Origin of the sequence: Spongiactinospora rosea, assembly GCF_003315795.1 — a bacterium.
Taxonomy (GTDB): domain Bacteria; phylum Actinomycetota; class Actinomycetes; order Streptosporangiales; family Streptosporangiaceae; genus Spongiactinospora; species Spongiactinospora rosea.
Genome location: NZ_QMEY01000005.1, coordinates 343,077 through 428,317 on the forward strand (window position 1 = coordinate 343,077; position 85,241 = coordinate 428,317).

Sequence of the window (85,241 nt, forward strand, 5' to 3'; positions counted from 1 at the left end):
GACTGTTAGTATAACAATGATTGACGCACTGTAGTATTGAGCGTGTCGGGGCGCGACCGTCAGACGTGGTGTTCTCACATATCCGGAGGCGACGCATGCGAATCGCGGCAGACGCGTCGCAAGGAGGCTGGCTCGCGCCCGGCTACTGCCCTCCGTCGATGGGCGTCGAGGTCGACGTCGTTTCGGGCTTCTATTCGCAGTCCTCCGGCACGATGGCCGGTCTCGCCTTCACCGCGCTGGTCCTGCTGCTCGGCGCACGCGATTCCGGCGGGGACAAGAGATATTCCGCGCCTCATGCCCTGATGGCGCTGTTCGTCACGTTGTTCTGCCTGCTCGCCACCATGGTGACCTACTCGGTGCTGGCCGGTAACAAGGACGTCGACGGCCGTACCGCCGCCTCGGAGATGGTGGCGGGCCTCGGCCTCAGCCTTGCCGTCCAGATGCTCTTCTTCTCCCTGCTCCTGCTTCTGGAGATGCGGCCGGAACACGCCGCCGTCGCCCGCGTGGCGCGCTGGGTCACGGTCGTCGTGATCCCGATGGTCGGCCTGCTCTTCCTGATGTTCGGGGCCCAGGGCACAGAGTACCTGCGCACCACGCGCATCCCCGGTGTGACGGTCGGCGCCTGTGAGGGCTCGGTGGCGGTACCGCTGACGAGCGTCGCCCTCTTCTTCGCGATGGGCATCGTCCTGATCGGCGCACGCGCCAAGGGGATCCACCTGCGCTGGGCCCGCGAGCGCCGCTCCTGGCCCTCCATCGTGGCCCTCGGCTGGAGCGTGCTGTCCTTCGTCCTGTTCACCGCCATCACGCTCCAGCCGACCGGCTATCTGATGCCCCGCCTGATGGTGCTGGGCTTCATGTCCTTCGCGGCGATCGTGCTGGCCACGATGGGAGTCCTCATCCAGGCGGGCGGCCCGGTCTCTCGCCCGCTCGTCGCCAACGACGACCCCCCACCCCTCCCCGGACCGGACAAGGCACCGGACAAGGGACCGGGCAAGCCCGTCGCGGACACCCAGGAGAAGCACCCCGTTCTGAAGGACCACCACCTCGTGGCCCGGAAGACGCGGCATACCAAAGGGCATCAAGAGCGCGGCACGACCGCGGGCGGCGAGAGCTGACAGCCCCCGCGCGCCGGGGCGGTCGCGGCGGCATGATGGAGGCAAGCGCAATGCTCCTCGTCCGTCAGCGCCGCTCCACCGATCGCGACGACTGACCGCAGGCACGAGTCCCCGGCGACCGCCGGCGCCTCGGCTTCACGTTCTCTGTCTGCCGGTTCTCTCTCCTGGGCCAGGTGCCCCGGAGCGGAGGGACGTACGTCGTGAATCCCAAATTACGCGGCTCCGCCGCCGTCATCCTGCTCGTCACCGGCATCGGAGGGATCGCGGTCGCGTTGGCCCTCCGCCTCGTCGACCAGGCCAGCGGCATCGCCGACACCGTGGGCGTGCTCATCACCGCGCTGGCGTTCCTGTACAGCCGCCGCCCCGATCCCGTCTCACCCGAAACCCTGATCCAGCACCTGCGGGCCGAAACGCTCGGCGCGCTGCGCCACGACGCCCAGGAACGCGGCCTGCTGCGCCCCGAACTCCTGCCCGTCCGGCTGCGCAGCCGCAACGGCGACGACGCCTGGCCCGAACCCCGCGCCGCCGTATGGTCGGCCACCGACTTCCAGGACCACGCCGCCGGCCTCGTCACCGCGACGGACGGGCACCGCCGGCTGATCGTGCTCGGCCCGGCCGGGGCGGGCAAGTCCACGACCGCCGTGATGATGGCGCTGGGCCTGCTGGCCAGGGGCTACCTGCCCATCCTGCTTAAGGCCACCACCTGGGACCCGTACCACACCGCCTTCGCCGACTGGGTCGCGAAGGAGGTCGTCCTCGGCCGCGGGGTACGGTACGAGCACGACCGTGGCCTGTGCCAGGCGCTCAGCGACCACGAGCGCACCGTCTTCCTCATCGACGGCTTCGACGCGTCCACCGCGCACACCCGGCGGGCATTGGAACGGCTGGAAAAGGAGGCCCCGCACGACCGCCACCTGGTGCTGTTCGCCAGGGGTGACCGGATCGCCGCCCCGCCCCACTACACCGTGCACACCCTCATGCCGCCGAAGCCCAAGGCGGTGTACAAGTACCTGCGGCAGCTCGCGGGACGGCTCGAAACCGAGGACCGCTGGCGGCCGGTGCTGGATCGGGTCAGGCGCGGGGCGCCCGACGAGGTCACCGGCCTGCTGTCCAACCCGCTGTTCCTGAGCCTGGCCCGTCGGGCGTGCGCGGACGCGGGCGACGCGGACGGCGATCTCGACCCCGGGCGTCTGGTGGCGCTCGTGATGGGGAAGGGCCGCGCGGCGGCCGAGAAGCGCCTGCTGAACGAGTTCGTGTCCACCGTCATGCGCGGCCGGTTCGGCACGGCCCGGGCACGGCGATGGCTGGGCAACCTGGCCGCCATGCTGCGCCGCCGGGTGGGCGGGCGGGTGGCCTGGTGGCAGGTGTACACCGAGGTCCCGGCCGCCGTCCCGGCGGTCGCCGCCGGCCTGGTGCTGCTGCCCGCCTACCAGCTCGCGCTCGTCATGCCGCTCGGACTGACCCGCGGGCTCGCCATCGGCCTGGCCGCGGGGGTGGTGCTGGGGCTGCTCAGAGGGGTGCGCCCGTCCTGGCGGGCCATCGCGCTCGCGGGGATCACGGCGTCGGCGGGCGTGCTGGGGATCGGCCTGGCGGGCCTGCCCGCACTGATCCCCGCCGATGAGCCGGTGCTCCCGTACGTCATCGGCGACACGGTCGAACTGGGCACGGCCTTTGTGCTGACCCTGGCCTGCCGCCCCCTGCTGATCCGCAGAAGCCCGCTTCCCGTCCTCACCCGCCTGCTCGTGCCTGGGCGGGTGGTCGCGGCCTTCGCGGTGGCCCTGGTCGCCTGCGGTTCGGCGTCGGCGTGCCTGGTCGCCGAGTGGTCCGGCGCGAGGTTCCCGCTGGTCGGCGGGTTCGTGGCCATCGTCGTGTCCATGGGCACCGGGACCGGCATCGCCACCCTGGCCGCGCGCGTCATGGCCGGCGACCTGGCCGCGCCCCCGATGCCCGCCCGGATCGTCCCCCGGCTCACCACCGCGCTCGGCTCACCGCTGCCGTACCTGCTGCGGGCCTTCCCGCCGACCGTGCTGATCGGCGTCATGGCCGGGCTGACCGGCATGGTCCGGATCAGCCTGGACTACGGCATGCAGATCGTGATCGTCTTCGGGCTGGTGCTGGGCGTACCGGTCGCGCTGGTGATCGGAGTGCTCAACTGGCTCGCCCAGCCGCTGGAGGACCCCTCGGCCGCGACCGCCACGACGATCCGGCGCAACGACGGACTGGCGGCGATCAGCTGCGTCGTGGCCATCGCCCTGGCGGCCACCGCCGGCATCCTCATCCTCCAAGGTCCCGGCCAGGCCCTCATCGCGGAGGTCCAGAACGCCCCCGGCTTTCACGTACAGCCGTGGCAGGGCGTACTGTTCGGGCTCACGCTGGGCGTCGTACTCGCGTCCCTGCGGACCGCCTCTCCCGCGGTCCTGGTGGGGCACGTGTGGCTCGCGGCCCGCTCGGCGTTCCCGTGGCGGATGCAGCGCTTCCTGGACACGCTTCACGAACGCGGACTGCTGCGCAACACGGGCCCGTACTACGAGTTCAGCCACACCCTGCTGGCCGAAGTGCTCGACGATGACACCTCTCGCACACCCTCGACCGTCACACCTCGCCCGGCCGATCCCCGTGGGTGATCTCGCGAGGTGAATCTTCCACCAACCGGCCTATGGCATCGGCGACCTCGATCGACCGGAAGAGCTCCCATGGATCAGTCGGAAACCGGTGAACTCGCGTGTTGCCGCCTTCCGTCCAGCGTCCCGCTCTGCTCAGGAAGACCTGACGCGGCTCCAGGCGTGCATCGGGAGCCGTGGCCGACAGGGTGTAGCTGAACCATGCCCGTTGTTTCTCCGTGAGGGTGTCCAGAATATCGACCGGCAGTTCACCGGCCACCCGTTCCATGGCCGACCTCAGGAACCCGCCGGCCACGAAAAGCGCGTCATCCGGCGCCAGTTCGCCGACCGGAGGGACAGGTGAACCGCGGCCTTCCGGGTCCATGCCCTGGCAGAGGTCGGCAAGGAGGTCCTGTGCCACGCGGGGAGAGGTCCACTCCGGATCGAGCAGAACAAGCGGAACGTCCTCCGGCAGATACTCGGCGGCGAGCGACCAGGCCAGTGCCGCGCCGGAGCAGTATCCGAGAATGGCGTCCGGCTTTCCCTCGTGGCTCTTGAGCCATTTCCGCCAATAAGCCGACTGCTCATTCATCTCATGGACTCGTGATGACATGCCGGGAAACCGGAGCGGGTCGATCTTCACCACCTCCTCGGCCGGTCGGCCGAGGAGAAGTGAGCCGAAGGACCGTTTGGGGGTCTCGTCCCGGAATTCGATCGCCACCACAAATCGCCGCAAGGCAGACACCTCACCGAAAGTTGGATTTCACAGAGACCCCACCTTTTCCCGCTCGCGCAGATCTTTGACGCGGCTCACGTAGTCCGTGAGGACCGGGTGTTCGAAAAGGACCTCCAGCCCCACGTTCACCCCGAGGTCCTTGCGCACCTGCCCCGTGACGCGGGCGGCGAGCAGCGAATGGCCGCCGACCGCGAAGAAGTCATCATCCGGCCGGGGGGATCGTCCGAGCAGTCCGCCCCAGATCTCCGCTATGGCGCTGAAGACGCCTCCGTCCTCCTGAGGCGTGAGATCGAGCACCGCTTCGCCGGCGGTGTCCGGCAGGGAATGGGCGAGTGATGCGCGGTCGACCTTCCCGTTCACCGTCAAGGGCATCGACTCCAGGCGGCGGATGATCGCGGGGACCATGTACCGCGGCAGCATGCCCAGTAAATGCGCACGGATCGCGCTCTCGCCTGCGTCTCCGCAGAAGAAGGCCAGCAGCCTGCCGCCGTCATCGCCGGCCTGGTGGACGACGGCGGCCTGACTCACGTCGCCGCCTGCCAGAATGGCCAGCTCTATCTCCGTGAGCTCGATTCGGAAGCCACGAAGGCTGACCTGGCCGTCCCTCCGGCCGACGAATTCCAGCTCGCCGTCCGGCGCCCATCTGCAGATGTCGCCGGAACGGTACCATCGCCTCCCCGCCTGGTCGGTGATGAATTTCTCCGCGGTGAGGCGGCTGTCATTCCAGTATCCGGTGGCGAGTATCGACCCGCCGATCAGAAGTTCGCCGTCGATCCCAGGCTCTGCGACGTCATCCCCGGAGGCATCGGCCAGACGCACTTCGGCATCCCGGACAGGGCGTCCAATGGGCGGCAGCGCGGCATTGCCCGAGTTTCGCAAATCGCCGGTGGCCGTGGTGACCACGGTGGCCTCCGTTGGGCCGTAGTGATTGTGCACCGCGGCCGGGAAATCCCTGGGCGGGTACACCCGCAGCCGATCTCCATCTGCTCGGCGAGCGGGGTGCTCAGGAAGCACACGTCGATCTTTTGGACCGTCAGGAACTCGATGATCTGGACTATGCCGCCGGCCACCGGAGCCGGGGGGAGCACCAGGGTGGCCCCGGACGCGAGCGTGCTCCAGCACTCCCACGCGGAGGCGTCGAATCCGAGCCCGGCGAATGCCGCGACACGCGTACCCGGGCCCGTGAGGTACGTCTCGCGGTGCCAGTTCACCAGATCGGCCAGGCTGCCGTGGCCGACCGCGACACCCTTGGGCGTTCCGGTGGAGCCGGAGGTGTAGATCACGTACGCGGTCGCGTCCTCGGCGGCCCAGCCGGATGGCCGCGCGCCGGCGTCCAGTCGCCGCCGCAGGCGAGGTGAGACCTCCACGGACTGAGGACGCGCGTCCGCGAGAATCGACCGCAGGCGCCCATCGGGCAGTGCCGGATCCAGCGGCAGATAGGCGCACCCGCTGCGCCAGACGGCCAGTTGCTCGATGACGCAGGCCGTTCCGCGCTCGAAGAGCGTGGCGACCAGTCCCCCCGGGCGGTGGTTCGGGCCTGCTGAGATGCGGGCGGCCGCCTTGGCCGACTCGGCCCACAACTCACCGTAGGTGATCGATTCGGTGCCGCATTCCATCGCCACCGCGGGCGATGTCAGCCGCCGAGGTGCGCGCCGCCGTTGACGTGCACGACCTGGCCCGTGATGTGACCGGCGCCGGCGGATGCGAGGAACGCGATCGTGGCGGCGACGTCCTCCCCCCGACCGGCGCGGCCGGTGGCGGTCTGGGCGACCAGCGCGGTACGGCGCTGCTCGGGCAGCCCGTCGCCGAAGAACTCGGTCTCCTCGACCAGCCCCGGGGCCACGACGTTGGCGGTGATGCCGCGCCCGCCGAGCCGGAACGCCAGTTCGGCGTTCCAGGCGAGCCCCCCGGCCTTGGCCGCGCCGTAGCCCGCCGCGCCCTTGGCCGCGGCGATCGAGCCGAGGGTGACAACGCGGCCCCCGTCCGCCAACCGTGGCGTGAGCGCCGCCGTCACCAGCACCGCGCTCACCAGATTGGCCTCCAGGTTGGCCAGCCACGCGGCCCGCAGCCCGGCCAGGTCGCGGGGCTCGGGCCTGCTGAGGTCGGTGTTGCCGCCCGCGTTGTTGACCAGCACCTCCACCCGCTGCGGCAGCTCGGGCAGCGCGGCCTCGATCTCGGCGGGAACCGTCGCGTCGAACGGCACGGCCCGCACCCCGCGCCCCAGCTCGGCCACCGCCCGGTCCAGGACGTCCTTGCGGCGGCCGGTGATCACCACCTCCAGGCCGTCGGCCGCCAGCGCCGCCGCCGTGGCCCTTCCGATCCCCGTGCCGCCACCCGTCACCACGGCCGTACGCGTCATCCTCGAACCCCTTGTTTAGACCTAAACTTCTATTCGTAGAATAGGAAACGTGATCCAGCACCGCAAACCCGACGCCGTAGACGAGATCCAACTGGCCTGGCACCGGGAGCGCCCCGGCACCCCTGTCGCCTCGATCGGGATCGTCACCCGCATGTGGCGGGCCGCCAAACTGTTCGGCGACGAACGCCGACGCACACTGGCCCGGCTCGGCATCGACGGCGCCACCCTCGACCTGCTGTCCACGTTGCGGCGCAGCGGCCCCCCGTACACCATGACCCCGGCAGAACTACGCGCCTCGTGCCTGGTCACGGCGGGCGCCATCAGCCAGCGCGTCACCCGCGCAGAAAAGGCGGACCTTGTGCGCACCACACGCGGCCCGCGCGGGCGCACCCAAATGGTCACCCTGTCCGATGCCGGGCACCGGCTCGTCGAGGACACCGTCGATGCGCTGCTGGCCCATGAGGACGCGCTCATCGCCCATCTCGACGAGGACCAACGCGAACACCTCACCGTCCTGCTCCGCGACCTGCTGGACGGCCTGATCGAACGCCTCGACGCCGACGAACGCCCTGGTCAAGTCGGCGACGATGCCCCCGGACCGTGACCGCCGAGTCGGTACCGGCCGAGTTGATCGGCCTTGATGAGCAGTGCGGCCGTCCGGGGATCCAGTGCCGGGGGCGTGGTGGTCATTTTCTCTCCCTGGGTGATGAGAAGGCCGTCAGGCGGGGGGCGCCGCGGGGTGCCGGGGGAGCAGCAGCGGGGTCGCCAGCAGGAGTACGCCGGCCAGGCCGATCGCGATGTGCGGGCCGAACACGCCGCCCAGTACGCCCCAAACGGCGGTCAGGAGCGCGGTCGAGGCCCTGGTCGTCACCGCCCAGGCGGACAGCGTGCGGGCGACCCGGCCGGACGCGGTGCGCTCAAGGCGGTAGGTGGCGTGGACGGGGTTGAAGACCCCGCAGCAGAAGATGAGCCCGAGTTCGACGCCCATCACCAGCAGCAGCCCTCCGGTGCCCGGCCTCAGGAAGACAAGGCCGATGGGCCAGAGCGCGCGCAGCGTCCCGGCCGTGACCAGGACCCGGTGCGGCCCGAACCGGGTGACGAGCGGCCGGGCCAGCCGCGACCCGAGCAGCCCGCCGATCGCGGGTGCGGCGAAGGCGAGGCCGTACTGCCATGCGGCGAACCCGAGCTTGCCGAGCATCAGGACGGCCAGCAGCGCGTCGGTGGCCATCACCAGGCCGTTGAACATGACGGTGTTGAAGAACAGCGGGCGCAGCGCCGGATCGGCGAGGATGTACCGCCACCCGTCGAGCAGGTCCCCGGCCCGCATACGCGCGGCCTGCCGCCGTTCGGGCCGCGGTTCCTGGCCGCCCACCATGCGGATGCCCAGGGCCGAGAGCAGGTAGCTGACCGCATCGGCCACCACCGTCGCCACCGGACCGAACACCGCGATCGCGGCACCGCCCAGCGGCGGTCCGATGATGGTGGTCGTCCAGGTCGTGGACTCCAAGCGGGCGTTGGCGACGAGCAGGTCCGCGGCTGGCAGCAGCGTCTTCAGGTACGCGCCGGAGGCGGCGCGGAAGGTGATGTCGGCCGCCGCGACGACGAGCGACACCAGCAGGAGCTGGGCGAAGGACAGCACGCCGAACGCGAACGCGGCCGGGATCGTCAGCAGCGCCGCGGACCGCACGAGGTCCATTCCGACCAGTACCGGCCGCTTGCGGCGGAACTCCACCCACGGGCCCAGCGGCACCGCCGCGTCCGGCCACGACCCCGCCGAGACCTGGGTGCCGGGCTGGGCGATCCCGCACTGAGGTGAGCGTGAAGTGCGCGGTGTAGGTGAGGATGATGCGGCGGTTCTGCGGCCAAGCCGAGGGACCTGGGCTCGGAGAGTGAATGCGACTGGGGCGGGGCGGCGGGTACGGCGTCCTGGGTGGATCCGGCGGAGGAACTGTGATCTTTTGTCCCGGTGCACCCCGTTCAGCCTTCAGCCCGTCTTCGGCTTCCGGTGACGCGTGTGCGGTTCATCGTGCGGGTCCGATGACGTCGTCGCCGAAGACGGCGGCGAGGGCCTTGCCGATCAGGTGGGGAAGATCGGTCCGCCCGTCGTCCTCGGCCCAGCGCACCATCGCCGTGTGCAGGGCGGCCAGGCAGGCGCCGGCCGCCGCCTGAGCCTGGAAGGCCGTGTCGGGGTCGGGGGTCTCGTCCTCCAGGGCGCCGATGATGGCCTGCTGGAGGGCGTACTGGTTGTCCAGGTGCCTGGCCCGCAGCGCCGGTGTGGAGATCATGAGCTGGAGGCGGGCGAGCAGGAACCGCCGGTCCGCCGCCCGGTCGTCGCCGGTCAGGGTGGCGGCCGCGTCGACGAGCGCGCCGCCGATGCGGCGGACCAGGGGCCGGCCGGCGGGTGACGCGGCGATCCGCTCGGCGATGAGTTCGCCGTGTTGGTCGGCCAGTACGAGGTCTTCCTTGGTGGGGAAGTGCCGGTAGACGGTCATGGGCGACACACCGGCCGCCTCGGCGACGTCGTTCATGGTCGTGGCGTCGTATCCGCGCTCGCCGAACAGCCGTATCGCGTGCGCCTGGATCGTGCGCTGCGTCTGGGCTCGTCGTCGCGCTCGCAGGGTTGAGGGCTGCTCAGGCATGTGATAGACACTACCATCGTGATAGCGACTACCAGTTCGGTAGCTTCTAACAGCCGGGAGTGGTGGGCAGATGAATGATCTGATCGGCAGGACGGCCCTGGTGACGGGGGCCTCTCGCGGCATCGGCCGGGCGATCGCGACCCGGCTTGCGGCCAGGGGAGCGATGGTGATCGTGCACTTCGGCACGGATGAGGACGGCGCGACGGCGACGGTCGGCGACATCGAACGCGGCGGCGGGACCGCCCTCGCCCTCCGGGCGGAGCTGGGTGTGGAGGGCGACGTCGAGAAGCTTTTCGCGGGAGTAGAGACGGGCCTGGCCGGACGGCCCCTCGACATCGTCGTGAACAACGCGGCCGCTCAGCCCGCCGGCCCGCTCGGCACCACGACCCGCGCCGAGTTCGACCACCTCTTCGCGGTGAACGTGCGGGCGCCGTACTTCATCATCCAGCGCGCGCTGCCCCTGCTGCGCGACGGTGGCCGGATCATCACGATCTCGTCCGTCGCGACCCGTATGGCCAACCCCGCCCAGACGTCCTTCGCGATGACCAAGGGCGCGATCGAGACGATGAGCCGGACCCTGGCCAACGAAGTCGGCGTCCGGGGGATCACGGTGAACGCGGTCGCCCCCGGCGCCACCCGGACGCCCGACAACGCGGCCGTTTTCGAGGCACCTGGCCTGGCCGGGTTCATCGCCGCCTCAACGGCGCTCGACCGCCTCGGCGGCGCCGACGACGTCGCCGACGTGGTCGCGTTCCTCGCCTCCGACGCCGCCCGCTGGATCACCGGCCAGGTCATCGACGCCAGCGGCGGCCTGTTCCTCGGGCCGCGCACCTGACGCCGTGGATCACTAGCCGGTCCCGGGTCCCAGCGACGGGCGGCCGAGGAGGGGCGGTGTGCCGGTCCGCCGTACCCCCTGCCAGGCTGCTGGGATCATGCGAGGCGACGGCCGGGGTACGGGGGCAGCGGGTGGACTGGATCACTGAAGGCGTTCGGGCGGTGAGCGACCTCCCTTTCCCACTGGTCGGGCTGGTGGCCGGAGTCATGGCGTTCGCCGAGTCGGGGCTGGGGGTCGGCTCGGTCGTCCCCGGGGAGACCGCCGTACTGCTGCTCGGAGTCGCCGCCACCACCCCCGTGCGGTTCGCCGCCATGCTGCTGATCGTGGCGCTGGGGGTCACCACCGGCGATCACGTCGGCTACGGGCTCGGCCGCCGGTACGCCGATCGCATGCGCGACACCCGGGTGGTGCGACGGCTCGGCGTACGCCACTGGGATCGCGCGACCGCCGCGTTGCACCGCCACGGCGCGGCCGCGGTGTTCGTTACCCGGCTGATCCCGATCGTCCGCACCCTCACACCCGTGGCGGCCGGGGCCGCGCACGTGCCCTACGGCCGGTTCCTCCCGGCCTCCCTGACAGGCTCGCTGTTGTGGTCGGCGGTGTACGTCGGCCTGGGCGCGTTCGCCGGAGCGTCGGCTTCCCACCTGGAGGAAGTCCTCGGACGCTTCTCGTGGCTGCTTCTCGCGGCCCTGGTGCCGTTCGCCGCGGCGGTGACCTTGCTGCGGCGTCGCCTCCGGGCGTCGGCAGGTCACGGAGATGACGAGTCTCGCTGAGGCCACATCGACCTATGGAGACGAGCCGGCCATTGCCACCCGGCCTGCCGCAGACAACAGGGCCGCTTCCTGCCACGGCGACCGCACCCATCAATGGCGGGGAACTGTTCTCCGATGGGCCTGCCATCGTCCTGCTCTACAGCGGGATGCCAGATCTGCCGATGTGGGGTCCTCGATGTCGCGGGCGACTTCGCCCCACATGACGCCCTTGTCACCCTCACGGCGCGGGCAGGCTCAGGGCAGTGGGAGCCGCCGACCGCCGGGCGGAGATCGGCGCGCCGGTGCTGGTGCTGGACGGCGCCGGCATTTCGTCCAATGCCGAACTCGTCGCGGGTAGCGGCCCTGGTATGCGCCATGTCCGGATCCCGTCGGCTGAGCACGCCATGCTGATCACCGTGATCCGACGTGAACCCGTACGGGTGGAGAGGGCATCTCTGAGCCGCCCGCTCATGGGCTGATCTCCGCTACCTTCCAGCGGTTCCGGCCACTGGCTCGGCCGGTAGGGTGTCGCGCCGTCTCGGCAGCGCGGCCGCCAGCAGGGCGACGGCGACGAGTACCACGGCGATGGCGGCGAAGGCCTGCCCGTAGGCGGTCGCCGGTTCCTGCGCCTGGGCCGGGCCGGTGGGGTCGTCGCCTCGCTGTGCCGTGAGCGCGACCAGGGCGGCCAGGCCGAGCGCGCCGCCGATCTGCTTGGCGGTGTTCATCAGCCCGGAGGCCGCCCCCGCCTCGGCCGGGGCGACGCCCGAGGTGACGGTGACGGTGAGCGGGGTGTTCAGGAGGCCACCGCCGAGCGAGATCAGCACCGCTGGGCCGAGAATGGCCGTCAGGTAGTCCTGGCCTGGGGCGATGTGGCTCTGCCACCAGAACCCGGCCGCGCCGACCAGCGCCCCGGCGGCGATGAGCACGCGATCGTCGGTACGGCGCATCAGCCACGGGGTCAGGCGCAGGCCCACCAGCAGGGTCAGCAAGGTGTGCGGCAGGAACGCCAGCCCGGTCAGCAGCGGCCCGTAGCCCAGGACGTCCTGCAGGGACAGGGTAAGGAAGTACCACATCGGGTTCAGGCACGCCCCGGCCAGCAGCATCGCCACATTTCCCAGCCAGATCGGCCGCGGCCGCAGCAATGCGGGCGGAACCAGTGGTGCCCGCGCCACCCGCACCTCGACCAGCGCGAACACCCCCAGCAGGAGCACCCCGGCGAGCGCGACGACGGGCGTCCCGGACAGGCCGTACGCCAGCGCGGCCAGCCCGGCTGTGGCCGCCACCGCGCCGAGCACGTCCAGCCGCCGCCCGCCGCGCGGGTCGGGACCGGGAGCCAGCCGGCGGGTCGCGGTCAGGCAGGCCAGCCCGATCGGCACGTTGATCAGCAGGATCCAACGCCAGGACAGATACTCCGTCAACGCCCCGCCGACCAGGTTGCCGGCCGTACCGCCCGCCAGGCTCACCGCCGTCCAGACCGCGATCGCGTGGGTACGCCGCGGCCCCTCGGGAAAGACGGACGTCAAGATCGTGAGTGTGGCCGGGGCCAGCACCGCCGCCCCGACCCCCTGACCTGCCCGGGCAGCGATCAGCCAGCCCGGCGCGTCCGCCAGCCCGCCGGCCAGGCTCGCGGCGGTGAACACCACCAGGCCCGCGGTGAAGACGCGCCGGTGCCCGTACAGATCGGCCAGCCGCCCGCCCAGCAGCAACAGCCCGCCGAAACTCAGCGCGTAGGCGTTGCCGACCCACGCCAGATGCCGGGCGTCGAAGCCGAGCGCGTCCTGGATGGACGGCAGCGCGACATTCACCACCGACACGTCCAGCACCACCATGAACTGCGCGGCGCACAGCAGCGCCAGCACGACCGGCACCGACCCCACCCTCCTATCACGATGCGATCACATCGTCTTACTGCGGGCTCAGCATATACTCCGATGTGAGCACATTGAAAAGATGGGTGAGCTCGTGAGGCCGGGAACGCACCACGCGCACCGGGTCGAAGTCGACGAGTGGCAAGCACCGGAAGGCCGACCGGTACAGGGGCCTCAGGCCGCACAAGCGGCGGAAGTCAACAATGCGGTAGATCCCGATGATCCATGAGGCGAGGATGGCCGAATGGACACCGACGATCTGATGGCCCGTGCCGACCGGTTCGCCGAGGCGGAGCGATATGAGGAGGCCGCCGAGCTCTACGCACTGGCCGCGGGCGAGGCCGGCGCGGGGGTGAAGCACGCCTCGATGCTGTTCTTCCTGGAGGATTACCCGGTGGCCGAGCGGATCCTGCGTGAGGCTGTGGACAGCCGGGATCCGGATGCCTTCCCCTGGTTCGCCGATGTCCTGATTGCTACCGGCCGTCCGGCGGAGGCGGCTCACGTCATGGGGCAGGCGGCGGAGCTGGGGTTGCCGGGGGCCATGCTGCGGACGGGGGCGATCTGGGCTGATCTGGTGGGCGACCGCGCAGCCGCGGAGCAGTGGTACCGCAGGGCCTTCGATCAGGGGTTGCCGGGGGCCAGGAACGACTACGGGGCCTTCCTGTCCGAAGACGAGTCGCGCTGGGCTGAGGCCGAGCGGATGCTCCTTGAGGCGGTCGAGGAGGGCGACGACCTCGCCTTGGGCAATCTCGGCGGCCTGGAATTGGACCGGGGAGACCTGGAAGCGGCGATCGGCTGGCTGGAGCGCGGCGTGGCGGCCCGAGCTGAAGGGTCCACGGCGCTGTTGAAGCTCGCCGAGGCTCAGGAGCGGCTCGGCCGTGACGAGGAGGCGCGGCGGAACTACGAACGCGCGGTGGCGGAGGGCATTCCCGATGCCAACGTGAAGAGGGCCCTCTTCCTGAGCGACGACGGCGCGCCCGCTGAGGAGGTCGAGGCCGGTTTCCGCCGCGCCGTCGAACTCGACGACGACGGGGCGCTGTACTACTACGCCGAGTTCCTGGCCGGTCAGGACCGGGAGGATGAGGCGCTGGCCTGTTACCACCGGGCCGCCGAGGCCGGATCGGACGCCGCCTACGAGGAGCTCGGCGAGATCTACCTGCGGCGGGGCGACATCGCCGCAGCCGAGGACAACTTCCGCAACAGCATCGATGCGGGCTGGGTCGGCGCCGTGCTCGGCTACGCCCGCCTGCTCCGGCAGGAGGGGCGCGACGCCGAGGTGGCCGCGCTGGTGCCGGTGGCCGTGGGACTGGGCGCCACCCCTGAGGAACTGCGTGAGCTGGCCGGCGAGGATTGAGCATTCCGTCGAGCGTCGGGGCCGATGTGGATTCGGTGAGCCCGTGAATGGCCACCAGTGGGCGAGGGGCGTGTCCGCTGATGCGTTTGTCGCGTGTGATCCCCGCGAGACGCGACAAATGAAGGGTGCTTTCGGGCGGAGCTTCCCGCAAGGCTGAGGGCATGGACGTGGGTATGGGCGAGGGTACGACGGCCCTGGCAGGGGCGAGGATCATCGATGGGACCGGGCGGGATCCGGTCGATGGGCTCGTGGTCGTGGTGAAGGACGGCCTGATCCAGGAGGTCACCCGGCGTCCGCCGCGGGAGGCGGTTGTCGTCGATCTCGATGGGCGCACGCTGATCCCGGGGCTCATCGACGCGCATGTGCATCTCGGGCTGTCGAGCGACATGCAGGGGCTCGTCACGGGTCAGGTGTCGGCGGCGGAGATCGCGGCCTCGATCTTCAGGTGTGCCGAGCAGGCGTTGATGGAGGGCTTCACGACGGTGCGCGACGCCGGTGGCATCGACGCGGGGGTGGTCAGGGTGATCACGTCCGGGCTGATGCCCGGTCCTCGCCTCCTGGTCAGCGGGCCGATTCTGTCGCAGACGGGCGGAGGCGGGCACTATGCCCCCGGGTGGGAGCCGGTGTGCGTGTGGGAGTCCCGGGATCTGCCGGGGCTGCTGGGGATGTCCCTGCTCGCCGATGGTGCCGACCGGGTGCGCGGGGCGGCCAGGGAGGCGTTCAGGCGCGGGGCGGACTTCCTCAAGCTCATGGTCACCGGCGCGGTGCTGGCCCATGAGGACGAGCTTGAGCACACGCAGTTCACGGTCGAGGAGATCGCGGCCGCCGTCCAGGAGGCGCGGGCGCGCGGCACGTACGTCACCGTGCACGCGCACAACAACGCGGGCATCCGCAACGCGCTGGCGGCGGGCGCGACGTGTGTCGAGCACGGCAGCCGGCTGGACGAGGGCACGGCGGCCGCGATGGCGGAGCACGGTGCGCGGCTGGTGCCGACCCTGGCGGTGGTCCACCAGCTCATCGATTCCGCGCAGGATGTGGGGCTTCCCCACACGGTGGGCGTCCGGGCGGCGTCCGTCCTGGATGGCATGCGCGACGCGATCAAGATCGCGCGGAGCGCCGGGGTGCTCGTGGGCTCCGGCTCCGACCTGATCGGCCCCGACCAGTCGCGCAGGGCGCGGGAACTGCTCTACCGGTCCGAACTTCTCGGCCCGATGGCCGCACTGGTCGCGGCCACCAGAGACAATGCCGAAATCCTCGGCCTGGCCGACCGGGTGGGGACCATCGAGGCGGGCAAGATCGCCGATCTCGTCGTGCTCGACCGCGATCCGCTCGACGACCCACGGGCCTTCGCGGACGACGTGGCGATGGTCGTACAGAGCGGCAGGACGGTCCTGGCTAGAGTATGAAGGTGCCATCGGAGCTTCAACGGCTGGTCGACGGTGTCGCCCAGCGGACGGGGCGGTCGATCGCCATCGACGATCCACGGCTGCGCCTGCTGGCCTACAGCGCCCACCAGGGAGAAGTGGATCCCGCGAGGCAGCAGTCGATCCTGCGTCGCGAGGTCTCAGGCGAGCTGGTCGCCTGGGTGCGCGACCACGTGCCGAAGGACTCCGACGAGCCCTTCCACCTGCCGCTGCACCCGGACCTCGGCCTCACCATCGACCGGCTGTGCGTCCCGATCAGGCATCGCACGGTCCTGCTCGGGTTCTTGTGGGTGCTGCTCACCGAGCCGGCCGACGACCGCCTGGTGGCCATCGCCCGCGAGGTCGCCCAGGACGTCGGCGTCCTGCTGCTCAGGGAGAGCTTCCTTGAGGAGATCGCGCACAGCCGCGAGCGCGAGCTGGTCAGGGACCTGCTCGACCAGGACGCCTCCGTACGCGACTTCGCGGCCGAACAGCTCGCCCGCGACGAGCTGTTCGTCGCGGGCGACACCTGCGTCCTCGTGACGGCGGGCCGCATGGACCAGGTGCCGCCGGACAGCTGGCGGGTCGGGCTTGAGCTCGCGCTGCAGCGCGCCCGGCGGGAGTTCCCCGCCCGGCACTGCCTGCATCTGGTGCGCCCCGACCACGCGGTGCTGATCGTGGCGCCCGCCGGCACCTGGTGGCACCGCAGGCCGCTGACCGAGATCGGCGATTCGCTGCGCGCGCACTGCCGGCGCGAGCTGATCGCCGACGAGCCGCTGTGGGTGGGGATCGCGCCGCGCGGCTCCTCGCTCCGCGAGGTGCATGGCCTCTACGAGCAGGCCCTGCGCGCGGTCGAGGTGGCCAGGCTGGTACGCACGCTCGGCCACACGGTGCTCGCGGACGGCCTGGGCGTGTACGGCCTGCTCGCCGAGATCCCCCAGGAGCGCCTGCAGGTCGTCGGGCTGCACCCGGGGCTGCAGGCGCTCCTCGACCAGGACGACCCGCAGAGCAGGACCCTCGTGGAGAGCGTCGAGGTGTTCCTGGAGAACGCGGGCGACATCAAGGCCACGGCCGAGTCCCTTTCGGTCCACCGCACGTCGCTCTACAACCGCCTGCACCGTTTCGAGCAGCTGGCGGGCGTCAACCTGCGCAGCGGCGATGACCGGCTGGTGATCCATCTCGCGCTCAAGCTGGCCAGGCTGACCGGTCGGCGCTGACTTCCCGCAGCCAGGACCGTTCGCCGGTCGGCACCGAGTCGACCAGCCGCCGGGTGTAGGCATGCTCGGGCTCGTCGAGGACGCGGTCGGCCGGGCCGCACTCGACGATCCTGCCCTGGTACAGCACCGCGACGTGGTCGGCCACCTGGCGTACGACGGCCAGGTCGTGGCTGATGAACAGCAGGCTCTGCCCGTCCGCCCGCAGCTTGCGCAGCTCCTTCAGGATCTGTGCCTGCACCGAGACGTCCAGCGCGGCCACCGGCTCGTCGCAGGCCAGCAGGCGCGGCCGTACGGCCAGGGCACGGGCGATGGCGACCCGCTGGCGTTCGCCTCCGGACAGTTGGTGCGGGCGTCGTCCGGCGTACTCCGGCGGCAGCCCCACCCGCTCAAGCAGCCCGCCCACGCTCCCGCCGTCGCTGCGGCGCAGCGCCTCGGCCAGCGCGAACCCCACCGTGTGCCGGGGGTTGAGCGAGGAGTACGGGTCCTGGAAGACGCACTGCACCAGCCGGTGGGCCGCGTGGGCCGCGCGCGGGAAGACCTCCGTTCCCGCCACCACGATCTCGCCCCGGTCCGGGCGTTCGAGGCCGAGCAGGCACCTGATGAGCGTGGTCTTGCCCGAGCCCGATTCGCCCACCACCGCGAGACTCGTCCCGGCCGGGATGGTGAGGGCGACGTCCGTCAGCGCCGGTACGCCTGCGTACGCCTTGGCCAGCCCTCTCACCTCCAGCGCGGGCGGCACGCCGGCCGTCGCCGTCGCCGCCGGGGGCGGCCCAGGCTCCGGCTCACGGGGACTCAGGTCGAGGTGGCGGCGGCAGGCGGTCAGGTGACCGGGCGCGCGCGGGGTGAGGGGCGGCCGCCCCTGCACGCACGCCGGCTCCCGCCAGGCGCACCGCGCGGCGAACCCGCACGTGCCCTTGACGTCGTTTGCCCGTGGGACCGCGCCGTCGATGGCGAAGAGGGTCCTCGCCCGGCGGTCGAGCGGCGGTTCGGCGGCCAGCAGTCCCGCCGTGTACGGGTGGGCGGTCTCCGCGCGCAGGTCCTCCGGCCGTCCCGACTCCAGGATCGAGCCCGCGTACATCACCAGCACCCGTTCGCACAGGGAGAAGGCGACCCGCAGGTCATGGGTGATCAGGAGCAGGCCCATCCCGCGCGCCTGCTGGGTGCGCTGGATGAGGTCGAGCACTTCGCGCTGGGTCGTCGAGTCGAGCGCCGTGGTCGGCTCGTCGGCGATCAGCAGATCGGGGTCGGCGGCCAGCGCGGCGGCCAGTCCCACGCGCTGGCGCATGCCGCCCGACAGCTCGAACGGGTAGCGGCCGGCGACCCGTGGGTCGTCGATGCCGACCTCGGCGAGCCGCCGGGCGATCTCCGGGCGGCCGATGCCGCGGTGACCGTGGGCGCGGCGGGTCTCGTCCAGGTGGGTCCGGACGCGGGTGAAGGGGTTGAGCATGGTGAACGGGTCTTGGAGGAGGAGGGAGACGCCGCTGCCGCGCACGGCCCGCATCCCGCGCCCCGGCAGGGTCATCAGGTCCAGGCCCGCGTAGTGGACCTCGCCGCGGGCCGTGACTCCCGGCGGCAGCAGCCCGGCCACGGCCTTGGCGACCATCGACTTGCCGCTGCCGGACTCGCCGACCAGCGCCAGGCTCTCCCCGCGCCCGACCGTGAGGGAGACACCGTCGACGATCACGCCATCGCCCGCGCCCACATGGAGATCGCGTACGTCGAGCAGCGGGTCGTTCATGACGTCCTCCGGTCGAGCAGCCAGTCGCCGAGGATCGTGACACTGGCGGCGACCAGCACTAGGAGCAGGGCGGGCACCACGCTCGCCCAGGGGTTGACGTCCAAGAGGGTCCTGTTCTCCGAGATCATGCGTCCCCAATCGGGTGAACCGGCGGGCGAGCCGAGGCCGAGGAAGGAGAGCGCGGACAGTGAGACCAGCGAGTAGCCGAAGGTGAGCAGGCCGTTGGCCACCACGGTGGGCGAGATGTTGGGCAGCACGTGGACGACGGCGATCCTTACCCGGCTCAGGCCCAGAACGCGGGCCGCCTCCAGGTAGGGCTGGTGGCGCTGGGCCAGTACGGCGGCGCGCACGATGCGGACGTCGCCGGGGACCGCCAGCACGATCAGGGTCATCACCGCGACCGGGTAGCCACCGCCGAGCACGCCGACGACCACGATCGCGATCAGTCCCGACGGCAGCGAGTACGCGAAGTCGACGAACCTCATGACCAGGTTGTCGGCCCATCCGCCGAGGAAGCCGCAGACCAGCCCGAACACCGTGCCCAGCAGCGTGGCGGCAATGGCGGCCACGACGGGCCCGGCGATGGCCTCGCGCCCGCCCGCCAGGATCCGGGAGAAGACGTCGCGGCCGAGTTCGTCGGTGCCCAGCAGGTGAGCGCCGCCGGGTCCCAGGGCCGACCGCATCAGGTCGCCGTTCTCCACGCTGAGCGGCGCGAACCAGCGCCCCGCTATCGCGACCGCGACGAAGGCGGCCGTGCAGAGGGCCGCCGCCACGACCGACGCCTTCATGCCCCCGCGCGGGGCCACGACCGACGCGCTCATGCCGCCGCCCGGCGGCGCAGGCGGGGGTCGAGCGCCAGGTAGGACACGTCGACGAACAGGTTGACCAGCAAGGTCAGGCCGGCGGCGGCCAGCGCGATGCCCTGCACCATGGGGATGTCCTTGGCGGCGACCGCCTCCACGATCAGCGCTCCGGCCCCCGGCAGCGAGAAGGTCACCTCGATCAGCACCGCGCCCGTGATGGAGTAGCCGAGGACCAGCCCCGCAGAGGTGGCCACCGGCAGCGCGACGCCGCGCAGGGCGTAACGTATCCAGACCACGCGGCCGGGCAGCCCGCGCGCGCGGGCGAAGGTCAGGTGGTCGCGGCCGACCACGTCGAGTCCCGCCGCCCGGGTCTGCCGGGTGATCAGCGCGATCTGTGACAGGGCCAGCGCGATGGCCGGCAGGGTCAGATGGTGGATCTGCTGCATGAATCCCGATCCGGTGCCGAACACGGGGAACCAGGCCAGCCGCACCCCGAAGACGTAAAGGAGCAGCGTGCCGACGGCGAAGCTGGGCGCGCTGACGGCCAGGACGGCGCCGGTGCTCACCGCCCGGTCGGCGGCCCGGCCGCGGCGGGCCGCGGCCACCAGGCCGAGCGGAACGCCGATCACCAGGATGAGCAGCGTCGCGTAGACCGCCAGCCCGACGGTGATCGGCAGCCGCTCGGCGATCCTGGCGAGCACCGGCTCACCGGTCTGCAGCGACTCGCCGAAGTCTCCCCTGATGACGCCTCCCAGCCATTTCGTGTACTGCACGAGGAAGGGGTCGTCGAGGTGGTAGCGGTCCCTGATGGCCGCGATCAGCTCGGGGGTCGCCGGCCGGGTGCCGAGCAGCGCCCGTTCCGCGGACCCCGGAGCGAGTGACAGCAGCGCGTAGACCGCCAGCGAGATGGCGCCGAGCAGCCCGACGGAGACGGGGACGCGCCAGGCGAGCAGGCGTACGGCGGCGCGCATTCAGTCCGCCGCCCGCAGCCGCGTGGCCCACTGCTGGGAGAAGTTCAGCCAGACGCTGGTCCCGTCGGGGAGCGCCAGCCTGTTGTTCAGCGCGAGGCCCAGGTCGGGGTGGAACAGCGGCGCGTAGGGCATCTCGTCCGCCAGCGTGGTCAGGATCTTCTGCAGTCCCTCCACCCGTTCCCCCGGCTTCGCGGTGGACTGCGCGGCGAGGAGCCGTTCCAGCTCGGGAGTGGTGAAGCGCGCGGTGTTGAAGGCTCCGCCGCCCAGCACCAGGGAGGGGATGGCGGCCGGGTCCGGGTAGTCGGGGGTGTAGGGGATGATCTGCAGGCCGAGCTTCTCCTTGCCGTAGAGGCGGCCGATGTACTCCTGGAAGGGCACCTGCCGGGGGGTCAGCTCGACGCCGAGCGGCTTGAGGTTCTGCGCCGTGTTCTGGAGCACGTCGCCGAGCCACTTCATGCTCGCGGGGTAGGGCACGCTCACCGCGAACCCTTTGGGGTGCTTCGAGGCGGCCAGTTCGGCGGCGGCCTTGGTGGCGTCGAAGGGCAGGCCGGGGAGCCCGTCGTACAGGCTGCGCACCTGGTCGGCCCCGGCCTGCTCCGGCGCCAGCCCCGACCAGATGTCCGGCGCGGTGATGCTCGCGGCGACCCGGGCGTGCCCGTCGAACAGCGCCCGCGCCAGGTTGCCGCGGTCGACGGACATCGCGATGGCCCGCCGTACGCGAGCGTCGTCGAAGGGCGGCGAGGTCACGTCGAAGGACAGGTAGACCGACTGCGGCGAGGGGCCCCAGGTCACGGTCGCCGACCGCAGGCCGCGCCAGCGGCGCGACAGCGAGGGGTCGGAGAGGAACGTGCCATCGATGTCGCCGGACTGGACCGCCAGCCGCAGCGTCTCCGGGTCGCTGACGACCTTGAACTCCAGCCTGGCGACCTGAGGCTTGGCGCCCCACCAGCGGTCGTTGCGGACCAGCGTCGCGCCGGTGGCGGGGGAGAAGGACTCCACCTTGTAGGGGCCGCTGCCCATGGTGCCGACCTGGGCCGTGCCGAATCCCTTGGGGTTGGCACCGACGAAGGAACGTTGCAGGACCTGGCCGGCGAGGGCGGGCACATAGCGGAAGAAGGGGTCGGGACGGCTCAGCTTGACCGTGACGGTGTCGGCTGAGGTGGCCTTGACGCTTCGCACCGCGCCGAAGTAGGCCCCGAACTCGCTCGCGACGGCGTCGTCGGTGTGCCGTTCCAGGGAGAAGGCGGCGTCCTGGGCGGTCACCGGTTTGCCGTCCCAGAAGACGGCGTCGGTCCGCAGCTTGTAGACGTAGGTCAGCCGATCGGGCTGGGACCAGGAGAGCGCCAGGCCGGGCACGAGCCTGCCCGCGCCGTCGAGGTAGAGCAGTGAGTCGTAGACCTGCTGGTAGATGAGGGCCGACTTGCCGTCGTAGGCGCGGGCGGGGTCGAGCGCGCGCGGGCCGCTGTCCAGGCCCCAGGTCACCTTGGCGACCTCTGCGGGTCCGGTACGGCGATCGGGCCGCTCCGCGCCGCAGGCGGTGAGGGCGAGCAGGAGTGCGAGGACCGCCCCTGATCGTTTGAACATTTTCTCCTCCGGATGGGCTCAGCCCATGATCTTGGCGGCCCCGAACCCGCCGTCCACTAGCGCGCCCCGGCTGAACCGGTCGGGCGCGAACTGCGCCAGGCCGGGATCGGCCGGCGCCCCGGTCAGCAGGTCCGCGACGTGCCGTCCGAGGGCGGGCGCCCACTTGAAGCCGTGTCCGGCGGTCCCCGCGACCACCGCGACGTTCTCGGTCACGTAACCGATCAACGGTTGCCAGTCGGGCGCGACGTCGTACAGGCCGGTGTAGCCGCCGGCGGCGGCCGAGTCGATGAGCTGCGGCATCCGCGCGACGGCGGCCTCGGTGACGCGGAGCGCTTCGGCGGGTGCCAGTTCCTCGTCGAAGTCGTCCGGATCCGCCTCGTCCTCCGGCCACAGCGTGCCCAGCAGGAAGCCGGTCCGCTGGTCGGGCTTGGCGTAGACGCCGTCGGGCATCGATGCCCAGACGTACGGCACCGGGGCGGCCTCGCCCCAGCCGTAGGTCGCGATGATGTGACGCTCGGCGCGCAGCGGGAGCCGGACGCCGATGCCGGCGAGTAACGGACCGGTCCACGGGCCGGCGGCCACCAGCAGCCGGTCCGCCTTGATCGGGTCGCCGGCGTCCGTGCGCAGCAGCACGCCGGTCCCGTCGGTCTCGACGGCCATCACGCGCGTGCCCTGGCGCACCTCCGCGCCGAGCCGCTGGGCCCTGGCCAGCATGCCCAGCGTGGTCCCGGCGGGGTCGGCGTACCCGGCGTCGCGCTCCCACACGCCCCACCCGAGGCCGTCCAGGGCGAAGTGCGCGAACTCGGCGGCCAGCCGCTCGCGGCCGAGCACCTCAGTGCTCGTGCCGATGGCGTTGAGCCTGGCGGCCGTATCATGGACCCGGTCGCCGTCCTCCTCGCCGTGCAGGAACAGCGCGCCCGTGGTGCGGAAACCGGCCCGGCCGCCGTGCGTCCAGTCGGTGAAGTGCTGGAACAGCTCGATGGACTCGCGGGTCGTCCGGGCGAGGAAGTCGTTGACGTAGTAGCCGCGCACGACGGCACTCGACCGGCCCGTGGGGCCGCCCGCGGGCGTGCCCCTCTCCAGCACCACGACGCGGGCGCCGCGTTCGGCCAGGTGGATCGCGGCCGACGCGCCGTGCACTCCAGCCCCGATGATGGCCACGTCTTGCTTCATCTCCGCAACGCTAGAGAGCGCCCGGCGGCCTGTCACACGACGAATGTCGCCTTGTTCGCCGGGTGTGTTCGTCGTTTGTCGGGCGCGTCGGCGGGCGGGCGCTTCCTAGCCTGGCTCGCATGACCATGACGATCCTGGTCCCGGTTAAGGACGTACCCGCCGAGCTCCGGCTGAGGGGCGGCACCCTGACTCGCGAGGGACTGTCGCATCGGCTCGACACCGTGAACGAGGTGGCCCTGGAATGGGCGCTGCGCCTGACGGACGCCCGCGTGTGCGTGGCGACGATGGGCCCCGCCTCCGCGGTCAGCGCGCTGCGCCAGGCGCTGGCGCTGGGCGCGGGCGAGGCTTTTCTGATCAGCGACGACGCACTCGCGGGCGCCGACGTGCGGACCACGGCCCGCGCCCTGGCCGCGCTGGCCCGAGTGATCGGCGCCGACGTTGTGGCCTGCGGCTACGAGAGCGCCGACGGTTCGTCGGGCGCGGTGCCGGGGGCGCTGGCCGCCTGCCTCGGCCGGCCGCTGGTGAGCGGGGCGGCCGAGGCGGAGTTCGGCGAGGGCGTGTTGACGGCGCTGCGCGACACCGGATCGGGGTCCGAGCGGGTCACCGTACGCCCGCCCGCGGTCCTGTCCTTCGTCGACGGCGCACTCGAACCGCGCCGCCCCAGGCTCCGGGACGTCCTCGCGGCCAGGTCCGCCTCGCCTCGCGTGTTCAGCGCGGCCGACCTGGGGCTCGACGTGCCCGCGCCGGCCGTCGCCGACGCGGGGGTGCACGCGCGGCCCCTCGAACGCGGCGAGACCCGCGTGCTCGGGCTCGACGAGGCGGTGCCGGAGCTGCTGACCCTCCTGGCCGGGACGGACCGCCGCGATGGCTGACCTCGTCGCGGTCGTGGCGTGGGACGCGGCCACGGCCCGTGCGCTGCTCGACGTCGCGCCGGAGGGCCCGCCCCGGATGGCCGTCCTGCTCGGGGACACCGGCCCGGCGGGCGACCTCCTCGCGGATCGGGTCGTCCTCGCCCCGGAGGTCACCGGAACGGATCCCGCGTCCGTGGGGCCGCCCCTGGCGTCCCTGATCCCGGACGCGGCCGTGGTACTGCTCGACTGCACACGACCGGGCAGGGACCTGGGCGGATGGCTGTCGGTCACGCTCGACGCGCCGCTGGTCTCGGGGATCGAGGCGATGCGCGCCGAACCCGGCGGGCTGGCCTGCGACCGCCGGGTGCTCGACGGCGGCCACGTCCTGACCCAGCGCGTCCGTCCCGGGGGCCGTGTGATCGTCCTGGCCAGGGTGGCGGCACGCCCGCAGGTCGCGGAGGCGGGTAAGCTGCGCTCCGCACCCGTCGTGGAGGTCAGCGCGGAACGTTCCACGCCCTCCGCGCTGACGGCGACCGCGCTGCCCACGCCGCCGGGCATGGTGCCCCTGGCCGGTGCCCGCACGATCGTCAGCGTCGGCCGCGGCGTCGGCGGCGCCGCCGAGATCGACCGCTACCGGAGGCTGGCGGAGCGGACCGGGGCCGCGCTCGGCGCCTCGCGGGCCGCCGTGGACAGCGGCTGGGTGGCCTTCGGCCACCAGGTCGGGCAGACGGGCGCGAGCGTGGCCCCCGACCTCTACCTCGCCTTCGGCATCTCCGGCGCCGTCCAGCACCTGGCCGGCATGCGCGCCAGCCGCCGGGTGGTCGCGGTCAACACCGACCCGGAGGCGCCGATCTGCCGCATGGCCCATCTCGTCGTGGTCGCGGACGCGAACGCGGTCGCCGACGAACTGCTGAGGAGGCTCGATGGCTCCCCTGAATGACCCGTACTGGCTCCCGGACGGGGATTCCTTCTGCTATCTCGAAGGCTCCCGCCTGGTCCGGGTCCTCCCGGCCACGGGGGAGATCACCCGCGAGGAGTTCGCCGACGGCGACCACGGGCTTCGGCTGGACCCGCAGTCCGGCCGCCTGGCCGACGCGTCCGAGCAGGTCATCACCGCGCGGACGCTCGGTCTCGGCGCGCTGGCCGGAGACCCGCCGGTCACCGAGATCCTGAGCCCCGACCGCCGTCTCGCGCTGGGCGTGTCGGGCCATGACCTGTGCCTGCGCCACACCCACGACGACCGCGTCGAACCGCTGACCGGCACCGGCACGGCGGACCTGCCCTGGGTGAGCGGCGGCGCCGCCTGGTCGCCCGACGGCACGCTGATCGCGGTCGTGCGGCTGGACCTGAGGGGCGTACGCCGGATGCCGGTCGTGCACTGGCTCGGCCCGTGGGAAGAGATCGACTGGGTGCCCTACACCAGGACGGGCGGGCCGCTCCCGCAGATGCTCCCGCACGTCATCCATACCGGGGACGGCACCGCCCGCCCGGTGGACGTCGGCCCCGAACCGGACCAGTACGTCGCCTTCCTCGGCTTCCACGGCGGACGGCTGCGCCTGGTGACGATCAACCGGGCGCGCAACCGGCTCAGGTACTACGCCGCCGATCCGGACGGCCGCAGCGACCTGCTGCTGGAGGAACGCGTCGGCTCCTTCCTGCCGTCCGCCTTCGGCCTGGCGGCCGACGCCGTCGTACCGCTGCCCTCCGGGCGCTTCATCCTGCGGTCGGAGCGCTCGGGGCTCGCCGGTCTGTACCTCTACTCCGCCGACGGCGGCACCTGCACGCCGCTGACCGGGAAGCTCGGCCTGCCCGTCGCCGGGATCGACCTCGACTACGAGCCGATGACCCCCGAGACCCCCGCGCAGGGCGTGGTCGCCGTCGACGAGGCGGCGGACACGCTGTACTTCAAGGCCGCCGCCGACGACCGCAGGCCGTACGACACCCACCTCTACCGGGTCGGGCTCGACGGCGGCGGGCTGCGGCGGCTGACCGGCGGCGACGGCGTGCACGACATCACCTTCAGCCCGTCGCGCCGGTTCTACATCGACGTGCACTCCTCGACCGGGCAGCCGCCTGTGGCCCGCCTGCACACCGCCGAAGGCGCCCTGGTCGCGGTCCTGCGCGAGGACCCGCCCGATCCGGGGTGGCGGCCACCGGAGGAGTTCACCGCCACCGCGGCCGACGGACGTACCACGCTGCACGGCCTCGTCTACCTGCCATCGGACTTCGATCCCGCCGCGTCGTACCCGGTGGTGGACCTGCTGTACGGCGGGCCGCAGGAGACCTGGGTGCCGCGCCGCTGGGCGCAGACCAGGACGCCGCTGGTCCACGAACTGACCGGGCTCGGATTCGTCTGCGTGGTCGTGGACGCCCGGGGCACGCCCGGCCGCGGCAAGGAGTTCCACGACGTCGTGCACCGGCGCTTCGGCCGGCACGAGATCCCCGACCATGTGGCGGCCATCGGGCAGGCCGCGGCCACCCGCCCCTACATGGACCTGGACCGGGTCGGGGTCTTCGGGCACTCGTGGGGCGGCTACATGACCATCCGGGCGATGCTCACCGCCCCGGACTTCTACCACGCGGGGGTCGCCGGCATGCCCGTGGCCGACCTCGACGACCACCTGGCCATGGCGATCGAGCCGTACATGTCCCTGCCCAAGGACAACTCCGAGGGCTACCGGGCCGCCTCCAACCTCGGGCTCGTCGGCGACCTGCGCGGACGGCTGTGCGTGATCGCGGGCACCAGCGACGTGAACGCGCCCTTCTCCGCCACGGTCAAGCTCATCGACGCGCTCGTCCGCGCCGGAAAGCGGTACGACCTGGTGCTCATGCCAGAGGTGGACCACCACCCGCGCGGCGCCGCCCGCGCCTACTACGAGCGGGCCGTGACGACCTTCCTGCACGAACAGCTCAACTCCGAGAGGCGAAAAGCATGATCCTTCGCAGCCTCGTGGCACTCGGCTCCCTTGCCGGCATGCTGACCCCCGCGGCCGGCGCCGCCCCCACCGAGGGAATCTGGCGGACCGACGGCTACAGCATGGTGGTGTCGGCCGGCGACGGGAGGCTCCGGCTGTACGAGACGACCGCGACCGGCTGCGTCGCCGGTGACGTGGGCAAGGAGCAGGCCGAACGCGGCGTCTACACCCTGTCCGACGGCACCGTGCTGACCCTGCGCCCGGGCGCCCACGCCCGCCGGGCCAGGATGCTGGCAAGCGGCTCCTCCGGCGAGCGGGGGCTCATCCGCATCGGCGGCCTGCCGGCCGCCTGCGCGAAATCGCCGCCGTCCGACCCCGTGTCGGCCTTCGACATGTTCTGGCGGACCTTCGCGGAGAACTACCCGTTCTTCGCGAGCAAGGGCGTCGACTGGGCCGAGGTACGCGACCGCCACCGGCCCAAGGTCGGCCAGGACACCACACCCGACCAGCTCTTCACGATCTTCCGGGACATGATCGAGCCGCTGGGAGACGCGCACACCGCCGTCATCGCGGGGGAGCGGTTCTTCGCCGGGCTCCGGCCCGGGACCAGGGACACGACGGCCGCGTTCGGGCGGAAGGTCAAGGCCCACATCGACCGGCGCGACCTGGGCGGGCGCGGGCGCGACCACGCCTCCGGCCACCTGCGGTACGCGGACCTGCCCGGCGGCATCGGCTACCTGCGGGTCTCCTCGTTCTACGGGTACGCGACCGGCGACGACTTCGACTTCCTCGCGGACTCGGCGGTGCTGGCCAAGGCGCTGGACGGCATCTTCACCCCGGCCCGGATCCGCGCGCTGCGCGGCCTGATCGTGGACGTGCGGTTCAACCCGGGCGGCTTCGACATGCTCGGCCTGCAACTCGCGGCCCGGCTGACCGCCAAGCCGTACCTCGCCTACCACAAGCGGGCCCGCAACGACCCGGACGACCCGGCGAAGTTCACCCCGCCGCAGCGGATCACCGTGAAACCCGCCGCCACCGGATACACCGGCCCCGTCGCCCTCCTCACCGCCGACACGACGGTCAGCGCGGGGGAGACCTTCACCCAGGCGATGATGGAGCGGCCGGGCAGGACGGTACGGATCGGGCAGCCCACGCAGGGCGTCTTCTCCGACATCATGCAGCGCACACTGCCGAACGGGATGCAGCTCTGGGTGCCCAACGAGGAGTTCCTCACCAAGGCGGGCACGACCTACGACGGAGCCGGGGTGCCGCCCCACATCCGCACGCCGGTCTTCACCGAGGAGGAGTTCGCCGCCGACCGTGACTCGGCCTTCGACCGCGCGCTGCGCGTGCTGCGAGGCGGGCGATGAACCTCGGGAGCCTGCTGAGGAGCAGGGCCGAGACGGCCGGTGACCGTCCATTCCTGTGCTTCGGCGACAGGACGGTCACCGTCGGCGAGGTGGAGGAGCTGACGAACCGGCTGGCCAACGTACTGCGGGACCGTGGTGTACGGCGGGGCGACCGAGTCGCGGTCATGCTGCCGAACGGCATCGAGTTCCCCGTCGCCTGGCTGGCCATCGCCAAGCTCGGTGCCATCATGGTGCCGATCAACACCGGCAGTCGCAGCGCGGACCTGTCCCACCTGATCGGCGACTCCGAACCCGTGCTGGCCCTGGCCGGGACGCCGGAGTCCGCCGCCGCGCTGCTGGCCGCGGGCGCCGGGCAGGCCGGCCTGCTGGGCGCGGCGGCCCCCTGCGACCTGCCGCACGTCTTCGACGCCGACGCGGCGATCGCCGCCGCCCCGGCCGCCTTTGAGCTGCCCGGCATCGGACCGGACGACCTGGTGAACCTGCAGTACACCTCGGGCACGACCGGCTTTCCGAAGGGCTGCATGCTGACCCATGGGTACTGGCTGAGGATCGCCGAACTCACGATGAGGCACCTGGGCGTCGGCGAGGACGACGTCGACCTCACCGCCCAGCCCTTCTCCTACATGGACCCCCAGTGGAACACGATCCTCTGCCTGATGGCCGGGATCCCCCTGGTGATCATGCCGCGCTTCTCCGCCTCCGCCTTCTGGCCGACGGTGCGCGAGCACGGCGTCACCTTCTTCTACCTGCTCGGCACCATGCCCACCTACCTGCTGAAACAGCCTCCCTCTCCGCTGGACTTCTACCACAGGGTCCGGGTCGTGCTCTGCTCGGGCATCGTCCCCGAGTTGCACGCCGCCTTCGAGGCGCGGTGGGGAGTGCCGTGGCGTGAGGCGTACGGCATGACCGAGACCGGCGTGGACCTGTGGGTCCCGCTGGACGACGCCGAGAGCGTCGGCAGCGGCGTCATCGGCGTGCCCGTGGAGGGAAAGCAGGTCAGGCTGGTCGACGGGGAACTGGCCGTCAGGGGCGTCCCGATGATGACCGGCTACTGGAACGACCCGGAGGCGACGGCCAGGACCATCAGGGACGGCTGGCTGCACACCGGAGACCTGGCCGCCCGCGACGACCGGGGCTTCTATCGCCTCGTCGGCCGCCGCAAGGACATGATCAGGCGCAGCGGCGAGAACATCGCGGCCGCGGAGGTCGAGGCCGTGCTCGTCCGGCATCCCGCCGTGCGGGCCGCGGCGGTCGTCGCGGTGCCCGACGCGGTACGCGGCGAGGAGGTCAAGGCATTCGTCCAGGCCGGCCAGGACACCGACCCGGCGGAACTGGCGGGGTTCGTACGCGAGCGGCTGGCGGCCTTCAAGGTCCCCCGCTACGTCGAATTCGTCGAGGAGTTCCCGCTGACGCCCTCGGCGCGCGTCGCCAAGCATCTGCTGCGCACCCGCCCGGAGAACGAACACGACTTGAATCAGGAGCAGAGGTGAACGACCTGCGGCTCACCCGCGAAGGTGTCGCGATGGTGATCGGCCTGGACCGGCCGGAGACGCTCAACGCCCTGCGCCGGCGCACTTTGGCCGGCCTGCGCGAGGCCCTGGAGGAGGCCGAGCACGACGACCGTGTGCGCGTGGTCGTCCTGACGGGCACGGGCCGGGCCTTCTCCTCCGGCGTCGACCTGACAGAAGCCGAAGCGCACCTGACGACGGCGGGCGCGGAGGAGATCGCGGCCTGGATCGGTGAGTTCCAGGACCTCACCCGGCAGGCGGCCGGCCACTCCAAGATCATCATCGCCGCCGTCAACGGCCTGGCGGTCGGAGCGGGCGCCGAGCTCGCCATCGCCTGCGACCTGCGGCTCGCCGCCGGTACCGCCGCCTTCGCCTTCCCCGAGGCGCGCCGCGGGCTCTACCCGACCAACGGGGTGCTCTACCACCTGCCCCGGCTGGTCGGGCAGGGCCTGGCCGCCGACCTGCTCCTGACGGGCAGGAAACTCGGTGCGGCCGACGCCCTCGCCGCCGGGCTGGTCAGCCGCGTCGTCGAGGCGGAAGACCTGCTCCCCACCACGCTGGCGTTCGCCGAGACGATCGGATCCGCCGCCCGCACGCCCATCGCGCTGATCAAGCGGCATCTGCGCGGAAGCTGGGATCTCGACCTCGAACAGGTCCTCGCGCTGGAGACCGAGGGCCTGCTGGAATGCCTGCGCGCCACGGATCTCCTGCCCAGGCTGACGATCGGGAGCGACCGATGAGATGGTACTGCCGTCCCGCCGCCCGCTCATGGACCTGCGCGCCCGCGCCGGACGAGGTGGCGGCCTTCCATGCGAGCCTGCCCGGGTACGCGCCCACGCCGCTGGTCGAACTCCCGTCCCTGGCCGGCGAGCTGGGCGTCGGCCGGGTGTTCGTCAAGGACGAGTCCTTCCGCCTGGGGCTTCCGGCGTTCAAGATCCTTGGGGTGAGCTGGGCCCTGCACCGGGCCGAACCCGCGTCCGGGGTCAGGCTCGTCGCCGCCACCGACGGCAACCACGGCCGCGCGCTGGCCCGGGCCGCCCGGCTGCGCGGCCACGCCGCCACCATCTACACCCCTGACGGGGTCCATCCCGCCGCCGTCGCCGCCATCAGCGGCGAAGGCGCGACGGTAACCGCCGTCCGCGGCACCTACGACCAGGCCGTACTCCAGGCGGCGCGCGACGCCACCCGGCCCGCCACGCTCCTGGTGCAGGACACCGCCTGGCCCGGCTACGAGCGGATCCCGGCCTGGATCGTCGAGGGCTACTCGACGATGTTCGCCGAGATCGACCGGCAGCTCGAACTGGTGCACGCTGCTCCGCCCGCACTGGTCGCCGTCCCGGTCGGCGTGGGCTCGCTCGCCCAGGCCGCGGTCACCCACTACCGCAGCCGCCCCGACGGCCCCGCCCCGGCCCTGCTCTCTGTGGAGCCCGTCGCCGCGGCCTGCCTGCTGGAAAGCCTCACCCGGCGCCGGCAGATCACCCTGGTGACGGGCCGGACGTCCATGGCCGGACTCAACTGCGGCACCCCATCCGCCCTGGCCTGGCCGTACCTGCGCGGTGGACTCGACGCCGCGATCACCGTGACGGACGCGGCCGCCGCCGTCGCGGCGGGAAAGCTGGCCGCGCTCGGCGTCTCCTCCGGGCCGTGCGGCGCCGCCGCCCTCGCCGGAGCCCGCGCGGCCCTGACCGAACACCGGGACGCCCTGCCCGTCGGCCCGGACTCCACCCTCGTCCTCATCAGCACCGAGGGCAGGGCCGCCAATCCCGCATAGCCGGCGGCGGCTGTCCATGGGCGTACGGCTCAGAAGATGATCTCCCAGCCGGGACCGGTGCCACAGCCCCACACCAGGAGGGAGGTGCCGGTCCACACGGCCGTCGCGCCACCGCAACGGCGGAGGGTGTCCCGGTCCACCTGCACCTTCCGGGAGGCGACCAGGTAGCGGGCGAGGCCGAAGGAGGTCACCGCGAGCGGCCCGGCGGGAGTCCAGAAGAGCGAGTCGCCACCGGCCGGCCCGGCGCGGCCGGGACGAACGGGGCCGGACATGCCGTCGGCGTCCAGGACATCGGGGTCCGCCTCCACCCGGTCGTCCTCGAGAACGGGCTCGGCCCCGGGCGGGTCGTCACGGCCCGCCCGGGGGTCCGGATCGACCCGGTAGAGCCTGCCACCGTCCTCCCGCTCGATGAGCACCCACACCATGGAGCCGTCGAAGGCCGCGCCCAGGCCGACGGGCCGCCGGCACGGCACGTAGTACAGCTCATCGAGTTCGGCCGTCGCCGGTGTCAGGACGCCGAACGCGAAGCCGGGAGTGGTGCCCGGGGCCTGGACGGCGGTGACGACGATGATCCGCTCGCCCGCGACGACCAGGTCACGGACGGGCTCGCCACCGTCCAGCACGACGGTCCGCCAGCGGTCCCGGGCGGTGTCGTAGACCAGGATGACGTTCCCCCGGGCGACCACCATATGGCCGGGGAGGCCCACCGCCCGGATCTCCTGCGGCATGGACGGCACGGGTGCCTTGGAGATCGTGCGCCAGGTACCGGTCACCGGGTCGTAGCGGGCGCCGTCGGCGAGCGGTGCGGCGTTTCCCTGCGCCGGTTCGGGCGTGCCGCCCCAGACGATCATCTCCTTTCCCGTCCAGACGGCGGCATGGTGGCTGCGGGGCCGGATGGGCGCGGGCGGCAGGGGAGTCCAGGTCATGCGGGCGGGGTCGTAGACGGCGCCGTCACCCAGCGCCCGCCGGCCGTCGTCCCCGCCCCAGACGATCAGCTTGCCGCCCGTCCAGACGGCCGTGTGATGGCCGCGCGCCACCAGCCCGGCCTCCGGCAGCGGCCTGACCCCACGCGGACGGAACCCCTCGGGCCCGGTCAAGACCCCGGCCGCGGCGAGGAGTACGGCGCACACGATGACGAGCCGGCTCCAACGGCACAGCATGCGCGCAGAAGCTACCAGGGCACGGGCCACGCGACCACGGCCACGGCGGCTTCGGGCGCAGCCGAACCGCGGGCCCGGAATCGGCGCGCGCCGTCACTTCGCGCGGATCTTCAGCACGGCCCCGTCCTTGTTGACGGCAACGGCTCGGATGGTCACCTCGGCGCCGTTCCCGTCTGCGAAGGTCCCGCGTCCGCCGGCGGCCATGCTGATCTCCCCCACGGCACCGTCGGCGTCGTGGTTGCGCACCGTGGCCTTGTCCTCCGTCAGCGACACACGCAGCGTCCATCCGCGGACCACGAGACGCGTCTGCTTCTTCACCAGGATCTCGCAGGTCCCGTCCTTGCAGGCACCGACGTTCGTGCCGTCCGCGGCCCTCGGCAGCGGTTTGGGCGGAGCGCACCCGGGTGCGAGGCGGTAGGCGGCCGACAGCTCCGGCTCGGCGGCGGTCACCGCGGCCAGGCCGGGCCGGGGTGTCTCCAGGGACGCGATCAGCCTGCCGACGCGCTCGGCCCGGTCGGCCGAGCCGTCCATGGGGTCGGCGAGCTCGCCGGGATCGTTCAGCCCGGTCACCCCGAGGTGGACCCTCTCGATCTCCTTGGCCAGGTCGTCGTGCAGCCGGTCCGCGGGGGCGATGCCCAACGGCCGCACCTCGCCGACCTTTTTCGCGACCTCATCGAGGGACGACGACATTTCCGACAGGTAACCCATGGCCGTGAAGTCGGGTCCGATCAGCGCGTCCTCGGGTGGATCCGCGATGTCCGCGACTTCGTGGGCGCTGTTCTTCTTCATCGTCGCGAGGAGCTTCGTGACCTGACACATGCGATCGGCCCACTTCACCGACGCCTGCCTCGGTACGGCGGGCTTCGGCGCGGCGGATGTCGAGGTGCCAGGCGTGGCCCTCGCTGAACCGCCGCCGCCCGCCGCCCCCGAGGAACACCCACCGGCGACCAGCGCGAACCCGGCCGCCAGCACGACGACGCGCCCCATCCTCATCTTCACCGGCACCGCCCCTTCTGCCCACCGCTTCGGCCCAGCCACCCGACATCATCCGGCCGAACCTCCAGGACCCCTCCCGGCGAGCCCGGCCGGCTACCGGCAGCACGGCGATCGACCGCCGGCATGCCAGGCACAGACCCAGCATCCGCCGATCCGGGGGAGGAGGGAACGGCTTCGCTGGGACGATCAGTGGGTGATCGACGATGAGATCCGGTTCGACTGCCGGCGACATGACGACAGCGGCATGCTCATGATCGTTCCCCACATCGGCGGAGTACCGCTCACCGAGCTGATCGACAGGTTCGAGATCACGGCCGGGATGCGGCCCGCAGGCGACGCCTACGGCGGCCTGATCCCGCGCTCCTTCCGGTTCGGCCCGATGCCGGACCACTTCCTCGGACGGTCCGCCGACGCGACGGGGCCGAAGAAACCCGTCCTCGGCTGTAAATGCGGTGATTGGGGGTGCTGGCCGCTCATGGCCCGCATCACCGCGACGGCCGACCTCGTGACCTGGGACTCCTTCGAGCAACCCCACCGCAGGACCCGCGACTATACGGCTTTCGGCCCGTTCCGGTTCGACCGTCACCGATACGATGACGCCCTGCGCGCACTGAACCTCTTTTAACCGGTCGCTTGGACCAGGTCAGGGGCGCCTCCACCGGACTCGGCCCCGGGCACGGTAGCCCGGCAGGACGCCTGGTCATGCGGGCACGGAACCCCACTTACCACCCCTGACCAAGGAACTTGAGGTTGAAAAAGGTTCACTGAACGAGGCGATCAGCCTCAACGCTGGGGAGCGCCCGTAGGAAACCCGCCGGCGTGTCGGCCGCCTGGGCACCGCGGCTGATCGCGCCGTGGTCCAGTGCTCACTTACGGTCGTGGAAGACCCCGTGCTCTGAGGGACCGAGGCGTGGGCGAGCGCCGCTGGAGACCTGCGGCCCGATGATGCCGTCGTACACATTGACCGGCGGTCACGCGTGTCGGCATCGTAGACGCGGGGAAGTAGTCGCCGTGCGGGTCGCCGGAGCACGGCGCCGGTGGCGAACGACCGCACGCCCGAGGGTGCCGGCCGGCCGACTAGTGCGGTGTCCGGCATGGCGAACGCGTCGGCCCGGCCATCGCGGGTGTGGAGGCCGCGGCCATGGGTCCGCGGCCGACCAGCAGCCGCACCTGCCGTCCGGCGGAGACCAGAGCGGCGTAGTCGGTCGGCATGCCGCCGCGCTCACCGGACGTTCTACTCGCCCGCTCGGCTTCGCCCGGTGTTTCGCATGCGTCGTGTCCGCCCACCGCTCCAGCACCGGTCTCCCCCACGCGGAGGGGGCGGGCAATACCTCAGAAGGAGATGTGCATTTATACCGTGGAACGATGCATATCGGCGCCCCGGCCGTTAGCGTTCCGTTATGAGCGACATGGGATCGAACAGCAGGATGCCCCGATGAGGGCCGTACCGCGGACCCTCGCCGGAGTGGCCGCGCTGGCAGCGGTGGCGACCGCGGGGGTCATCTACTACCACGGCCGCGATCCCGGCCCCGAACCCACCGCTCAGTCGGAGCGCACCAGCTCGATCTACAACCTGGCCGGCGACCGCGTCGCCGTGGAGACCGACGGTCAGGTGCGCATCTCGGTGGTCACCCGGGGGGCCACCCGTCAGGTCAACGTCGCGCGGACGCTCCAATGGACGGGGCAGCGGCACCACGAGGAGTCGTGGAAGGACGACAGACTACGGGTCTCCTTCGACTGTGACCAGGACTGCTCGGCCGCCTACGTCGTGGAGGTGCCGGACGGGACCCAGGTGACGGTGAACGGCACTCCTGCCTAGTACCGGCTCTGTGCTGGATGAACTCACCCGCTGGGTCGCCGCTGACCTGCGTGATCACGTGGTCGAACAACCCAGGGACCCAGGCGAGACCGGGCTCGTCAAGCCCCAAAGGCCACTCGCTAAAACCCCTCATGAAGAAGATCTGTGCCATGGCCGCCGCAGGCCCCGGGGCGCCCACAGACGTCCCGGGGCCCGGCCGAACCCGCCTCGATCACGTCATGACGAAAGAACGACGGTCCGCCGCGCGCTCCCGATGCTCACTTCGGCGCTCGGCCGATGGAGGGGCAGAGGGTCTTCCACAACATGGCGTTGGTGGCCTGGAGTTCCCTGCCGGTGCGCGGAGTGTAGGAGATCGACGCCTGGCGCCGGCCGTTCGCCAGGTGGAAGGACATCGTCTGGTACCCGTAGGCCGTGCCGGTGTGCCCGATGGCGAGGCCGCAGGGGGTGGGCATCAATCCAAGGCCCATGCCGTACTCCTTGCCGGTGGTCATCAGGCGCACGAGGGCGGGCCGGACCAGACGGCCGGTCGCCAGGGCGTGGAAGAAGCGGTTGAGGTCGGCGTCGGTGGAGATCAGATTTCCTGAACCGGCGGCGACGGTCATGTTGTAGGCACTGATGTCAACCGGTTCGCCGTCCGAACCGTTCAGGTACCCGTGCAGGTATCGGCCCTTGATGGCCGGGCGGCTCCCGGGCACCTCGGTGTCCTTCAGGCCGAGCGGGCGGACGATGCGCCGGTGGATCTCCGTACCGAAGTCGCGGCCGGTCACCCGATTGATGATCATGCCGAGCAGGACGTAGTTGGTGTTGGAGTAGACCTGCTGCGCACCCGGCTCGAACGGTCGCGGGTGGCGTCGTGCCAGGGCGATGAGTTCCGCTGGCCGCCAGGTGCGGTGGCGGTTGGCCAGCGCGCCGCCGGGCGGCTCGCCCTCCGGCAGGTACTCAGGGACACCGGCGGTGTGCGTGAGCAGTTGGCGAACGGTGATCTTGTCCGCCCGCTCCACCTTGTCCTCGCCCACGCCCAGCAGGTCGCCCACGGTGTCGTCGAGCCGGAGCCTGCGCTCCGCCACCAACTGCAGCACGACCGTCGCCACGAACGACTTGACGACGCTGCCTGCGCGGAAGCGTTCCTTCCCGGTCGGGGTCACCTGCCGGCCCAGCCGTACCGAGCCGGCCGAACCACGCCACACCCGGCCCTCCAGCCGTACCTCGGCGATCACTCCGACGGCCCCCGCCGCGCGGATCGCGTCCAGGCCCTTCTGCAGCCGCGCGTCATCCGAGGCGGCGGACGCGGCGGCCGGGGACACGGTCGCCGCGGTGGCCAGCGCCAGCGCCGCGCAGAGCAGTCCCCGGAGGATCTTCTTCTCTCGTGCATCTCTCACCTGATCGACGCTAGATGCGCGACCGGCCCTGCCGTTCCGCCCATGGAAGGATTCGGCACACCCCCGCATGGCCGGTCCCCCTCACCCCGGCGGAGGAGCGAGGGACGTTTCCACAGCGCGGCGGGGTGTGCCGAAACAAACCCGTAGCAGGAAACGCTCCGGGCCGGGGAAATGGCGCTCAGCGCCACCGCAAAAGACGAATCAGCCGATGCCACGGCGATGTACCTCGCGCTGCCTTGCGGCCGGATCGGCCATGAGAACGATCGCGCCGGATGGGCGGATCGAACGTGACGCGAGCGGCGAACCCACCGGCCGTCCGTACGACGCCGCGATCTACCTGCTGTTCAGGTTCGCCCCACCGCTCAACATGGAACAGTACGTCGAAGGGACGGCTGCGCCGGCCGACCTGAACGCCCAGGGCGTGACGACCTTTCTCGACGCCAAGGCGAGCGAACCGGTCTACCAGGTGTACCGGAAAGCGGCGGACGCGGGCCGGTGGCCGCTCCAGCCCGCGCAGCGGCTGTCGCGGATCGCGGCCCTGCGCGCGATCACCATCGACGGGGGCGCACCAGCTTCGCCTGGATCACGTGACCGGCTCACTCGAACGGAGCACGTTCGCCGATCTGATCGTGCTGAACCGCGACGTGCCGAGGGTCCCGGCCGAACAGATCGCCGGGACCCGGGTGCTGCTGACCCTAGTGGGCGGGAAGACCGTCCGGCGGCTTCCCTTCAACGGCCGGTGGCAGGGATCGGACCCGGCGGTAGCCCACCGGCCGGCGACGGCTCCGAACAACAGCTGATGGAGCCGGTTGGGGGCGTTCGCCGTCCGGTGACACGGTGTTCCTCGTCCGTCCCGGCTCAGCGGTCCACGCTGATCGGTGGGATGCCGCTCAGGCAGGTGAGCGGGCCGGGGCCGCCCGAGGTGACGAAGGCGGCGATCATGCCCCGGACGCAGCCCGACGGCTCGACGAACGGCAGATGCCCTGTGTTGGGCACGCTCACGAAAATGGCGCGCCGGAACCGGGCGGACACCTTGCGGGCGTCGCTGGAGGGCGTGTTGGCGTCCAGGTCGCCGTTGAGGACGAGCACCGGTACATCGGGCAGCGCGCCGTCGGCGGCCTGGCCGCCGTCCCGAGTGCGGGGCCAGCCGAGGCAGAAGTCGCCGAACGCGTAGCGGGCCGACGCCGCCGCCTCCGGGCTGAGCACCGCTCCGTCGCCCTGCGCGGCCAGAGCGGCCTTGAGCTGCTTCACCCGGCGTGGCATCGGGGCGCTCTTGGACCAGGCCGCCGGGAAGTCGTTGCAGGCGATCGCCATCGACAGCGCCTCGGTGAACGAGCTCGGACCCCGTTCCGTCTCGCCGACGGCCTCGGTGAGGCGGGCGTAGTCGCCGCGTGCGGCGTCCCTCAGGATGGCGGGGAACCTGCCGAGCAGGGTCCGCGCGCCCGGGCGCCCGCCCACTCCCGCACTGGCGTTCTGGAAGAGCAGACCGGCCAGCTTGTCCTCGGTGAACGTCACCTTGTTGTCCAGCACCACCGGCTGCCGGCGCAGCTTGGCGGCGAAGGTCCGCAGGTCCCGCACGGTGGCGTCCCCGTCACAGGAGCCGCTGCGCCGGCAGATGGCGCGCAGCACGCCGGGCACCGCCTTCGCGCTTGGGCGCTGAAGCACGTCCAGATCCTCGGGCAGCACACCTGAGAGCACGATCGATTTGACGCTCGCCGGATGCCGCCGGGCGTAGACCTGCATCAGGTAGCTGCCATAGGAGCCGCCCACGAGGTCGACCCGGCCGACGCCGAGCCGCTTTCTGACCGCGTCCAGGTCGTCGGCGGTGGCCGCCGAGGTGTAACCGGCGGCGCGGGCCCCGAGCCGCTTTCCGCACCGTCCGACGACATCGATCAGCCACTCACGCGACTTGAGCAGGCTCAGCGGCTCCGCGCCGCAGGAGAGGGGGCCAGAGGCCCCGACCCCTCGCGGATCGACGAGCAGCAGGTCGTGGCGGTCGAGCAGCGAGCCGGTCAGGCCCGCGAAGAAGCCGGTCAGGGAGATGGACGACAATCCCGGCCCGCCGGGCACTCCCAAGATCGTCCCGCTCGCGGGGCGGTCAAGGGCACTTCGGCGCACCAGCGCGTAGCCGACCGGAGTGGTGCCCAGCTTGGGCCGTCCCGCGACCAGTGGGCGCGTGATCGTCCCGCATTCGACCTGGTGACCTGGAATCTGAGGGCACCAGGGGAGCGGCTGGGCGGTGGCCGGCGCGGTGAGCGTGGACGCCATCATGATCGCGGCGGCGAGGGAGGTGAACATTCATCAGAGCCTAGGTACGCTCTTGTCGCCCACCCTCCTACGCGAGGAGCATTCCCCCTCCTCCGCAAGGGGGGGCCTGCCCGCGGCACTCCCGGTGGAGGGGCCTCCTCCTTCCCGCCGTGCCCCACGGCACCCACCGATCGGCGGGGGTGCAAACTCCGTCGCCGAGGCGTCGGCCGACGGCAGGCTCGCCGGAAAGGGGGCGGCGGGTTCACGGCCCGCGACGGACAAGGCGGCAAGATCCCTACGGATGCGCGCTACCGCGCCGGCTCGCAGACCGAGCACATGGTCGCCGTCGTGGTGATGTACCTGGTCAGGGAGGGAAAGATCGACAAGTCCCTGTGGGACACGCCCCGCTATGAGCCGATCGACATGGTGAAGCCGTCGCGAAGGCCAAGAGCACCGGGGCCCCGGTGAGCGTTACGGCTACTCCGACACCAACTGCACATCGCTCGGCATGGTCCGCACCTACCAGCCCGAGGACGCCGGGATCAGGGGCCCGCACCGAAGGCTCCACGGGGAGGCTGCGCGAGTACACCGACAACGACCCGGCCCACACCTGGGCCGCGGGCAGCGTCATCTCCCTACGCCGCCTTCACCGGCGGTAAGCCGCTCACCCCCGCCGAGACCGCCGAAAATCAACCCGCCGGGACAGCCGGAGCCGAGTTCGCCGCCGGTCCAGCCGGGCACGTGTGCCGTGGCGGGCGCCTACATCGGCAGTCGGTACGGGTACGCCGCCGCGACATACGTGACCGCCGACGGGCGAAGGCGACCGCCCGGCGTCCGTGACCTTCAGCGGCGACGACCAGCACCGGTACGACTTCCTCGAAAAGCAAGCGGCCAAGGCCGCACAGCGCATCCTCCGCCCCTGACCGCGGCAAACGCACGGCCGTGGGCCGAACTAGAATTCCCCCATCATCCATGAGCGTCCCCCGGACATCGGACGCATGGATGCCACAGGGGAAGTGACATGCAGGGCTTGGTGTGGTGGTCGGCTTCGCCGGTCGCGCTCGCGATGGTCTATTTCCTGGCTCGCCACCACACCGCCGGTATCGCCGCGGCGGTTGCCGGTGCGGTCGCCGGGGCGAACGCGGTCGTCGCGGGCGCGGTCGGCTGGTCGGGCCGTGAGGTCGTGGGCGCCGCACTGGTCGCGGCCGGTCTCGCAGCGGTCGCCTGGGCGCTCGGCCGCTGGCGGAGGCGCCGCCTCACCAGCCGTACCGCCGCCGTGATCCACTGGGGTGCGCGGTCCAGGTTCGCCCGTTTCGCGGCCCGCCTCGAACGCCACCGGCTGGCGGCCGGACTGCACGACACGAGCGCCCATCGATTCACCGCGATCGCGGTCGGCTCGACCGCCGCCCTGCGGCTCGCCGACCCGGTGATGAAGGCACGGGCCCTCGGCCACGCCGCGGCGGAAGGCAGGGCCGCCGCGGCCGAACTGGCCCACCTGGCCGGATGCGATGATCCCTCTGAACCGGCGGCCACAGGAGACCTGAGCGAGATCGACGCGCTGATGTCGACCTGGCCGCCGCACAGGATCACCTACCGGCGCACGGCCGGGGCCACCGAAGCGTCGCCGCAGACCGCGTCGGTCGCCTTCCGGGTGGTACGCGAGTCGCTGACCAACGCCTTCAAACACGCGCCGGCGTCCTCCATAGACGTCAGGGTGGAGACGAAGTCGGGACACCTGGTCGCGACGGTCGCCGACCACGCGCCGGCCCTGGGCCCCGGAGAGCGGGGAGACCACGGCGACGGCGTACGGGCCCACGGCGAGCCGGAGCACACCGCGCAGGCGCGGGGCGGGCGGGGGCTGGCAGGGCTCGCGGGTGCGGTGGGCGAGTGCGGGGGTTCGTTGACGGCGGGGCCTACCGGGGCGGGGTGGACCGTTCGGGCCGCGCTTCCGCTGACGCCCGGCGCGGGCCTCCCGGCCTCGATCCGCCTGGGCGGGTGGCGGGGAAGGCGGGCCACCGATCTCGCGCTCGTACTGCTGGCCGTGGCCCTCAGCGCCGGGGTGGCCCTGCTCCCGCCGGAGAATCCGCCGCTCACCCCCGCCCAGGTGGTGACGCTGGTGCCGCTGTTCGTGCTCCACGCGCTGCCGCTGGCCTGGCGGCACCGCGCCCCCGCCGTGAGCCTGGCGGCCGCCGTGGCCGTCTGCCCCCTGCTGCTGGCGGCGTGGCGGATCACCGGCGCCTTCCAGCCGCCCGGCAACCTGTTCCTGTTGTGCGGATGGGTCGAACTGGTCCTGCTCTACGCGGTCGGCGTACGCCATAGGGCCCGTACCTGGCCGCTGCCCCTCGCCCTGATCGCGGCGAGCGGCGTCCTCCTCGGCGCGCTCGCCGTTCTGCCCGCCGCGGCCTGGGCGCTGGGGGTCGTGGCCGGGACCGGGCGCGAGCGGCGTCGGCGGGCCGCCGTCGAGCGCGACGCGCGGTTCGCCGCCCAGACCCGCGCGGCGCTTCTGGCCGAACGCGAGCGGATCGCCGCGGGGCTTCGCTCCACGGTGTTGCGGCGGGCGGACGAAGTGGTCGCCGCCGCGGATGAAGGGCGGCTGGACGCCGTACTGGCCGCCGCTCGCGCCGGGCTCACCGGTCTGAGAGAGTTGCTCGACGGGTTGGGGTCACAGGACGATGCCGATCCGCCGCCGACACTGGAGGCGCTGGCGGTGCTCGGCATCCGAAGCATCGTTTTCGTACGGTACGAAGGAGACCGCCGCCCCGTTCATCCGGCAGTAGAGGTGATCGCGTTCTTCGCAGGCCGCGAGCTGATGCGCCACGCGGCCGGGCAGGATGCGACGGTCACGGTTTCCTACCTGCGGAGTGGAGTGATGGTGTCTGGCACGGCGGACGGCGCGACGCGGCGGCGGCTGCTCGCGCTGGCCGACGCCGCAGGTGGCGAAGTGTCCGCGGACGGCGCGGCCGTGCGGGTGTGGCTGCCGGAGGCGGGGCTCGCGTGATCGACATCCTGGTCGCCGACGACGAGGCGGTGGTACGGGCGGGCATCTCGGCGATCCTGGACGCCGAGCCGGACCTCACCGTGGTCGGGCAGGCGGCCGACGGTCACCAGGCGATCGAGCTGATCACCGCGCTGCGCCCGGCCGTCGCGCTGATGGACCTCAAGATGCCAGGGGTGGACGGCATCCGCGCCACCGCCGAGGTCGCGGCTCTCGTGCCGGAGACCCGCGTGGTCGTGCTCAGCAGCTTCGGCATGGACGACCACGTGTTCGCCGCGCTGCGCGCGGGCGCGGTGGGCTTCCTGCTCAAGGACGCCGAGCCGGAACGGCTGCTGGACGCCGTCCGGCTCGCCGCCGCCGGTCAGGCCGCGCTGGCGCCGTCCGTCGCCAAACGCCTGGTCGAGTACGTCGCCGCGGAGGATCCGGTCGACTCGGACATCTTCCAGCGGCTCACCCGCCGTGAGGCGGAGGTGCTCCAGCACCTCGCGCGCGGCCTCTCGAACGCCGAGATCGGCGCCGCGCTCGGCATCGGCCAGGCGACGGTCAAGGACCACGTGGCCATGATCCTCGCCAAACTCGGCGTCCGTGACCGGCTGCACGCCACCATCGCCGCCTACGAGGCCGGCGTGGTCCGCCCGAGGCGGAACCGCTCCTAGGCAGGATGGCCGCGAAGTCCTCCACCGAGGTCTCGGTGATGGGCTTGCTGAGCTCATGGAGATCCTTTCAGCGCTGGCGGGCCGGGCGTACGACGATCTCGTTCACGTCGACGTCGGCCGGTTGGGAGAGGGCATAGGCGACCGCGTCGGCGATGGCCCAGGGGGCGATGGCGTGGGCGCGGTAGGCGCGCATGGCCTCGGCCGCGGTGGGATCGGTGATGGAATCGGCCAGCTCGGAGGTGACGACCCCGGGCGAGATGGTGGTGACCCGGATCGAGGGGTCGCTCTCCAGGCGCAGGCCTTCGGTGATCGCCCACGCCGCGTACTTGGTGGCGCAGTAGACGGCGGCCGTGGGGGAGACCTGGTGCGCGCCGATGCTCGCGATCGTGACGAAGTGGCCCGACCCCTGGGCCTCGAAGCGGGGCAGGACCGCGGCGATGCCGTACAGGAGCCCGCGGACGTTGACGTCGATCATCCGGTCCCACTCCTGGACCAGCCCGGCGCCGAGCCGCGACAGCGGCATGACCCCGGCGTTGCCGATCAGGACGTCGACACGTCCGAAGCGGTCCTGGGCCTCCTGGACGAACGCCTCGACGGACGCCCGTTCGGTCACGTCCAGGCCCACCGGGTGCAGGCCGGGCCCTGCCTGTTCGGCCAGTTCCTTGAGGCGGTCGATGCGGCGGGCGCCCGCGACCACCTGATGTCCCTGACGGACGAGGCGGGCGGCGACGGCCTGGCCGATGCCGCTGCTGGCTCCGGTCACGAGAACGATCTTTCGGTTGTCCATGCCGTCGACACTGGCCGAGCCCGGACGGCTGCGGCAGGCCGCGCTCCTCATGGGAGTAACGCACCCAGGAAGACCACCCGAATCCCGGCCTACCATGGCGGAATGACACGTTCCGACCTCGGCGCCTACCTCACCGCCCGGCGGGCCCAGGTCACGCCGGATGAGGCGGGACTGCCCAAGAGCGGTGGCCATCGCCGCGTCCCGGGGCTGCGGCGCGAGGAGGTGGCGCTCTTGGCGGGGGTCAGCGCCGACTACTACGTCCGTCTGGAGCAGGGCCGCGAACGCACGCCGTCGGCACAGGTGGCCGAGGCGCTCTCAGCCGCGCTGCGCCTTGACGAGGACGGCCGCCTGCACCTGTTCCGGCTCGCCGGTCTCAGCCCGCGGGCCCGGTTCGCCGCCGGGGTGACCGACCGCGTCGATCCCGGTCTTCTGCAACTGATGGACGCCTGGCCCGGCAATCCGGCCATCGTCTACAACCGCGCCTACGACGTGCTCGCCTCGAACGTCCTCGCCGACGCGCTCTTCCACGACTGGTCGCACTCGCGCAATCTGATGCGCGTCGTCTTCACCGACCCGGCCGCCCGCTCGTTCTACCGGGACTGGTACGAGGTCGCGAGCAACTCGGTCGCCGGATTCCGGCTGGGCCACGGCCAGGCCCCACAGGACCCGCGCGTACGCCGGGTGCTCACCGAACTGCTCGACCAGAGCCAGGAGTTCGCCGCCCTGTGGGCTCGCCACGACGCCCGGGGCAAGGCCCTCGAACGCAAACGCTTCGCCCACCCCGCTGTCGGCCCGCTCACCCTGACGATGCAGACCTTCGACATCCGCTCCAGCCCCGGCCAGGAACTCGTCGTCTACCACGCCGAGCCGGCCTCCCCCAGCAGCGAGGCGCTCAGCCTTCTCGGCACGCTCGCCGCCACCTCCCGCACCCACTGACCCCACGCGGCCTGCGCCGTTTCCGCGGGTCCCGCTCGGACACGATTGGGTAACGGCCGCCTCCGCGTGGCCTGCGATTATCACGAACGGTCGCCTTGACAGGACGGTTGCCGGCCGGACGAGTGGGCGGGGTCGTGCCTGATGAGCCGCCCGCCGTCGCCCCGCAGGACGTCCGGTCGCTCCCCGCGCCCGCCACCTCCCGCGATCCTTGACGAGACCTGCCGCGTATGGGTTCATCCTCCTGAGCTCCCCTTCCGCGGCCTCGTGCGCAAAGGCCGCTTCGAGCTGCACGGATACGACGGAGGCCCTGGTCATCGCCGCGGCGATGCACCGTGCGAGACGCCCTCCGAGTACGGCTGAGCCATGTGGTCCTGCCTCTTCCCTGTGTCTGGAGGTTTCGTGAACCGCGATCCCTTAACCCGCCGAACGTTCGTGAACCTGGTCGGCCGCGCGGGCGGCGCCGGAGCCGCGTACGGAACGTTGACGGCCATGGGGCTGCTGCCCGTGCCGCCGCCCTACGCCGGTCCGCCGAAGCTCGCGCAACAGGGCGGCGGCAACGGCGTCAAGGTCGCCGTGATCGGTGCCGGCATCTCCGGCATGGTGGCCGCCCTCGAACTGTCGGCCGCCCACTACGAGGTGCGGGTCTTCGAGGCGCAGGACCGGGTGGGGGGCCGGAACAGGACGTACCGGGGCGGGGACGTCATCAACGAGACCGGTTCGACCCAGCGCGTCACCTGGGATCGCGACCCGGACCTGTACTTCAACGCGGGCCCCTCGCGGCTGCCCCACCACCACAAGGCGATCCTCGGCTACTGCCGCGACCTGGGCGTTCCCCTGCAGGTGATGGTCAACGAGAACCGTCACGCCTTCCTGCACGACGCCGCCGCGTTCGGCGGGCGGCCGGAGCACGCCCGCCGGGTGGTCAACGATACGCGAGGGGCGGTGGCGGAGCTGGCGGCGCGTGCCATCGGCGCCGGCCTGGACCAGCGGCTCTCGGAAGAGGACCTGGCCATCGTGCGCGACTTCGTCCGGGCCTATGGCGAACTCGATGCGAGCTACCGGTATCGCGGATCGTCCAAGGCCGGATACGCCGAGCCGCCGGGAGGCCCCACGCCGGGCCGGCCCCTCGAACCGCTCGACCTGGTCGACATCGCCAAGGGCGGAATGCTGCCGTTGGCCATGCTGTTCGGCGACATATACGAGATGCAGGCGCCGATCTTGGAGCCGACCGGTGGCATGGACGCCATCGCCCGCGCCTTCTACCGGCGGACCCGGCGGTTCATCACGCTGAACGCGCAGGTCACCCAGCTCCGCAGGCTGGGGTCCGGCGCCCGGGTGACCTGGCGTGACCGTACCACCCAGCGGGTGCGGACCTGGGACGCCGACCACGTGATCGTGACCGTCCCCCTGACGGTCGTCGGCGCCATCGACACCGACTTCTCGCCAAAGGTGAAAGCGGCCGTGGACGTGGGCGCCGGCGGCTACCAGCACGCCGTCAAGGTCGCGTTCGAGGCCAAGCGGCGCTGGTGGGAAGAGGACTACGGGATCTACGGCGGCATCTCCTGGACCTCGCGGGACATCACCCAGATGTGGTACCCCAGCGCGGGCATCCACGGACGCAAGGGCATCCTGCTCGGCGCCTACTTCTGGCTCGGGGGCCGCGGACCCGTCTACTCCGCGATGACGCCGGAGCAACGCGTCGCCGTGGCATTGGCCGACGGCGAGGCCCTGTTCCCCGGCTACCGCGATCTCGTCCATCGTCCGGCAACGGTCGCGTGGAAGAACGTGCCGTTCCAGGGTGGTGCATGGTCCGCGTGGGACGAGGACACGCGCCGCGACGCCTATTCGGTGCTCCTGCCGCCTGACGGGCCGTACTGGTTCGCGGGCGAGCACATGAGCCACCTCAACTCCTGGCAGGAAGGCGCCATCCGGGCCACGCACCACGTACTCGAACGCATCCAGGAACGCGTCAGCGCCCAGCGCACCGGCTCCGACCCCGACTGAGTTCTCCCACGCCCCGACCGGCCTCGCCGACAGCGCGGCCCCCCAGGGTGGCGGCCTGCCGCCACCCTGGTCGTGACCGGTGTGCCGCCACCTTCCGACGTGTATGCGGCATGGTCACGGCCTCCCGCCGGCCCGATCGCCGAACTTTCTCGCCGAATCCGGTTGTGGCCGCCGTTGACAGATGGTGATGTCGCTGTCATGGAGGGTGACGGCCGCAGGCGCTGGACGGCCCAGGTGATGCTGACCGCAGCCGTCATCGGGCCCGTGTCGGCGGTGGCCGCGAACCTGGCCACCAACACCGTGGAGATCAAGGCCCTCTGGTGGACCGTGACGATATGGACGGCGGCCGTGGCGCTGACCGTCATCGCGATCGTCGTCCAGTACCGCGCCGCCATGGCCACCCCCCGCGACATGACGACGGACGAGGCCGCCGATTACCTGCGGCGAGTGGTGACCGATCAATGGAACCGCGAGGCCCAGGCACTGCGACTGACCGACACGCACCACCGGTTGCCGATCAGATGGCGGGCCGTAACGACGGATCTGTTCCAGACGTTCGAGCAGTCGCAGACCTGGTGGCGCGATCTGGGCAATGAGCCGTCGCGCCGAGACCTGGCAGGACATCGGCCGGCACAATGTGGCACAGGGGCCGAACTCATCCGGACCTGGCTGGAACGGACTCCGGCCGGCCGGCTGGTGATCCTGGGCCCACCCGGCTCAGGGAAGACCGAGCTCCTGATCTCGCTCATGGTTCAGATGCTCCGCCGGCGTCCGGCGCTGAAGAAGGTGCCGGTGCTGGTACCGATCACCTCGTGGGACCCCCGCGAGACCCGGCTGGCGGAATGGCTGGAGGGCTGGCTGATCGCCGGCTACCCGCTGCTGGGCGGGCGCTCGGTGGGGCCGGGTGAGGAGAGCCTCGCGGCCGCCCTCGTGCGTGCGGACCGCATCGCGCTCATCCTCGATGGGTTCGACGAACTGCCGAGGCACGCCCGTGGCCACGCCCTGGACCGGCTCAGCGTCGAGTCGTACGTCCTGCGGAACGTGCTGCTGACGAGCCGGACCGACGACTTCGCCGAGGTGGTCCGATCACACGACGGGCAGGTGCGCCATCTGGCCGGCGCGCTGGGTGTGGTGCTGGAGGACCAGAGCCTCGACACGGTCATCCGCTACCTCGAAAGGGGGCCGGGGGCCGGGCGATGGAACGCGGTGCTGCGCACCCCCGGGCTCGCCCCCGTCTTCCGCACCCCACTGATGGCCATGCTCGCCGACAGCATGTACAACCGCCGTGGCGACGGTGTCCCGCAACTGGAGGAGCTGCTCAAGGTTCCCGACGTCGCCGGCCATCTCCTGGACGGCCTGGTCGCGGTGCGGTTCCCGGACAGGCCGGGCGAGGCCCGCCGATGGCTGGCCCGGCTCGCCGACCCTACGGGCGGCGGCCCCGTCCGGACCGGCATCACCTGGTGGGATCTCGGCCGGGTCCGCCTGCCGCCGTCATGGCGGCCTCTGATCCTCACCGTGCTCGTCCCCGCCCTCGTCTTCGCCTGGACGGCTTTGTCGTGCGGCCTGCTCAACCGATGGGTGTTCGACAGCGCCGCGGCCGGCCTGACCCACGGCCTGCGGATCGGGGCGGCAGCGGTCCTGTGCTACGCCTTCGTGCGGTACGTGTCCGGCAGCGGGCGGGCGTCGATCATGGCGGCGCTCGGCGTCTACATCGCCGGTTCGGTGACCGGCGTGTACGAGCTCGCGATCACCGCGGGCCTGGCGACCGGGTTCGCCCGGCGGCCCGTGAGACTGAGACGGACGGGGACGGCGTACGCGCTCCTGTTCGGAGCGGCGGCGGTCGCGATCAGCGCGGCCATCAGGCTGGCCGGTGTCCTGGGCGTCCTCCCGCTGGCTCCGCACCTGACCGAGGGCTTCGTGGCCGGCTTCGCCGACGGGTTCGTCAACGGCTGGGACCAGGACGTCAACGGCTGGATCGCGACGGGCACCCTGGCGGCGCTGCTGGCCGCCGCCGCGATGCGGGTCACGCCGCGGCACCCGGACGCGCGCGAGCTCCCCCTTCCCCGCCAGGTGTCCCGGCTGGGGCCGGTCGCCGCCGGGACCATCGCGGGGAGCCTGGTCGCCGTCGTCAACGCCTGGGCGAACGGTTTTCGCCCGCACGTGTCCCACGGCGCGCTGCTGGCCCCGGCCGACGGCCTGGCGGTCGGGCTCGCCGTCTTCGGATTCGCCGCGATCGTCCGGGCGCCGCACGCCGCCCGCAGGTGGGCTCGGCGACCGGCGCTCTGCGGCGTGGCGGTGGCGCTGGTCGCGGCGGCCTTCGGGGTCCTCTCCGCCGCCGCCAAGAACGAGGTTCACGACGGCTGGGCCCGCGGCCTGGCCGACGGCATCGCGGTCGGCGCCATCATGTGGCTCGTCCTCGGTCACACCGTGCGAGATCCGAAGCCGCGTACCTGGCCGTCCCTGCTGGCGAAGGCCCGCCTGGCGGCACCGGCGGTGCTGGCGGCGGCCGGGCTCACCGTCCTGTTCTCCGTGTCCGCGGGATGGGCCCACGCGGTGGTGTTCGGGCTCGGTTCCGGGGCGCTCATGTTGTTCCTGGCGTTCCGATCACCCGCACGGTCACGGGCGGCCGTGACGGGCGGCGCCCTTCCGGCGGTCGAGGCCGGAATGTGCGCGCTGGTGGTGATGGGGCTCGTCGGCGGGATGGCCTACGGCTTCATCTGCGGAGCCTGCGCGGCCCTGATGTGCAAGGTGTCCACCGAGATCGCGCGGCGCACCTGGCCGTCGACCGGCCTGCGGATCTCCTGGTACGGCCTGCTCGGCGGCGCCGCCCTCGGCGGAACCACGGCCGCCGCCGCCGCGTTCACCCGCATCGGCCCGGCCTGGCTGCCCGTCATCTGGTTGTCGACCACCCTCGCCACGGCGCTGGCCATCGGCGCCCAGGGACCGCCCGCCGGTGCGGGAGACGTCATGTCCCCGAGCCGTCTCCTGCGCCTGGACCGCACCACGTTCCTCTGGTGCACGCTGGGCCTCGCCGCGGCGATCAGCCTGGCGGTCGGGGTACGAGCGACCGCGGGCACGGGCCGCGTCCAGGCCGGGGTGATGGCCGGAGTGAGCACCTTCTTCACGTACGGGCTGACCGCGGGCCTCACGATCGCGGCTGCACAGAGCAGCTACGGCGTCGCGAAACTCCAGCACACTGTGCTGGCCGCGCAGGACCTGCTCCCGTGGAGATTCATGACCTTCCTCGACACGGCGTACGAGCAGGGCGTCCTCAGCCGCGACGGCCCCATGTACCGGTTCCGCCACCCGCTGCTCGCCTGGCGCCTGGCGGCCCGGGACGCGGATCTCCACTGAGCGATGCCCTACGCCTGAGTGATCGTCGTGAGGAGAGCCGCCCGAGCGGCGTACGGCCTGCCACCATCCGGGCCTTCCCGGCGCCCTCGTAGCGAGCTGATCCGCACTGCTGGAACCGGCCCAGATCGCCCTTGGGATGACCCTGCTACGCCGTCAGGCGGCAGACAGGCCGGGCGGGACGCTTTCGAGCCGGTCAGGCCGACCGGCTCGGGCGGGCCGCGGCCTCGATGTGGGCGAGTTGGACGGCGAGGATCTCTTCGAACGCGGCGCGGCGATCCACCCCGAGAGGCCGGATGTCGCGAGCGAAGTGGGCCAGAGCCGGAAATCGTCCGGGGTCGGCGCCGAGCACCGCGACGCGGAACAGCTCCATGCCCTGTTCGTACTCTTCGGGGGTGAGGGTGCTGACCCCGGCCTCGGCGGCGATCAACGCGGCGATGAGGACCGCGATCCGGTGGTAGCGCGCAGGAATCTGCTCGTCGGGCAGTCCCGACGTACGCAGGGCCTGCAGCACCTCTTCCATGACCAGCCGCGAACCGGTGCCGCTTGAGGCGTAGCGCCCCCAGACCGCGGCGAGCTGGGGGTGCCGGCCGAAGGCCTCTCTCACCCGCAGGGCCAGGCCCATGATGCGCTGCTTCCAGTAGCGGTCAGATCGGGCTTGACGCGCCGATCGGCCGCTACCTTCCGAGGCTGGTGCCCGGAGCGCAGGGCGAGGCGATCACGGTCCGGATGCTGATCAACCACACCAGCGGCCTTGCCGAGTACCTTCCCTACGCCTACCCCTCCCTCAAGGCGTTCCCGGCTCTGGCGGGCACGAGTCCGCAGAGCCTGGAAGACCACCGGCTCACCCTTTTCGACCCCATCGAGTTGATCCGGATGGGGGTCACCGCCCCTCCCTTCGGCGCACCGGGCGGCACTCCGGGGCTTTACTCCAACACCAACTACCTGCTTCTCGGCCGGCTTCTGGAGCAGGTGACCGGCACCACGGCCGAGAAGTACATCACTCAGAACGTCATCGAGCGCGCCGGGCTCCCAGACACCGAACTTCCCGATGGACCGCGGTTCAGCGGGCCGCAGTCGCAGACCTACGAGGCGTGGTTCGGCATGTTCGAGCCACCGTGCGACTTCAGCGTCTTCGACATGTCCTACGCGGGGGTGTCCGCTTCGCTGATCTCGACCGTCGCGGATCTCAACCGGTTCTTCGGCCTGCTGTTCGCCGGGGAGATCGTCAGCCCGTCGTCGCTGGCGGAGATGCGGCGCACCGTCCAGGTCATCTCCCAGGAGAGCAAGATCATCGACTACGGGCTGGGCCTGTACCCGATGGAGACGCCCGGCGGCGTCTTCTGGGGGCATGGCGGCACCGTCTGGGGCGCCGGAGCACTGGCCATGACCAGCGCCGACGGCAAGCGGCAGATGTCAGTCGCGGTGAACCTGCAGCGGTGGAACAGGCTCGACTCCTCGGGCAGGCCGCAGCCCCATCCCATCGACGACGCACTCGCGGCTCTGTACCGCACCGCGCTGTACGGCTGACCTCGCCGGTCCCGGTCTGCACCGGGACCTCCACGGCGGGCTCCAGGTCGCAGGGACGGCGGTCGGCGCGAGCCATCGCCGGCATGTCCGCCTCGCCCCGCGAGCGAAGGCCGCGCGGACAGAGATCCTCCAGTTCCTCCGGATGGCCGCCCGGCTGACCCGTCCCACCCTCCCCGGCCGCCGATGAAGAATGGTCATCGTCGGCAGCACGTCACGCCAGGCCGCGGATCCTCCACGCGGGCGGTGAATCCGCCCTGACGGGAAAAACCACTGCGCGGCCTAGGACCAAGGACGCCGCCGACCTCGGTCCGGCGGCTGATGAGTGCCCGGGGCATCGGCGGGAGCATGGTGTCTCGTCGATCGAACGGTGGAGGAGGCATCATGCGCGTGGAACAGGTGGACTGGGTCGAGATCCCGGCCGGAGTGCTGCTGCGGGGCACGCCCGCCGAAGAGGTGGAGGCGGTCGCGCACCGCTACGCGGCCACCGGGGTGCCGGTGGAGTGGTACCGGAAGGAGGCCCCGCGCACCGAGATCCACGTTCCGGCGTTCCGCATCGCCCGCACCCCGGTCACCGTCGGCCAATGGACGCTCTTCGCGCAGGTCACCGGCAGGCCGGTGCCGCAGGCGCCGGTGGACCATCCGGTGATCGGTGTCGCCTGGCAGGAGGCGGTGGACTATTGCCGGTGGCTGGGGGAGCGGCTCGGCGGCATCGACGTGCGGCTGCCCACGGAGGACGAGTGGGAGCGTGCCGCCCGGGGCGATGACGACCGGGAGTTCCCGTGGGGCGATGAGTACCGGACCGGTCTGGCCAATCTGGTGGACCTGGGCATCGGCACCACCACACCGGTCGGTTCGTTCCCCGAGGGCGCCGGGCCGTTCGGCGTACTGGACATGGCGGGCAACGCCGACGAATGGACCTCCACCCTGTACGCCCCTTACCCGGGCGCTCCCGCCGACGTGCCGACCACGGAGGATTGGGCGTTCGACCCGCACATCACCCGGGGTGGCGCGTTCCGCCACGACCGGGACCTGGCCCGCTGCGCCCGCCGGCACGGCGCCTACGAGCGGGACCTGGCGGCGATCGGCGTCGGCTTCCGCCTGGCGGCATGAACCGAACAACGTCCCCGTTCCCTCGGCCGCCGCACTTGCTGTCATGAACGCGCACTTGTGCGGGGGGCCGTCGCCTGTAGCCGGTCAGGACGGCGGAGGTACGGCGGGTGCGGGGCAGGTGGACGCCCATGCGTGTCCGGCTCCGGCCCCCCACCAGGGACACCATGGATGCCCGCCCCCGAGCTGGTGGGCGATCGGGCCGGAGGAGGTCGCCCCCGGCCCTCCTGCCCCGAAGGGCGTCTTCGACCTACTCCGCCTGGTCCTCGCGGATGGAGGCGAAGAGCCGTTCCGCCGCCTTCTTCCGCCAGGCGAGCCGGTTGGGATCATGGGGATCCGGCCCGGTGGGCACCGTCACGAACCTGATCGAGCCGGGGTCGGTTCCGGCGAGGGTCCCGGCGATCGCCGCGAGCGTCCGCGTGTCAAGCCCGTTGTCCGTCGTGACCGACCGCTTCAGCGTGCCCAGCAGGCCGAGCAGTTCGGCCGGGGTCGCCGCGCGTACCTTCTCCAGCATCGCCCGCATCACCTGCTGCTGCCGCTCGATCCGTGCAAGGTCGGTGCCGTCGCCGAATCGTCGTAGCCGGGCGTAACCGAGCGCGGCCTTCCCGTCGAGCAGTTGCCTCCCCTTGGGAAGGGTCAGCTTCGCGTAACGGTCGTCGATGGGGGCGGGGACGGTGACCTCGATGCCGCCGAGGGCGTCAATGATCTCCGCGAAACCGGTGAACTCCACCTGCACGGCGTGGTCGATCCGGATATGTGTCAGGGACTCGACCGTCTGCCACGCGCACCGCAGCCCGCCATTGTGGAACGCCGAATTGATCATGTTGGGGATCGAGGGGTCCGCCCCCTTGGGGATCCCGCACGCGGGAAGCCGGACCATGGAGTCGCGCGGGATGCTGACAACCGTGGGTCGTTCCCCGCCGGCGGGGAGGTGTAGCACGAGCATCGTGTCGCTGCGCGCTCCCGGGGGACGGTGGCGGGGCGTGCCCACCTCGCTGTCGGTACCGACCAGCAGCACGTTGAGCGACTCGGTCAGCTTCGCCGGGCGCGGGTCGGGCGGGGCGGCCACCGGCCGGCGATCGCCGATCAGCAGGCTGGGGGCGAGGGCGACGGCGGCGGTGATCAGGGCGGCCACGCCGACCAGGACCCACTTCCAGGCACCCCGCCGGGGCCGGGTGGCGGCGTGTTCCGCCAGGCGCGTGCGCTGCCGTACCAGGCCGGCGGGGGGCTCGTGCTCCAGTTCGCGGCCGAGGTCGCGCAGCATCGTCAGGTCGTCCGTCAGGTCGTCCATGGTCACGTCTCCTCCACGCGCATCGGGTTGAGGTCGCCGAGCTTCGCGCGCAGTTTGCGCCGCGCCCGGTTGAGCCGGGACCGTACGGTGCCGATCGGGATGCCGAGTGCCCGCGCCACCTCCTCGTAGGACAGGTCGCTCCAGGCGTACAGCAGCAGTACGTCGCGGTCGCGGGCCGACAACTCCGCAAGGGCGCCGGCGAGCGCCGGGCGGGTCGCCCGCGCTGTCACGCCTTCGGCGACCTGCCCGGCGGGGGACTCAACGCTGGCCTCGACCGGGGCCCGGCGCATCGCGCGGTAGCGTGCCGCCTCGGTGCGATGGTGCCGGGAGACGAGCTTGGTGATGATGCCGAACAGCCACGGGCGGGCGTCGGGGTAGGACAGGTCGTAGTGCTTCCGCCGGGCGAAGGCGATCAGGAACGTCTCGCCGACCAGGTCCTCGGCCGGTTCGGGACCCAGGCGGCGGGAGACGTGGCGGTAGAGCATCCCCGAGTAGCGGTCGAACAGCCCGGCGAACGCCTCCGGGTCGGTGTGGGACGCCCGGATGAGTTCGTCGTCGCCCAGCCGGGTGGTGGGAGGGGCTTTCATTGTGGGCACCATCGCATGCGGCGGGCCTTCCCGTACGGTTCATGGTCACGGGTATCTCGCCACAACCGGCTCCACGGGTTCACGTCGGCTCGCCCCGTCGGACGGCGCGCTGAGCGCTGGGGCGTCAGAGATCCGCCGGGCCTCCGGCGATTGCGTCGCGGCAGCGCACACACTGGGCGTCAGGGCAACGGGTGATGTCCTGGTCGGCGGCGATGGCGGCCGTCGCCGCGGCGAGAACCTGCCGGGCCGGGTAGGCACGCCAGCGCGAGGCTCCCACGACGGTGGTCCGGGCGAGACGGCTGAGAACCGGTTCCAGCCGCGGGAACCCTTCGGAGCAGGAGCCGACCTCGACCATGCGGACCTCGCCGTCCTCGCCGCGCGCCCATCTGCGGAACAGGCGGCGGCCTGACCGCTGTTCGGCCAGATGCAGTGCCGTCATGCGGTTGAGGCCCACACCGACGAGCAGGATCGCGCCGTCGCGATCGGCCAGCTCGCGGATGGGCCCGTACACGTCATCGGGGCTTTGGACGTCGATGAGTTCGGCTGCCCGCGGACCGACGGCGGCGAAGGAGTTGAGCGGGTGCCTGCCGCGCTCGGCGTCGACGCGTCCGACGAGCACCGCGGGGAGCGTGCCCAGATGGGGATTGATCAGCCCGCAGTCGGCACTGTAGGCAGGTCCCTGCGGGAGGATGGTCTCGCAGGGCATGGCGGCGTAGTCGAAGCCGTTGTTCGCCGGTCGCATGCCGACGGGGGCGGGCAGGCTGAACTGGGGCTCGGTGAAAGCGGGAACCATCACGGAGCATCCGCGTTTCAGCAGTGCGTTCAGCAGGGTGTCGGCGCCACCGGCGATCGCCGTTCCGAAGGACCGCAACGAGGCGTGCAGCATGACCGGGCGGCCCGCCAGGTCTAGATCGTCGATGGCGGTGATGAGACGTTCGGCGAGGATCATGTGGACCTCCACGTGGTCAGGCAAGGTGGTCGGCGTCGGCGATACGGCCCTCCTGCACGAGCTCGCTCAGTGCCCGCCGGGTCGTCTCAGTGTCGGGGTGGTCCTCGCCCAGGGTCTGCCCTCGGCGCTCCAAGACGTGCCGGTAGAGGGACTCCGCCTCGGTCAACCGACCTTGGCGCGCGATCGTCCAGGCGAGCTCGTGCAGAGTGAGCAGGACGTGGGGATGATCGCTTTCGAACACCCGGCGCAGGTGCAGAAGGCGGCGGTACATGGCCTCGGCCTCCGCCCACTTTCCCTGCTTGGCGGTGATCCAGGCGAGCTCGTGCTCGGTCTGCAGGGTCTGGAGGTGATCCTCGCCGAGGACGCGCCGCCGATCCCGCAGGACGTCCCGGAACGCGGCCAGGGCCTCATCGAGGCGGCCCTGCCGGGCGATCGCGAAGGCCAGCTCGTGGCGCGTGGTGAGGGTGCTCTGGGCGCCGGGCCCCAGATGGCGCAGGCTGTCGCGGAGGGTGTCGCGGTAGCGCTGCTCCGCCTGCGCCCACCTGCCCAGGCAGGTGGCGATCCATGCGAACTCATGACGGCTGGCGATGGTGTCGGGGTGGGAGCCGCCGAGGACGCGCAACCGAATGCCGAGCAGGTCCTGATAGATGGGCTCCGCCTGGGCCGGATCTCCCCCGTCGGCGATCGCCCAGGCGAGCTGGTGCCGCGCGCGCAGTACCGCGGGGTGCTCCTCACCCAGCGCCGCACAGCGTGTCAGGGCGGTCAGGCACAGAGCGCGCGCGGCCCTCCTGGCGCCGCTGAAGTTGAGGGCTTTTGCCGTAACGGCCACGGCGTCCATGAGCAGGGCCAGATGCCGGTGGTCCACATGCTCCGCGCCGGCGTCGAGCAGGGCAAGCAGGTGCCGGCCCTGCAGCCGGTAGCCGGGCCAGTGATCCGGGAGGTCGGCGCAGAGCTCCCCCAGCGTGCCGGCCAAGCGTACGACAGCGGTCTGCCAGGTCTCCGGTCCCTGGATGTGGGCGCGGCTGGTGTGGGTGATGACGGGATGGAGCGTGATCGCGGTCGAACTCTGCTGGATGAGGCCCACGCCTCCCAGCGCATCCAGCGCCTCGTCCAAGCCGGTCATGGAGAGGATGCGCGTCGGGATCGAGGTGGGGGCGTAGCAGCTGGCCAGCCGCAGCAAGGTCCGGGCTTGGGGGATGCCGTGGCGGGCGAGCCCGTCCAGGGAGATCTGCGTGGTGCGGACCACCATGGCCCCTTCTGTGTTGTCGAGGGCATGATCGTACGCGGTGAACGTCTGCTCCTGCGCGACCGAGGAGCGCAGGTAGGTCCCGGCCAGGTGAAGGGTGAGCGGGAGCCCGCCGAGGCGGCGTGCCAGGGCCTGGGCCTCGGCCTCGTCGCCGGCCTCCGGTGCGAGATCGCGCAGGACCTGGGCGGCGTCGGCCATCGTCAGGTCGCCGACAGTGAAAAGCCGGGCCGCCTCCCACATGCGCGGGTCGGCCTCCCGGCTGGTCACCACGACCAGCCCGCGACGCGACGCGCGTGCCCAGCCCAGGCCGTCCTGCACCCCCGCCGGCGAGTCCGCTGCGGCGAGCACCCAGGGGTCGTCGGCGTTGTCGAGGACCAGTAGCCACTCCCTGGACGCGCTTTCCAGCAGGCGCCAGAGCCGGTCCGGAGCGCCGGCCGCGCCTTCGGCGATCGATTCGACATCGGCGCGGGACCCGCCCAGGTTTCGTGCCACCATGGCCAAGCCTGCGCAGAACCCGGCCAGGTCCGCAGCGGAAACCCACCACACCTGCCGCCCCTGGCCCCGTGCCCGCTCGGCCAGGGCTGCGGCCAGCGTGGACTTCCCCACGCCACCCACCCCGACGAGCACGGCAGGGCCGTCCTCAGGCCGACGCGCCAGTGCCAGCAGCTCCTCCAGCAGATCCTGACGCCCTCGAAGCTCCACTCGCGGGCTCCACACCGCGGCAAGGGTGAGATCACAAGCCGTCTCCTCCGCTTCGCCGGCTTCCTGGTTCTCCTCCACGATGTCGACTTCCCTGTCGATCCACGCCCTCAGGGCATCCAGGCCGCGCCGGGGGCCGAAGGGCGTGGCCTCCTCTGCCCCGGCGGCGCGGGCGCGCCGATAGACCTCGGCGAACGTGAGCGGAATCCGCTCCTGCCTGTTGTTCATGGAGCAGGCTCCTGTCCTTCCTCGTCGTCGATGAACGACACCAGATGGCCGACGGTGGCTCTCAACTGCTTGCGCGCCTCCCTCAGGTGGCCGCGAACCGTGCTCGGCGCCATGCCCAAGCGCTCAGCGACACGCTCGGTCGTCCACGACTCGCCCCAGGTGAGGGACGCGACCAGCCGCCGTGTCCGCGGCATCTGCTCGATCACCTTCCAGCAACTGCTCAGGGCGATCGCGAGCTGGGCGCGCTCCCCAAGGTCGTCGGACCGACATTGCCGGCCGGGGAGGTCGGCAGTCAGGTCGATCACGTTCTGCTTCCGCCAAACGTCGATCGCCTTGTTCTTGAGCACTCGGCGCAGCCACATCCTGCGCTCGTCGGGGCCGAATTCGCCGACCGTCCGCCAGGCGCGGATCGCCTCGTGAAAGGTCGTCTGGACCAGATCCTCCGCCTCGTGGGGACGGCCGGATGAGATCGAGGAGGCGTACTTGGACAGCTCGTCGTACTCCTGCCGGAAGAGGTCCTCTACCTGCTGACGTTGCTCCCGGGTGAGCTTCGGCCGGGGCTTGGAGGGCTCCACGTCATGTCCTTGACTGCCGTCGGCGCGGGCCTGAGCCGGCCCTCCAGACCAGCCGCACGGTCTGCCCTCCCGAGGTGTTCTGCCGGATCGTGATCAGCCCGTGGGGGGCTGTACGGACGAGGGCCAGCACGGTACGTCGCGCATGCCACTCAGAGAGCAGGCCCATCGCGGTCCAGACCGTCAGCAAGCCCGCCACCAGTGCGATCGGCTGCCAGGTCAAGGCGCCCGCAGTCAGAGCGGCCAGCGCCGCCCATGTGTCGTGCTTGGGGGAAGTCAGCAGCATCACACTTCAATGTCGTGTGACCGGCCCTCCGCGTTTGGTCGCCTCCCGTCAATTCCTCGCGCGGCGCGCCTGTCCACCTTGCGGTCTCGGCGGCTGGTGCCGTCGCCGTTCGTCGTGGTGGTGGGACGGCGAAGGTGGAGCTGCGGAAGACGCTGACGATGACCGAGTGGCGGAGGCCGGTGGCCGGTGGTGGAATCCGAGTGAGGGGTTCACTGTAGGGAGCCTGAGCGGCGGCCGGGACGGCGAAGACGGCATTGCGCGTTGCTCAGGTACCGCCCATGGCTGTACCGATGTTCCTCAACCTCGGTATCGCCTGCCATCTAGTCTTTTGAGGGAATCGCCGCAGCCGAAGGCCGCGAAGCCACCGGCGCCATGCTCGCGATCTCATGAGTCCCTGCGGAGATGTCCGCAGGGACCCCAAGATGACCTAAAACCATGTCGTTATGGCACAAGGCGCTCGACGAGGCCGACCGTGAACGCGTAGTCGTCCAGCGTGAACTGGGTGATGCCGGTCATGCGCAGAGCCTGCACCCGTACGGTGTAACTCCCAGGAAGCAGAACGGTGGAGAAGCGCTCAAGGGCGTGCGCCTCCTCGGCGCCACCAGGGGTGTCGAACCTGTAATCGGTGCTCGTGACCGGCTGCAGCTCAGTGATCGTCCCCGCTGAGTTGGTCACGACGATGCGCACGGAGCACCACGCACTGGCGGTGCCGACGCACAGTGATTCGGCGGTGAAGCGGGCGTTGACCAGACGTGTCGTTCCCGCGGGCACGTTCACGGTGACCAACGCCGTCGGGATGTTGCCCCAAGCCCCGAACGTCTGGGCGGTCCACGGCTCGCTCTCCCCGGTGAAGAACTGCGTGCTGGTCAGCGTGCCGGCCTGAGAACTGGGCACGGCATTGGCGACGGTGGCCGTCAGCGCGAAAACGCCGGCCAGCGCCACCGCGGCTAACGCGGTCTTGATGAATCGAGACAACGGGATTCCTCTCTGCTCGTGCGGAGACGCGCGCTCCGCGACAGGGGTGCCGGGAAACCACGCTGACGACGACGCCGTTGCCGGTGAAGGCCTGGCCGAGGTATCCGTACAAGTCCGTACACGGGTGTCCAGCCTTGCTGCAGGTCACGCCGACACGCCGGCGCCTCCCACGAATCGCCGCCGAGAGTGCTGAGCGTATGCGGCGGAAGAACGACCGGGAGCCGGATCCAGAGCGCAGGAGCGTCGAATGGCTCTCCGGCCGGGCCGAGCCGATCGAACTGATCGAGCTGATCCAGCTGATCGGGCCGGCCGGATGCGATCAGGTGTTCCGTCCGCCGCGCGCTGTCGCTTCAGCGGCACGGGTTCTGGTAGGGCACGCCGGGGATGTGCCTGGCCCACTGCTCGCGGGTGATCGCCGGGTGTGCGAGCTCGCACACCCGCCCCGCCACCCGCCCGGGATCGGTGTCCCACATCCGCGCCGTGGCGTCGGTGCCGCCCGAGGCCAGCAGGCCGTCTGGGCCGTAAGCCACCGCGTAGACCCGGTCGGTGTGACCGCTCAGCACGGCCGCGGCGCCTGGCCGGCGAGGGTCTTCGAGCTGCCACAGCCGTAGGGTGCCGTCGAAACTCGCCGTGGCGAGCGTCCGGCCGGTCGGTGCGAAGGCGACGTCCGCGACGGTGTTGGAATGGCCCCTCAGCGTGGCCAGCGGGACCGGCCGGCGCGGGTCGGCGATGTCCCACAGCCGCGCCGTACCATCGAAGCCGGCGGAGGCCAGCAGATTCCTGCGGCTGTCGATCGTCACGTCGTTGACGACGTTGGTATGACCGGGCAGGGTGGCCTGCGCGACAGGCCGGCGCGGGTCGGCGATGTTCCACAGCCGCACGGTGTGGTCGACTCCGGCGGTGGCCAGCGTTGTGCCGGCCGATCCGAACGCCACGGATTCAACCGTGTGTTCAGGGCCGCTCAGCGTGGCGAGCGCGACAGGCCGGCGCGGGTCGGCGACGTTCCACAGCCGTATGCTGCGGTCGGCCCCGGCGGTGGCCAGGGTGGTGCCGTCCGGGGCGAACGCCACGGCGAGGACGTTCTCCCGATGGCCGCTCACCGTGCCCAGCAGGGCGGGTCTGCCCGGCACGCCGACATCCCACAGCCGCACCGTCTTGTCGAGGCTCGCCGTGGCGAGGGTCCGCCCGCCGGGGGCGAACGCCAGCTCGACGACGCCGTCCGTGTGCCCAGGCAGGGTGGCCAGCCGGATGGGCCCGCCGGGAGCGACGACGTCCCACAACCGGACCGTTCGATGACTCGCGGAGGCCAGGGTGCGGCCGTCGGGGCTGAACGCCACGGCGTACACCGTGCCGCTGTTTCCCCCGAGCGCTGGGCCGGGGACGTCCCAGAGCCGGATGGTGGCGTCCTTGCCGACGGAGGCCAGGGTATGGCCGTCGGGGCTGAACGCCACCTCAAAGACCGTTTCGGCGTGCCCGCGAAGCGTGACCGGATCACCGGCGTCGTGGACGTCGGTGACGTCCCACAACCGGACGGCGAAGTCATAACCGCCGGTGGCCAGCGTGCGGCCATCGGGGCTGAACGCCGCCGTGGCGATCCCGCCGCCCTCCTCGGTCAGCGTGGCGAGCTGCTTCGGGCGGCGCGGATCCGCGACGTTCCACAGGCGCAGCGTGTCGTCGAAGCTGCCGGTGGCCAGCGTGTGGCCGTCGGGGCTGAAGGCCGCCGACAGGACCGGGCCGGTGTGACCGCGCAGCGTGGCCAGCAGGACGGGGCGCCGGCGGTCGCCGAGGTCCCACAGGCGTACGGGACCGTCGGATCCGGCGGTGGCCAGCGTGTGGCCGTCGGGAGCGAACGCGACAGTGGGCGTGGCGTCCTGCCCTCCGTCCAGTTCGGCCAGCGGTTCGGGATCGTTCGGATCCGTCACGTCCCACAGCCGCACCAGCCGGTCGTGGCCGGTGGTGACGAGCGTACGCCCGCTGGAGCCGAACGCCACGTGCCGGACGTCGTTGATGTGCCCCGCCAGCGTCGCCATCTGCCGAAGGCGCCCGGGAACGCTGACGTCCCACAGGCGCGCCAGGTCGTCCTCTCCGCCGGTCGCCAGCACCTTGCCGTCCGGGCTGAACGCCGCGGAGAGCACGCCCTGCGTACGTGAGTCGGCCGTGGCCAGGATCGTGGGGCGGTGAGGTGCAGACATGTCCTATAGGCGCAGCGTCCGGTCGATGCTCCCGGTGGCGAGCAGCCGCCCGTCCGGGCTGAACGCCGCAGTGTAGACCGCATTGGTGTGGGCCGTCAGCCGGGTCGCATAGGGACCGGCCAGCGCGCTGAGTAGGCTGCCGCGCGCCTCCGGGCCGGGAACGAGACGGTAGGCGGCCAGGCTGAGCTGGGCGGCCAGCGCCGGATCGGTGGCGCGCAGCGCGCCGGTCTCGGCACTCAGCTTCAACGACAGCGCCTCGTCCCGTTGCTGGGCGGCCGTGCGCTGAGCCTGGAACGCGAGACCGGACGCCCCGAGCGCGAGGACGAGCAAGATCCCCAACGACACGATCAGCTGCTGCATGCGCCGGGTGCGGTGGCGCGCGTGCCGGGTGCTGGCGTCGAGGAAGGCCCGCACCGGCGGCGAAAGGCCCCGGCCGGCGGCCCATGCCTGAGCCGCCAGCAGCCGGGCCCCGCGATACAGGGCGTCGGGATCATGGTGGTCGCGCTGCCAGGCGGCGGCGGTGGCGGCGAGTTCACGGCCGGCGACCAGCCCCGCCCGGTCGGTGCTCAGCCATCCCCGCAGCAACGGCCACGCGGTGAGCAGCGCCTCGTGGCTGATCTCGACGCTGTCGGCGTCGGCGGTGATGAGCCGCTGGGCGATGAAGCGGTCGAGTACGTCCTCCGCCTCGCCCGACCGGTCACCGCCGTGCCTGGCCAGCAGTTCGGCGGTGGCGACTCGGCGGCGGGTGTCGGCGGTGTCGGGGGCGATGTGCACCAGTTCGAGGAGAAGGCCACGCGCCGTCTCACGCCCTGCCGGCGACAGCGCGTCGTAGACCTGGTCCGCGCTGTTCGCCACGGCGCCGTCGAGGCCACCGACCGCGTGGTACCCGGCGATCGTGAGCGTCCTGCCGTTCCCCTGATGCCAGGCGGCGTGCAGGACGTGGGACAGCAGCGGCAGGACACCGGCGTTGTGGGCGGCCCGGTCCGCGCCCCGAGGGGCGACCTCCTTGAGCAGTAGCTCGACGAGCCCGCCCTCAAGGTCGATCTCGGCCATGCGGGCGGGTTCCGTGATCGCTTCACGCAGTTCCGTCTCGTTCATGGGGCCGACGGCCAGCTGAGCGTCCTGCACCGCGGTGACCAGCTCCGGTAAGCGCAGAAAGGGGGCGTAGAAGTCGGCCCGCAGCCCGAGGACCACCAGCGCGCCGCCCGAGGCGGCGGCGCACAGCGCGCGGACGAAGGTCCGCCGTTCATCCCCGTCGGCGCAGAGGGTGAACACCTCCTCGAACTGGTCGATCACCAAGACGAGCGATCCGCCGGACTCAACCGCCCGGCCGGCGTATGCGGCGCAGTCGCCGGGATCTTCCCGGATCGTCGCTGCGATCTCGTCCTGGGAGGTCGCGGTGAGCGCCGCCAGCCTGCCCGCCAGCTCGTCCACCGGACGCGCGCCGGGCACACAGAGCACCACGGACCAATCCGCGGAGCCGGGCAGCTCTCCCGCGCGCAGCGCCGCCATCAGGCCCGCTCGCAGCAGGGACGACTTGCCCGACCCGGATGACCCCACGACGAGCTGCACGCCACCGCCCCGGTCCCGCAGCCGGCCCACGCGGGCGACCAGCCGGTGGGTCAGCTCGCGCCTGCCGAAGAACCACCGCGCGTCCTGGACCTGGAAGGATGCCAGCCCTCGGTACGGCTCCAGCCCGGCAGGACGCCGGCCCGGCGAACGCCGCGCCCTGCGCCAGGCGCTCAGCCACTCCTCAAGCGACTGTGCGTCGGCGACCCCGCACGCCTGCAGCACCCGCACCAGCAGGCCTCGGGACGCCGCCGACGGAAGACCCCGGCCCGCGAACCAGTCGCCGACGGTGCTGTGCGCACCGTACCCACCGGCCTTCGCCGCCACCTGCCGAACCGTCAGACCGGCCCGCTCGCGCAGCAGGGAAAGCTCGCGAGCGAAGTCCCGCCTGTCCCGTACGCGAGTGGGATCGGCATCGTCGGCTTCGTCGGCTTCACGGGCGGAGACGTCCGGCACTGTCCAACTCCTTCACGTCGGCATACCAGTACGTCGCCGGAAGGTGGCGTAGAGTTACAGGGCGGTGCCCCTTCGCATCGTGCACGGCCTTATGACAAGTGCCCCCAGAGTTGGTTGACCTGGGGACGTGTTCATAGCCGCAGGAGCCGGGCTTACTTCCTTGGGATTCCTGGCTCTAGCGAGATATGCCTCCACCTCGCCTAGGACCCCTCTGGAAGGGTCGTCGCTGTCGAGGCGAGACTCAGCATGTACCAGAGTGCGTGTCCGAGGCCAGACACACTCGATACGTACATGTCGTTTGCGATGTCCGCGACGCTCGTTCTCCCTGGCCGGGAGGGCTGAGCGGGCATGGAGTCAAGAGATCGGGCGGTGCGTCGTATTCAGTTTACGACCATCGCAGGCATTGCGATATTGGCGGGGATCGCCGCGGCCGTCTCCTTCCGCCACATGCACGAATTGTGCCTGCGTCATGGTGAGGACCATCTAACGGCGGTGCTCATCCCGCTCGCGGTCGACGGCACCATCGTGGTCGCGTCCATGTCCATCCTCCTCGAGAATCGGTACGGCTCACGCGGTGGAGCGCTGGCCTGGACTCTGCTGACCGTGGGCAGCCTGGCCAGTCTTGGAGCGAATATCGCGGTTGCCGAGCCAAGTCTGATGGGCCGGATCAGCGCCGCGTGGCTATCGGCGGCATTGATCGGGAGCCCCGCCAAGGCAAGGTATCAAGGTCAGGGATCCACGGCCGCTCAGGAAGGGTCATCTGCTGACGTGCTTCGGTCCGGAAGGCCGGCCACGGCTCTGACCATACGCCACGACGCAAACCACTGTCCGGTTCCTTCTCCGCCTATGATGCTGCTTCCTGAGCACCATGCCTTCGTCGCGTGTCCCGCCTGCTGGCGTTGACCGGCTGAAATGGTTGTCCGATCGCGTGGCGAGTGCCACCATGGCGCTCATCCCGCGCCAGCACCGCTTCACATCAGCGGACCTTGACCTGGCCGACTCTGCGCAAAGTACCCGCACTTCGTCCTCTACGCCGAGGCCCAGATCGGCGTGGCGGGCAGGTCCGCACCGACACCCAGAAGAACTGCACCACTTGACCCAGCTCATGGGCGGCCGAGAGCGCTCATACCGTGCGAGAGGACCATCACGTACGTGTCGCCGCGCTGCGACGACAGGGACATCGGCTTCGGATCGGGCACCGGGCCGAGCGTGGGCAGACGCACCTCGTCACAATAGGTCGTCTCCACGAACAGGCGTAACGTCCCCCTGCGGGCCAGCACGGTGATCGTGTTGGTGCAGGGGGAGCCGGTGTCGATGGCCGTCGTGTATCCGGTCAGCGCGACCCGCTGCCTTTTCGCCTGAGTAGGGCCGGCCGGGTCGCTTGTCAGGAAGAAGGCGTACTGCCCCTGGCACGAGATGAGGACGTAGGCGAGGCCGGGGAGGTTCACGCCGGCCAGGCCGGGTCCATGGATCTTGAGTGTCGCCCTGAACGCGTAACCGTACGGGAAGCCCGAATAGGCGATCGACGGCGACAACGGCTTGTCCACCCACCGCGCGTCGTCCAGGGCGGCCCGTAACTCCTGGGACGGCGCCGGATCCACCGCCGGGCGCAGCGGTCCTGTGACCCCGACCCCCGCGAGCACCACGACCGCCGCACAGGCCGCCGCCACGCGCCTCGACCGGCCGGGTGCGGTGACGGCCCGTGCCCCGGCATGCGCGACGGGCACCTGGGCGGACTCCCGCCGGTTCGCCCCGGCCAGCTCGTCCCTGAGCCGCACATGGCGGAGCTGGTACCCCGCCCCGGCGCGCCGCAGGATCTCCAGATCGTACATGTCCCGTAGAAAGCGGGTGAACCGCCACGGGATCCGGCCACCGAGCGCCAGGCGGCACCGGCTGACCGTGAACAGGCCCCAGGGCGAGGTGCCGACGACCAGGGTCAAAACCATGACGATGGCGATGACCCCATATGTCGGATTGGTGACCATGCCGGTGACGGCGCCGCCCGCGACGCCGACCAGGACACCCGCTCCGAGCGTGGTCGTGCGGGCGGTTCGCAGGGTCGACTCCGGGTCCATCTCCGGACGGCCTTCGACCCATACGGCCACGGCGCCGGCCGCGCCGAGAGTGAGTCCGGTGAGGGCGTAGGTGACCACGACCACCGTGCCGTCGAGCATGATGAACCTCGCGAGCGCCGCGTTGAGGGCCACGCCCATCAAGGCGCCCACGGCGAGGCCGAGCCCCGCCCACGACAGCGGCATAAGCAGCCGCCGCCTCCCTTCCGGCGAGACGCCCACGCCCTCCGCGTTCCGGTCGGAGCCGGCGAACACGATGCCGGAGATCAACCCGAGCGCGAGGCCCGCCTGCATGCCGTCCGCCGCTCCGGCGGAGGCGTTGCCCAGCGCGTCGGTTTCGAGGTAGGCGTACTGCCCGGGGAGAAGGAACCCGCCCAGACCTCCGCCGAGCAGCCCGCCGATCATCCCCGCCTTCACCCTGAGCCCCATGCTCCGCTGTAGCTCCTCGGCCCGGACACTCGTGCCCGGCCGGCGGCGGCGCAGGGCGAGCGGCCCGAACAACGCGCCGAACGCCGTCCCGATCAGGGCGGCGCTCGCGCCCGCGGCCGGCCCGGCGAGCACGACGGCGGACCCCGCCCCGACGACGCCGCCCGCCACGGCGAACAGGGTGGCCGCGGCGACGGCATGCCGCCCGCGGCGCGGGTAGCGCGGCTCGATCAGTCTGGCGGCCATGCCCGTGCCCGCCATGAGCACTCCCACGACGATCCCGACGGTGAGGGAGAACGCCCCGGCGAAGCGGAGCTGGTCGGCGAGGCCGTACCCCAGTGCCGCCCGCCAGGCCTGCAGCGCACCGGCGGCAGCGCCGCCGGGCAGGCGCGTGGCATAGGAGACCTGGGCGCCCTGGGGAAATCCGCACACCAGTGCGGCGACCAGCCATGCCACGGCACCGGCGATCGTCCCCGACAGCATGGCGGCGCCCATGGTGGCCGTGCGGCGCGGCTCCGGGGCGAGCAGGCCGGCGACGATCGCCAGGGCGGCGCCGAGAAGCAGCGTGCCCAGCGTCTCCCCGGCCAGGCCGGCGAAGAACGCGCCCGGCAGGCCGACCGCGAGGCCGCCGTACATGCCGATCCGCGTCCCGGCGAAAAGGGCGCCCCCGACGGGGTGCCGGGGCCGCTCACCGGCCGCCCCCTTGTCCAGCAGCCACAGCAGCACCGCGCAGCCCGCCCCTGCGGCGACGCCCCAGCGCAACCCCGTGGGCAGGCCGACCAGCCGGGCGCCGTGGGCGACCACCGCCCCGGCGGCCAGGCCGCACAACGCGGGTACGAGCGGCCAGCGGTTCGGAGCCAGCTGGTGCAGCCGGCTCCAGCCGATGTCGTGCTCGTCGAGGGCGGCCAGCCGCCGTGCCAGGAACCGTAGCCACCGCAGGCTTCCGCGGACCGGCCAGCGGCCCTTCTTCCCGTGGTTGTCGATGCCGAAGCGATGGTCATCGCGAAGCACTTCGGGCGCGAAGGTGCCGAGCAGCATCGCTTCGATCGACTCCCGGTCCGGGAGCGCGGCGCGATCGGCGAGCCGCTCCGGTCCGGCCGACGGTTCGTGGCCGCCGAAGACCCGGTGGGCCAGGCCGATCATGAGCGGGGTGGACAGCGCCTGCGCGAGCGGACCTTCCTCCCCCTCCTCCGCGAGCCGCCGCCGAACCGGTTCCCAGGCCGGCCCCGAGCCGAGGTACGCCATCGCGGCCCCGCTGTCCACGGGCTGAAGCTGATAGACCGGAACCTTCGGCAGGACGTGCCCGGTGGGCTCCAGCCGCGCGTACTCCGCCGCCCGGCACGTCAGCACGAACGGCGTCGCGTCCTGATGCAGCCGCAGCCATTCGTCGATCTTCACCAGCGCCACCGGACGCAGACCGTCCCGGATCTCGTCCAGCCCGTCGAAGACCGCGATGATCCGGCGATCGCCGATGAGCTTGTGGTACACCCCCTTGCCGTACCGTCTGCCGAGATCGGGGAAGTCCTCCGCGAGCCGCGACCGCATCCATTTTGCCGGCTCCACGCGATCCGGCTCCCATGACGCCAGCCGGAACACCACCGGCACCCGCGTCACGCGCGGCGCGGCCAGGACGCCCTCTACCAGCATGGCCGCAAGCGTGGTCTTGCCCGCGCCGGGAGAGCCTGTGATCACCACTCGCGGAACGCCGTCGCCGGGGTCGAGGAGCCGGCCGACGAACCGGTCGACCAGCGTGCCCACCGGCCGCCGCGCCGCCGGGGACGAATCGTCGCTCCACATGACGGGCAACGGCTCGGAGCGGTACACCCGGCCCCGCTCACGCCGCTCGCCCACCCGCCTGCGCTGCTCCACCGCGATCTCGCGGAGAACCGCGTCCAGCGGGTCTTCGGGGGCGCCGCCGTCGCGAGGCACGACCTTGGTGCTCTCGTACGCATGCTGGGCCCACCACAGCAGCAGCGCGGCGACGACTCCGATCGCCACCGCCCCGGCCAGCCACGGCAACGGGTACCGCCGCATCGAGGGAAGCCATTCGGCCGTGTCGTCAACGGCGAACTCCGACGCCAGACCGACCACCGCCGCGGCCACTCCTACCACGATCGCCGCCCCGGCCATCAGGACGAGCCACCGCCGACGCACTATGGCCACCCCTCACCCGGTTACCCAGCGATCTCGCCCCGGTTCGTAAGGTAACGATAGGTCATGGCGGCGACAGGCGGGGGTCAGGTGCGGGTGAGGGGCCAGAGGCGGTGATTCCATCCGATGTCGCGGGCGCTTTCGCCGAAATCCGGCGCCGTCCAGGAGAGAGTGGACATTTCATCGACGGAGCGGAAAGCCCACCCTCCACCGGCTCCGCCACTCCTGGCTCACCTACCTAGTGTCATCCGCCTGGAATTCGTCGGATAGATCCATATGGTGATTGGTATGGCGCACCCAGGCCCGTCCGCGGTCGAGATCCGCTTATCCGAGACCGAGCGTGCTCGACTGGTCGGCATGTCAGCGGAGCCGTCGAGGGTGGCGGCGCGGGCAAGGATCGTGCCGGCATGTGCCTGCCGGGGATCGGCACGGCGCGGGTGGCGCGTGATCTGGGCCTTGCCGCCAGCACGGTGCGCAAGTGGCGTGCCGCTTGCGCCCGGGGCGGGCTGCAGGCGCCGGCCGACGAGGCGCGCACGGGCCGGCCCGAAGCGGAGTTGACGGTGTCGGCCGCCGAGCGGGCAGTGCTGCAGCGGTGGGCACGGCGGGCCGAATCCGCGCAGGTCCTGGCGATGCGCGCGAAGATCGTGCCGGCGTGCGCGGACGGTGAGGACAACAAGCGGATCGCCGAGCGGTTGCGGGTGCATCCGGACACGGTGTTCAAGTGGCGGCATCGGTTCCTGCGCCTGCGGCCGGCGGGCTGATCGACGAGCGGCGGCCTGGCCGCCCGCCGTCGATCGGGCTGGACCAGGTCGAGCAGGTGGTGGTGTCCACGCAGTTGTGGCTCATCGCCGTCGACCCGCAGATCCGGCTGCGTGACATCGCAGCCAGGATCGGCTTCACCGAGCGGGCGGCCGGGCGCATCGTCGGCGAACTGTGCGAGGTCGGCTACAGCGAATGGCCCCGCCAGGGGCGGCGCACCCTGCCCGGCCGGTACTCTGCCGCCTCTCGGCCATCGCGGCGTTCCCATCCAGGCCCCCTTGACCTGTTCACCACCCGGGGCCGGCGGCTTCGGCGACGGCGACGGTGAGGTCCAGTGTGCGCCGCTGATGGGGTGAGGGAATGCTGTCCGATCGGGGATGTCCGTGACCGCGCTTCGATGGTTGCCTTGAGTAATCAACTGACAGCAAGAAGTGATGACTGTGCGACTATCGGCCATCCTGGCTTCCCTCGCCGCCGCCGCCACACTGGTGCTGATCGCTCCCGGTCCGGCGCAGGCCGAGACGCAGGGCAGCTTCTACTGGCTCAAGCACGAAGGCGGCCTCCGCTCGCTGCTCGAGCCGGATGAGGGCAGGTGCTGGACCACCGACGACGCTGTTTTCGGGCACAACGACACCAACCGGACGATCATCCTGTTCTCGGCCGACGACTGCCAGGGCAGACTTGTCCAGTCGCTTCCGCCGCAGACGTGGACCGCGGAGCACCAGGAGGTCCGCTTCGAAAGTGTGTACGTCGTCCCCTGAAGCCCCTAGCGATCGGCGGATCCCACGAGCGTGCGGCCAGGCCGCACGCTCGTTGTGCGTTTCCACCGTGCCCACGCCGCCCGCCAGGACCACTGGCCCGACGCTCCGCGCTGCACGCGTCAACGCCTATCTGGTGCGCTGTAGATCCGCAGGGACTACAAACGGCTACGGCCCTTCAGCGAAGCCGAGCGGGTCTGGCGGCGCATCGCCCGCCAGTACCCTCGGCTCTTCCCCTCTTGGGCATGGGCCGTAGGTTGCGTCCACGGAAGTCGTGTACGAGCTCGACCAGGTCACAAGCGTCGCGGCAAGGCACGAAGATGACCACCGCGTGATCCTTCGAATGCACAGTCCAAGATCGAAGGAGACCAGGCGATGCCCCTGCCCGTGGACCTGCCCGCGGTGCTGTAGGTGGGGTGAGCGGGAGCGCGGCCGGCTCATTCCCGACCAGATGGCGACGTGACATGTGACGAACAGCCGCTCTCAGCTGTACGCGGTGATCGGTGGAATCTCGCCGGTGAGCAGGAACGCGCCGAGTTCCCGCGCCTTGTACGCGACGGGGTCGTGCACCGTGAGGGTGCGTGCGTCGCGCCAGAACCGGTCGAGGCCGGTCGATCGGGTCGTCGCGCGGGCGCCGGTGAACTCGAAGATCCGGCTTGCAGCCTCCGTCGCCAGCCGGGTGGACACCACTTTCGCGGCGGAGATCGTCAGGGCGGCCCGGCCCCGCTCCGGCGCGGTCAGGTCGAGACCGCAGGCGTCGGCTTCCGCGAGGGCACGCGTCGCATCGTCGGCCAGCAGGCGTGCCGCCCGGAGGGTCGCGGAGAGCTCCCCGTACCCGGCGAGAACGTGCGGGTCGTCGACGGCTCGCCCGAGACCGCTGGCCGGCCAGGGGCGTGCGCGCTCGCGTGTGTACCGGGCGGCCTCCCCGAGCGCTCCCTCGGCGATGCCGACGAGAACCTGCGTGAGCACCGCCTGGAAGGCCAGCGACACCAGCGACAGCCGGAGCCGGCGAGGGCTCGACTCGTCCTCGCCCGCCGGGAAGGTGCCCAGCACGTCGGAGCGGCGGACACGGACATCCTGAAGGACGATGCTGCCGCTGGCCGTCAGGCGTTGGCCCAGGTTGTCCCAGTCCGGTGGGTGCGAGAGCCCTTCTGCGCCGCCGGCTACGACTGCGACGAGGCGGGCCTCGCGGTCGTCATAGATGGTGCTGACGAACAGCCGGTCCGCGACCGCGCAACCGGTGGCGAACGCGCCTCGGCCGGAGATGGACAGCGTGTCGCCGTTCGGGCTGATCGTGAGCGTGTCGCGCGGGTTGCTGACCGCGGCCACGAAGAGCCGGTCGGCGGCGACCTCCTGCCGCAGGGAGCGGGCCAGTTCGGCGTTGTCGTACAGCGAGGCGCGCCACAGGTGCAGGTAGTGGTAGCCGAGGAGGTGCCCGATCGAGGCGTCGCCCGCCGCGACGATCCGGGTCACCGCATGCGTGGTCTGATGGTCGTCCGGGTCCACGGAGAGCAGGCCGCTGTCGCGCAGTAAGTCGATCTCGGCCCTGGGCAACCGGTTGGCCTGGTCGCGGGCGACGGCGTCCTCGCGGAGCCGTTCGGCGACGGTACGGGCGGCGGTCAGCGCTTCCGCCGGGGTCATCGGGAACCCGCCGGTGTGATCGTGGGACGCCGGAACCGGCGATGCAGCACAAGCATGACCGCGGGTAACAGCAGGCACTGGGCGGCGACGGCCACCCAGAAACCGGGGAGGCGCCCGGCGGTCTCGAACACCTGGTACACCATTCCGCCGGCGAGCCCGCTCAAGCATGCGCCGGCGCCCTCGGCCAGCCGCTGGTGACCGAAGACGACCGCCGGTGAGCGGGGCGTGCGGGCGAGCGCCTCCAGAACGTTCTTGAGAAAGAGGACGGAGTTGCCCGCGCCGATGGCGACGATCCCGGCGGCGATCGCGACCTCGTTCCCGCCGGTGAACGCGATCATGCCGACGGCCAGGCCGCCGAAGCCGAGCACCACCGCGCGTGAGTACCGCATCCGCTCGACCCGGCCCGCGATCAATGGCTGCAGCACGACGAGCAGCAGAGAGTATCCCATCATGGCCGATCCGTAGAACACCGTGGACACCCGACCTTCTGCGTAGGAAGAAAGGTACTGGTAGAAGTGCATGTGCAGGTAAATGGTCAGGGCGGTGACCGCGAACGGCGGGACCGCGAGGCCGTGCAGGGCCCGCCGTAGTGGCTCGATCGCCTCGCGGTCCTCGCGGGGTTCCTGCGGCAGAAAGGCATGCCCGATCGTGAGCGCCGCGTGCAGCGCGGCGGCGACGGCGAACATCCCGCCCGGGTCGTGGATGAACAGGGCACCCACCACCGGCCCGAGCGCGATCCCGACGTTGCCGCTGGCGTAGCTCGCGGACATCAGCCGCGGTCGCTCGCCCGTGCCCGCGCCGTGCACCATGTAGCCGCGGACGCTTGGCGAGTACAGCGCGGTGGCCGCCGACCGGAGGAAGAGCGCGGCGATCGTGGCCACCGGCCAGGCCCCGCCCGCGAGGAACCCCAGCGATGCGACGGTCTGCAGCACCATCGCCAGGAGCAGGGACCGCTGGAGCCCGAGGCGTTCTGCGACGGCCGCGCCCGGCAGTCCTCCGGCGAACTGCACGAGCGTCGCCAGCCCGAGGATGACGCCGACCTGGTCCATGCCGAAGCCCATCCGGTCGCGGAGCAGGACCGCCAGGTACGGGTAGACGGAGAAGCTGATGAGGTTGACCAGCGACCCGCTCCCCAGCAGGGCGAGTTGGACGCCTGTGAACGAGCGGACGCCACCCGGTGTCACGCCGGCCGTGCCTTGATGCCTCGGACGATCAGGCGGGTGGCACGGGCGTCGTACGGGCCGCCGTCCAGGGTGCCGAAGCACTCGATCTCCTCGAATCCGGCCTGGGCGAACATTTCGCGCAGCTCAGCGGCGCTGTAGACATAGCAGATGAGCGAGGCGTGTTCGGCCCTGTCTCCCCGGACCAGCGTCCAGTCGGTGCGGTAGCGGGCCCAGTCGTCCAGGATCGTGTCACGCATGACCACCATGCCGCCGGGCACGTCAACGATCTTCGGAGTGCCGGCCCAGGACGCGTACGTCTCCTTGCTCAACAGGTCGACGATCAGCCGGCCGCCAGGGGCGAGAGACCTATGGGCGTTGCGCAGGACCTGGAGATTGTCCTCATGGTCGTCGAAGTAGCCGAAGGAGGTGTACATGTTCACCACCACGTCGTACGCCTCTGGCGTCACGTGTTCGCGCACGTCCGCCTGCACGAACGACGCCTTCACCCCGGCGGCGGCACACACGGCCGCCGCGCGTTCGAGCAGCTCGCGATGGAGGTCCACCCCCGTCACCCGGTAGCCGCGGCGGGCCATCGGCTCGGTGAAGAAGCCGACGCCACAGCACTGGTCGAGCACGCGGCTTCCCGGGGGGAACGCCAGCAGGGGTGAGGAGGCCACCACCTCGGCGGCGGCCCGCGCCCGCTCGGGTGTGAAGAGGACCTCCGAGAAGCCGGACCACAGGTTCATGTTCTCGTACCAGTTCACGGTCACCGCCAGTCAAGATCGGATGTGGAAAGGGTCCCGGGCACCACCCCGAGACCGGGCGCATCGCCGAGGGTGATCCGCCCGTCCTCGAGGCCGAGCCCGTGGAACGGTGGTTCGCGCAGGTAGAGGTGGCCGTCGAGGTCTATGTGGTCGGCCAGTGGCGCGAGTAGCGCGGCCTGGCTGATGGCGAGCTCCGACTCGCACATACAGCTGAGCAGGACCGTGAGCCCTGCCCGACGGGCGGCCTCCATGACCCGCCGCGCACCGCGGACACCGCCGGCCTTGCACAGCTTGACGACGATGCCGTCGGAGTGTTGCCGGGCGGCCTGGACGCTGGCCACGTCGGTGCACCCCTCGTCGAGGACGATCGGGAGCCGGTCGGGAAGCTCCCGGTAGCGGTGGTAGTCGTCGATTTCGGTTCTGGGAAACGGCTGCTCGATGAGCTGGATGCCGAGCGCGCGCAGACGAGGGGTGAGGGCGCGGGCGGTGTCGAGGTCCCATGCCTCGTTCGCGTCGATGCGCACCGGCAGCGGGGTCATCCGCCGGATGGCCTCGAGGGCGTCGATGTCGCCGGGGCCGCCGACCTTCACCTTGAACGCGCCCACCGGCGGCGCGTTCCGGACCGCGCTCGCCGCCTCGTCCGGGTTTGCGATCCCGATCGTGTACACGGTCGGTCCGAGCGTGCGGGGCGTGCCGAGCACGCTCCAGGTCGGTCGCCCAGCGGCCTTGCCGATCCAGTCGTGCAACGCGCCGTCGAGGGCCATCCGGGCGCCCGCGGGCGCGTCCCATCGCTCGACGCGGTCGAGAGCCGCCTCCGGGTCGCTCAGGTCCTGGCCCAGCAGGGCCGGGCCGTCGGCCTCTACCGCTCGCGCGACATCGTCCGCGGTGACTCCGTCGTACTCGATCGGCGTGCCCTCGCCGTAGGCGACGACGCCGCCGTGCGCGATGGCGACCATGCAGGTGTCGACGGAGTCGATCTCACCGCGGGAGCTTCGCACCGTCTCGGTCAGCCGCAGGGACACGCGGCGGACGGCCAGACTCAGATCCATGGGGAGCTCTTTCCAATTGTGGGGCGAGGAAGGAACCATCCGGGCGTCAGCGGCGACTTACTGCATAGCGGATATGGTCGATGGCGAAGGGATCGGCGATGGAGTGGTTCGAGGACGAGACGCTGTGGGCCGACTTCTCGGATGTGCTGTTCTCCGCCGAGCGTGCCGGTGAGGCCGAGATGAGAGCCGCCTCGTCGCCGTTGTTGCGGGTGCCGCCCGGGACCAGGGTGCTCGATCTGGGATGCGGGCCGGGAACGTACACGGTTCCGCTGGCCCGTCAGGGTGCGGAGGTCACGGGCGTGGACCTCAGCGCGGCGCTGCTCGATCGCGCGGCGCAGGCGGCGTCCGAGGCCGGCGTCGGCATCCGGCTCGTCCGGGCGGACATGCGCGAGTTCGTCGAGCCGGGCCGGTTCGACCTGGTGATCAGCATGTACACCTCGTTCGGCCTGTTCGACGACCATGACGAGAACATGCGGGTCCTGCGCAACGTACGGGCGAGCCTCGCGCCCGGCGGCCGGCTCCTGATCGACCTGTACGGCAAGGAGATCATGGCCCGCGACGGAGCCCGGCCGAAGATCATCGACGTCGACGGGGGCACGCTGATCGTGCGCGGCACGGTCTTCGACGACTGGACCCGGTTCCGGGACGACTTCTACCTCGTACGGGACGGCCGGGCACGGCAGGCGTTCATCGTGCACCACCTCTACAGCGCCGTCGAGCTCAAGCGCATGCTCGGCGAGGCGGGTTTCACCGGCATCGAGTGCTTCGGCGGGTTCGACGCCGAGCCCTTCGACGACCACGCGCGCCGGCTGATCGTGCGGGGCGGCCGGGCCTAGCACGCGGGACGCGTCTCGATGCGCAGGGCGCCCGCCGCGGCGACGGCCCGGTGCGTGGCGATCTCCGCGGTCGGCCCCTCGGCGAGCAGGATTCCGGCGTAGCCGCTCCCATCTGTGACGTGCGCGATGTCCGTGCCGATCGCCTTGGTCGGATACCACTCGGGCCGTCCTGGGTAGCGGACGACGTGGTCGAGGCCGTGCACGGCGACCAGCTCGCCGGCCCGGTCCGGATACGCCAGGACGAACGCCACGGCCGGTCCGCCGCCCAGGGGCGCGTCGAGCAGTCGTGGACGCCGGCCCAGCGCGAGGTCGACAAGTCCTTCGTAAACGTTGATCTTCAGGGCGCGGCACATCGACTCGCCGACGAGCGCACCGCCGATACGGGGATTCACCTCGATCAGACGCGGACCGTCGGCGGTCATGGCCAGCTCGATGTGGGCGAACCGGTCGGTGTAACCGAGGACCGTCAGCACGTCGCCGAGCCACTTCTCGATCTGGCGGACATCGTCGGGCGGCAACGCCACCGGGAACGCGGTCACGTCCTCGCGGAACCAGGGCTGCGGTGACATGAGGCGGCTCGACAGCCCCAGCAGCCGGGTGTGCCCGGCCCAGGTGACGGTCTCGGCGCTGTAGACCGGCCCGGCGAGGAACGGCTCCGCGAACAGCCGCCCGAACAGCGTCGCGCCCGCGGCCTCCCGGCGGAGGCGGGAGAGGTCCTCGGCGTCGCGTACGAGCCAGACGTTCCTGCTGCTGGTGCCGGCCGTGTCCTTGACGACGGCGGGAAGCCCGACGGTCGCGGCGAGCCGGTCGAGGTCCAGCGCGGCCACGTCGTCCACCAGGGACGGCGCGAACGGGCTCAACCCCTTCCGGTGAAGAAGGTCCCGGACCTGGGACTTGTCGCGCACCAGCCGGATGACCGCCGGGTCGATGCCGGGCAGGCCGAACTCGGTGGCGAGTTCGGCCCCGGTCACGCCCCACGTATCCGTGGAGCTGATCAGTCCCCGGAGGTCCTTGACCGCGTTCAGGGCTGCGGCGACGGCCTGGCGGTCGTTCGTGTCCACCGGGACGACCTCGATCGACCCAGGTGACAGCGTGGCAAGCTCGTGCAGGTACAGCGGTTCGGTACCGGTCAGCAGCACCAGGCGCTCGCCGGCGTCACCAGCGGCCCGGGCGAGGTGGGCGAGTCCGAAGGAGAGCATCTCAAGGCAGGCGATGGTCACGATCGATATGTCGGATGGGCTGCCCGAATGGTTCCCATCTGTCGTCAAATGGTGGGCGTGGCCGACAGCAGCAGACGCGTGTACGGGTGCCGGGGGCCGGTGGTCACCTCTGCGGTTGGACCCTGTTCGACGATCCGGCCGCGCCGCATGACCGCGATCCGGTCCGCGAGCTGCGAGACCACCGCGAGGTCGTGGGCGATGAACAGGCAGCCGAACTCAAGCCGGTCCCGCAGGTCGCAGAGCAGGTTCAGCACCTTCGCCTGGACCGATACGTCGAGCGCGGTGACCGGCTCGTCGCAGACCAGCAGGCGTGGCTCCAGGGCCAGCGCACGGGCGATCGCCACACGCTGCTGCTGACCGCCGGACAGCCGCCCGGGACGGCGATCCCGCACCTGCGGGTCGAGCCCGACAAGGTCCAGCAGCTCGCTCACCCGCGCGGCCCGGAACCTGGCATCACCGACCCGGTGGATGGACAGCGGCTCGGCGATGGACTGTCGCACGGTCTGCCGCGGGCTGAGCGTCAGATAGGGGTCCTGGAACACCATCTGGACCTGCCGCCGGTGCGCTCGCAGCGCCCGGCCCCTGAGCGTGTGCACGTCCACCCCGGCGACGCGGACGGTTCCCGCGCTGGGCCGCAGCAGGCCGGTGACGACCCGGGCCAGCGTCGACTTGCCGCAGCCGGATTCCCCGACCAGGCCGACGATCTCGCCTGCCGCCACCCGCATCGTGACGCCCTCGATCACGCTCGTGTCGTCACGGCCGTAGCCCGCGCTGACGTTCTCGATCTCTAGCATGTCCCGTCCGTGGTCGTGGAACGGCTGGGATGACGCAGGCACGCCGACCGGTGCGCGGCCGAGGTGGCCGCCGGTTCCAAAGCCGGCGGCGTGATCGCGCAGGCCGGCACCGCGATCGTGCAGCGGGGGGCGAACCCGCACCCGGCGGTGCCGTCCGGTCCGATGCCGGACCGGCCCGGCATGGTACGGAACCGGGTGCCCGGTGCCGCACCTGGACGTGGCACGGCGTCCAGCAGTCCGCGGGTGTAAGGGTGGTCGGGAGCTTTGGTCACCGCGTCGAGCGGGCCCGACTCCACAACCCGCCCGGCGTACACGACGGCCACACTGTCGGCCAGGTGTGCCACCACCGCCAGGTCGTGGCTGACGACGACCATGGCCATGCCCAGCTCGTCGCGCAGGCGGGCCAGCAGGTCGAGCAACTGTGCCTGCACGGTCACGTCGAGCGCGGACGTGGGTTCGTCCGCGATCAGCAGTTCCGGCTGCCCGGCGAGGGCCATGGCGATCTGTGCCCGCTGCCGCATTCCACCCGACAGCTGGTGCGGGAGCCGGTGGGCGACCACTGCGGGATCGGGCAGCCCCGCCATGCCCAGCAGTTCCTCGGTGACCCGCCGGGTCGCGCCGCGCGGGCCGCCCCGGCCCGCGTTGCGGACCGCCTCGTCGACGTGCGCGCCGATCGTCCGCAGCGGGTTGAGCACCGCGGCGCTGTCCTGGAAGACCACGCCGACCCGGCGCCGATCCTCCGGAGCGAGCCCGGCAAGCTCGCGGGCACCGAGCATCGCCGAGCCGGTGACCACCGCCTGTGGATCCAGGAGGCCGAACGGCGCCAGCGCGGCCGTGGTCTTACCGCTTCCGGTCTCGCCGACGAGCGCCAAAATCTGCCCGCGACGCACCTCATAGGAGATCCCGGCGGCGACGCGACGAAGCCCGCCATCGCCCGGGTACGCGACGGACAGGTCCCGCACGATCAGGACCGCGTCCGGGGCCGCGGGCGGTTCCGCTCCGGTGGCCGGTCGCGCCGCCCGCCGCATCCGCCCGGGGCGGATCAGCCGGAGGACCGACGGCCGCTCCCCACCGGCCGCCAGCCGCTCGCCGAGCAGGTTGCCGGCGAACACCACCGCCGTGATGGCGATGCCGGGAGGGTACGCCAGCCACCACGCGGAGGCCAGGAACGGTCGCCCCTCGATGAGCATCTGGCCCCACTCGGCGTGCGGCGGCGCGACACCGAGGCCGAGGAAACTCAGCGTGGCGACGCCGAGAACGATCGTGCCGACGTCCGTGCTGGCGTAGACCAGACATGGTGCCAGCGCCGGGGGCAGCAGATGCCGGCCGATGATGCGCCCGCGGCCGGCCCCGAGCAGCCGCAGCGCGTCCAGATGAGGGCTGCCGCGCATCCCGGCGACACGGGCGCGGGCGATCCGGGCGTACGGCGCCCACGACCACAGCGACAGCGCGAGGACGAGGTTCTCCACACCGGGACCCCGCACGCCGATCACCGCCAGCGCCACCAGCATCCCGGGCAGCGACACCACCACGTCGATCACCCGGGCGACGACCCGGTCGACCCATCCGCCCAGGTAGCCGGCGATGGCCCCGACGACGGCGCCGGCGGCCAGCGAGACCGTCAGCACGGCCGCCGTGATCGCCAGGGAGATCCGCGCACCGTAGAGGAGCCGGCTGAGCTGGTCACGGCCGAGCTGATCCGTGCCCAGCAGGTGCTGCGGCGACGGCGGTAGCAGCGAGGCCGCCAGGTCGTTGGCGGCGGGATCGGCCGGAGCCAGCAGCGGTGCCAGCCCGCCCCCGACCACGAACAGGACCAGTGGCGCCGCGACCAGCGCCGTGCGCACCCCAGTCCGGCGGAGCATGCCATTCACCCGGCCCACCGCCGCCGGGAGCGAGGATCGATGAGTCCCTGCAGGACATCGGCGCATCGGTTGACCAGGATGAACCCGCCACCCATCACGAGCGTGGCCGCCTGCAGCGCCGGTACGTCCCGGGAACCGGCCGCGTGCACGAGGTAGGCACCGAGACCGGGCCAGGCGAAGATCTGCTCAATCACGACCACGCCGACCAGCAGACCGCCGACGGCGAACGCGGCGACGGAGAGGATCGGTCCCGCCGCGTTGGGCAGCCCGTCGCGGAGCACGATCGACAGCGGGCCACTGCCTCGGGCCTGGGCGGCCCGTACGTACGGCTGATCCAGCGCCTCACGCAGCGTGACCGCCACCACCCGGCTGAGCGCGCCGGCGGCCGGCAGCCCGAGCACCGCCATAGGCATGATCCACGTCTCCAGGCCGGCCATCCCCGACGTCGGCACCAGCCTCAGCCGCAGGGCGAGCGCCAGCACCAGCAGGTAGCTCAGCCAGAATCCCGGAACCGAGGTGACCAGCAGCGCGCCGACCCGCAGGGCGCCGCGCAGCACACCCCGCTGGAGCACCGCCCCGGCCACGCCTGCGGCCAGCCCGACCACGACGGCGATCAATGCGGACCCGGCGACCAGCCCAAGAGTGACACCGAGCCGGTCGGCGACCTCAGGCCCCACGGGCGTGTTCGTCCGCAGCGACACCCCGAAGTCGCCGGTGCACGCGTGGGCGAGCCACCGCACGTACCGTATCGGAGCGGAGGCGTCGAGGCCCAGCTCGACGCGGACGGCCTGGATCTGCTCGGGCGTGGCCGGGCGGCCCGCCCGCGTGGCGGCGAGCATCGCCGCGGGGTCGCCACGGGCGAGCAGGACCAGCGCGAAGGTGCCGATCGACATCGCCAGCAGCACGCCGGCGGTGTCGAGTGCCCAGCGCGCGACGTATCCGCCTGTGGTGGTCAGCCGATCGGGAGCCTTCACTCGACGGTGACCCCGGCGACTTCGAGGTCAAGGTCGGTGGGCGGCACCGCGAAGCCCTTGACCGCATCCCGGACCGCCCACAGCCTCGTCCGGTAGGCCAGTGGCACGAAACCGGCGTCAGCGGCCACCGTGTCGTAGAGCTCCTGGTAGGCCGTGGCGCGGGCGGCGGCGTCACGGGCGTACACGGCCCTGTCGACCGCGGCCTCGGTGGCCGGGGTGACCCAGAGCGGTCCGCGGGCGCCGGAGGTGAACATGGACACGACCGAGCCGGAGGGGTCGTACGGCGCGCCGAGCCCCTCGAAGAACGTGATGTCATATGTGCCCTCCGCTCGCTCGTCGTAGTAGGCGGCGGCGTCGACCGGGGCGATCTCCACGGCGATACCGACCTCCTTGAGGGCGGCGGCGATCGCGGCGGCCGTGGACCGGGGGTCGAGCTGACCCTCGGCCGGTGAGGCGGGGATGAGCAGCTTCAGGGAGAGCGGCTTGCCGTTCTTGACCCGGGTGGTGCCGTCGAGCGTGTATCCGGCGGCCTCCAGGGTGCTGCGGGCGGCGGCCTGGTCGAAGTAGAGCGGGAGGTCGGTCCCGGAGTCGGGCACTTCCGGTGGGAACACCCGGCGCGCAGGCTCGGCATAACCCATGAACAGCGCCTTGGTCAGGGACGTGGTGTCGATCGCCTGACGCACGGCCTCGCGGACGGCCCGGTCTCCGGCCGGGCCTTTCGGGTTGAAGCCGAGCATGATCGAGACGTCCGGTGCGCCGGTGAGCAGCTTGATATCGGCGCGCTCGCTCAGCGCCTTGGCCTCCACCGGCGTGATGGGGGCCAGGTACGATCCGCCTACGAGATCGATCTCCTTGCTGGCGAGCGCGTCCACGCGCGCCTGCGAATCGGGGATGACCTTGAACTCCAGCCGCTCCAGCTTGGGCTTCGTCCCCCAGTAGTCGTCGTTGCGGGCCAGTGTCGCGCCCCCGGCCGAGTTCGACACCAGCTTCCACGGCCCGGTGCCGACCGGGGTCTGGAACTTACCGGCGGCGTCCGCGGACTTCGGGCTCAGCAATCGCACCGGCCGCACGATCGACAGCTCCTGCAGCAGCGGCTCGTACGGCTCGGACAGTGTCAGCTGGACCGTGTCGGCGTCCGGGGCGTCAACGGAGGAGATGATCTGCGAGGCACGGAAAAAGCCGAACCTCTTGTCGCCGACCCACCGCTCGAAGTTCCACTTGACGGCGGACGAGTCGAGCGGCGTCCCGTCAGTGAACCGGACGCCGTCGCGCAGGTCGAACGTGACCCGCTTGCCGCCCTCGGCGACGGTCCACGACTCCGCGAGCCCCGGTGCCAGCTTCCCCCCCTCGGTGTAGGTGACGAGCGGCTCGTAGATCGCGCCGAGCAGCAGGAAGTTGCCGGTGAAGGCGTGGGGATCCAGGGCACCGGACTCTTCGCTCAGGCCGATGCGCAGCACCGTGCTCGGGACCGGACCCGCGGAGGCGCTGCCGCCGGTACCGGCGCCACATGCGCTGACCAGCACTATCGACGCAGCAAGGGCCGCGAGTGGACGAAGTCGTGACAAAGGGTCTCCCGGCGGGCGGTGGCCATCGGCGCGGCAGACGATTACCTGCCACAGACCTAGTCGGCTGGACCATCCGGCTGGTTCCCGCGACATCTACGATCCACCGCGATGGGAACCAACTCGATCGTGAGTGCGACTTGTCCCAAGACCGGTCAACGCATCGACAGATGTACATCCGCCGCCCGATTCGGCGGCACGACCCGAGGGACGACCGCCCATGCCATTCCAGGTCCCACCCGACGTTTCCACCACCGTCCACGGCCACGTCACCGACGCCCTCCGGGCGCCGAGCCTGATCCGGCTGTCGGACAATGTGGTGCTCCTCCGATTCGAGACCCTGAAGATCTACGCCGCGCTCGGCGCGGTACAGGCCCTGCTCGCGGACGGCACGGTCCGGCCCGGGGACACCCTCGTCGACAGTTCGAGTGGCATCTACGCACTGGCCCTGGCAATGGTCTGCCACCGCTATGGCCTGCGCTGCCACATCGTCGCCTCGACCACGGTCACGCCGGCCATCCGGGCCCAACTGGAGATCCTCGGTACGAAGGTCGATCAGATGCCGGCCGAGTCCGATCTGCGCCTCGATCAGGACCGCCGGATCGAGCGGGTACACCAGTTGTTACGCGCCAACCCCGAGATGCACTGGATGCGCCAGTATCACGACCCTGCGCACCGCCTCGGGTACGCCGAGCTGGCCGACCTGGTACGCGTCGCACTGCCGGGCGTGCCCTTGGCCGTGGTCGCCGGCGTCGGCACGGGCGCGTCCAGCGCGGGCCTGATCCAGCCGCTGCGACAGCACGACCCGTCGATCCCGCTGGTCGGTGTTCAGCCCTTCGGCAGCGTGAGTTTCGGCAGCGAACGGTTCCAGGACCCGGAGGCGATAATCGCCGGCATCGGCAGTGCCATCCCGTTCGGCAACATCCGCCCCGAACTCTACGACCAGGTGCACTGGCTGACCTTCCGGTACGCCGTGGCCGGCACGATCGGGCTGATGCGCGCGCACGCCGTCTTCGCCGGACTGTCCACCGGGGCCTCCTACCTTGTCGCGGCGTGGGAGGCGCGACGTCACCCCGAGCGCACGCACCTCATCATCGGCGCTGACACCGGACACCGGTATGTGGAGACGGTTTTCGCCCGGCACCGCGATGCCCTCGACCCGGGCAGGCTGAAGCCGACCGAAATCGACTCCCTGGATGACCTCACACCGGACTGGTCGGCGATGGGCTGGGGGCGGCGCCGCTACTCGGGGACATGACGCGCGCCGACAGGATCCTCATCGGGCCGGCGCTGATCACGGCGGTCACCTCCTTCCGCCACCTGCACGAACTGTGCCCGCGTTACGGGGAAGACCATCTGGCCGCGGTGCTCATCCCGCTCGCCGTGGACGGCACCATCGTGGTCGCCTCCATGCCCATGCCCTGGCTTGGGTGATGCTGGTGATCGGCAGCATGGCCGGCCTCCGCGCGAACATCGCCATCACTGAGCCGAGTCCGATCGGCCGGATCGTCGCGGCCTGGCCGAGGATCGCCCTGATCGGAGTCGTATCCCTGCGATGCGGTCGTCATGCTGCTTCTCTTCCCGCTTCCGCGCGGCAACGTGGAGAGTCCGGTACATGAGGACGCGTGCTCTGGTAGTTCCTGGGCGGTCTCGCAGGTGATGACCTTCAGGGAGGCTGGTGTGCCCGTTCCCGGGATCGGATGCGGGGAGGTAGCCAGGCGTGCAGGCGGGCCAGGTGGCCGCGGATGTCGATGCCGTTGCGGCGCAGCCAGTCGTCGTCGTAGTAGGTGCCGCGGTAGCGCCGGCCGCTGTCGCCGATCAGGGTGACGATGGAACCCTTGCGGCCCATGGCACCCAGCTGGGAGATCAGATTGACGGCCGCCGCTTAGTTGGGTGGTGTGGCGGCGGTAGCGGAGGGCCGAGTACCGGTCCGAGAGAGGGCTCGTGTCGCCCGCCGCGTCTCTGGCCACGATGAAGAAGGTGTAGGGACGGGCGGAAACCAGCCCGGTGGCGGTATAGGCGGGCACGGCGACCAGGCGTCCGGCACATGCCAAACCCGAATCGGGGGAGCGCGCCGACATTAGGGTGTCCTCCATGAAGATGGACACAGAGAGTAGCGTTCTGAACACTTTCAGATACGATCTTCCGGCGTCACTCGTCGTCTTCCTGGTCGCGGTGCCCCTGTCGCTGGGCATCGCCATGGCGGCCGGAGCGCCGCTTGCCGCCGGGTTGATCGCCGCCGCCACGGGCGGCATCGTCGCGGGCAGGCTGGGCGGTTCCCCGATCCAGGTGAGCGGGCCGACCGCCAGCCTGACCGTCGTGATCGCCGGACTGATCCACACCTACGGCTGGCGGGCCACCTGCCTGATCACCATCCTGGCCGGCGCCATACAGGTGCTGCTGGGCCTGCTCAAGGCGGCGCGGGCCGCGCTGGCGGTCTCGCCGGCGGTCGCGCACGGGATGCTGGCCGGGGTCGGTATCGTCATCGCTCTCGCCCAGCTCCATGTGGTGCTCGGCGGCAGCCCGGAGCACTCGGCCCTGGCGAACCTGATCCAGTTGCCCGGCCAGATCGTCGGCATGCATGGCCACAAGGTGATGGTGGGCGTGCTCACGGTCGTGGTGCTGCTGGTCTGGGAGCGGTTGCCCAGAAGGGTCAGTGCCGTCCCGGCGCCGCTGGCGGCGCTGTTCGTGGCCGCCGGTACGGCCTGGTTGCTGAGCTGGGACGTCACCCGCATCGACCTGTCGGGTGCCATCGCCACCTGGGCGCCGCCGCAGTTGCCGCAGGGCGACTGGCACCATGTCGCCGGGGCGGCGCTGCTGATCGCGCTGCTGGCCGGGGCCGAATCGCTGCTGTGCTGCACGGCCACCGACGGCATGCACAACGGCCGCCGCGCCGACCTGGATCGCGAGCTGTGCGGGCAGGGCGTGGCGAACATGGTCAGCGGTGTCCTGGGCGGGCTCCCGGTGGCCGGAGTGATCGTGCGCAGCACCACCAACATCCGGGCCGGTGCTCGTAGCCGGTCCTCGGCCATCCTGCACGGCGTGTGGGTCCTGTTCTTCGCGCTGTGCCTGGGCGGAACGATCAAGCTGATCCCGATCGAGGCGCTGGCGGCCCTGCTGGTCTTCATCGGCATCAGGACCATCAGCCTCGGCAACGTCAGGAAGGTGCACGGCCACCACGAGGTGCCGGTCTACCTGGTCACCATGACCGGGGTGGTCCTGGTCGGGCTCGCCGAGGGCGTTCTGGCCGGGCTCGCCCTGGCCGCGCTGCTGGCGCTGCGGCGGCTGACGCGGGTCACGATCGACAAGCGCGAGGAACCGGACGGACGCCTGCACGTCACCGTCTCCGGCTCGCTCACCTTCCTCGGCGTACCGCACCTGACCCAGGAACTGCGGGCGATCCCCACCGGCATCACCGTCGACCTCGACCTGAACATCGACTTCATGGACAACGCCGCCTTCGAGGCCATCCACTCCTGGCGGCTGGACCACGAACGCCTGGGCGGCACGGTCGCCATCGACGAACTCCACGACCAGTGGTACACAATGGCGGCGGGCGGCGCCCGGATGGCCCCGGCCAAAAGCCCGCCGAAGCCGGCCGGGCGCTGGTGGCTGCCCTGGACCCACCGCC

Annotated in this window: 71 protein-coding genes and 3 pseudogenes; 35 read left to right on the plus strand and 39 right to left on the minus strand. The window is 71.5% G+C overall.

The window, feature by feature from the left end:
- Positions 1-95 precede the first annotated feature (95 nt).
- A complete protein-coding gene (locus DP939_RS15795; protein ID WP_147268007.1) occupies positions 96-1,115 on the plus strand; it encodes a hypothetical protein in 1,020 nt (339 codons plus the stop codon).
- 200 nt (positions 1,116-1,315) lie between these two features.
- Positions 1,316-3,739, plus strand: coding sequence for an NACHT domain-containing protein (locus DP939_RS15800; RefSeq protein WP_113981445.1), 2,424 nt, complete (start codon positions 1,316-1,318; stop codon positions 3,737-3,739).
- Here DP939_RS15800 and DP939_RS15805 read toward each other — a convergent pair.
- From DP939_RS15805 to DP939_RS15820, 4 genes and pseudogenes are all read right to left on the minus strand, one after another.
- Entirely contained in the window at positions 3,708-4,436 is a 729-nt protein-coding gene (locus tag DP939_RS15805) for a hypothetical protein (RefSeq protein WP_147268008.1), read from the minus strand. The genes DP939_RS15800 and DP939_RS15805 overlap by 32 nt on opposite strands.
- A gap of 42 nt (positions 4,437-4,478) precedes the next feature.
- Positions 4,479-5,354, minus strand: a complete 876-nt coding sequence (locus DP939_RS48685) for a non-ribosomal peptide synthetase (protein WP_263972318.1) — start codon at positions 5,352-5,354, stop codon at positions 4,479-4,481.
- Positions 5,355-5,443: 89 nt separating this feature from the next.
- A pseudogene (locus tag DP939_RS48690) lies at positions 5,444-6,067 on the minus strand (AMP-binding protein); the annotation flags it as partial.
- A gap of 17 nt (positions 6,068-6,084) precedes the next feature.
- The gene (locus tag DP939_RS15820) at positions 6,085-6,810 is read right to left on the minus strand and encodes an SDR family oxidoreductase (RefSeq protein ID WP_113981449.1); all 726 of its coding nucleotides are present in this window, start codon (positions 6,808-6,810) and stop codon (positions 6,085-6,087) included.
- Positions 6,811-6,859: 49 nt separating this feature from the next.
- On the opposite strand from DP939_RS15820, the gene DP939_RS15825 reads away from it, so the two are divergent.
- Positions 6,860-7,414: a MarR family winged helix-turn-helix transcriptional regulator gene (locus DP939_RS15825; protein WP_225878274.1), complete on the plus strand. Its 555-nt coding sequence runs from the start codon at positions 6,860-6,862 to the stop codon at positions 7,412-7,414.
- 114 nt (positions 7,415-7,528) lie between these two features.
- On the opposite strand, the gene DP939_RS15830 is transcribed toward DP939_RS15825, so the two are convergent.
- Both DP939_RS15830 and DP939_RS15835 read right to left on the minus strand, forming a co-directional pair.
- Positions 7,529-8,560 carry an MFS transporter gene (locus tag DP939_RS15830; protein ID WP_263972319.1) on the minus strand — a complete coding sequence of 344 codons (1,032 nt, stop codon included), beginning with the start codon at positions 8,558-8,560 and terminating at the stop codon, positions 7,529-7,531.
- 271 nt (positions 8,561-8,831) lie between these two features.
- Entirely contained in the window at positions 8,832-9,449 is a 618-nt protein-coding gene (locus tag DP939_RS15835) for a TetR/AcrR family transcriptional regulator (RefSeq protein WP_113981450.1), read from the minus strand.
- 70 nt (positions 9,450-9,519) lie between these two features.
- On the opposite strand from DP939_RS15835, the gene DP939_RS15840 reads away from it, so the two are divergent.
- From DP939_RS15840 to DP939_RS15850, 3 genes are all read left to right on the plus strand, one after another.
- Entirely contained in the window at positions 9,520-10,284 is a 765-nt protein-coding gene (locus tag DP939_RS15840; RefSeq protein WP_113981451.1) for an SDR family oxidoreductase, read from the plus strand.
- 161 nt (positions 10,285-10,445) lie between these two features.
- A complete protein-coding gene (locus DP939_RS15845) occupies positions 10,446-11,057 on the plus strand; it encodes a DedA family protein (protein ID WP_225878276.1) in 612 nt (203 codons plus the stop codon).
- A gap of 242 nt (positions 11,058-11,299) precedes the next feature.
- Entirely contained in the window at positions 11,300-11,515 is a 216-nt protein-coding gene (locus DP939_RS15850; RefSeq protein ID WP_113981452.1) for a hypothetical protein, read from the plus strand.
- A gap of 6 nt (positions 11,516-11,521) precedes the next feature.
- On the opposite strand, the gene DP939_RS15855 is transcribed toward DP939_RS15850, so the two are convergent.
- A complete protein-coding gene (locus DP939_RS15855) occupies positions 11,522-12,904 on the minus strand; it encodes an MFS transporter (RefSeq protein WP_263972320.1) in 1,383 nt (460 codons plus the stop codon).
- A gap of 244 nt (positions 12,905-13,148) precedes the next feature.
- Here DP939_RS15855 and DP939_RS15860 point away from each other — a divergent pair, with 244 nt between their 5' ends.
- From DP939_RS15860 to DP939_RS15870, 3 genes are all read left to right on the plus strand, one after another.
- Entirely contained in the window at positions 13,149-14,258 is a 1,110-nt protein-coding gene (locus DP939_RS15860; protein WP_113981453.1) for a tetratricopeptide repeat protein, read from the plus strand.
- A 161-nt stretch (positions 14,259-14,419) separates the two neighbouring features.
- A complete protein-coding gene (locus tag DP939_RS15865) occupies positions 14,420-15,664 on the plus strand; it encodes a metal-dependent hydrolase family protein (RefSeq protein ID WP_199565189.1) in 1,245 nt (414 codons plus the stop codon).
- 2 nt (positions 15,665-15,666) lie between these two features.
- Positions 15,667-16,878 carry a PucR family transcriptional regulator gene (locus tag DP939_RS15870; RefSeq protein WP_147268009.1) on the plus strand — a complete coding sequence of 404 codons (1,212 nt, stop codon included), beginning with the start codon at positions 15,667-15,669 and terminating at the stop codon, positions 16,876-16,878.
- Here the strand turns inward: DP939_RS15870 and DP939_RS15875 are convergent.
- The 5 genes from DP939_RS15875 to DP939_RS15895 are packed head-to-tail and all read right to left on the minus strand — an operon-like array spanning position 16,847 to position 23,147.
- Positions 16,847-18,616, minus strand: coding sequence for a dipeptide ABC transporter ATP-binding protein (locus tag DP939_RS15875; protein WP_113981456.1), 1,770 nt, complete (start codon positions 18,614-18,616; stop codon positions 16,847-16,849). The genes DP939_RS15870 and DP939_RS15875 overlap by 32 nt on opposite strands.
- Positions 18,613-19,437 (minus strand): ABC transporter permease, encoded by an 825-nt coding sequence (locus DP939_RS15880; protein WP_225878277.1) that lies wholly within the window; start codon positions 19,435-19,437, stop codon positions 18,613-18,615. Before DP939_RS15880 ends, DP939_RS15875 begins: the two co-directional genes overlap by 4 nt.
- Entirely contained in the window at positions 19,434-20,390 is a 957-nt protein-coding gene (locus DP939_RS15885; RefSeq protein ID WP_113981458.1) for an ABC transporter permease, read from the minus strand. The genes DP939_RS15880 and DP939_RS15885 overlap by 4 nt, the downstream gene beginning before the upstream one ends.
- A complete protein-coding gene (locus DP939_RS15890; protein ID WP_113981459.1) occupies positions 20,391-21,974 on the minus strand; it encodes an ABC transporter substrate-binding protein in 1,584 nt (527 codons plus the stop codon).
- Positions 21,975-21,992: 18 nt separating this feature from the next.
- On the minus strand, positions 21,993-23,147 hold the full coding sequence (locus tag DP939_RS15895; RefSeq protein WP_113981460.1) for an NAD(P)/FAD-dependent oxidoreductase: 1,155 nt from the start codon (positions 23,145-23,147) through the stop codon (positions 21,993-21,995).
- 119 nt (positions 23,148-23,266) lie between these two features.
- Between DP939_RS15895 and DP939_RS15900 the strand changes: the two genes are divergently transcribed.
- From DP939_RS15900 to DP939_RS15930, 7 genes are read left to right on the plus strand one after another with little or no spacing between them, the layout of a single operon-like run.
- On the plus strand, positions 23,267-24,019 hold the full coding sequence (locus tag DP939_RS15900) for an electron transfer flavoprotein subunit beta/FixA family protein (protein ID WP_113981461.1): 753 nt from the start codon (positions 23,267-23,269) through the stop codon (positions 24,017-24,019).
- Positions 24,012-24,938 (plus strand): electron transfer flavoprotein subunit alpha/FixB family protein, encoded by a 927-nt coding sequence (locus DP939_RS46970; protein ID WP_113981462.1) that lies wholly within the window; start codon positions 24,012-24,014, stop codon positions 24,936-24,938. The genes DP939_RS15900 and DP939_RS46970 overlap by 8 nt, the downstream gene beginning before the upstream one ends.
- Positions 24,922-26,934 carry a S9 family peptidase gene (locus DP939_RS15910; protein WP_113981463.1) on the plus strand — a complete coding sequence of 671 codons (2,013 nt, stop codon included), beginning with the start codon at positions 24,922-24,924 and terminating at the stop codon, positions 26,932-26,934. Before DP939_RS46970 ends, DP939_RS15910 begins: the two co-directional genes overlap by 17 nt.
- Positions 26,931-28,283 carry a S41 family peptidase gene (locus DP939_RS15915; RefSeq protein ID WP_113981464.1) on the plus strand — a complete coding sequence of 451 codons (1,353 nt, stop codon included), beginning with the start codon at positions 26,931-26,933 and terminating at the stop codon, positions 28,281-28,283. The genes DP939_RS15910 and DP939_RS15915 overlap by 4 nt, the downstream gene beginning before the upstream one ends.
- On the plus strand, positions 28,280-29,773 hold the full coding sequence (locus DP939_RS15920; protein ID WP_113981465.1) for an AMP-binding protein: 1,494 nt from the start codon (positions 28,280-28,282) through the stop codon (positions 29,771-29,773). Before DP939_RS15915 ends, DP939_RS15920 begins: the two co-directional genes overlap by 4 nt.
- Positions 29,770-30,531, plus strand: a complete 762-nt coding sequence (locus tag DP939_RS15925; protein WP_113981466.1) for an enoyl-CoA hydratase/isomerase family protein — start codon at positions 29,770-29,772, stop codon at positions 30,529-30,531. The genes DP939_RS15920 and DP939_RS15925 overlap by 4 nt, the downstream gene beginning before the upstream one ends.
- Positions 30,528-31,562: a pyridoxal-phosphate dependent enzyme gene (locus DP939_RS15930; protein WP_199565190.1), complete on the plus strand. Its 1,035-nt coding sequence runs from the start codon at positions 30,528-30,530 to the stop codon at positions 31,560-31,562. The genes DP939_RS15925 and DP939_RS15930 overlap by 4 nt, the downstream gene beginning before the upstream one ends.
- Positions 31,563-31,591: 29 nt before the next feature.
- Here the strand turns inward: DP939_RS15930 and DP939_RS15935 are convergent, their stop codons facing one another.
- Positions 31,592-32,722, minus strand: a complete 1,131-nt coding sequence (locus DP939_RS15935; protein WP_113981468.1) for a Kelch repeat-containing protein — start codon at positions 32,720-32,722, stop codon at positions 31,592-31,594.
- Positions 32,723-32,815: 93 nt separating this feature from the next.
- The gene (locus DP939_RS15940) at positions 32,816-33,721 is read right to left on the minus strand and encodes a hypothetical protein (protein ID WP_147268010.1); all 906 of its coding nucleotides are present in this window, start codon (positions 33,719-33,721) and stop codon (positions 32,816-32,818) included.
- Positions 33,722-33,911: 190 nt separating this feature from the next.
- Here DP939_RS15940 and DP939_RS15945 point away from each other — a divergent pair, with 190 nt between their 5' ends.
- A complete protein-coding gene (locus DP939_RS15945; protein ID WP_113981470.1) occupies positions 33,912-34,343 on the plus strand; it encodes a hypothetical protein in 432 nt (143 codons plus the stop codon).
- Positions 34,344-34,795: 452 nt separating this feature from the next.
- Here DP939_RS15945 and DP939_RS48695 read toward each other — a convergent pair whose 3' ends face one another.
- A complete protein-coding gene (locus DP939_RS48695; RefSeq protein WP_263972321.1) occupies positions 34,796-34,930 on the minus strand; it encodes a hypothetical protein in 135 nt (44 codons plus the stop codon).
- Between the two features lie 223 nt (positions 34,931-35,153).
- Between DP939_RS48695 and DP939_RS15950 the strand changes: the two genes are divergently transcribed.
- A complete protein-coding gene (locus DP939_RS15950; RefSeq protein WP_113981471.1) occupies positions 35,154-35,537 on the plus strand; it encodes a hypothetical protein in 384 nt (127 codons plus the stop codon).
- Positions 35,538-35,794: 257 nt separating this feature from the next.
- On the opposite strand, the gene DP939_RS15955 is transcribed toward DP939_RS15950, so the two are convergent.
- The gene (locus DP939_RS15955; RefSeq protein ID WP_158578589.1) at positions 35,795-36,916 is read right to left on the minus strand and encodes a serine hydrolase domain-containing protein; all 1,122 of its coding nucleotides are present in this window, start codon (positions 36,914-36,916) and stop codon (positions 35,795-35,797) included.
- Positions 36,917-37,485: 569 nt separating this feature from the next.
- On the opposite strand from DP939_RS15955, the pseudogene DP939_RS15960 reads away from it, so the two are divergent.
- A pseudogene (locus tag DP939_RS15960) lies at positions 37,486-37,716 on the plus strand (amidohydrolase family protein); the annotation flags it as partial.
- A gap of 58 nt (positions 37,717-37,774) precedes the next feature.
- Here the strand turns inward: DP939_RS15960 and DP939_RS15965 are convergent.
- Positions 37,775-39,214 carry an alpha/beta fold hydrolase gene (locus DP939_RS15965; protein WP_113981474.1) on the minus strand — a complete coding sequence of 480 codons (1,440 nt, stop codon included), beginning with the start codon at positions 39,212-39,214 and terminating at the stop codon, positions 37,775-37,777.
- 285 nt (positions 39,215-39,499) lie between these two features.
- Here DP939_RS15965 and DP939_RS48700 point away from each other — a divergent pair, with 285 nt between their 5' ends.
- From DP939_RS48700 to DP939_RS15975, 3 genes are all read left to right on the plus strand, one after another.
- A complete protein-coding gene (locus DP939_RS48700) occupies positions 39,500-39,631 on the plus strand; it encodes a hypothetical protein (protein WP_263972322.1) in 132 nt (43 codons plus the stop codon).
- Between the two features lie 553 nt (positions 39,632-40,184).
- Complete coding sequence (locus tag DP939_RS15970; RefSeq protein ID WP_113981475.1) at positions 40,185-42,161, plus strand: sensor histidine kinase; 1,977 nt, start codon at positions 40,185-40,187, stop codon at positions 42,159-42,161.
- A complete protein-coding gene (locus tag DP939_RS15975; RefSeq protein WP_199565191.1) occupies positions 42,158-42,814 on the plus strand; it encodes a response regulator in 657 nt (218 codons plus the stop codon). The genes DP939_RS15970 and DP939_RS15975 overlap by 4 nt, the downstream gene beginning before the upstream one ends.
- Positions 42,815-42,881: 67 nt before the next feature.
- On the opposite strand, the gene DP939_RS15980 is transcribed toward DP939_RS15975, so the two are convergent.
- Positions 42,882-43,601 (minus strand): SDR family oxidoreductase, encoded by a 720-nt coding sequence (locus tag DP939_RS15980; RefSeq protein ID WP_113981543.1) that lies wholly within the window; start codon positions 43,599-43,601, stop codon positions 42,882-42,884.
- A 102-nt stretch (positions 43,602-43,703) separates the two neighbouring features.
- On the opposite strand from DP939_RS15980, the gene DP939_RS15985 reads away from it, so the two are divergent.
- The 3 genes from DP939_RS15985 (at position 43,704) to DP939_RS15995 (ending at position 49,895) form a co-directional block, all read left to right on the plus strand.
- A complete protein-coding gene (locus tag DP939_RS15985; RefSeq protein ID WP_113981476.1) occupies positions 43,704-44,537 on the plus strand; it encodes a helix-turn-helix domain-containing protein in 834 nt (277 codons plus the stop codon).
- 399 nt (positions 44,538-44,936) lie between these two features.
- Positions 44,937-46,541: a flavin monoamine oxidase family protein gene (locus DP939_RS15990; protein WP_158578591.1), complete on the plus strand. Its 1,605-nt coding sequence runs from the start codon at positions 44,937-44,939 to the stop codon at positions 46,539-46,541.
- Between the two features lie 198 nt (positions 46,542-46,739).
- Positions 46,740-49,895 (plus strand): NACHT domain-containing protein, encoded by a 3,156-nt coding sequence (locus DP939_RS15995; RefSeq protein WP_113981478.1) that lies wholly within the window; start codon positions 46,740-46,742, stop codon positions 49,893-49,895.
- Between the two features lie 193 nt (positions 49,896-50,088).
- Here the strand turns inward: DP939_RS15995 and DP939_RS16000 are convergent.
- A pseudogene (locus DP939_RS16000) lies at positions 50,089-50,523 on the minus strand (TetR/AcrR family transcriptional regulator C-terminal domain-containing protein); the annotation flags it as partial.
- Between the two features lie 62 nt (positions 50,524-50,585).
- On the opposite strand from DP939_RS16000, the gene DP939_RS16005 reads away from it, so the two are divergent.
- Both DP939_RS16005 and DP939_RS16010 read left to right on the plus strand, forming a co-directional pair.
- Positions 50,586-51,422 carry a serine hydrolase domain-containing protein gene (locus DP939_RS16005; protein WP_404828588.1) on the plus strand — a complete coding sequence of 279 codons (837 nt, stop codon included), beginning with the start codon at positions 50,586-50,588 and terminating at the stop codon, positions 51,420-51,422.
- 381 nt (positions 51,423-51,803) lie between these two features.
- On the plus strand, positions 51,804-52,532 hold the full coding sequence (locus DP939_RS16010) for a formylglycine-generating enzyme family protein (RefSeq protein ID WP_113981479.1): 729 nt from the start codon (positions 51,804-51,806) through the stop codon (positions 52,530-52,532).
- A 247-nt stretch (positions 52,533-52,779) separates the two neighbouring features.
- On the opposite strand, the gene DP939_RS16015 is transcribed toward DP939_RS16010, so the two are convergent.
- From DP939_RS16015 to DP939_RS16055, 9 genes are all read right to left on the minus strand, one after another.
- Positions 52,780-53,820: an LCP family protein gene (locus DP939_RS16015; RefSeq protein ID WP_113981480.1), complete on the minus strand. Its 1,041-nt coding sequence runs from the start codon at positions 53,818-53,820 to the stop codon at positions 52,780-52,782.
- A 2-nt stretch (positions 53,821-53,822) separates the two neighbouring features.
- Complete coding sequence (locus tag DP939_RS16020) at positions 53,823-54,407, minus strand: RNA polymerase sigma factor (protein ID WP_113981481.1); 585 nt, start codon at positions 54,405-54,407, stop codon at positions 53,823-53,825.
- Between the two features lie 124 nt (positions 54,408-54,531).
- Entirely contained in the window at positions 54,532-55,380 is an 849-nt protein-coding gene (locus DP939_RS16025; protein WP_199565192.1) for an AAC(3) family N-acetyltransferase, read from the minus strand.
- Positions 55,373-57,529, minus strand: coding sequence for a tetratricopeptide repeat protein (locus DP939_RS16030; protein ID WP_113981483.1), 2,157 nt, complete (start codon positions 57,527-57,529; stop codon positions 55,373-55,375). Before DP939_RS16030 ends, DP939_RS16025 begins: the two co-directional genes overlap by 8 nt.
- Positions 57,526-58,104, minus strand: a complete 579-nt coding sequence (locus tag DP939_RS16035) for an RNA polymerase sigma factor (protein WP_113981484.1) — start codon at positions 58,102-58,104, stop codon at positions 57,526-57,528. Before DP939_RS16035 ends, DP939_RS16030 begins: the two co-directional genes overlap by 4 nt.
- A gap of 1 nt (position 58,105) precedes the next feature.
- A complete protein-coding gene (locus tag DP939_RS16040) occupies positions 58,106-58,387 on the minus strand; it encodes a hypothetical protein (RefSeq protein WP_147268011.1) in 282 nt (93 codons plus the stop codon).
- Positions 58,388-58,828: 441 nt separating this feature from the next.
- Positions 58,829-59,362 carry a hypothetical protein gene (locus tag DP939_RS16045; RefSeq protein ID WP_147268012.1) on the minus strand — a complete coding sequence of 178 codons (534 nt, stop codon included), beginning with the start codon at positions 59,360-59,362 and terminating at the stop codon, positions 58,829-58,831.
- 350 nt (positions 59,363-59,712) lie between these two features.
- A complete protein-coding gene (locus DP939_RS16050; RefSeq protein ID WP_113981487.1) occupies positions 59,713-61,554 on the minus strand; it encodes a WD40 repeat domain-containing protein in 1,842 nt (613 codons plus the stop codon).
- Between the two features lie 3 nt (positions 61,555-61,557).
- A complete protein-coding gene (locus DP939_RS16055; RefSeq protein WP_113981488.1) occupies positions 61,558-63,579 on the minus strand; it encodes an nSTAND1 domain-containing NTPase in 2,022 nt (673 codons plus the stop codon).
- Positions 63,580-63,948: 369 nt separating this feature from the next.
- Here DP939_RS16055 and DP939_RS16060 point away from each other — a divergent pair, with 369 nt between their 5' ends.
- Positions 63,949-64,482 carry a DUF2637 domain-containing protein gene (locus DP939_RS16060; RefSeq protein WP_158578592.1) on the plus strand — a complete coding sequence of 178 codons (534 nt, stop codon included), beginning with the start codon at positions 63,949-63,951 and terminating at the stop codon, positions 64,480-64,482.
- A 200-nt stretch (positions 64,483-64,682) separates the two neighbouring features.
- On the opposite strand, the gene DP939_RS16065 is transcribed toward DP939_RS16060, so the two are convergent.
- Positions 64,683-68,240, minus strand: coding sequence for an NACHT domain-containing protein (locus DP939_RS16065; protein WP_147268013.1), 3,558 nt, complete (start codon positions 68,238-68,240; stop codon positions 64,683-64,685).
- 395 nt (positions 68,241-68,635) lie between these two features.
- Here DP939_RS16065 and DP939_RS16070 point away from each other — a divergent pair, with 395 nt between their 5' ends.
- From DP939_RS16070 to DP939_RS16080, 3 genes are all read left to right on the plus strand, one after another.
- On the plus strand, positions 68,636-68,989 hold the full coding sequence (locus DP939_RS16070) for a helix-turn-helix domain-containing protein (RefSeq protein WP_113981491.1): 354 nt from the start codon (positions 68,636-68,638) through the stop codon (positions 68,987-68,989).
- Complete coding sequence (locus DP939_RS16075) at positions 68,950-69,315, plus strand: hypothetical protein (protein ID WP_113981492.1); 366 nt, start codon at positions 68,950-68,952, stop codon at positions 69,313-69,315. The genes DP939_RS16070 and DP939_RS16075 overlap by 40 nt, the downstream gene beginning before the upstream one ends.
- A gap of 106 nt (positions 69,316-69,421) precedes the next feature.
- On the plus strand, positions 69,422-69,748 hold the full coding sequence (locus DP939_RS16080) for a hypothetical protein (protein WP_147268014.1): 327 nt from the start codon (positions 69,422-69,424) through the stop codon (positions 69,746-69,748).
- 480 nt (positions 69,749-70,228) lie between these two features.
- Here DP939_RS16080 and DP939_RS16085 read toward each other — a convergent pair whose 3' ends face one another.
- From DP939_RS16085 to DP939_RS16100, 4 genes are read right to left on the minus strand one after another with little or no spacing between them, the layout of a single operon-like run.
- On the minus strand, positions 70,229-71,386 hold the full coding sequence (locus DP939_RS16085; protein WP_113981494.1) for an acyl-CoA dehydrogenase family protein: 1,158 nt from the start codon (positions 71,384-71,386) through the stop codon (positions 70,229-70,231).
- Positions 71,383-72,570: an MFS transporter gene (locus DP939_RS16090; protein ID WP_113981495.1), complete on the minus strand. Its 1,188-nt coding sequence runs from the start codon at positions 72,568-72,570 to the stop codon at positions 71,383-71,385. The genes DP939_RS16085 and DP939_RS16090 overlap by 4 nt, the downstream gene beginning before the upstream one ends.
- Positions 72,567-73,319, minus strand: a complete 753-nt coding sequence (locus tag DP939_RS16095) for a class I SAM-dependent methyltransferase (protein WP_199565193.1) — start codon at positions 73,317-73,319, stop codon at positions 72,567-72,569. The genes DP939_RS16090 and DP939_RS16095 overlap by 4 nt, the downstream gene beginning before the upstream one ends.
- Positions 73,316-74,362 (minus strand): enolase C-terminal domain-like protein, encoded by a 1,047-nt coding sequence (locus DP939_RS16100; protein ID WP_158578593.1) that lies wholly within the window; start codon positions 74,360-74,362, stop codon positions 73,316-73,318. The genes DP939_RS16095 and DP939_RS16100 overlap by 4 nt, the downstream gene beginning before the upstream one ends.
- A gap of 80 nt (positions 74,363-74,442) precedes the next feature.
- Between DP939_RS16100 and DP939_RS16105 the strand changes: the two genes are divergently transcribed.
- Complete coding sequence (locus tag DP939_RS16105; RefSeq protein ID WP_199565194.1) at positions 74,443-75,198, plus strand: class I SAM-dependent methyltransferase; 756 nt, start codon at positions 74,443-74,445, stop codon at positions 75,196-75,198.
- On the opposite strand, the gene DP939_RS16110 is transcribed toward DP939_RS16105, so the two are convergent.
- Genes DP939_RS16110 through DP939_RS16130 form a run of 5 tightly spaced genes read right to left on the minus strand, consistent with a single transcriptional unit; the run spans position 75,195 to position 81,571 of the window.
- A complete protein-coding gene (locus DP939_RS16110) occupies positions 75,195-76,418 on the minus strand; it encodes an ATP-grasp domain-containing protein (RefSeq protein WP_113981499.1) in 1,224 nt (407 codons plus the stop codon). The two genes, DP939_RS16105 and DP939_RS16110, sit on opposite strands and share 4 nt — an antisense overlap.
- 44 nt (positions 76,419-76,462) lie before the next feature.
- Positions 76,463-77,212: an ABC transporter ATP-binding protein gene (locus tag DP939_RS16115; protein ID WP_113981500.1), complete on the minus strand. Its 750-nt coding sequence runs from the start codon at positions 77,210-77,212 to the stop codon at positions 76,463-76,465.
- Positions 77,206-79,074 (minus strand): dipeptide/oligopeptide/nickel ABC transporter permease/ATP-binding protein, encoded by a 1,869-nt coding sequence (locus DP939_RS16120; protein WP_158578594.1) that lies wholly within the window; start codon positions 79,072-79,074, stop codon positions 77,206-77,208. Before DP939_RS16120 ends, DP939_RS16115 begins: the two co-directional genes overlap by 7 nt.
- A 5-nt stretch (positions 79,075-79,079) precedes the next feature.
- Complete coding sequence (locus DP939_RS16125; protein ID WP_113981502.1) at positions 79,080-80,048, minus strand: ABC transporter permease; 969 nt, start codon at positions 80,046-80,048, stop codon at positions 79,080-79,082.
- The gene (locus DP939_RS16130) at positions 80,045-81,571 is read right to left on the minus strand and encodes an ABC transporter substrate-binding protein (RefSeq protein ID WP_158578595.1); all 1,527 of its coding nucleotides are present in this window, start codon (positions 81,569-81,571) and stop codon (positions 80,045-80,047) included. Before DP939_RS16130 ends, DP939_RS16125 begins: the two co-directional genes overlap by 4 nt.
- A gap of 259 nt (positions 81,572-81,830) precedes the next feature.
- Here DP939_RS16130 and DP939_RS16135 point away from each other — a divergent pair, with 259 nt between their 5' ends.
- Both DP939_RS16135 and DP939_RS16140 read left to right on the plus strand, forming a co-directional pair.
- The gene (locus DP939_RS16135) at positions 81,831-82,868 is read left to right on the plus strand and encodes a pyridoxal-phosphate dependent enzyme (RefSeq protein ID WP_113981504.1); all 1,038 of its coding nucleotides are present in this window, start codon (positions 81,831-81,833) and stop codon (positions 82,866-82,868) included.
- Positions 82,865-83,044 carry a DUF2637 domain-containing protein gene (locus DP939_RS16140; protein ID WP_113981505.1) on the plus strand — a complete coding sequence of 60 codons (180 nt, stop codon included), beginning with the start codon at positions 82,865-82,867 and terminating at the stop codon, positions 83,042-83,044. Before DP939_RS16135 ends, DP939_RS16140 begins: the two co-directional genes overlap by 4 nt.
- 232 nt (positions 83,045-83,276) lie before the next feature.
- Here DP939_RS16140 and DP939_RS16145 read toward each other — a convergent pair whose 3' ends face one another.
- Positions 83,277-83,459, minus strand: coding sequence for a hypothetical protein (locus tag DP939_RS16145; protein ID WP_113981506.1), 183 nt, complete (start codon positions 83,457-83,459; stop codon positions 83,277-83,279).
- A 245-nt stretch (positions 83,460-83,704) separates the two neighbouring features.
- Here DP939_RS16145 and DP939_RS16150 point away from each other — a divergent pair.
- Positions 83,705-85,241 (plus strand): SulP family inorganic anion transporter (locus DP939_RS16150; protein ID WP_147268015.1); only part of this gene is annotated, 1,537 nt, incomplete at its 3' end.

Bases quoted from the DNA above. Each gene is read 5' to 3' on its own strand.
- DP939_RS15895 (WP_113981460.1), bottom strand. From the start codon at position 23,147: ATGAAGCAAGACGTGGCCATCATCGGGGCTGGAGTGCACGGCGCGTCG.
- DP939_RS15900 (WP_113981461.1), top strand. From the start codon at position 23,267: ATGACCATGACGATCCTGGTCCCGGTTAAGGACGTACCCGCCGAGCTC.
- DP939_RS15890 (WP_113981459.1), bottom strand. From the start codon at position 21,974: ATGTTCAAACGATCAGGGGCGGTCCTCGCACTCCTGCTCGCCCTCACC.
- DP939_RS15935 (WP_113981468.1), bottom strand. From the start codon at position 32,722: ATGCTGTGCCGTTGGAGCCGGCTCGTCATCGTGTGCGCCGTACTCCTC.
- DP939_RS16050 (WP_113981487.1), bottom strand. From the start codon at position 61,554: ATGTCTGCACCTCACCGCCCCACGATCCTGGCCACGGCCGACTCACGT.
- DP939_RS16080 (WP_147268014.1), top strand. From the start codon at position 69,422: ATGACTGTGCGACTATCGGCCATCCTGGCTTCCCTCGCCGCCGCCGCC.
- DP939_RS15795 (WP_147268007.1), top strand. From the start codon at position 96: ATGCGAATCGCGGCAGACGCGTCGCAAGGAGGCTGGCTCGCGCCCGGC.
- DP939_RS46970 (WP_113981462.1), top strand. From the start codon at position 24,012: ATGGCTGACCTCGTCGCGGTCGTGGCGTGGGACGCGGCCACGGCCCGT.
- DP939_RS15995 (WP_113981478.1), top strand. From the start codon at position 46,740: ATGGAGGGTGACGGCCGCAGGCGCTGGACGGCCCAGGTGATGCTGACC.
- DP939_RS16145 (WP_113981506.1), bottom strand. From the start codon at position 83,459: ATGGGCCGCAAGGGTTCCATCGTCACCCTGATCGGCGACAGCGGCCGG.
- DP939_RS16070 (WP_113981491.1), top strand. From the start codon at position 68,636: ATGTGCCTGCCGGGGATCGGCACGGCGCGGGTGGCGCGTGATCTGGGC.
- DP939_RS16015 (WP_113981480.1), bottom strand. From the start codon at position 53,820: ATGGACGACCTGACGGACGACCTGACGATGCTGCGCGACCTCGGCCGC.
- DP939_RS15970 (WP_113981475.1), top strand. From the start codon at position 40,185: ATGCAGGGCTTGGTGTGGTGGTCGGCTTCGCCGGTCGCGCTCGCGATG.
- DP939_RS15930 (WP_199565190.1), top strand. From the start codon at position 30,528: ATGAGATGGTACTGCCGTCCCGCCGCCCGCTCATGGACCTGCGCGCCC.
- DP939_RS16010 (WP_113981479.1), top strand. From the start codon at position 51,804: ATGCGCGTGGAACAGGTGGACTGGGTCGAGATCCCGGCCGGAGTGCTG.
- DP939_RS15820 (WP_113981449.1), bottom strand. From the start codon at position 6,810: ATGACGCGTACGGCCGTGGTGACGGGTGGCGGCACGGGGATCGGAAGG.
- DP939_RS16030 (WP_113981483.1), bottom strand. From the start codon at position 57,529: ATGAACAACAGGCAGGAGCGGATTCCGCTCACGTTCGCCGAGGTCTAT.
- DP939_RS15985 (WP_113981476.1), top strand. From the start codon at position 43,704: ATGACACGTTCCGACCTCGGCGCCTACCTCACCGCCCGGCGGGCCCAG.
- DP939_RS15965 (WP_113981474.1), bottom strand. From the start codon at position 39,214: ATGTTCACCTCCCTCGCCGCCGCGATCATGATGGCGTCCACGCTCACC.
- DP939_RS16105 (WP_199565194.1), top strand. From the start codon at position 74,443: ATGGCGAAGGGATCGGCGATGGAGTGGTTCGAGGACGAGACGCTGTGG.
- DP939_RS15915 (WP_113981464.1), top strand. From the start codon at position 26,931: ATGATCCTTCGCAGCCTCGTGGCACTCGGCTCCCTTGCCGGCATGCTG.
- DP939_RS15840 (WP_113981451.1), top strand. From the start codon at position 9,520: ATGAATGATCTGATCGGCAGGACGGCCCTGGTGACGGGGGCCTCTCGC.
- DP939_RS15880 (WP_225878277.1), bottom strand. From the start codon at position 19,437: ATGAGCGCGTCGGTCGTGGCCCCGCGCGGGGGCATGAAGGCGTCGGTC.
- DP939_RS15860 (WP_113981453.1), top strand. From the start codon at position 13,149: ATGGACACCGACGATCTGATGGCCCGTGCCGACCGGTTCGCCGAGGCG.
- DP939_RS16135 (WP_113981504.1), top strand. From the start codon at position 81,831: ATGCCATTCCAGGTCCCACCCGACGTTTCCACCACCGTCCACGGCCAC.
- DP939_RS16020 (WP_113981481.1), bottom strand. From the start codon at position 54,407: ATGAAAGCCCCTCCCACCACCCGGCTGGGCGACGACGAACTCATCCGG.
- DP939_RS15835 (WP_113981450.1), bottom strand. From the start codon at position 9,449: ATGCCTGAGCAGCCCTCAACCCTGCGAGCGCGACGACGAGCCCAGACG.
- DP939_RS15920 (WP_113981465.1), top strand. From the start codon at position 28,280: ATGAACCTCGGGAGCCTGCTGAGGAGCAGGGCCGAGACGGCCGGTGAC.
- DP939_RS48695 (WP_263972321.1), bottom strand. From the start codon at position 34,930: ATGCCGACCGACTACGCCGCTCTGGTCTCCGCCGGACGGCAGGTGCGG.
- DP939_RS16115 (WP_113981500.1), bottom strand. From the start codon at position 77,212: ATGCTAGAGATCGAGAACGTCAGCGCGGGCTACGGCCGTGACGACACG.
- DP939_RS16085 (WP_113981494.1), bottom strand. From the start codon at position 71,386: ATGACCCCGGCGGAAGCGCTGACCGCCGCCCGTACCGTCGCCGAACGG.
- DP939_RS15980 (WP_113981543.1), bottom strand. From the start codon at position 43,601: ATGGACAACCGAAAGATCGTTCTCGTGACCGGAGCCAGCAGCGGCATC.
- DP939_RS15875 (WP_113981456.1), bottom strand. From the start codon at position 18,616: ATGAACGACCCGCTGCTCGACGTACGCGATCTCCATGTGGGCGCGGGC.
- DP939_RS16140 (WP_113981505.1), top strand. From the start codon at position 82,865: ATGACGCGCGCCGACAGGATCCTCATCGGGCCGGCGCTGATCACGGCG.
- DP939_RS15865 (WP_199565189.1), top strand. From the start codon at position 14,420: ATGGACGTGGGTATGGGCGAGGGTACGACGGCCCTGGCAGGGGCGAGG.
- DP939_RS15910 (WP_113981463.1), top strand. From the start codon at position 24,922: ATGGCTCCCCTGAATGACCCGTACTGGCTCCCGGACGGGGATTCCTTC.
- DP939_RS16100 (WP_158578593.1), bottom strand. From the start codon at position 74,362: ATGGATCTGAGTCTGGCCGTCCGCCGCGTGTCCCTGCGGCTGACCGAG.
- DP939_RS15950 (WP_113981471.1), top strand. From the start codon at position 35,154: ATGAGGGCCGTACCGCGGACCCTCGCCGGAGTGGCCGCGCTGGCAGCG.
- DP939_RS16120 (WP_158578594.1), bottom strand. From the start codon at position 79,074: ATGCTCCGCCGGACTGGGGTGCGCACGGCGCTGGTCGCGGCGCCACTG.
- DP939_RS15885 (WP_113981458.1), bottom strand. From the start codon at position 20,390: ATGCGCGCCGCCGTACGCCTGCTCGCCTGGCGCGTCCCCGTCTCCGTC.
- DP939_RS48700 (WP_263972322.1), top strand. From the start codon at position 39,500: ATGGTCGCCGTCGTGGTGATGTACCTGGTCAGGGAGGGAAAGATCGAC.
- DP939_RS16040 (WP_147268011.1), bottom strand. From the start codon at position 58,387: ATGCTGCTGACTTCCCCCAAGCACGACACATGGGCGGCGCTGGCCGCT.